100 protein-coding genes and 6 pseudogenes are annotated in these 115,269 nt (G+C 44.3%); 39 read left to right on the top strand and 67 right to left on the bottom strand.

Going from position 1 to position 115,269, the window contains the following annotated elements; all coding sequences use genetic code 11:
• Positions 1-65 precede the first annotated feature (65 nt).
• From ACM0OZ_RS16705 to pgeF, 11 genes and pseudogenes are all read right to left on the bottom strand, one after another.
• The gene (locus ACM0OZ_RS16705; RefSeq protein ID WP_414583932.1) at positions 66-539 is read right to left on the bottom strand and encodes a hypothetical protein; all 474 of its coding nucleotides are present in this window, start codon (positions 537-539) and stop codon (positions 66-68) included.
• Positions 540-838: 299 nt separating this feature from the next.
• Positions 839-1,138: a hypothetical protein gene (locus ACM0OZ_RS16700; protein WP_414583930.1), complete on the bottom strand. Its 300-nt coding sequence runs from the start codon at positions 1,136-1,138 to the stop codon at positions 839-841.
• Between the two features lie 196 nt (positions 1,139-1,334).
• Positions 1,335-1,874, bottom strand: coding sequence for a DUF6022 family protein (locus ACM0OZ_RS16695; protein WP_414583929.1), 540 nt, complete (start codon positions 1,872-1,874; stop codon positions 1,335-1,337).
• A gap of 75 nt (positions 1,875-1,949) precedes the next feature.
• Positions 1,950-2,795, bottom strand: coding sequence for a DUF6597 domain-containing transcriptional factor (locus ACM0OZ_RS16690; RefSeq protein WP_414583928.1), 846 nt, complete (start codon positions 2,793-2,795; stop codon positions 1,950-1,952).
• Complete coding sequence (locus ACM0OZ_RS16685) at positions 2,731-2,898, bottom strand: hypothetical protein (RefSeq protein ID WP_414583941.1); 168 nt, start codon at positions 2,896-2,898, stop codon at positions 2,731-2,733. Before ACM0OZ_RS16685 ends, ACM0OZ_RS16690 begins: the two co-directional genes overlap by 65 nt.
• 60 nt (positions 2,899-2,958) lie before the next feature.
• Positions 2,959-3,180, bottom strand: a complete 222-nt coding sequence (locus ACM0OZ_RS16680) for a BrnA antitoxin family protein (RefSeq protein ID WP_414583927.1) — start codon at positions 3,178-3,180, stop codon at positions 2,959-2,961.
• Between the two features lie 90 nt (positions 3,181-3,270).
• Entirely contained in the window at positions 3,271-4,044 is a 774-nt protein-coding gene (locus ACM0OZ_RS16675) for a DUF1883 domain-containing protein (protein WP_414583926.1), read from the bottom strand.
• A gap of 196 nt (positions 4,045-4,240) precedes the next feature.
• Positions 4,241-4,351: pseudogene (locus ACM0OZ_RS16670) on the bottom strand (laccase); the annotation flags it as partial.
• 48 nt (positions 4,352-4,399) lie between these two features.
• Positions 4,400-4,801 (bottom strand): HNH endonuclease, encoded by a 402-nt coding sequence (locus ACM0OZ_RS16665; RefSeq protein ID WP_414583925.1) that lies wholly within the window; start codon positions 4,799-4,801, stop codon positions 4,400-4,402.
• Entirely contained in the window at positions 4,798-5,160 is a 363-nt protein-coding gene (locus tag ACM0OZ_RS16660) for a hypothetical protein (RefSeq protein ID WP_414583924.1), read from the bottom strand. The genes ACM0OZ_RS16665 and ACM0OZ_RS16660 overlap by 4 nt, the downstream gene beginning before the upstream one ends.
• A 595-nt stretch (positions 5,161-5,755) precedes the next feature.
• On the bottom strand, positions 5,756-6,559 hold the full coding sequence (gene pgeF, locus ACM0OZ_RS16655; protein ID WP_414583923.1) for a peptidoglycan editing factor PgeF: 804 nt from the start codon (positions 6,557-6,559) through the stop codon (positions 5,756-5,758).
• Positions 6,560-6,637: 78 nt separating this feature from the next.
• Here pgeF and ACM0OZ_RS16650 point away from each other — a divergent pair, with 78 nt between their 5' ends.
• Entirely contained in the window at positions 6,638-7,444 is an 807-nt protein-coding gene (locus tag ACM0OZ_RS16650) for a biotin--[acetyl-CoA-carboxylase] ligase (protein WP_414583922.1), read from the top strand.
• A gap of 146 nt (positions 7,445-7,590) precedes the next feature.
• Entirely contained in the window at positions 7,591-9,312 is a 1,722-nt protein-coding gene (locus ACM0OZ_RS16645) for a M23 family metallopeptidase (RefSeq protein WP_414583921.1), read from the top strand.
• Here ACM0OZ_RS16645 and ACM0OZ_RS16640 read toward each other — a convergent pair.
• Positions 9,278-9,505 (bottom strand): hypothetical protein, encoded by a 228-nt coding sequence (locus tag ACM0OZ_RS16640; protein WP_414583920.1) that lies wholly within the window; start codon positions 9,503-9,505, stop codon positions 9,278-9,280. The genes ACM0OZ_RS16645 and ACM0OZ_RS16640 overlap by 35 nt on opposite strands.
• 196 nt (positions 9,506-9,701) lie before the next feature.
• On the opposite strand from ACM0OZ_RS16640, the gene ACM0OZ_RS16635 reads away from it, so the two are divergent.
• Positions 9,702-9,926: a helix-turn-helix domain-containing protein gene (locus tag ACM0OZ_RS16635; RefSeq protein ID WP_414583919.1), complete on the top strand. Its 225-nt coding sequence runs from the start codon at positions 9,702-9,704 to the stop codon at positions 9,924-9,926.
• 89 nt (positions 9,927-10,015) lie between these two features.
• On the opposite strand, the gene ACM0OZ_RS16630 is transcribed toward ACM0OZ_RS16635, so the two are convergent.
• Positions 10,016-10,696, bottom strand: a complete 681-nt coding sequence (locus tag ACM0OZ_RS16630; protein WP_414583918.1) for a riboflavin synthase — start codon at positions 10,694-10,696, stop codon at positions 10,016-10,018.
• A gap of 338 nt (positions 10,697-11,034) precedes the next feature.
• Between ACM0OZ_RS16630 and ACM0OZ_RS16625 the strand changes: the two genes are divergently transcribed.
• Positions 11,035-11,532: a bifunctional nuclease family protein gene (locus ACM0OZ_RS16625; protein WP_041040189.1), complete on the top strand. Its 498-nt coding sequence runs from the start codon at positions 11,035-11,037 to the stop codon at positions 11,530-11,532.
• A gap of 74 nt (positions 11,533-11,606) precedes the next feature.
• Complete coding sequence (locus ACM0OZ_RS16620) at positions 11,607-12,761, top strand: aldo/keto reductase (RefSeq protein WP_414583917.1); 1,155 nt, start codon at positions 11,607-11,609, stop codon at positions 12,759-12,761.
• A 17-nt stretch (positions 12,762-12,778) separates the two neighbouring features.
• Here ACM0OZ_RS16620 and ACM0OZ_RS16615 read toward each other — a convergent pair whose 3' ends face one another.
• From ACM0OZ_RS16615 to ACM0OZ_RS16605, 3 genes are all read right to left on the bottom strand, one after another.
• Complete coding sequence (locus ACM0OZ_RS16615) at positions 12,779-13,225, bottom strand: DUF3574 domain-containing protein (RefSeq protein ID WP_414583916.1); 447 nt, start codon at positions 13,223-13,225, stop codon at positions 12,779-12,781.
• A gap of 475 nt (positions 13,226-13,700) precedes the next feature.
• Positions 13,701-14,303, bottom strand: a complete 603-nt coding sequence (locus tag ACM0OZ_RS16610) for a Uma2 family endonuclease (protein ID WP_414583915.1) — start codon at positions 14,301-14,303, stop codon at positions 13,701-13,703.
• A gap of 86 nt (positions 14,304-14,389) precedes the next feature.
• The gene (locus ACM0OZ_RS16605; protein WP_096567503.1) at positions 14,390-14,740 is read right to left on the bottom strand and encodes a winged helix-turn-helix transcriptional regulator; all 351 of its coding nucleotides are present in this window, start codon (positions 14,738-14,740) and stop codon (positions 14,390-14,392) included.
• Positions 14,741-14,939: 199 nt separating this feature from the next.
• Between ACM0OZ_RS16605 and ACM0OZ_RS16600 the strand changes: the two genes are divergently transcribed.
• The gene (locus ACM0OZ_RS16600; RefSeq protein WP_414583914.1) at positions 14,940-15,656 is read left to right on the top strand and encodes an SDR family oxidoreductase; all 717 of its coding nucleotides are present in this window, start codon (positions 14,940-14,942) and stop codon (positions 15,654-15,656) included.
• Positions 15,657-15,747: 91 nt separating this feature from the next.
• Here the strand turns inward: ACM0OZ_RS16600 and ACM0OZ_RS16595 are convergent, their stop codons facing one another.
• Together ACM0OZ_RS16595 and ACM0OZ_RS16590 are read right to left on the bottom strand one after the other, a co-directional pair.
• Entirely contained in the window at positions 15,748-16,764 is a 1,017-nt protein-coding gene (locus tag ACM0OZ_RS16595) for a ribose-phosphate pyrophosphokinase (protein ID WP_414583913.1), read from the bottom strand.
• A 463-nt stretch (positions 16,765-17,227) separates the two neighbouring features.
• Positions 17,228-17,479: a hypothetical protein gene (locus ACM0OZ_RS16590; RefSeq protein ID WP_414583912.1), complete on the bottom strand. Its 252-nt coding sequence runs from the start codon at positions 17,477-17,479 to the stop codon at positions 17,228-17,230.
• A gap of 176 nt (positions 17,480-17,655) precedes the next feature.
• Here ACM0OZ_RS16590 and ACM0OZ_RS16585 point away from each other — a divergent pair, with 176 nt between their 5' ends.
• Positions 17,656-18,261: a DUF3318 domain-containing protein gene (locus tag ACM0OZ_RS16585; RefSeq protein WP_414583911.1), complete on the top strand. Its 606-nt coding sequence runs from the start codon at positions 17,656-17,658 to the stop codon at positions 18,259-18,261.
• A 59-nt stretch (positions 18,262-18,320) separates the two neighbouring features.
• Here the strand turns inward: ACM0OZ_RS16585 and ACM0OZ_RS16580 are convergent, their stop codons facing one another.
• From ACM0OZ_RS16580 to ACM0OZ_RS16570, 3 genes are all read right to left on the bottom strand, one after another.
• On the bottom strand, positions 18,321-20,186 hold the full coding sequence (locus tag ACM0OZ_RS16580) for a glycosyltransferase (protein ID WP_414583910.1): 1,866 nt from the start codon (positions 20,184-20,186) through the stop codon (positions 18,321-18,323).
• Between the two features lie 61 nt (positions 20,187-20,247).
• Positions 20,248-21,498, bottom strand: a complete 1,251-nt coding sequence (locus tag ACM0OZ_RS16575; RefSeq protein ID WP_414583909.1) for a glycosyltransferase — start codon at positions 21,496-21,498, stop codon at positions 20,248-20,250.
• A gap of 303 nt (positions 21,499-21,801) precedes the next feature.
• Positions 21,802-23,178, bottom strand: coding sequence for a hypothetical protein (locus tag ACM0OZ_RS16570; protein WP_414583908.1), 1,377 nt, complete (start codon positions 23,176-23,178; stop codon positions 21,802-21,804).
• Between the two features lie 1,032 nt (positions 23,179-24,210).
• Between ACM0OZ_RS16570 and ACM0OZ_RS16565 the strand changes: the two genes are divergently transcribed.
• The 5 genes from ACM0OZ_RS16565 to ACM0OZ_RS16545 all read left to right on the top strand — a co-directional run bounded on the left by ACM0OZ_RS16565 (position 24,211) and on the right by ACM0OZ_RS16545 (position 30,819).
• Positions 24,211-25,812 carry a glycosyltransferase family 39 protein gene (locus ACM0OZ_RS16565; protein WP_414583907.1) on the top strand — a complete coding sequence of 534 codons (1,602 nt, stop codon included), beginning with the start codon at positions 24,211-24,213 and terminating at the stop codon, positions 25,810-25,812.
• A 36-nt stretch (positions 25,813-25,848) separates the two neighbouring features.
• Entirely contained in the window at positions 25,849-27,102 is a 1,254-nt protein-coding gene (locus tag ACM0OZ_RS16560) for a glycosyltransferase 87 family protein (protein ID WP_414583906.1), read from the top strand.
• 46 nt (positions 27,103-27,148) lie between these two features.
• On the top strand, positions 27,149-28,288 hold the full coding sequence (cofH, locus tag ACM0OZ_RS16555; RefSeq protein WP_414583905.1) for a 7,8-didemethyl-8-hydroxy-5-deazariboflavin synthase subunit CofH: 1,140 nt from the start codon (positions 27,149-27,151) through the stop codon (positions 28,286-28,288).
• 128 nt (positions 28,289-28,416) lie between these two features.
• Positions 28,417-28,815 (top strand): photosystem II protein Psb27, encoded by a 399-nt coding sequence (psb27, locus tag ACM0OZ_RS16550; RefSeq protein WP_414583903.1) that lies wholly within the window; start codon positions 28,417-28,419, stop codon positions 28,813-28,815.
• Positions 28,816-29,316: 501 nt separating this feature from the next.
• The gene (locus ACM0OZ_RS16545; protein WP_414583902.1) at positions 29,317-30,819 is read left to right on the top strand and encodes a family 10 glycosylhydrolase; all 1,503 of its coding nucleotides are present in this window, start codon (positions 29,317-29,319) and stop codon (positions 30,817-30,819) included.
• 66 nt (positions 30,820-30,885) lie between these two features.
• On the opposite strand, the gene ACM0OZ_RS16540 is transcribed toward ACM0OZ_RS16545, so the two are convergent.
• From ACM0OZ_RS16540 to ACM0OZ_RS16515, 6 genes are all read right to left on the bottom strand, one after another.
• Positions 30,886-31,284, bottom strand: coding sequence for a hypothetical protein (locus ACM0OZ_RS16540; protein ID WP_414583901.1), 399 nt, complete (start codon positions 31,282-31,284; stop codon positions 30,886-30,888).
• Positions 31,285-31,286: 2 nt separating this feature from the next.
• A complete protein-coding gene (locus ACM0OZ_RS16535; protein ID WP_414583900.1) occupies positions 31,287-32,252 on the bottom strand; it encodes a hypothetical protein in 966 nt (321 codons plus the stop codon).
• Positions 32,253-32,615: 363 nt separating this feature from the next.
• Positions 32,616-34,187, bottom strand: a complete 1,572-nt coding sequence (gene ndhD1, locus ACM0OZ_RS16530; RefSeq protein WP_414583899.1) for a photosynthetic/respiratory NAD(P)H-quinone oxidoreductase subunit D1 — start codon at positions 34,185-34,187, stop codon at positions 32,616-32,618.
• A gap of 226 nt (positions 34,188-34,413) precedes the next feature.
• Positions 34,414-36,513: an NAD(P)H-quinone oxidoreductase subunit 5 gene (locus tag ACM0OZ_RS16525; RefSeq protein WP_414583898.1), complete on the bottom strand. Its 2,100-nt coding sequence runs from the start codon at positions 36,511-36,513 to the stop codon at positions 34,414-34,416.
• A gap of 292 nt (positions 36,514-36,805) precedes the next feature.
• Entirely contained in the window at positions 36,806-37,192 is a 387-nt protein-coding gene (locus ACM0OZ_RS16520; RefSeq protein ID WP_414583897.1) for a thioredoxin family protein, read from the bottom strand.
• 671 nt (positions 37,193-37,863) lie between these two features.
• Entirely contained in the window at positions 37,864-38,580 is a 717-nt protein-coding gene (locus ACM0OZ_RS16515) for an NnrU family protein (protein ID WP_414583896.1), read from the bottom strand.
• Between the two features lie 161 nt (positions 38,581-38,741).
• On the opposite strand from ACM0OZ_RS16515, the gene ACM0OZ_RS16510 reads away from it, so the two are divergent.
• From ACM0OZ_RS16510 to ACM0OZ_RS16485, 6 genes and pseudogenes are all read left to right on the top strand, one after another.
• Complete coding sequence (locus tag ACM0OZ_RS16510; RefSeq protein WP_414583895.1) at positions 38,742-38,942, top strand: hypothetical protein; 201 nt, start codon at positions 38,742-38,744, stop codon at positions 38,940-38,942.
• A gap of 170 nt (positions 38,943-39,112) precedes the next feature.
• Positions 39,113-39,838 (top strand): hypothetical protein, encoded by a 726-nt coding sequence (locus ACM0OZ_RS16505; protein ID WP_414583894.1) that lies wholly within the window; start codon positions 39,113-39,115, stop codon positions 39,836-39,838.
• 165 nt (positions 39,839-40,003) lie between these two features.
• On the top strand, positions 40,004-41,014 hold the full coding sequence (locus ACM0OZ_RS16500; RefSeq protein WP_414583893.1) for a LysR family transcriptional regulator: 1,011 nt from the start codon (positions 40,004-40,006) through the stop codon (positions 41,012-41,014).
• A gap of 90 nt (positions 41,015-41,104) precedes the next feature.
• Complete coding sequence (locus ACM0OZ_RS16495; RefSeq protein ID WP_414583892.1) at positions 41,105-42,526, top strand: protein kinase domain-containing protein; 1,422 nt, start codon at positions 41,105-41,107, stop codon at positions 42,524-42,526.
• 673 nt (positions 42,527-43,199) lie between these two features.
• Positions 43,200-44,228 carry a PstS family phosphate ABC transporter substrate-binding protein gene (locus ACM0OZ_RS16490; protein WP_414583938.1) on the top strand — a complete coding sequence of 343 codons (1,029 nt, stop codon included), beginning with the start codon at positions 43,200-43,202 and terminating at the stop codon, positions 44,226-44,228.
• 238 nt (positions 44,229-44,466) lie between these two features.
• Positions 44,467-44,919 (top strand): annotated as a pseudogene (locus ACM0OZ_RS16485) (phosphate ABC transporter substrate-binding protein); the annotation flags it as partial.
• Here ACM0OZ_RS16485 and ACM0OZ_RS16480 read toward each other — a convergent pair.
• Positions 44,916-45,635, bottom strand: a complete 720-nt coding sequence (locus tag ACM0OZ_RS16480; protein WP_073633008.1) for a Crp/Fnr family transcriptional regulator — start codon at positions 45,633-45,635, stop codon at positions 44,916-44,918. The pseudogene ACM0OZ_RS16485 and the gene ACM0OZ_RS16480 overlap by 4 nt on opposite strands.
• A 475-nt stretch (positions 45,636-46,110) precedes the next feature.
• Here ACM0OZ_RS16480 and ACM0OZ_RS16475 point away from each other — a divergent pair, with 475 nt between their 5' ends.
• Positions 46,111-46,974: a DALR anticodon-binding domain-containing protein gene (locus tag ACM0OZ_RS16475; RefSeq protein WP_414583891.1), complete on the top strand. Its 864-nt coding sequence runs from the start codon at positions 46,111-46,113 to the stop codon at positions 46,972-46,974.
• Positions 46,975-47,209: 235 nt separating this feature from the next.
• Here the strand turns inward: ACM0OZ_RS16475 and ACM0OZ_RS16470 are convergent, their stop codons facing one another.
• Positions 47,210-48,085 carry a Cof-type HAD-IIB family hydrolase gene (locus ACM0OZ_RS16470; RefSeq protein WP_414583890.1) on the bottom strand — a complete coding sequence of 292 codons (876 nt, stop codon included), beginning with the start codon at positions 48,083-48,085 and terminating at the stop codon, positions 47,210-47,212.
• A gap of 583 nt (positions 48,086-48,668) precedes the next feature.
• On the opposite strand from ACM0OZ_RS16470, the gene ACM0OZ_RS16465 reads away from it, so the two are divergent.
• Positions 48,669-49,505 carry a DUF4114 domain-containing protein gene (locus ACM0OZ_RS16465; RefSeq protein ID WP_414583889.1) on the top strand — a complete coding sequence of 279 codons (837 nt, stop codon included), beginning with the start codon at positions 48,669-48,671 and terminating at the stop codon, positions 49,503-49,505.
• A gap of 24 nt (positions 49,506-49,529) precedes the next feature.
• On the opposite strand, the gene ACM0OZ_RS16460 is transcribed toward ACM0OZ_RS16465, so the two are convergent.
• Positions 49,530-50,741: an RNA-guided endonuclease InsQ/TnpB family protein gene (locus ACM0OZ_RS16460; RefSeq protein ID WP_414583937.1), complete on the bottom strand. Its 1,212-nt coding sequence runs from the start codon at positions 50,739-50,741 to the stop codon at positions 49,530-49,532.
• 266 nt (positions 50,742-51,007) lie between these two features.
• Between ACM0OZ_RS16460 and polA the strand changes: the two genes are divergently transcribed.
• Positions 51,008-54,034 (top strand): DNA polymerase I, encoded by a 3,027-nt coding sequence (gene polA / locus ACM0OZ_RS16455; RefSeq protein WP_414583888.1) that lies wholly within the window; start codon positions 51,008-51,010, stop codon positions 54,032-54,034.
• Positions 54,035-54,641: 607 nt separating this feature from the next.
• Here polA and ACM0OZ_RS16450 read toward each other — a convergent pair.
• The 3 genes and pseudogenes from ACM0OZ_RS16450 to ACM0OZ_RS16440 form a co-directional block, all read right to left on the bottom strand.
• Entirely contained in the window at positions 54,642-54,881 is a 240-nt protein-coding gene (locus ACM0OZ_RS16450) for a hypothetical protein (RefSeq protein WP_414583887.1), read from the bottom strand.
• Between the two features lie 443 nt (positions 54,882-55,324).
• On the bottom strand, positions 55,325-55,597 hold the full coding sequence (locus tag ACM0OZ_RS16445; RefSeq protein WP_414583886.1) for a lipopolysaccharide assembly protein LapA domain-containing protein: 273 nt from the start codon (positions 55,595-55,597) through the stop codon (positions 55,325-55,327).
• Positions 55,598-55,652: 55 nt separating this feature from the next.
• Positions 55,653-56,267 (bottom strand): annotated as a pseudogene (locus ACM0OZ_RS16440) (phosphoglucomutase/phosphomannomutase family protein); the annotation flags it as partial.
• Positions 56,268-56,377: 110 nt separating this feature from the next.
• Between ACM0OZ_RS16440 and ACM0OZ_RS16435 the strand changes: the two are divergent.
• The gene (locus ACM0OZ_RS16435) at positions 56,378-57,226 is read left to right on the top strand and encodes a PD-(D/E)XK nuclease family protein (RefSeq protein ID WP_414583885.1); all 849 of its coding nucleotides are present in this window, start codon (positions 56,378-56,380) and stop codon (positions 57,224-57,226) included.
• 463 nt (positions 57,227-57,689) lie between these two features.
• Here the strand turns inward: ACM0OZ_RS16435 and ACM0OZ_RS16430 are convergent, their stop codons facing one another.
• The gene (locus ACM0OZ_RS16430; protein ID WP_414583884.1) at positions 57,690-58,889 is read right to left on the bottom strand and encodes an RNA-guided endonuclease InsQ/TnpB family protein; all 1,200 of its coding nucleotides are present in this window, start codon (positions 58,887-58,889) and stop codon (positions 57,690-57,692) included.
• 60 nt (positions 58,890-58,949) lie between these two features.
• Between ACM0OZ_RS16430 and ACM0OZ_RS16425 the strand changes: the two genes are divergently transcribed.
• Positions 58,950-59,087 (top strand): hypothetical protein, encoded by a 138-nt coding sequence (locus tag ACM0OZ_RS16425; protein WP_414583883.1) that lies wholly within the window; start codon positions 58,950-58,952, stop codon positions 59,085-59,087.
• Between the two features lie 210 nt (positions 59,088-59,297).
• Here ACM0OZ_RS16425 and ACM0OZ_RS16420 read toward each other — a convergent pair whose 3' ends face one another.
• Positions 59,298-60,971 (bottom strand): transglutaminase domain-containing protein, encoded by a 1,674-nt coding sequence (locus ACM0OZ_RS16420; protein ID WP_414583882.1) that lies wholly within the window; start codon positions 60,969-60,971, stop codon positions 59,298-59,300.
• A gap of 290 nt (positions 60,972-61,261) precedes the next feature.
• On the opposite strand from ACM0OZ_RS16420, the gene ACM0OZ_RS16415 reads away from it, so the two are divergent.
• Entirely contained in the window at positions 61,262-64,114 is a 2,853-nt protein-coding gene (locus tag ACM0OZ_RS16415; protein WP_414583936.1) for a cation-translocating P-type ATPase, read from the top strand.
• Positions 64,115-64,215: 101 nt separating this feature from the next.
• Positions 64,216-65,343 (top strand): DNA replication/repair protein RecF, encoded by a 1,128-nt coding sequence (recF, locus tag ACM0OZ_RS16410; protein WP_414583881.1) that lies wholly within the window; start codon positions 64,216-64,218, stop codon positions 65,341-65,343.
• Here the strand turns inward: recF and ACM0OZ_RS16405 are convergent.
• Together ACM0OZ_RS16405 and ACM0OZ_RS16400 are read right to left on the bottom strand one after the other, a co-directional pair.
• Positions 65,340-65,792, bottom strand: a complete 453-nt coding sequence (locus tag ACM0OZ_RS16405; protein ID WP_414583934.1) for an MgtC/SapB family protein — start codon at positions 65,790-65,792, stop codon at positions 65,340-65,342. The genes recF and ACM0OZ_RS16405 overlap by 4 nt on opposite strands.
• 159 nt (positions 65,793-65,951) lie before the next feature.
• Positions 65,952-66,089 carry a hypothetical protein gene (locus ACM0OZ_RS16400; protein ID WP_414583880.1) on the bottom strand — a complete coding sequence of 46 codons (138 nt, stop codon included), beginning with the start codon at positions 66,087-66,089 and terminating at the stop codon, positions 65,952-65,954.
• A gap of 178 nt (positions 66,090-66,267) precedes the next feature.
• On the opposite strand from ACM0OZ_RS16400, the gene ACM0OZ_RS16395 reads away from it, so the two are divergent.
• The 5 genes from ACM0OZ_RS16395 to ACM0OZ_RS16375 all read left to right on the top strand — a co-directional run bounded on the left by ACM0OZ_RS16395 (position 66,268) and on the right by ACM0OZ_RS16375 (position 71,641).
• Positions 66,268-68,694: a putative PEP-binding protein gene (locus ACM0OZ_RS16395; protein WP_414583879.1), complete on the top strand. Its 2,427-nt coding sequence runs from the start codon at positions 66,268-66,270 to the stop codon at positions 68,692-68,694.
• 250 nt (positions 68,695-68,944) lie between these two features.
• Positions 68,945-69,457, top strand: a complete 513-nt coding sequence (locus ACM0OZ_RS16390) for a hypothetical protein (RefSeq protein WP_414583878.1) — start codon at positions 68,945-68,947, stop codon at positions 69,455-69,457.
• A gap of 52 nt (positions 69,458-69,509) precedes the next feature.
• Positions 69,510-69,767 carry an alpha/beta fold hydrolase gene (locus ACM0OZ_RS16385; protein WP_414583877.1) on the top strand — a complete coding sequence of 86 codons (258 nt, stop codon included), beginning with the start codon at positions 69,510-69,512 and terminating at the stop codon, positions 69,765-69,767.
• A gap of 91 nt (positions 69,768-69,858) precedes the next feature.
• On the top strand, positions 69,859-71,037 hold the full coding sequence (locus ACM0OZ_RS16380) for an RNA-guided endonuclease TnpB family protein (RefSeq protein WP_414583875.1): 1,179 nt from the start codon (positions 69,859-69,861) through the stop codon (positions 71,035-71,037).
• On the top strand, positions 71,000-71,641 hold the full coding sequence (locus tag ACM0OZ_RS16375) for an alpha/beta fold hydrolase (protein ID WP_414583874.1): 642 nt from the start codon (positions 71,000-71,002) through the stop codon (positions 71,639-71,641). Before ACM0OZ_RS16380 ends, ACM0OZ_RS16375 begins: the two co-directional genes overlap by 38 nt.
• Here ACM0OZ_RS16375 and ACM0OZ_RS16370 read toward each other — a convergent pair.
• Positions 71,621-71,962, bottom strand: a complete 342-nt coding sequence (locus tag ACM0OZ_RS16370) for a hypothetical protein (protein ID WP_414583873.1) — start codon at positions 71,960-71,962, stop codon at positions 71,621-71,623. The two genes, ACM0OZ_RS16375 and ACM0OZ_RS16370, sit on opposite strands and share 21 nt — an antisense overlap.
• A gap of 53 nt (positions 71,963-72,015) precedes the next feature.
• On the opposite strand from ACM0OZ_RS16370, the gene ACM0OZ_RS16365 reads away from it, so the two are divergent.
• Positions 72,016-73,818, top strand: a complete 1,803-nt coding sequence (locus tag ACM0OZ_RS16365; RefSeq protein WP_414583871.1) for a hypothetical protein — start codon at positions 72,016-72,018, stop codon at positions 73,816-73,818.
• A gap of 404 nt (positions 73,819-74,222) precedes the next feature.
• Here ACM0OZ_RS16365 and ACM0OZ_RS16360 read toward each other — a convergent pair whose 3' ends face one another.
• From ACM0OZ_RS16360 to ACM0OZ_RS16340, 5 genes are all read right to left on the bottom strand, one after another.
• Positions 74,223-74,684, bottom strand: coding sequence for an aldo/keto reductase (locus ACM0OZ_RS16360; RefSeq protein WP_414583870.1), 462 nt, complete (start codon positions 74,682-74,684; stop codon positions 74,223-74,225).
• Between the two features lie 79 nt (positions 74,685-74,763).
• Complete coding sequence (locus tag ACM0OZ_RS16355) at positions 74,764-75,558, bottom strand: SDR family oxidoreductase (protein WP_414583869.1); 795 nt, start codon at positions 75,556-75,558, stop codon at positions 74,764-74,766.
• Positions 75,559-75,586: 28 nt separating this feature from the next.
• Positions 75,587-76,228, bottom strand: a complete 642-nt coding sequence (locus tag ACM0OZ_RS16350) for a nitroreductase family protein (protein WP_414583868.1) — start codon at positions 76,226-76,228, stop codon at positions 75,587-75,589.
• Between the two features lie 23 nt (positions 76,229-76,251).
• Complete coding sequence (locus tag ACM0OZ_RS16345; RefSeq protein WP_414583867.1) at positions 76,252-78,315, bottom strand: SDR family NAD(P)-dependent oxidoreductase; 2,064 nt, start codon at positions 78,313-78,315, stop codon at positions 76,252-76,254.
• A 543-nt stretch (positions 78,316-78,858) separates the two neighbouring features.
• The gene (locus ACM0OZ_RS16340; protein WP_414583866.1) at positions 78,859-80,805 is read right to left on the bottom strand and encodes an amino acid transporter; all 1,947 of its coding nucleotides are present in this window, start codon (positions 80,803-80,805) and stop codon (positions 78,859-78,861) included.
• An 843-nt stretch (positions 80,806-81,648) separates the two neighbouring features.
• On the opposite strand from ACM0OZ_RS16340, the gene ACM0OZ_RS16335 reads away from it, so the two are divergent.
• Positions 81,649-82,449 carry an SDR family NAD(P)-dependent oxidoreductase gene (locus tag ACM0OZ_RS16335; protein WP_414583865.1) on the top strand — a complete coding sequence of 267 codons (801 nt, stop codon included), beginning with the start codon at positions 81,649-81,651 and terminating at the stop codon, positions 82,447-82,449.
• A gap of 20 nt (positions 82,450-82,469) precedes the next feature.
• On the opposite strand, the gene ACM0OZ_RS16330 is transcribed toward ACM0OZ_RS16335, so the two are convergent.
• Positions 82,470-83,816, bottom strand: a complete 1,347-nt coding sequence (locus tag ACM0OZ_RS16330; protein ID WP_414583864.1) for an erythromycin esterase family protein — start codon at positions 83,814-83,816, stop codon at positions 82,470-82,472.
• A 741-nt stretch (positions 83,817-84,557) separates the two neighbouring features.
• Positions 84,558-85,193 (bottom strand): hypothetical protein, encoded by a 636-nt coding sequence (locus ACM0OZ_RS16325; protein ID WP_414583863.1) that lies wholly within the window; start codon positions 85,191-85,193, stop codon positions 84,558-84,560.
• A 101-nt stretch (positions 85,194-85,294) separates the two neighbouring features.
• On the opposite strand from ACM0OZ_RS16325, the pseudogene ACM0OZ_RS16320 reads away from it, so the two are divergent.
• Positions 85,295-86,207: pseudogene (locus tag ACM0OZ_RS16320) on the top strand (IS982 family transposase).
• 17 nt (positions 86,208-86,224) lie between these two features.
• On the opposite strand, the gene ACM0OZ_RS16315 reads toward ACM0OZ_RS16320, so the two are convergent.
• The 3 genes from ACM0OZ_RS16315 to ACM0OZ_RS16305 are packed head-to-tail and all read right to left on the bottom strand — an operon-like array spanning position 86,225 to position 89,194.
• Positions 86,225-87,472, bottom strand: a complete 1,248-nt coding sequence (locus ACM0OZ_RS16315; RefSeq protein WP_414583861.1) for a DUF6519 domain-containing protein — start codon at positions 87,470-87,472, stop codon at positions 86,225-86,227.
• Positions 87,473-87,488: 16 nt separating this feature from the next.
• Positions 87,489-88,025, bottom strand: coding sequence for a hypothetical protein (locus ACM0OZ_RS16310; protein ID WP_414583860.1), 537 nt, complete (start codon positions 88,023-88,025; stop codon positions 87,489-87,491).
• Positions 88,026-88,066: 41 nt separating this feature from the next.
• Entirely contained in the window at positions 88,067-89,194 is a 1,128-nt protein-coding gene (locus tag ACM0OZ_RS16305) for a phage tail protein (protein ID WP_414583933.1), read from the bottom strand.
• Between ACM0OZ_RS16305 and ACM0OZ_RS16300 the strand changes: the two genes are divergently transcribed.
• Positions 89,189-89,677 carry a hypothetical protein gene (locus tag ACM0OZ_RS16300; protein WP_414583940.1) on the top strand — a complete coding sequence of 163 codons (489 nt, stop codon included), beginning with the start codon at positions 89,189-89,191 and terminating at the stop codon, positions 89,675-89,677. The two genes, ACM0OZ_RS16305 and ACM0OZ_RS16300, sit on opposite strands and share 6 nt — an antisense overlap.
• A 48-nt stretch (positions 89,678-89,725) precedes the next feature.
• Here ACM0OZ_RS16300 and ACM0OZ_RS16295 read toward each other — a convergent pair.
• Both ACM0OZ_RS16295 and ACM0OZ_RS16290 read right to left on the bottom strand, forming a co-directional pair.
• A pseudogene (locus ACM0OZ_RS16295) lies at positions 89,726-90,061 on the bottom strand (lamin tail domain-containing protein); the annotation flags it as partial.
• A gap of 14 nt (positions 90,062-90,075) precedes the next feature.
• Positions 90,076-91,356 carry a putative baseplate assembly protein gene (locus tag ACM0OZ_RS16290; protein WP_414583859.1) on the bottom strand — a complete coding sequence of 427 codons (1,281 nt, stop codon included), beginning with the start codon at positions 91,354-91,356 and terminating at the stop codon, positions 90,076-90,078.
• Between the two features lie 38 nt (positions 91,357-91,394).
• On the opposite strand from ACM0OZ_RS16290, the gene ACM0OZ_RS16285 reads away from it, so the two are divergent.
• The gene (locus ACM0OZ_RS16285; RefSeq protein WP_414583858.1) at positions 91,395-91,598 is read left to right on the top strand and encodes a hypothetical protein; all 204 of its coding nucleotides are present in this window, start codon (positions 91,395-91,397) and stop codon (positions 91,596-91,598) included.
• 13 nt (positions 91,599-91,611) lie between these two features.
• Here ACM0OZ_RS16285 and ACM0OZ_RS16280 read toward each other — a convergent pair whose 3' ends face one another.
• From ACM0OZ_RS16280 to ACM0OZ_RS16225, 12 genes are all read right to left on the bottom strand, one after another.
• A complete protein-coding gene (locus ACM0OZ_RS16280; RefSeq protein ID WP_414583857.1) occupies positions 91,612-91,977 on the bottom strand; it encodes a GPW/gp25 family protein in 366 nt (121 codons plus the stop codon).
• 22 nt (positions 91,978-91,999) lie between these two features.
• Positions 92,000-92,641 carry a phage baseplate assembly protein V gene (locus ACM0OZ_RS16275; RefSeq protein ID WP_414583856.1) on the bottom strand — a complete coding sequence of 214 codons (642 nt, stop codon included), beginning with the start codon at positions 92,639-92,641 and terminating at the stop codon, positions 92,000-92,002.
• A 3-nt stretch (positions 92,642-92,644) separates the two neighbouring features.
• Complete coding sequence (locus ACM0OZ_RS16270) at positions 92,645-93,700, bottom strand: phage late control D family protein (RefSeq protein ID WP_414583855.1); 1,056 nt, start codon at positions 93,698-93,700, stop codon at positions 92,645-92,647.
• Positions 93,701-94,094: 394 nt separating this feature from the next.
• Positions 94,095-94,853 carry a hypothetical protein gene (locus tag ACM0OZ_RS16265; protein WP_414583854.1) on the bottom strand — a complete coding sequence of 253 codons (759 nt, stop codon included), beginning with the start codon at positions 94,851-94,853 and terminating at the stop codon, positions 94,095-94,097.
• Between the two features lie 57 nt (positions 94,854-94,910).
• Positions 94,911-96,458: a phage tail protein gene (locus ACM0OZ_RS16260; protein WP_414583853.1), complete on the bottom strand. Its 1,548-nt coding sequence runs from the start codon at positions 96,456-96,458 to the stop codon at positions 94,911-94,913.
• A gap of 18 nt (positions 96,459-96,476) precedes the next feature.
• On the bottom strand, positions 96,477-96,704 hold the full coding sequence (locus ACM0OZ_RS16255; protein ID WP_414583852.1) for a DUF6760 family protein: 228 nt from the start codon (positions 96,702-96,704) through the stop codon (positions 96,477-96,479).
• The gene (locus tag ACM0OZ_RS16250; protein WP_414583851.1) at positions 96,647-97,420 is read right to left on the bottom strand and encodes a hypothetical protein; all 774 of its coding nucleotides are present in this window, start codon (positions 97,418-97,420) and stop codon (positions 96,647-96,649) included. Before ACM0OZ_RS16250 ends, ACM0OZ_RS16255 begins: the two co-directional genes overlap by 58 nt.
• Complete coding sequence (locus ACM0OZ_RS16245) at positions 97,417-97,875, bottom strand: phage tail protein (RefSeq protein ID WP_414583850.1); 459 nt, start codon at positions 97,873-97,875, stop codon at positions 97,417-97,419. Before ACM0OZ_RS16245 ends, ACM0OZ_RS16250 begins: the two co-directional genes overlap by 4 nt.
• A 43-nt stretch (positions 97,876-97,918) precedes the next feature.
• Positions 97,919-99,025: a phage tail sheath family protein gene (locus tag ACM0OZ_RS16240; protein ID WP_414583848.1), complete on the bottom strand. Its 1,107-nt coding sequence runs from the start codon at positions 99,023-99,025 to the stop codon at positions 97,919-97,921.
• A gap of 818 nt (positions 99,026-99,843) precedes the next feature.
• Entirely contained in the window at positions 99,844-100,062 is a 219-nt protein-coding gene (locus ACM0OZ_RS16235; RefSeq protein ID WP_414583847.1) for a hypothetical protein, read from the bottom strand.
• 79 nt (positions 100,063-100,141) lie between these two features.
• Entirely contained in the window at positions 100,142-101,200 is a 1,059-nt protein-coding gene (locus ACM0OZ_RS16230) for a hypothetical protein (RefSeq protein WP_414583846.1), read from the bottom strand.
• Between the two features lie 935 nt (positions 101,201-102,135).
• Positions 102,136-103,401, bottom strand: a complete 1,266-nt coding sequence (locus ACM0OZ_RS16225) for an RNA-guided endonuclease InsQ/TnpB family protein (RefSeq protein WP_414583845.1) — start codon at positions 103,399-103,401, stop codon at positions 102,136-102,138.
• Between the two features lie 39 nt (positions 103,402-103,440).
• On the opposite strand from ACM0OZ_RS16225, the gene ACM0OZ_RS16220 reads away from it, so the two are divergent.
• Together ACM0OZ_RS16220 and ACM0OZ_RS16215 are read left to right on the top strand one after the other, a co-directional pair.
• Positions 103,441-103,602 (top strand): hypothetical protein, encoded by a 162-nt coding sequence (locus ACM0OZ_RS16220; protein ID WP_414583844.1) that lies wholly within the window; start codon positions 103,441-103,443, stop codon positions 103,600-103,602.
• A gap of 30 nt (positions 103,603-103,632) precedes the next feature.
• A pseudogene (locus ACM0OZ_RS16215) lies at positions 103,633-104,022 on the top strand (DUF4383 domain-containing protein); the annotation flags it as partial.
• 119 nt (positions 104,023-104,141) lie between these two features.
• On the opposite strand, the gene ACM0OZ_RS16210 reads toward ACM0OZ_RS16215, so the two are convergent.
• Complete coding sequence (locus ACM0OZ_RS16210) at positions 104,142-105,320, bottom strand: hypothetical protein (protein ID WP_414583843.1); 1,179 nt, start codon at positions 105,318-105,320, stop codon at positions 104,142-104,144.
• A 268-nt stretch (positions 105,321-105,588) separates the two neighbouring features.
• Positions 105,589-106,260, bottom strand: a complete 672-nt coding sequence (locus ACM0OZ_RS16205; RefSeq protein ID WP_414583842.1) for a DUF1361 domain-containing protein — start codon at positions 106,258-106,260, stop codon at positions 105,589-105,591.
• 1,498 nt (positions 106,261-107,758) lie between these two features.
• Between ACM0OZ_RS16205 and ACM0OZ_RS16200 the strand changes: the two genes are divergently transcribed.
• Entirely contained in the window at positions 107,759-108,073 is a 315-nt protein-coding gene (locus ACM0OZ_RS16200; RefSeq protein WP_414583841.1) for a helix-turn-helix domain-containing protein, read from the top strand.
• 111 nt (positions 108,074-108,184) lie between these two features.
• On the opposite strand, the gene ACM0OZ_RS16195 is transcribed toward ACM0OZ_RS16200, so the two are convergent.
• On the bottom strand, positions 108,185-108,745 hold the full coding sequence (locus ACM0OZ_RS16195) for a hypothetical protein (RefSeq protein WP_414583840.1): 561 nt from the start codon (positions 108,743-108,745) through the stop codon (positions 108,185-108,187).
• Between the two features lie 365 nt (positions 108,746-109,110).
• On the opposite strand from ACM0OZ_RS16195, the gene ACM0OZ_RS16190 reads away from it, so the two are divergent.
• Complete coding sequence (locus tag ACM0OZ_RS16190) at positions 109,111-109,551, top strand: hypothetical protein (RefSeq protein WP_414583839.1); 441 nt, start codon at positions 109,111-109,113, stop codon at positions 109,549-109,551.
• Positions 109,552-109,788: 237 nt separating this feature from the next.
• Here ACM0OZ_RS16190 and ACM0OZ_RS16185 read toward each other — a convergent pair whose 3' ends face one another.
• Both ACM0OZ_RS16185 and ACM0OZ_RS16180 read right to left on the bottom strand, forming a co-directional pair.
• Positions 109,789-113,688: a hypothetical protein gene (locus ACM0OZ_RS16185; protein ID WP_414583838.1), complete on the bottom strand. Its 3,900-nt coding sequence runs from the start codon at positions 113,686-113,688 to the stop codon at positions 109,789-109,791.
• A 77-nt stretch (positions 113,689-113,765) separates the two neighbouring features.
• On the bottom strand, positions 113,766-115,214 hold the full coding sequence (locus tag ACM0OZ_RS16180; RefSeq protein ID WP_414583836.1) for an AAA-like domain-containing protein: 1,449 nt from the start codon (positions 115,212-115,214) through the stop codon (positions 113,766-113,768).
• Between the last annotated feature and the right edge of the window lie 55 nt (positions 115,215-115,269).

Here is a 115,269-nt window from a genome sequence, read left to right as displayed (position 1 = left end):
CTGGTCAGATTAAGGCTTTTTTCAAGCCCCCGCCTTTAGGCGTGGGGTTTCTGACGACAATGCACTTATATAGATTCAATGACCCTAAGAATCTCTTCATTAGTAGCCGGACCATTATTATCAATAATCGCATCCCATTTGTGGTTAATGCTTGCTGCTATCTTATTGTATTCTTCTATTTTCTCATCTGATACTGGTATGTGATCTGAGTTGTCTCTATTTCTCACTCTTCTCAAACATTCTTTTAAATCAGCAGACACCTTTATCAGTTTTACTTCGTATTTATTTCGTAATGATGAATGCAGCCGATTGAATCCTTCTCCTGCCCCTAAACTTTCAATCATTACCTTACTATGCTGCTGAAACTCCTTCTCAATTTCCTTCTCAACTCTTTCCCAACCATCCTCACCAGGCGCTAATTTCAGCCATATCGGTTCTACTCTTAAAAACTTTATGTTTGTATTTTTATTTACTTGACTTCCAATATATGTTTTTCCTGCTCCTTTTGGACCAATTAATATGTAGAGTATTTTCCTCATCTTCTTATTACCTCTAAAGACTTCTTTCGATCACTCCATTTACAATGCCTCGATCAACTTGTTAGCTTGTTGGTAGGAAACAAAGTTCATAGCGCAAGAATCAAACGAAGGCCATCTTCAACAAGCAAGCCTCAGGTAGCGCCTCAACCTGGAGCCGAAGCCGCCTAACATTCCGAGTCAGCGGCTGCGAGCAACCTTTGCAACTATGCCAGGGACTGAAGGAATTCCCTTAAACTGGGGTTGTTCTACCGCAAAAATACATAGAGTGATGCGTTTTTTTTGTAAAAAATACTTTTTACTTAGAATGCTCCAGTCTCCAACATACCTGTTATTACGTTGAAAAAGCGTTTTCCAAAAATAGCTGACAGGACTCCACAAATCAAGGATACTAATACAAAAAAATTGATAGTTGCATTATTCCACGTCCAATCGTCTAATGCACCGGAAGAGAACAGATGAAGCAAAACTGGAATTAAACCAAGTACAGCCCCAATCACGAAACGACGTATTATGCCAATTAGAACCTGTTTTTGAGAATTCTTATCTTCAGGTGTCATGCTGGAAAATTCTCCTTGATCGACTAGCTCAGATACAACCACTATGTAACACTTTTGTTAGCTCTATCCCCTGAACTACACCACAAAAATAAATTCATTTTAGACGGTGAATCGTTCGGCAAGCATTTCCAAGCATCCCATTAACCCATTAGGACTGACCGCATTTTTTCAACAGGTCTGGTCTTAACCGCCCCACTCACACAAAATTGTCGGTGCCTGCTACTCGTACTGTGCAACTTCAACCTTGGCTCTCTAAGCTTCGCAGGTACTCTTCGTATTCAATCTTGAATTCAAGTGCATTTTTGAAGTCGGCACAACGGTGCGACAGCGCCTCTACAACAGCTTCCTTGCTTGTTTCTGTTAAAGCAATGATCTGGGGCTTTTGGGGAACGCGAAACTGAGTGTGGTCGTGAAACGTAATTGTGACAATGGTTCCGAGTAACTCTCCTTCTGTTGACTCAATGGTGCTCCACATCCAACGCTGTTGATCAGTTTCTTCTTTGGTACCCCATTCTCTTGAGATATTGAAATCGCCAGGGAATCTGGGCTTGGGGCGCAATCCAGCTTCTTTTAGCTGCTTGTGAACAGGTAGAAACAGCCAGCCTAGATACATTCCGTACGCCATATCACCCGCTCTGTTGAATACGTCTACCAACTTATCAATATTCTTCTGAATTAGAGTTTGCCAGTTTGCAGCTATATGAGTGTCAATGTATTGAGCGATCGCAAAAATATCGCTGTTCTTGTTTTCCGAAAGAAATTCCTTTAATAATTCCATCGAAAGCGATTTCCCGATTGTGTCGCCTTGTATTGTGGCGCATAACGGATGCGAGAGGATTGTAAAAAATTGACCTCAATTGGGCAGCACAATATGGCACGGATGCAAGCCCCGTTGTTCAAGATAGGCTGTGGGAGTACAACCAGCAAACGTACGGAAGTCGTGAATGAAGTGCGCTTGGTCGAAGTAGCCGCACGTTAAAGCGACATCCATCCAATCGACGTGTTCTTTTCCAGCCAAGAGGTAAAGCACTTGCCGCAAGCGCTGAACGCGACAAAACAGCTTGGGCGTCAACCCCACTTCATCGCGGAATAGTTGGCTGAAATGGCGCGCGCTGAAACCGATTTGATCCGTCACTGCGCGGACTGTGGGCATGGGTAATCGCTGAAACTGGCGTAACGCGAAATCAACAGCAGGATGTCGTTCGGGCGGCTGCGCCATCAGAGTCAGGAGGAAATGCTCCAAAACGAGGAAGCGAGTTTCTAAGGTTCGAGCTTCGAGTAGGCGATAGCGAAGCGCTGCTGCATCCGGCAGATCGCGGAGTTCTCCGGCGCGACGATTCCACAATTCATCCAGCGATACAATCTGATTATGCAATTCTCCGGCAGCAAGCGCAAAGAACGGGGTAGTGCCGCCCGGCTTGAAATGCATGCCCATGACACAGACTTGGCTATCGTTGTCGATGATGAAGTTTTCAGAATGGACTCCACATATCCTAATGCCGCGTGTGCTGCCACACCGTGCCCGACTGTGCGGATCAAACAGAGGGATCTCGTCCTTGCGTAGGTTGATGACTAACTCCATCGAACCAATCGGCAGCAAGCGTACCTGTGCCTTCGGCAGGTTGTCACCCTCGCTAGACCACAAAAACGCCACGAACTGTGATAGTGGCGAGCGAGGGATATAAGTGTGGTAAATCATAGAGCGATCGCAACAAATACTCAAGTGTAAAATACTCGTTTCCAATATCTGCAAATTCCAGCTTTGCCCCTGTGTTTGCGGATTTGATAGTTACTTTGGACATCGCATTTCATGCATTAAACAAAAACGGCGATCGCTCCTTAAGCTCAACTCCAACGATTTGTTAGCTTGCGCAGCGATCGCCACTGCTCTCTATGTAACGACGCAAAACCAAGTTGATGAGAGTTTTGTACTCTGCACCTTGAGACTGAAACCATGCCATGACATCCAGGTCTAACTGAATTAAGCTTTGCGCCTGCGTAGGCGGGATTCGCAACGTAGCCTTCTCAAAAAACTCCTCGGTCAAAGGCGGAATGTCAGAGTAATTAATCTTTTCATCTGTCATTGCCTCTAGTGCTGCCCAATTAGTACGTGAGGTAATGGAGTTTGCATCTCAATTGATAGTGTAAACTTCCGTTGCGCGCGCAAACGCTTGTTATGCTGCATGGGTACGGATTAACTCGGCAATTTCAGCAGCTATCTCGTTCACTGTATGCGTAGCTGTGCTTCGAGCAACCTTATCCGCTAGCGACGGGCTATAATCTTGAACCTCTTGCTTTGAAATATTATGCCAAATTGGAAGTAGTATCTGCTCTCCACTCACAGTTCGCGTGACAATGCCATCAAGTTCATAATTTGTCCAGCCCTTACTAATGAATGCGTGGGAAAGAACAACCAGCCCAACGCGACTCTTAGCGAGTCCACGGTCAATCTTACGCCGCAAGCTGTCACCGATCCGCAGTTCAAATTCGTCGTACCAAACTCGAAGATTTTCAGAGACTAAAGCAGCAGCGAGAGGTCTCACAACGTAATCCTTATCTTCGGAGGCGTGGGATATAAAAACATCGTACTCCTTCACTCTATCAGGACTATTAGCGGGAGGCTCATCTTGAACCAAGCTAGGTACAGAAGACAGCGGAGCCTCGCGTAGTTCTGCTAGTGGACCTGGCAGAATGCGGGCAGATGCTCGAACCGAGCCTTGCAAACCTTGCATATCCACTGCGATATGCCAGTGACCGGAATGCGGAATTTGCAGTCGAACAGGAGATTGTCTGGCAAGACCACCATAGTACCGATGTTGCCTGCCGTTCTTATAGCTTCCGAAGTTAGAACTATCGAGTAACTGGACATTTGCTGCGCTACCTGAAAGGGTCACCTCAACGATTTCACCGCTCTTCCGATAACCCAAGTTATGATGAACAAATTGCATATTTTCTAGTTAACTTTAATTCGAGCAGTCTAACTAGCTATTAGACAGAAATTTTTTGGATACGCACTTTACTAAGAGAGACTGAATCAGGATTGTAAGCGTTTGCCTTCATGTATAGACAGAATTTTTCTAAAAAATATCCACTTAGATATATTATACAAAATCTTTAAGTATATTTACTTTGATGAGAGTAAATTTATGGATAATTGCTAACAATATCCGACCACTGCACTTTTTTCTGTTTTTCCCGATGGTAAGAAAAGAAGTATTCTGGAGTTTGATAAGTACAATAAGGAGCGATGCCAACGCTTAAACCAGCAGTCTGGTGCAGCGCAGTTTTGGTCTACTGACGCATTTACGGAAACAAACCTAAACGAATCCATAACTGTCGTGCTGCTACTTGAGAAGGGCTGTTTATCTCCAAATACTCTACAGTGACTTTTCCAATTGAAGTGATGCCCGTAACCGTACCAGACTCAACATTGGCTTGGAAATGCTCATCCCATCGGTCTTGTCTTGGATGAAAGAAACGAGCTTCAGTATTTGAATCAGGTTCGATACCACTGATGCGAGTTCCTTTACGGAGATTACATGAGCGACATGCAAGGGCTAAATTGGACTCATCATCTGCACCTTGTTTAGAGAGCGGGATAATGTGTTCGACCTCGAAGGGAAAGTTGAATACCAGTTCAGGTGCATGACAGTACTCACAACGATGATTGGCTCGTTCTGCAACCACAGCGTAATAAGGGTTCATTGACTCAATTGCTGCATCAATGCGGCTGTCCGGGCTGTTGCAGCTCTTAGTTCAGTCTCAACAAGATTATCTAGCTCTGCTTGTTGCTCTGGCGGCAATGCTTGTCCTTGATCTCGTGCTGTCCGCCATAAACTCATCAACTCCGATAACCGTTTTTGTTGATCTTGACTAAAGAACGGATCAGGACGAAAGCTTTGAATAACAAGCAGCGCACTGAACTCAGTTTCACCTAACTGAGCCGTCAACGCATCTAGCGCTTGCCCCGCTGTTTTGCCAACCGATTGCTTGTCACCTGCAATAGCGCGATAAGACTTTTCACCGTTTGGATTAGATATTGGCAAAATAGCTACTGTAGTCATAAAACCTCGTGGGAAGTGTGGGAACTCAGGGTCTTTAGACCTGAGAGGAAACACGACTCAAGCGGCTTTAGTCGCCTTGCTCCATTACCGCCTTGGGGTTACTTGAATCGGTGTACTTTTGTAATGTACTTTCGATGGGACAATTACCATCTCAATTCGTTCACCCTGTACGCATAACGGTTTTGCTCTGTAGAGCCTTCCCAAAAGGGAGTAAAGTTAGCCGAGACTTTGTTATTGGTCGGCACTTATCAAAGACACTGGCTTAACCCAATAAACCTGTTTAATCCTTGATTTCTAGAGCTACAGACTGGCGAAAGCATCCGTAGGTAGGAACTTAAACACTTACCAATAACGTAGTACTCAAAGTACTAAGTCGGGTCAACTGTGGTCGAGTCTTAGGCGCTTAAGCCCAGTGTCTTTAGACCTGGGTCGTTGACTCTTCCAATTGGAATTCGCTTGCCTCAAATTATAGCCCTAAGCAATATCAATCGTGAACTGAGGTGTGTAGCTTTGATTCAAAATTGATCGCCCCACAGATACCCTGTTACATGAAAGATAGGCGTCTCACTGATAACAATTCCTTAGTTCCAGCCAATCAGAGGTCATTGCTGACAATACCCGACCACTGCACTTTTTTCTGCTTTTCCCTACGGTAAGAAAAGAAATACTCTGGGGTTTGATAAGTACAATAAGGAGCGATCGCTATCTGTTCTGGACTAATTCCCATTTGTTCCATCTGTAAAGCATTCACCCGCCGCACATCTAGCCGCACCCGTCCTGGATTTGGATCTGGGAGTAAGGGTGAATTTGGTAGCTCGTACAATGCAGCTACTATTGCTTTTTCATCACTATGTGGTATAATGCTGTTCCCAACTTCTGCAGCGACTTGCTCGGAGACTTGATAAACCTCACCTGCGATCGCTGGTCCCATTGCAATTCGTAAATCTTGAAGTTTGCTACCTTGTGCTTGCATTCGTTTGATGGCTTGCGGTACTATTTTGAGCGCAGTACCACGCCAACCGGCATGAATTGCTGTCACATGTCCGGTTTTGTGATCAGCAATTAGCACGGGTGTGCAATCAGCGGTAGCTACCCATAATGCTTGTAGAGGCTGGTCGGATACTAACCCATCTCCTGATACCAAGGCATAATCACCAACGTCCTCGACCTCGTCTCCACCTTCTGTTAACTTACCTGTAATTTCTGTTGGAGTGAGGACGGTATTGCCATGTACCTGTTTTAAGCGATAAACTGATGCCTCAGGATGCAGCACCTTTGTCAGTTCCAAAGGAGAACTAGGCGAAAACTGCTGAGTAAAAAAGCCGTGGTGCCAGGATTCCAGTAGACTGCAGGTCAGATAGGGTAGTCCTTCCCAAGTGCGCCAGTGCCAAGAGTGCATCTTTAACCAAACCTAAAAACAAAAATAAATAGCAGTCAATTCATCCTAACTTGAACGAGTAAATTTAGGTAAACTGTTGTGGGATTGGATCGGCAAAAGTTGGATTGCGCCCTGCGGCGCAAAAATACTTATATACCATTTTCGCTACATCTTTTTGAAACTGTTTCTTCAACCAACCAAATCCTCTGGGACTTACTGGCTCAAGGCGCTGAAACAGGATGTGTCGTCATTGCTACTGAACAGACCGCCGGACGAGGACAATGGGGTCGTCAGTGGATGTCCCAAAATGGGGGATTATATCTTTCGGTGGCAATAGCTCCCCAGCTAAGCGCAACGAACAGCTACCAACTTACGCTGGCGACGGCTTGGGGAATTGCTAAACAATTGCGAAGCTGCGGCGTTCCTGTTGAAATTAAATGGCCCAATGATTTGGTCTTGCAGAGGCGCAAACTATGCGGTATTTTAACAGAAACCAAAGTGCAGCACTTCCAAATCACCCAAGCAGTGATTGGTGTGGGCATGAATTGGGCAAACCCAGTACCGGAAACTGGAATAAATCTGGCAATGTGGCAAGCAAATCAGCACATTAAATGCATCCCATCTTTAGAAATGCTGATTCTTGAAGTGTTAATTGGAATAGAATCTGGTATACAGTGCCTGTTTGAAGAAGGAGCCAATATATTAATATCCCGCTATCTAGAGTTGCTAACAAACATGGGTGATAGAGTCTACATCAATGAGACTGTAGGCACTGTAGTTGGTGTGACAAATACTGGGGAGCTTCGGGTTTGCATGGAAACAACAGAACTTAAATCAGTAAAAACACCAGAAATTTACCTTCAGCCCGGTACAATCAGTTTGGGTTACTTTCATTCATCTGATTAAGGAAGAACTTTACATTGGATAATGGTTTCGTAGTCAGCGCTTCAGCACTTACTACAAGCAAATCCCCCATCCAAAATCTAAAATTAACTGACAAATTACTGAGTTAATTTCTTTAAGCTAAATCCACACACAACACCAGAGAAACAATGACGCAGCGCAATCACTCGACCGAGAACCGTTTGCATCAATTGTGGCACCGATGCCTATCAACAAGACGCTTTGCGTCTACGCTCCCAGCACAAAGCCTGTCTTGGCTTGGCACTATCAGTATGCTCACAAATGGTGGCTTGGTGTTTGCTCAAACCGAATCAGCAATAGACAACATCGTTCCCACTGCTGAAAGCTCGCAACCAGCCCCATCTGCAAATCCAGTTAAAAAATATTCTGGAGAACAGAACAATAGCACTTCCGGTTCAGAAGCGGTTCGATCACAACCAGAATTTTCTCAACGCCGCGCTAGACTGAGACAGAGACTATCCAAGTCAAAAGCGTCGAGTCCTGCGGTAGTTATCAGAAATTCCAGATACCAGGCAGAAAGTTCCAGCCCTGCGGTAGTGATCAGAAAATCAAAACGTCAAGCAGAAGATTCACAACCAGAGGTAGTGATTAGAAAATCAAAACCTCAGGTAGCAGTTTCTGTGCGTACTGAAAGTGTGAGAAAGTTAAGAGCAAGGTTAGGGAAAAAACCTCAAGTAGAGGATTCGCAGCCAAATGCAACTGTAAGAGAAGAAAAACCTCAACAAGAGGTTTCCCAAAAGAACTACCCCGCTGCTCCTTCTGCTGACTCCACCAGCAAAGATTACAATAATTCCTACATTGACCCCACTGATTATCAAGTAGGCGTGACCAATAAGTATGAACCACCCAATTCTGTGGTGATCACACAACGATCTAGTACTTGTAGAAGATTAGTGGGGCAAAATGTTCCCAACAGCATTTGTGCTAAGCTTCGATATCAAAATCAGCGTGTAGCAGATTCCAATACTGAATCAGCCGAAAAGAAAGCGCCTAGTTGGATTAGAAGAAGCAAACCTACCACATTAGCAACTGTACCGCCAGTTAGACGTGTGAAGAGTGAAAGAAACTCTTTGATGCGTCCCACTCGTGGTATTGGTTCTGGTGTTTTAACAAGTAGTCTCAGGCGTCACACTTCTGAAGAGGCTTCTGGTAGTGTGACTAAAACTACATTCCGCCCGAATCGATTTATCCCCAACTTCAACCAAACCACAACAGTCAGTTCTGTGCCGATTGCACCAGCAGCAGGTGGTTTATCAGCGCCAATGACCGCTGATAATGTTGCTCCTCGTCCCAGTAATCTCACTTACGACATCCCACTGGCAGCAGTATTGCCGCAAATCAACTACAATGGCGTCTACGGTGGTAGACTCGCTTATGGTGGTACTGGATTGATGTATCCCCTTTCTGCCCCCTCTCCAATTACTTCTTTGTTTGGTTGGCGAGCTCATCCGATAACAGGCGATCGCCGTTTCCACTCGGGTACAGATATCGGTGCGGCAATGGGAACCCCTGTTTTAGCTGCCTACTCTGGTAAAGTAGAGAGTGCTGACTGGTTGGGCGGCTATGGTATGACGGTGATACTTAACCACAGCAACGCGCAACAAACTCTTTACGGTCATATGTCAGAAATTTTTGTTCAACCCGGTCAGGTGGTGTCCAAGGGAACCGTTATCGGCCGAGTTGGTAGCACTGGTAACTCCACAGGTCCCCACTTGCACTTTGAGGTGCGCCAACTGACACCAGAAGGGTGGGTTGCTACTGACCCAAGTACTCAATTAGAGTACGCCCTCGGTCAATTAATTCAATCCTTGAATACTACAGCTCAAACTCCTCAGCAATCAGGCAGCTAGAAAAGTCGAGGGAGGGAGTGAGGGAGCGAGAGAGTGAGGGAGATGAGGAGCCAGCGCCCTTCGGGTATGCCTTCGGCACACCTTCGGTGAACGCAGTCGCCTGCGGAGGGAGACCCTCCTGCAGCGCTGGCTCACCGTGCGGGGGTTCCCCCCGTTGAGGCGACTGGCGTGGAGATGAGGGAGATAAGGGCAATAAAGTATTGCCTTACCCTGCTTCCTCTACTCCCCCAACTTCCCGAACTTTTTGAGCGTAGTGAGTTTGTAAAAGCGCCAAACAAAAACCCCTGCTGCGATCGCCACTCCAATCGACTGTCCTATCCACAATCCAACACCCCCAAGACCAAGGTGAAATCCCAAAAAGTAGCCAGTAGTCAACCCAATTGCTGGGAATGAGCCAGTTTCACTTCAGCCGACTCTTTAAGCAATCAATGGGAGTCACCCCTCACGAATATGTACTTCAGCAACGGGTCGAACGAGCGAAGAAGTTACTCAAAGAAACAAAATTATCGGTAATGGAAGTTGCTTTCTTGTGCGGCTTCAGCAGTCATAGCCATCTAGGTAAATGGTTTCGGCAGTATATAGGAATGACTCCTAAAGCTTACCGAGCCAACTAAAACTGACTCATGTAAGTAGTACTAATGTACAAAAAGTGAGAAAATACTAGAAAAGTACAAAAAATCTTGGTAGTGAAAGTGTTGATTGTTTACAAGTAACCATGTTCAACCAAAAACGTAGGTGAAATGTCATTTGGAATTGTGTCTGTGGCTTGTGTAAGTTCTTGATTGCCAGAAACCATGAATTTTTCCACGTATTTGCCGAGAATATCCCCCTCTAAATTCACCCAACCGCCCGGGCTTAAGTACTGGAGATTGGTTTGGGCATAAGTGAGGGGAATCACTGCTACCATAAACTGCGAGAGTTCTGGCTGATAGTCGGCGACTGTGAGGCTGATGCCATTGATGGCAATACTGCCTTTGGGAACAATATAACGGGCGATCGCTTTTGGCGCTGTAAACGTCATTTCCCAAGACGTTGCTGTAGCGTGTGCTGAAACCAGTTCACCTATACCATCCACATGCCCCATGACAAAATGACCGCCTACTTTACCCCCTACCCGCAGCGATGCTTCCAAGTTAACGTACCTTTGTTGTGTTTCCTCTTGTCCTAACGTTGTGCGGCGCAGGGTTTCTGGTGAAGCCGTAGCGATAAATCCATCTTTTAAAATTTTTTCTACCGTTAGGCAGATGCCATCGACTGCTATGCTGTCGCCTGTCGCCAAATCTTGCATAATGACATTAGATGACTCACTCACACAAGTAATTTGCCAAGAATCCCCCCCTAGGGGTCTTACGGTTCCTAATGCTTGGATTATTCCTGTAAACACGGCTTTTTTGCAAAACTAACTCTATTTATTACCTATTTTTGCCTAAAAGCACCTCGTAATTCTCTCAAAATTTTTGCTCAGGCGAGTATAATTTCAAACAAAACATTATGTCAAAATCTCAAAACATTTACATCTGTTACTAAGCTACTTGGGAAAGTAGATTATTGTCGAATTAGACTTGTTTGACTTACTCTGGTGTTCACATCCATTTAGGAGTTTAATAGAAGCAATTATAGAGAATGAAGAGTTATGTTTATTTTTGCCCCAACATGGCTTGTTCAAAAGTACGATTTGTTACATACTACCCTAGCGCTCAAAGGATTTTAGAGGCTTAGCCAATGCTTGAAATGAAAGTCGCTGGCATAGCATTAGATGCCATAACCCGCAGCCCGATTGTCCTCTTAAAGGACGCTTCAGACCGTCGTGCGTTACCAATTTATATCGGTCAGGAGCAAGCGAGGGCAATCATGGGCGCACTGGAGAACCAAAAGCCTCCTAGACCCTTAACCCATGACCTGATTGTGAATATTCTAGAGGCATGGAACATGACTGTAGAACGGATCATCATTCATTCGTTACAAAAAGATACATTTTATGCTGCTTTGATTATTAAGCAAGGCGATGTCAAGAAAGAAATTGACGCGCGTCCTAGCGATGCGATCGCTATTGCCCTCCGTACAAATACTCCAATCTGGGTTATGGAAGAAGTCATTGCCGATGCTTCTATCCCCGTAGATCGGGATGCTGATGAAGCTGAACAGCAAGCCTTCCGAGAATTTATCTCCAATCTCCGACCAGAGGATTTGATTAAGCGCTTTGGCAGTAGCGAAACATAGATGAGATATAAACGATGAGTTATGAGTGACTTGCTGAAAAACTCCTAACTCCTACTCCCAACTCTAAGTTAAAGATGCAATACCGACGCTTTGGGAAAACGAATCTACGCTTGTCTGTGTTTTCCTTAGGGACAATGCGCTACTTAGCTTCACCCGAAAATGCATGGCACACCATCCACAAAGCTATAGTGCTAGGGATTAATCATGTAGAAACTGCCAGAGGATACGGTAAAAGTGAGGAGTATCTTGGTGAGGCGATGTCTAGCGACAAGCAGCCGCGCGTCTACGCCGTTGGGTTACCAGTTAAGCGTTCTCAAGTTCACATCACCACCAAAATTCCACCCACACCAGATGCTGACACGATGCGTCGGTACATCGATGAATCTCTAGAACGACTTAAGTTGGATTATGTAGACTGCTTGGGGATTCACGGCTTAAACACATGGGAACATCTCGAATGGGTAAAAGCCAAGGGTGGCTGTATGCAGGCAGTGCAGGAAGCTGTTGCCGATGGTAGGGTAAGACACGTTGGTTTTTCTACCCACGCACCACTAGAGATCATTTTAGCGGCAATAGATACAGATTTATTTGAATTTGTCAATCTGCATTATTACTATTTCTTCCAACGCAACGCAGAGGCAATTCAGCAAGCTTTTGAAAAAGATATGGGAGTGTTCATTATTTCTCCTGCTGACAAGGGAGGACGCCTGTATACACCACCCCAAACCTTAAAGGATTTATGTCATCCTTTTTCACCCTTAGAGTTAAATTATCGGTTTTTACTAAGTGACCCTCGAATAACTACTCTCAGCACCGGACCAGCACATCCAGATGAATTAACAGAACCTTTGCGAGTTGCAGACTCTAAACCAGAGTTGACCCCAGAGGAAAGAACTGTTTTTCAACGTCTAGAAGATCACCAAAAGGCTGTGGAAACAGATAAATGTAGCCAGTGCTACGCGTGCTTACCTTGCCCAGAAAATATTAATATTCCAGAAGTATTGCGGCTACGCAATCTTGCCGTAGCATATGATATGACCGACTTTGGACAGTATCGCTACAGAATGTTTGAAAATGCCGGTCATTGGTTCCCAGGAATGAAAGCTAACCGTTGTACAGAATGCGGTGAATGTCTTCCCCGGTGTCCAGAAAATTTAGATATTCCCGCTTTGTTACAAGATGCTCATAATAGGCTCAATGGACCATCGGGACGAAGGTTATGGAGTTAAAGCTAAGGAAATCAACTTCAAAAAGATAATTTGACAGTGCTAGTGACACGTAGAACAGATTCCTGTTGAAATCTTTGCTTATAACTTGCAATCACCTGTTCAATCATATGATTTTTACTTAAGTTATTTTCGTAAATTAGAATAACTAACTTAGTCTTTTCCTTTATCAGTTTGCCATCCTGATTGAGGTACTGTCCGTAAGCATCCATGACAGTTAATCCTTGTTGAAAGCGGGGCGTAATCACACTGTTTAAAAAAATCTGCCACTCAGCATCAGATACCCTTAAACCTCCTGGTTTAGATAAGCCAAAGTACAACTCATCTTTAGTAAGAATCCTTTCAGTTGATTTTGAAGCGGATGTTTGAGGTAACTGGGCGCTTGCAAAATTATTTGTATGAGCAGGTTCGATAAAAAGTAAACCTGCCAGAATAACGCTATTTAAACTTTTTTGCAAAATTCTCATCGAAGTCGTATGGTTGATATTGCCAAGTTATGACTTCACCGTTTAGTTTTAGCGTTCCGAAAAACTGAAGCAATGCGATAATTTACAATATTTACCATCAACAGTGCAAAGAGGAGCATCCGAAGGGAAATCACAATTGCATGAATTTTGGCAAGTAGCAACCGATACTATTAACTCATAGATAACATATAATTAATTTAAGAAAGTGAGCGAAGAAAGAACTCCGCAGCTAGGAACTCAGTAGTCAGCTTGAAGAAAAAGGATGCAAGCCCCTCAAACAAGTTAAAAGTTAAAAATTAAAAGTTAAAACAAATATTAAATTTTTCTTTCTTTTTACTTTTGACTTGGTTCTTTTTACTTGTTCTGGCGTCCTTATTTAAATCCCCGCGCATTTATTTATGGGAATGTATTGTGAGTTCTGTGTTCCTACTCTGCGGTCTTCTTAATAAAACTTTTGCTGATTTCATGCTGATTTCTACAATAATCTCGCCAAAGGCAACGTAAATCCTACTACAACATCTTCACCATTTAAAATTGCTGTAGCTGGATACTGTGTGATTGAACCATCCCGACGATAAACTAAAGCTTGCTGATTTTGACGGTCAATTAACCATCCCAACTTGACACCGTTAGCTATATATTCTTCGATTTTTGCCTTGAGTTTTTCCAAGCTATCGTTTTTAGAACGAATTTCAATAACAAAGTCGGGTGCTAAGTTGATAAACTTGTCTTCTTGCTCATCCCAACCTTCAGGTAAACGTCCTTTAGCCACAAAAGCTGCATCAGGCGATTGCGCGGAGCGCAGTGCCTTCGGCAATCGCACAGCAGTATTTGGTAATCTAAAACCCGTGCTTGAACTGAAAACTTCACCTAAATCCTGACTTTCTACCCAAGTCAGGAGATAAGCTGTTGCTTTTGCTTCTCTATTTCCAGAAATTCCCCCTGTTGGTGGCATAGTTTCTAGAGTTCCATCAGCATTGCGTTCAAACCGAAGTTCTGGGTTTTGCGAACTCATAAGCATAAGTTCTTCATCGGTGACAGTATAGAAAAATTGCACCTGAGCTTTTTTGCTGTTCATGACAATGCCATTGAAAGCTTGATAGACAGTTCAATTTTAGGCTGGAATGACATGACCTCTTTGTCCCTGTACACGCCACCCTAAACCTAAAACGTATCAACATTCTTCATATAACCAAATTCATATCCTGGCATACGCTTTTTACCCCATTCACACATCAAATCGGTAATTGGTCGAACTGATTCGCCCAATGGGGTTAGTGAGTATTCAACCCGAGGTGGTTTCTCTTGATAAACTTCGCGGCGTATCAAACCGTGGATTTCTAGTTCACGCAGTTGTTGCGTCAATATCTTCTGTGATATTCCCGGAATCAATTGCTTCAATTCACTAAAACGTTTCGACTCTTGTCTAAGCCACCACAAGATGACACATTTCCACTTACCACTAATAACTTCTAGGGTGACTTCCACTGGACAATGGTATTTCGCTTCACGCATCCTCACTCGTCCTATTAGTATCCATTTGGTAACTATCAACAGCCTGTGATACCAGATATTAAGTGGTCAGATGGTGACACAAGCAGCATTTCAATCTAAATTACCATGTGGCAAATTTCCAACGCATGCAGCAAATCATGAGTATTTCATGACTTACTGGGCGAGTGAAAGTTAATTTTCTTACTGAAGGGACAAATTTATGGAGCTACAGAACAAGGTCGCCATTATTACCGGTGCTAGTGGAGGAATTGGCGAAGCAGTCGCTAGGGATTTGGATGCAGCAGGCATGAAATTAGTACTTACTGCCCGCTCTCAAGATAAGCTAGAACGACTTGTGTCTAGTTTCAAGAATGCCAAAGCTGTACCAGGTGAAATTACAGATCCGGGTTTACCACAAAAATTGGTAGATACAGCTATCCAAGCATTTGGTCAGCTGGATGTGGTTTTTAGTAATGCGGGTGTGATGACTGTCGGTTCCATTGAAGAAGTGGACATTGAAAAAATCTGTGATATGGTACGCATCAACGTTGAGTCCGTTTACCGAATGGCTTACACCGCACTGCGATACTTCAAACAAACTGGTAGTGGTTTTTTAATCCACACTTCCAGTATTTCTGGTTTAAAAACAGTTCCCAACATAGGCGCTTACTGTGGGACAAAGTTTGCAATTGAAGCATTCACAGATTCGCTGCGGATGGAGCTAGCTGGAACTGGCATTGGTGTTGCTTGTATTGAACCAGGAACAGTGGACACGGGACTATACCAGAGCTGGGATGAGAAGAACAAAGATTTTGTCTTCTCTGGAGGAGCATTACAGCCTGAGGATATTGCACGTTGTGTCCGGTTTATCCTGGAACAACCTGCTCATATGCTAATTCCCCGGCTGCTAGCTGTACCCGCGAGTGAACCAGTATAAATAAAAAATGAAGGATGAAGTTTTTCAAACTTCATCCTTCATTTTTTACGTTTGATGCACAACTGTAGTTGGAATGACTGTTTTCTCTTCGCTAGCGGAACATACTACTTACAGAGCTGTCTTCGTGAATCCGCCAGATGGTTTCCCCAAGCAGATTAGCCACTGACAGCACTACTAACTGTGGAAAGCGTTCGCTTTCTGCGACTGGAATCGTATTTGTGACAATGACTTCCTCAAATACGCCACTTGACAAGCGCTCAATCGCTGGTGGCGAGAACACCGCGTGAGTGGCACAGGCATACACCTGACGAGCTCCTTCCTCACGCAGCAGTTTTGCTCCCGCAGCGATGGTACCGCCAGTGTCTATGATGTCATCCACCAGCACTGCCGTTTTGTCCTTGACATCACCGATGACATTTAACACTTCAGCAACGTTGTGAGCCTGACGACGTTTATCGATAATCGCCAGTGGCGCATCGTTGAGCTTTTTCGCAAATGCCCTAGCTCGTGCTACACCACCGACATCTGGGGAAACCACGACAAGGTCAGGCAGTTCTTTGCTTGCTAGATAATCAAGCAACACTGGAGAACCGTAGACGTGATCTAGCGGTATATCGAAATAGCCTTGAATCTGAGCTGAGTGCAAATCCATTGCCAGAATACGGTTGGCACCTGCTTCTGTCATGAGATTTGCCACCAGCTTGGCAGTGATTGACTCTCTTCCTGCGGTTTTGCGGTCAGCGCGGGCATAACCATAATAAGGAAGGACTGCCGTTACCTGCCGTGCGGAAGCACGTCGACAGGCATCAATCATAATTAGCAGTTCCATCAAATGGTCATTCACAGGACGACAACAGGGCTGGATGAGATAAACATCACAGCCCCGTATCGATTCCTGGATTTGAATATATAGTTCTCCATCCGCAAATCGTTTGCGAATCATTGGTCCCAAGTCCATGCCCAGGTAACGAGCGACTTCTTGAGACAGTGGTACATTGGCAGAGCCAGAGAGCAGCCGCAGGCGATTGTTTTCAGCTAGTCCTGTTGCAGTTGGCTGCACTTTTAAAGTTGCAGAACTCAGCACAGCAGATCCTCGATGTGCATTCATGGCAATCTTATCACCAGACATTTGACAGGTTTAACCCAAAATACTAAAAAAAATATCTGTGAGCTTTTTTGAAGCTTTCATAAAATTTTTATACATACCTCTACAAAACTACATTTTGCTAATTCTCCAGCCCTTGCACATACAAACAATTGATAGCTTAACTGACATTAAGTCAGTAAACCATACCCATGATTTAGATTTTTTAGCTTCAATTGAAAAAATCCAACTGAATTTGGATGTATGCTTAGCAGAATGCTCTCCTTTAACCACGTCATTTATTGCTGTGAACAAGCCAGCTTAACTTACCGTTATCTTGAAAGAAGAGTAAGTATAAATACTTCAAAGCTATCCTAGGTAAGGACAGCTGGATATTCAATAATACTCGTTTTGAGTGGAAATGGAGAAACTGTTAAACTAAATTTCCAGTTTTGCATCAAACACGGTGATTAAAGGGTCACGGAAGTTAATATTGATCCTTGAGATTTGTTGGAGGGCGATCGCTACTCCAAGCCCACCATACACAAGCACAATGGCACTGGTAAAATTCTTGCCATTTGCGACGATACTCTTCCGTCATCACAGGCGAACGACGATTTATCCAGACTTGTACAGCTTCCAAACTACTTGAGTGACAGTTAGGACAGCAAAATTCATAAGCATGAATTGCCGTGTTTGTCCATTCAGGTGGCGTTGGAGCAAAAGCATCCATAGTCATGAGTTATGAGCCATATGCCATTACTTGTATCAATTATGCATGACTATACAAAGTCGTTAGACTTGTGGTTGCCATTGAAGCCTATAAACCAGGTATTCTAAGCATAAGCATATATATATTAAAAGGTTTTTGACTCTCCCCGCTATAAACACGCAGGGATTCTAAGCTGATTAAACATGGAACCAAACGCTGAAATTCGCCGTTTGCTAGATTTGATGCCTGCTTCGGGTCGAATGCTGACAAAAATCGTCAGCAAACCTGAACAGGCAAAAGTGATTGACGCAACATTTCCATTGCCTTGGAACAGTGAACGACCAATCTATATTAATTTCGATTTATGGCGTCGCCTGACAAAACCGCAACGCGATTTATTACTATTACGGACTGTGAGCTGGTTGACGGGAGTCAAGTGGTTTAAACCTGACATTTATCAAGGTGTGGCGATCGCCGGTCTTTTGGGCGCATTTGTAGAATCAGCCCAAGCAGATGCAGTGGGTGTAGTTGTCGCTGGTGGATTAACTACGCTGGCTATGCTTCGCATCTGGCGCACTAACCGTTCCCAGCAAACAGAGTTAAACGCCGATGAAGCCGCCATCCGTGTCGCGCAACGACGGGGTTACTCGGAAGCTGAAGCAGCAGAACATCTGTTATCTGCAATTGAAGCGGTGGCAAAGATTGAAAAGCGTTCTGGATTAGACTTTACTGAGTTGATTCGTAGCCAAAACTTACGAGCAATAGCTGGTTTGTCATCAGTACCTGTTCCGGAAGACTTTGATAATTAATCACCAATGACCAATGACTAATGACCAATGACCAATGACCAATGACTAATGACTAATGACTAATGACTACAATGATACAGTTTGTATTCGTAGCCGTTGACTGCTGGTAAGGATTTTGTGTCCACAACACAGTTTTTCACTTCCTCTGGTTCGTTAGCATAAAAGTTTACTAACCATAAGTCAAAAGGACGTGGCAGCGTCTTTAATGTCTTTTGCAGGGCAGAGGTGGAAGTACTAGGATCTTCATGTTGATGTGCTAAAAGAAATAGAGGTGATGTATATTTTGTATTTTGAATTGAATTTTCAGACAAGTCTGATCCAAAGTTTCCTCGGTTCAGAACTTCGGTAATTTTGAATTCCCTGGCGATCCCCATCATTTCCCCAATGTGTACATGAGTTTTTTGGGTTGTGGAAATGAGTACAGGGACATGGGATGTTTGCTCAATGAGTTGTACAAATAAGTCTGGACGGTAATATTTTTGATAGCCTAGATTGCAAACAACGGTGATAGCGCTTACCAATCCCATTAACCAAATGATCACCACAGCTTTTTTGCCATTTATTCCCCATCTGCCTTTCGCCAATGTGGGATGATGCCAACAAACTGCCAAACTTGCCCCAAGTAGAACTATGACAGCGGGAAAGTAGACAAAGTTATAACGAGCGCCCCGTGTGAGGTCAATACCAAAAAAATAGGTAAAAATAAAAAATAAAGCGATCGCCCCGACAACCAAACCAACAAACACTTGAACCATCAAACGGGTTTGTGGTTGTTTAAGTTGAACTTTAATCCCACGCACTAAAATTGGTACTGCCCAGATAAAGAAAATTAGCATTAATATTCCAGAAGCAATCACAACCGCTAAGTGTGGTGCTTCCACTGGTAGCAAGGAAATCATTGTAATCCATGCGGCTATTGCTTGAAAAATTGGGTTGATCCAAGCCATTCCAGTACGTGAACCTTGAATCCATTCAGTCAACTTACCTCCATAACTGTTATGTAAAAACACGGGTAACCAAACTAAAGCCGCTACAAATGTACCCGCAGCAACAGCGTAGATTCGCAACCAAGGGGCTGAGGGGCTGGGGGAATGAGGGGGATGAGGAGGATGAGGGGGATGAGGAGGATGAGGGGGATGAGGAGGATGTTGCGCCTTTATCTCCCCCATTTCCCTTATCTCCCTTATCTCCCCCATCTTCCTTGTCCACTGTCGCCAAGCAAGAAACAGCAAAACCAACGCTTCGCTACAGAGGGTGAGGGTGAAAAAGTAGTGAGTAGCAATGCCTATAGCATTAATGCCCACCCACGAAAGGGCTACCCAGATAGGTATTTGAGTACGGTTTTGGATGTGGCGACTGGCAATGACTAAGCAAGCGAGGGAAGCAATGACCCACAAGATTGCTAAAGTGTAATGACGGGCTTCTTGTGCTAAAAAAATGCCATAGGGTGATGTTGCCATCATCGCAGCCGCGAAATGGCTCACTAGACGGGAACGAAATGCGAGCTTGCTTAAAGCATAAACAGCTGGAATAGATGCAGCACCGAAAACAGCAGCGAGCGATCGCGCTCCCCACAAGGACACCAAACCCTCATGTGTGGGAAACAGGCGCATCCACCAGTGAGTCAGGAAAAAATAAAGCGGCGGATGATTGCTTTCACTCGATAGATGTTTCCAGACATCTTTTATGGTAGCTGTCGGCTGTGGTTGTAGTGGTTGTAATAGGACATCGACAGAGATCGGCTGATCTAACGGTACTGGCAAAAAGCTATTACCGAGGCTAAACACCAGAGTAGAAAACTCGTCAGTCCAAGGGGGTTTAGCACTCAAGTGAGTGAAGCGCAAACCGATGGCGATCAACACCCATACCGTCAGCAGTAATAGAGTTTTGAGTTTTGAGTTTTGAGTTTTAAGGACTAAATTCATAAATTAGGAGTTATCACTTATAACTAATAACTCATAACTCATCACTCTTTGTTCCCTTCTTTTATTTCACCTGTGTGACGCGCCAACTCAGCTTCAAGTTCACCCAAAAGTTCCAAACAGTAGCCACCGCAATGGCAATCAGGTTAGCAATGTAGCGGTTGGGAATGACGAAATTGAACACCAAGTTCAACACCAACACATTTAACACCAATCCGGCAAGACAGATCATATTAAATTTCAAAAACCGCTTCAAGCGCTGACGCCATTGCCGCTGCTGGCTACTGACATCAGCAAAAGTCCACACATCATTCCACAAAAAATTATTGACAATTGCCACTTCACCTGCTATAATTTTGCTACGCGTAAGAGGCAAAGCCAAGGTCGTTGGGTCACTGAGCAAGTAAAGCACTACCATATCTACAAATACCCCTGATAGTCCCACCAAGCCAAAACGGAGGAAGCGATCGATGGGGAAACCGACGCGTTGACTGACTTGACTGAATCGTCTAAGCCGACCTGTAGATACCCGTAAGAGGATAAGGTGGTGGATATAATCAACATATTGCTTCCAAGTTACCTTACTTTCACCCTCTTTGCGCTCACTGAACACATAGCCAACTTCCGCAATTTTGCCGACGTTTCCGCGTCCGATAGTTTCCAGCAGAATTTTGTATCCTACGGGATTGAGCGTTTGACCGACTATACAGTCGCGACGGAGCATAAAATAACCACTCATCGGGTCTGACACTCTTGACAGAACCCCTGGTAAGATGATCAATCCTAATAACTGAGCACCTCGTGACAAGAAACGCCTGGCAAAACTCCAACTGCTGACTCCACCACCTTCTACATGACGGCTAGCGACAGCTAAATCTGCTCCCTGCTCCACCGCTTGCAACAGTTGCAACAGCACATGGGGTGGATGTTGCAAATCAGCATCTATCACTCCTAAAACACGTCCTGTGGCTGCTTGCCATCCACGAATCACTGCACTGGATAGTCCCCTTTCATGCTGTCGTCGCATCACCCGGAGTTGCGGATATTCTTCCATTAAAGACTGTGCTATCTTCCAAGTCCCATCTGGACTATCATCGTCTACGACAATCAGCTCGTAGTTTCCTGGTATAAACTCATCTAACAAGTTGTTCAATATAGAGACGATTTTTTGGATATTTGCAGCCTCTTTGTAAGTCGGAATCACCAGAGACAACAGGGGTTCACTATCTGCGTTTATCGTTGCTCTCGGTAATTCTGGAATTTGTAATGCACCAGTGGGTACTGGCAAAAGGGAATTAGGTTCGATGATACTCATTTAGATAATGATTATTTGAGGAACAAATTTTCACTAATTTTGTAAATAATATCAAGCCCGGTAATACAGCCTTGAATAATTTCGTAGTGAGGACTTTAGTCCTCTTTAGTTGATATCGCAAAGGCTTTTGTCCTTACTACCAAAAAATATATGGAGAATTAACCAAACATAATATAACGACCATGTCAAGTTTCGATACAGGTTATTTTCTCATCCTTAATTTGAGCAATTCTATTTTCAAAAAGCATTTCTCAAATCTTAGTATTTTTGATAGTATTCGCCTTGAAAAAAAGTTATACGTAGTTATGCTACCCTATCTTTAAACAGCACGTTTTGCTGCTTCATGTTTGGTTTCCAAATTAAATAAATCAGGAAACCAGTTGCTACGTATATGAAGAAGGGTGTCATTAAAGAGAGACGAACATTGTAATACTGAGGCAATACTACTTTGTATAAGTAATCTAGCCAGTGCAAAAAAAGCCCTCGATAGAGGAACATCCCTATATTTATAAGTAAATTGCTAGACGGAATCGTAGAGACTCCAGCTAAATTGATAAAAATAGATACTATCCCCAATAACTTAATATATTTCAGTTGACAGTACACAATTGGAAGAATCATAAACGGGGTAGCAACCACTAAATGACGTGGACCAAAGCAAACGTCACCTGACCATGCATAGTAAGAAGCATTGAACACAAATACAAAAGCAAAGAAAATAAAACAAAAGAGTATGGCATTGTTTTTATTAAAAGTCTTTTTAATAAAAGAAGCAAAAAACAAAAATGTCAGGGGAAAATATAGAAAAATTCCTCGGTATGGGCTAAGTGTCAAACCCCATATTCTTTCTAAAGAAGGCAAAGAGAACATACTTTTCTGCATCGATTCTTGTTGATTCAACTGTAGGAGAAACAGCGAGTTAGGAGTTTTAAATACTGACCCTGTAATACTTTGGTTATAAAGCATAATTATTACTATAAAAATTGAGTAACCTAATAACAATAAAGATATGTCTATAAGCAATTTTTTCTTTTGCTTATCTTTAATTTTTAAATATATCCAAAATCCAATAAGCAAAGAAATTGGAATAATAGCAATATAATCAACGAATTGAGCCAAACCTAAGAAAACTCCGATTAAGAAACTATTTGCTTGATTAAGAATCAAATAAAAAGCTATAAAAATAAATGACATTGTGTATACATGAGCCCAAATTCCATTAGTAGAATAGAAAAATACTAAGGAACCGAAAATAAAGATAAAAACGAGCCATAATTTTTTTGTCAAGTCATTTGTGAAATGATTTAAAGTTTTAAACATTATGACTGCCACAATTCCAAGAAGAGGAGCCATGACGCAAACATTCGACAATATATTAAATATTGACCAATAAACCTCTCCTACTGGAATGCCAAGAACCCTCATTAACATTTGGTGAATAAAGTAAATAGGAGCCAGGATAATTGGAATACCAGGCGGAATGACAGAATAAGCATTATTATTAAGTATCAAAATATCTATATGAGAACGGTATCCTTTTTGGAGAGCAAATGTACCGAAATTAACAAATGAGTGAATCGCATCAGTATAGCGATTGGTTTGAGGTCCATCAGGCGTTGCATGAAGACCAATCAAAATAAATACAGTGATGAATATTCTATGAGAAATTTGCTTGATCATCTTTAAATAGTTATTAATACAAAGTTTTTCCTACCTTAGGGTAGGAATTGCCAAAAACTGGCGCTAAATTTCCATAAGGAATTAAGAGTAAAACTTTACTCGAATTAGAGTAATAGCAATTTCTACCCAAAAATTTATTTTTCAGTAGGTTAAGTACCGAGTTGCAAATGAATTCTATACAAGGTAATGCACCAACTGGCAAATGAAAATCTATTGCCTTCCTGCTTTTTGAAGTCTAGCTACTCCAAACAAGTTTCTTGCTGCAACCACCAATATGAGCAAAGTATAGCACTCGTATTTGGAAAAAAATTTACTTAATTTACTCTTTACACAATTTCCAAAATATGAAAAATAGATGAAATATTACTATACTTTCTCCAAATAAAAAAAATAGCTTGTCAAATATCATCATAATTTTGTTGAAAACTGATATGATATTGTGTTGATTAAACAGGTTTTTCATAGAAAACTTATTTATAAAATATATTTTTAAAAATCATTTTACATATCTTTTATGCTTTTTTATTTGCAACAAGTATTTGATTCACGTTTGTCCGGAAAACAGTATTTCAAATAACTACAGCAGTTTGCATCTTTATTGAGCTACACCTTTTCAACTCAAGAGCCAGATAAGCGAGCAAATTTTACTTCTGACTCCTTGACAAAGCGTCTCCGGCTCCGATCCTGACTTTTGACACCAATATTGCTGCTATATGTTTGATACCAGCTTTGTAAAGTTATAACAAAATTTACAAATTATTGTTATGATTCGCCAAACTAAGTCTATAGGATTCCTCCGCAGATTATTGAAATACATGTAGGGTGGGCAATGCCTACCATATCTGGGTTATATCTGGGTTTTGGTAAGCATTGCCCACCCGAAAGATACTTAGATTTTTTTAAAATAAAACCGGATTGCTATATTATGTCTATGTATAGTATAAGTATTTCCTATGTAATACAGTCGTACTTTTGACACACCTGGTATAAACAGCCGAAAATAAACGGAGCTAGATACTTTGTTTTTTACCAATGCGAACAACCAGTAGAGAACGGCTCTTCCCAAGACAGCTAACAACTTGGCTTACGGTTCTCATTCTTGTTTTGCTAGGTTTGGGGATATTTTTTCGCTTTGTTAATCTTGAGCAAAAAGTCTACTGGCACGATGAGGCTTATACTGGACTACGGATGTCTGGTTACACTAAAAACGAGTTTGTCCAGCAAGTGTTTAACGGACAAGTCATTGGTGTTGAATCTGTCAGGAAGTATCAGTACCCTAATCCAGAAAAAGGTGTCATTGACACAATCAACTCTTTGGCAGTGGAAGATGCTCAGCACCCTCCACTTTATTACGTACTTGTAAGATTATGGGTGCAAATTTTTGGAAATTCAATCGCAGTCACCCGAACCCTATCAGCAATCATTAGCTTGCTTGCGTTTCCTTGCATTTATTGGCTGTGTCTAGAATTATTTGAATCACCCATAACAGGATGGATGGGTGTAGCACTTTTAGCAGTCTCTCCCTTTCATGTATTGTATGCCCAAGAAGCACGGCAGTTCAGTTTATGGACGGTGACTATCTTACTTGCAAGTGCTACACTGTTACGAGCAATCCGGTTAGGTAGCAAGCGGCTTTGGGTGATGTATGCCATCACAGTAACACTAGGACTGTACACATTCTTGTTTTCTGCATTGGTGACGGTTGCTCACGGTATCTACGTATTTGTTATTCAAGGCTTTCGATTTACTAAACTCGTTAAAGCGTACTTGGTAGCAGCAAGTGCTGGTTTTCTCGCTTTCGTACCTTGGATTTTAGTTCTTATTAATAACTTGTCGCAAGTCGAACAGACAACAAGCAGCGCTCAAAAAAGACAATCAATATCAGCTTTAGTCACAGGGTGGACGAGTAATAACAGTTATTTCTTTGGTGATTTTTGGCGCTATGAACCATTTTTTCCAGATTTAAATATTCCTGGTTTGCGTTGGGGTCGATATCTAGTTCCCTTACTACTCATATTGGTGGTATTTTCTTTTTATTTTATATATCGCCGAACTGCAAACCAAGTTTGGCTATTTATTTTTACCTTATCTGGAGTGCCTGCTTTAGTTGTCATATTAAATGATGTTCTTCTTGGAGGCAAGTTGAGTCTTCGCTCTCGATACATCATCCCCTGTTATGTAGGTATTCAACTAGCTGTTGCTTACTTATTAGCAAGCCAAATTATCTGTAATAAAGTGCTAAAACGCAGATTTTGGAAATTAGTTTTGGTAGCAGTTCTTTCCATTGGAGCTTTATCGTGTGCAGTCAGTTCCCAAGCAGAGACATGGTGGAATAAAGGAAGTCACGCAAATCCCCAAATAGCTCGAATAATCAACAGTTCCATGAAACCACTTTTTATCAGTAGTAATTATTCCCTTAATATTGGAGATATCATGTCTCTGAGTCATTTGCTAAAACCAAACGTGCAAATGCAGTTAGTCACAGAACCCAATATACCCAAAATTGCTGATGGCTTCAGTGATGTCTTTTTATATAATCCCTCTAAAAAATTTAAATCAGACCTGGAAAAGACATTCATTCTTGATAATGTTTACAAAAACGGGAGACTGTGGCGGCTAAAGAATAAAAATTAACCGACGTAAATATTTAAAGTAATAGAGTCTAAAAATATGCTACTCGAAGAAAGAAAAATTCAGAGACGGATATTCTCGATAGTAGCAATCCAAGTGTTAGGGCTACTTATTGTAGGTCTCTTGACTATTTTTAAGATGGTGGGAACTCATGATTTAAATATTTACTACAGATCTTCGCTTTACTTACTAGAAGGTAAATTACCTTATCGAGATTTTAATTTAGAATATCCGCCATTTGCACTCTTACCTTTTGTTCTACCCAGAATGGTAGCATTAGGGCTTGCAAAGAATTATTATATATATGCCTTTTTATTTTTGTTAGAAAACATATTATTCAGCACAATAAATATGCTGTTCCTAGTACGAGTGGTATCAGTGTATGCTTCTCAACGTCAAACAATAAGAGTCTTAGTTTTCTACACATTATTTGCATTAATCATTTCACCAGTTCTACTCTGGAGATATGATTTATTTCCTACAGTATTAACAGTTGTAGCTTTAGTTGCTGTCTTATCTAATCGTCCTACTTTAGCAGGTATTTCTCTTGGATTGGGTGTAGCTGCGAAACTTTATCCTTTGGTGTTGCTTCCCGTCTTTACAGTTTATTTTTTTACCAATAAATCCTACCGTGCCATTCTAAATATATGGTTGGGAACTCTTGGTACAGTTTTTCTGAGTTTTTTACCATTTCTCATCACTACCAAAGACAAGCTGTTTTCCTTTTTGGATTACCATAAAGAACGGGGTTTACAAATTGAATCATTACCTGCTGGAATAATTAGCTTGGTACACAAGTGGGGGTTGATAGAAGTTAAAACGGTTGCTGGCTACGGTTCACGAAATATAGTTTCTCCTTTAGATGATATAGTGCTGGCTGTATTGCCCCTCTTATTAATTATTGTCTACATTTCCATGTTAGTGAGTTGCTGGTACCGTTTTCGAGAAGAACGCTATAAAAATGAATTGATGAAAGTGGATAGCTTAGTAGCTTACACGCTGCTTGCATTGTTAATATTTATTGTTACAAATAAGGTGTTTTCACCTCAATATATAGTATGGCTCATTCCTTTTGCGGCGCTATTAAAACCACGCCACGCTATTTTGATGCTAGCTATTTGTATCACTACCTATATCATGGCGTCATTTGGTAGTTTTCGCCAGCTTGATTATGTTAAAATTTTATGGTTAAATTTGAGAAATTTTTTAATTTTAGGATTTAGTATCTGGATATTTTTAGATTATCTGCCAAGCTCAACAAATTCTGTGCTAAGGCGAAATAATGCCAATTAGCAAGAAGATTGTCAGAATAAGAAATGTGGTTCGCTTTTGATAAACTGTGTCTACTGTAACTGTTGATGCTATTCTTGACCGTGCCTTGAGTGGGTACGATTTGTCTCCCGAAGAGGGAGTGATATTGTTGAAACAAACTGACCAAAATGCACTCGCCGCCATTCGTGCTACAGCTGACAAACTACGTCAACAGCAAGCGGGTGACACTGTTACTTACATCATTAACCGTAATATCAACTTCAGCAACATCTGTGAACAGCACTGTAGTTTCTGCGCCTTCCGGCGAGATGAAGGGGAGGCGGGTGCTTACTGGTTAGACTGGGCGCAGATTTTGGAAAAGGCGACAGATGGGGTGCAACGGGGTGCGACGGAAATCTGTATGCAAGGAGGATTAAACCCACAAGCGGTCTTGAACGGAAAATCGTTGCCTTATTACCTTAAGCTTGTAGAAACTATTAAGCAGGAATTTCCCCAACTGCATCTACACGCTTTTTCTCCCCAAGAAGTGCAATTCATAGCAAGACAAGATGGACTTGAGTATGCCGATGTCATTATAGCTTTGCGAGATGCTGGTGTTGACTCTATGCCAGGAACAGCAGCTGAAGTGTTAGATGATGAAGTGCGGCGTATTCTTTGTCCAGAAAAAATCGACACAGCAACTTGGCTTTCAATTGTGAGTACAGCTCATAGACTAGGTTTGCACACTACTAGCACAATGCTATCAGGGCATATTGAAACGCCAGAACAACAAATAAAGCATTTGGAAAAATTGCGAAGTCTCCAACAAACTGCCATCCATCGGGAGTATCCTGCCCGTATGACTGAGTTTATTTTATTACCCTTTGTTGGCAAAGAAGCACCCAAACCTTTACGTCGCCGTGTAGGACACGAGCAACCCATTTTGACAGACGCACTGCTACTAACCGCTGTAGCACGGATTTTCTTAGGAAATTGGATTCCTAACCATCAACCGAGTTGGGTAAAACTGGGGCTTTTAGGTGCAACAGAAGCTTTATTGGCGGGTTGTAACGATATCGGTGGCACATTAATGGAAGAACATATCACGACAATGGCAGGCGCTCAAGGTGGTACTAATATGTCAGTCGAAACTTTACAAGCTGCTATCACCGACCTAGGACGTCCCTACCAGCAACGTGATACTTTGTATCGAAAAGTGGAACGTTAGGTTATAGGTTACGGGTTATGGGTTCAATTGTGCTGTATCCTATACCCTGTCCCCCTATGAGATGATCCCCATGATACCAATCCAAGATAGGATGGACGTTGATTTAGGTATTGTTTCACTTGATGCTTATGAAGCGCTATTGGTCACGTCTGCTTCCCCTAGTTTTGGTTGTCGTTATTGGTTTGATGGGCTGTAACAGCAGTCCTGGTGCTTTAACAGGGGATTATCGTCAAGATACCTTAGCTATAGTTACGACTTTGAGGACTGCTTTAGAGTTACCACAAGATTCACCCGATAAAGCAGCAGCTCAAGCAGAAGCGCGTAAGAAAATCAATGACTTTGCAGCTCGCTACCAGCGGGATAGTTCTCTTTTTGGTCTAGCTTCCTTCACAACCATGCGAACTGCTCTTAACTCCCTAGCGGGACATTATAGTTCTTATCCAAATCGTCCTGTGCCAAAAAAACTTAAAGACCGTTTAGAGCAGGAGTTCGCACAGGTAGAAGCAGCGTTAAAGCGTGGTGCTTAAATATAACTGCTACCCACAGTCTAGAGTCAAAGTCTTGAGTCCAAAGTTTTGACTGTTGAGCTTTAACTCTAGACTCAGCAATGTTTTTGTGACATCATCAAATCAAAAAAGTCAGACGCACTCCACCTGCGGGATGCGGTTTTCTTGCCCTATTAAATAAAAGCTAATAAAAGCTTATGGATCCCACAAAAATATTTCTGGCAGTATAGCAAACAATGGGCGCATCCCAACGTTGCATAAGAAATTCCTGTAACTGCTCATTTGCCAGTTAAATATTACCTATAAGTGAACCGCAACAGGACGCTCCAGAAAGCCGAGGAGGTAAGCAGAGGATACCAGTAAGGTGAATAACAAACAAAATTCGGCAACAGAAATAGGGGTTTGGGAGTCGATACAATGTAGGCTTCAAAACCCCTATTTCTAAATCATAGAATTCGATACACTTCATCCTACGTAATTAAACTTAGGGTTGATGGTTGTTTTGTCTTTGTACTTGTACGTATGTCCAACTGTCCTTTGAATGTTGCAAAATCAATGTTCTTTTGGCGACGCCTGCTTGCTGCTGCCATTTTTAGCAGTAGTTTGTTGATTCCCTTTTTGAGGAATCAGCCAGCAGCGGCGCAACTCACAGAGTATTGCCATTTATCACCTCCTCAAGCGCAAGAAAAAGAAAACTTACGTTTGTCAGCACTCAAAGGCAATCAAGAGCAAAAAGTTCGTTACCAGCAACTTTTGCAACAACACGCACAAGCTTTGCAGGAATGCCGCAATCGTAATTGGCCTAAGCTGCAAGCAATCTGGTTACGTTTGTATCCGTGTGATGTTCAGCCAGGACTGGTTGACCAAATCATGGATCGGATTGTCAACCGAGGTTATAACGAAGTTTATTTGGAAGTTTTTTATGATGGGCAAGTTCTACTACCGACAGGGGCTAACCCCACAGTTTGGCCTTCTGTGATTCGCACGCCAGGAACAGAAAAGACTGATTTGCTCGCCACAGCAATTCAAAAAGGGCGGGAACGCGGTCTTAAGGTTTACGCTTGGATGTTCACAACAAATTTTGGCTATACTTACGCCCAGCGTTCAGATCGAGAAGGGGCGATCGCCCGTAATGGTAAGGGTCAAACCAGCCTCTACGTCGTAGATAACGGTTCTCAGGTATTTATCGATCCCTACAACTTGCAAGCCAAACGAGATTACTACCAAATGTTACAGGAAGTGCTGCGTCGTCGCCCAGATGGGGTACTCTTCGACTACGTGCGCTATCCACGACAGGCTGGCAGTGATTCCATTGCCACGAAAATCACAGATTTATGGCTGTACAGTGACGCGACCCAACAGGCTTTATTTCGACGGGCGCTCAATTATAAAGGATTGGAATTCATTAGACGCTTTTTAAGTAAGGGATATATTACAGCAGGAGATGTAGGAGAGGTCGATAAACTCTATCCTCAAGAAGCAGAACCTTTGTGGCAGGGTCGCACTCTACCCGCAGAGCAAAAGTCAATCCTTCCCGCAACCCAAAGGCAACCGAAACTACAATTTGAGTTATGGCAGTTAGCAGTCGCCCACGCAATGCAAGGCATCCTCGATTTTGTTGCCCTAGCTGCTTATCCAGCACAGCAACAAGGCATTCCAGTAGGGGCAGTATTTTTTCCTGATGGCAACCAAATGGTCGGTCAAGGGTATGATTCCCGCTTGCAACCTTGGGATAAGTTCCCCAATACCCTACAGTGGCATCCTATGGCTTATGCGAATTGTGCCGGTGCCGACTGTATTGTGGCGCAGGTACAGCGGGTTGTGAACATGGCAAAACCAGGTACCCAGGTGATTCCAGCTTTAGCTGGTAAATGGGGAGAGTCAATAAGCAATCGTCCTCCGCTAGAAGTGCAAATGCAGGCGCTGCGCCAACTTGCACCCCAACTCACAGGAGTCAGTCATTTTGCTTATTCTTGGCAAGACCCACAGCATGATAACCAGCGTAAATTCTGTCGCGTTCAGTAATTGCAGGAGTTAGGAGTTAAGAATCAAAATTTATAACTCTTAACTCTTTTAAGCAAAGCCATTACATCAAAATGTCCATTCGTAGTCTGGGTTATCTAGTGCGGCGCGGACAGAAGCTAAGTTAGCTAGTTCTTTGAATGGGCTGGCTTTAGCTATTTCTGTAATGGAATTCAAAGTAAGGGCTAGTTGTTGGTTATTATCAGATGCGATCGCACTATCAACTACAGCAAATAAAGCGCGAAAATTTTCTGCACGTTCATCAAACGAGCGATCAAGATACGCCATCAACAGTTCTCGTTGGACGTTTATCTTGGCGATTGTTGCTTTCTCCCAAGCATCAATTTCGCGTCGCTTCGTTTTTTCCTGCTCTGCTATCTTCAGATAGTCGGTATATGCTGAAACCATTTGCTGCAGGCATTCAATAGGATTGATAAATTCGTTGAAAGCAACTTTCTTGAAAGACATCCCTAATTGCCTCCCAAAGTACGGTACTTGGCTTGGATGGACGCAGTAGCTGGGTTTAGCTGCCCTTCACTATCCAAAACAGGAGTTTTCATGATTTCTGCAAGTGCTTTCACTAGAAGTGCTACCTGTTGAAACTTTTTGGCATCACGGTTACGCTCAAATGGTCGAGATTCCAAATCGTTGAGAGCTAAAACTGCACGAGTATTCAAATCTTCCACCAAAGTGCTTAACTCAGTAATTCGCCGTTGAACCTGTCTGAGAAAATCTCTAGCAGCTTCAAGTTTGGCAACTTCGGTGTTGACCTTAGCTTCATATTCTCGTGCTTTTGTCAAAGCTTTTTCACCTTCACCAGCAAGCATAAAGCCACCAACTGCTAAGGCGGGTCCAACCGTAATACCTCCCAGAACAAGAGTACCAAGTGCCATTCCACCCCCACCAGCAGCTAGTGAGCCACCACCAAGCCATGCTAAAGTGGCATTCGTAGCTGCGGCTCCACTAAGTCCTGAGATAGCTGCTCCCGTACTCGCAACTCCCACAGACGTGGCAAGACCTGTTGCAGTCTGACCAGCTGCTGCTCCTGCAAAAACTGCCTTAACACCACCTTTAAAAAATTGCTCAGCTTCTGTAGCCGCAGCTTTATACTCTTGTAGCTTTTGAACTGATATTTCCAATCCTTCTAAAAACTGCATATCACTTTGAGAGGCACGCTGACCAATGCGCTCAATGAACGCTACGAACCGACCAATGGTAAGCATTTTGACGTTCATCTGGAGTTGACCATAATCTTCTGCCAGCTTGTTGCTCGCTTCCCAGTCTGCTTGAAGCTTGCTGATAGCATTCTCGTGACGCTTTTGAGCACGCTTGCCAATCTCATTTGCATCATTCATGTTGTTAACGCCTTCAGCACCTTTTAGCGCTCCATAGGCAGCACTCCCTAAAGCAACAGCACCCAAGATAAGTGGAATCATAAAATACTCCTGATTGTGATTAGCGATGAAAGGTAGGCTTCTAGAGATTTGCTCAGCAACACTTGAGTCGCCTTATACATATCTTTCCCTGATCTACAAAGTCATCACCATTCGTTCAGGAGCGAAATCTTAAAACTTATATGAATTTAGTTACAAAGATTCTTAAGTAGTCGTAATTATAAAAGTGCTAATAATTACAACAAATAATTTATCTGTATTTATCTGGGTTCGTCTGCTACAGCCTGCGCTTCCAAATAGCTCATGACCGGATTTTTGCAAGAAATCTCATCAAGAAACGCTGCTATAAAAAAAGGGCAGGTATAAAACCCACCCTTCAAGCAATATCGATTAGAAATCAACTACCTAATTGCCAATCTCCGGCGCACTCAACGAAACCGCAGGCGCTTTTTGCTGTGCCAAAGCGGGTAAGGAATCTCGTAACCTCTCTGTTAGCTGTACAGTTGTCGCATCGTACACCTGAGTCAGCATTTTGGGATACAATCCAATACCAATGATTGGTATCAGCAAGCAGGCGATGATAAAGATTTCGCGGGGTTCGGCGTCTATCAGTTTCTGGTGAGAAACTAATTCTTTGTTCTCTTCACCGTAGAAAATCTCCCGCAGCATTGACAGCAAATAAATCGGAGTTAGAATTACCCCAATTGCCATCAAGAACACCACAATAATTTTGAAGGTGGGGCTATAGGCATCGCTGCTAGAAAAGCCAACGAACACCATCAACTCGGCAACAAAACCGCTCATTCCTGGCAAGGCTAAAGACGCCAAAGAACAAGTTGTCCACATGGCAAACATCTTACCCATTTTCTTACCAACACCGCCCATTTCATCCAGCATGAGGGTGTGAGTACGGTCATAAGTTGCCCCTACTAGGAAGAACAAACTTGCCCCAATCAAACCGTGGGAAACCATTTGCAGCATTGCCCCATTCAAGCCCAAGTCGGTGAACGAAGCAATACCAATTGCCACAAAGCCCATGTGAGAAATTGAGGAATAGGCAATTTTCCGCTTCAGGTTTCGCTGGGCAAAGGATGTGAGGGCGGCGTAGATGATATTCACGACCCCCAAAATCACCAAAACTGGGGCAAAATAAGCATGAGCATCGGGAAGCATCTGGGCATTCATGCGAATGAGCGCGTAACCGCCCATCTTCAGCAGAACACCTGCCAGCAACATATGTACGGGGGCTGTGGCTTCACCGTGGGCATCTGGTAGCCAAGTATGCAACGGGAAGATGGGAAGTTTGACGGCGTAAGCAATCAAGAAGGCAGCGTACAGCCAAAGTTGGAGATTGAGGCTGAAGCCTTTGGCTGCAAGCGTTTGCATATCAAAAGTGACGGTATCACCATGAAACGCCATCGTTAAGCCAGCTAGCAAAATAAACAGCGAACCGCCTGCTGTGTACAAAATAAACTTGGTTGCTGCGTATTGTCGCTTTTTGCCTCCCCAAATCGAAAGCAGAATGTATATCGGTACCAGTTCCAGTTCCCACACCAGGAAAAACAACAGCATATCCTGGACGGCGAAAACAGCAATCTGACCGCCATACATCGCCAGTAGCAAAAAGTAAAATAGCCTCGGCTTGAGGGTGACGGGCCAAGCTGCTAAACTCGCCAGGGTGGTAATGAATCCAGTCAAAATAATCAGGGGCATCGACAAGCCATCTGCCCCTACCGACCAATTCAAACCGATCTGTGGAAGCCAGCTATAACTCTCAAACAGTTGCAAATCTGGATTGGAGAAATCGTATCCAGTATAAAAAGCAGTCACAATCAGTGCAAAATCTATTAGCCCTATGATTAGGGCATACCAGCGCACTGTTTTGCCTTCTTTATCTGGAATGAAGGGAATCAGCAGTGACGCCGCTATCGGAAACAGAATAATCGTCGTCAGCCACGGGAAATTTGCTGTATTCATCGGGATTCGTTAGTCAGCAATAATAATGTTCGGCTATCAACTACTAGCTATTTACTAGCAGTTTTTGCAGGGCTTGGTCTTCAATCTTAGGTTTATTTAATAAAAGTAAAGAAAGATGAAGGAAGGTAAATGCATCCTTCATCCTTCATCTAGATACCACATATCTAGCGAATCGCTCACTGCCCGTGGGGACAGAAATAGAGACGTAGCATGCTACGTCTCTACATTAGGTCACACCAAAAACAATCACTAAGCCCAACACAGCCCCAAAGATAATCAAGGCATAGAATTGAGCGCGACCGTTTTCCAGGTATTTCAGACCTTCCCCGGTGACAAGAGTGAAAAAGCCTGTGAGGTTTACAGCACCATCGACAACGCGGAAGTCAACTTCCATCACTTGTCTAGCTAGACGACGCAAACCGAGGACAAAAACACGATGGTAAATGTCATCAAAGTACCACTTATTCAGGGATAGCTCATAAAGTGGCTGGATTTTTTGAGCGATCGCCACCGGGTTGATTTTACCCCAGACATACATTAAGGAAGCTATGGTAATCCCAATCAAGGAAATGCCAACTGAAGCGCCCGCCATAATGTAGAATTCTGTCGGGTCGAATTCAACGGCTTTTTCCACAACTTCCGCTAAGGTTTCGTTGGGTGAGAAAATAAACTCCTCAAAGTAGTTGGCAAAAGGTGTCCCTACCAAACCAATCAGCATCGAAGGAATTGCCAAAAGCGCTAACGGTAGGGTCATTGTCCAAGGCGACTCGTGAGGATATTCACTGTGACCGTGACCATGACCGTGGTCATCATGATGGTGTTCCTCGGTTGCCTCCAGTTCTCCTTTGGTCATAGCACCAGGACCAAAAGCAGGGGCAGTATCAAAACCTGCGACAATTGCCATCCCTGCTGGAGACTTGAGTTTTTGCCACAATTGGCTTTGATTGCCCCGGAATTTTCCTTCAAAGGTGACGAAATACATCCGGAACATGTAGAAAGCGGTAATTCCAGCAGTTAACCAGCCGACACCCCAGAGAAATGGGTTCGCATTAAATGCCGCGCCGAGAATTTCATCTTTTGACCAGAAACCAGCAAAGGGCGGGATACCAGAAATTGCCACACAACCAATGAAGAAGGTAATTGCCGTCACTGGCATATACTTCCGCAGTCCACCCATCAACCGCATATCCTGCGCCAAGGCGGCGTCGTGACCGACAACTCCTTCCATGCCGTGAATCACAGAACCAGAACCAAGGAACAGCATCGCCTTAAAGTAGGCGTGGGTCATCAGGTGGAAAAGTCCTGCGCTGTATGCGCCGACTCCCATAGCCATCACCATGTAACCGAGTTGGGAAATGGTGGAGTAAGCTAAGCCCTTTTTGATGTCGTTTTGCGTAATCGCAATTGTCGCACCCAAAAATGCTGTAAATGCCCCAGTAAAGGCAATCGTGTTCATTGCTGCGGGGATGTGTTCAAAAACTGGGTACATCCGGGCAACCAGGAAAACACCCGCTGCCACCATCGTTGCCGCGTGGATTAGGGCAGAGATGGGGGTGGGACCTTCCATTGCATCTGGTAGCCAGACGTGCAGGGGGAATTGGGCGGATTTGGCAACTGGACCGAGGAACACTAGAATTGCAAACAGAACGGCAAGGACATTGCTTATAGAACCTGTTTGCACGAGTTGTGTCAGGCGATCGCCCATGACATCAAAATCAAAGCTTCCCGTTGCCCAGAATAGCCCCAGAATGCCCAAAAGCAATCCAAAGTCGCCCACTCGGTTGGTGACAAATGCCTTTTGACAAGCATCTGCTGCTGCCTTGCGATCGTACCAGAAGCCGACCAGCAAGTACGAACACATCCCGACCAGCTCCCAAAAGATATAAACCTGTACTAAGTTGGGGCTAACCACCAGACCCAACATTGAGGAGCCGAACAAGCTGAGATAGGCGTAAAACCGGACATAGCCTGGATCGTGAGCCATGTAGCCATCCGTATAAACCATGACCAAGAAGGCTACCGTTGTCACAATCACCAGCATCAGGGCTGTCAGGTGGTCAATAGTGTAGCCCATGCTCAGGTGAAAATTCCCTGCCGCTGCCCATTCCAAGGTGCGGGTATAAGTGGCGTGTCCTTGAATTTGACTCCACAGCAGTGCCCCCGACAGCGCCATCGCGGCTCCCATTAAGGAGATAATCAATGCCGCGTTTAGCTGTCGCAGGCGGTTTGTCACCTGATTCAACGAGATTAACCCTAGACCGACCAGCATTGCCCCAAGAAGAGGTAATACCGGAATCAGCCAGGCATACTGATAGATTACTTCCATCACTGACGCCTACTTTTAGAATTATTGACTAATTTGTCGGAACTGTTAATAATTGTGACACACACCCTTTAGGATAAAATACCCCACCCGACGGTAGTTGGGTGGGGTTGTTAAGTTTGGTTTTAGATTTAATCATTCAGTCATGAGTCGTTAGCCATTAGCCAAGATTATAGAGTTAGCTGTTTGCAGCAGAGCCATTCAGACTGAAAATCTTTAGTTTTGGTTAAAAGTCATAGATTTTTAAACGAAAAGATTCTGAGCTAATGACTGATAACTAATGACTAATCAGTCTTCATGCAGAACGGCAGCCTAAATCGGCTGTTTTTGGGCTATGGTAAGTTATGGGGCGATCAGTGTAGCAGACTTTAATTTCTTCCAAAGCTAAGAGTAAATCTTCTCTTCCACGAAAACTTTCCAAACGCACCCGTACTATCCCATTTTCAATCAACAGTAAAGTTGGCAGTGACTTAAGCTTGTATTTTGTCGCTAGTTTAAAATTGTCATCGGCGTTCACTCCCACTAATTTAATTTGGTCGCCGCATTGAGCTTGAAATTGCAACAACAAGGGGTGAATGATTCGACACAACCCACACCAAGGTGCTCCAAAATTTACTAAAACAGGAGTTGGAGATTCTAAAACTTCTTGAGAAAAAGTCCGCTCACTAACCGACAACACCATGACGCCTCTGAAATTATATGCTTTTGATATCAAAACTAACTGTCAGCAGGAGAAAGTGCGTTGTCAGAATGAATGCAAACATTTCAGTATTGGTTGCTACGCTGACAAACAAGCCAGTATGACATTCAAGACGGTAACTCTCTCAAACTTTTAGCTCTTTATAGCCGTTACTAAAGAGATATTTTTCACCAATTTGGTACCGACCTTTGCATAAAGCTTACCCACAGGTGCCCATTAACATTTACAGGTATCCTTCTCCTGCTTCTGTCAAGGAAGAAGGCTGTTTTTTGTGAGGCAGTGCGCCCTTGGAGGTTACTCCGAGTGTGCGCTCCTGCCATCCCACAGGCTAGCTTGTGGGAGCTAGACGCTCTTACACTATTGAGTACTTTCTCAAGTATTGGTCGCAGTTGGTTAGCTTGCTTTTCGCCAATTTTAATCAACCAATTTTAATCAACTACAGTTGATTATAGAAAAGGGAATGGCGAATGATCAAGTCTCTCCCTAGTCTGGCGGTTGACTAGCAACTACCAAATGTCAAATCTCAAAACGACTAAGCGCACCCCCACTGACAGCTACTTCCATTCATCCTACATTGATTTGGTAGCAGTTGATAAGATGAAACCAATATTTCATCCTATCAATTCCTGTTTATTATTGTGATTATGTTAAAATCATGATTTTATCTTACTTGTGAATTCTAGCAATAGGGGGTGTGACCACCAAAGTAGCAGCACAAAAACGGCAACCCCTAAATAAGCAGGACGGAAAAATTCCTGCCATACGATACATTGACGACCGTCAAGAACAGCTGCAAAAGGCATGATAGAGGTGCGCTGTTTGACTTGAACAAATGCTTCCCCATAGCGAGCGCTCAAACGGCGATCGCCATGCCAAACGCCAAATAAATGGTGTAACACTAACCCGATTGAAGTGACAAGGGTAAAACTCGTACCCAGCCAAAGGGTATGAGCAACACACCAAATAATCTGTCCTACCATTTGTGGATGGCGGGTGATGCGAATAATTCCTGTTTCGTAGAGATGGACTTCGGGCTTTTGGATAGCAGCAATTTCTAGTAGATTGAAAGTAGCAGGATACAAAAACAAAAACGAAATAGCCGACAGCACCCAGACTAATTGCTGCACTCCCGGTACATTTTGCACATACCAAAGTTGCAAACCATCGTAGCGGTGGTTAAAAAAGTAAATAATTAAGTAAACAGCCACGGGCAGGCTGGTTAGTGCAAAGAAAATGCGGTAAAGCCTAGCTCCAATATGTTTTTCTGCCCAAGGGCGCAGAAAAGCACCTCCACTATGGACAATTGCAAAACCAAATAGTAGTCCCAGCATGACAAAATGACTAAGGGTTAACCAAGCCGGCTGCATCATATACGCAAATGAAGTAATTTAAAGGAAACTTAATTTAGTACAACGAATACCACAAACTATGTAAAAAAATCTCTGGCAGGATATCCTGTTCCCAAGCACTCTGTGCGTTAGATGAACACCAGTTGTTCATCTTGATCAGCACTATAGGATAATATCACCTGATGAAAAAGCTACCGTCTGATGTGAAGCAAGTTCTCAGTGCTAAAGAGAAGTTGATTGCGACTTCAAAAAAGGAAAATTGGTTAGAGGAAGTCCAGCGTGCTAACCAAATTTGTCTCAATGACACTTCGTGGCTGGCATTTGTGAACAGTAAACTGTCCTGGGATATTAGGTTACAAAAGTCCCTAGAACTTATCAAATAAGAATTGGAGGTAAGTCAGTGGGTGAAATTAAACATAAAATGCGCTCTTGGTTCGTAGTTAGCGCTAAAGGGCTCAAGGCAATGATTTTAAGGGCTAAAGCCCTTACTACAAACTTTCGTTTATTTACACCTACCTACTTATCACACAAAACAAGCCGTGCTGCAAAAAAAATGCCGCAGCAAAAAGAGACTCCCTATGTTCAACTCAGATTAATGGCACTTTCCCCAAGAGGTAAACAATTTACTGCTGATATCAATGACCATATCACGAAACAAATTGTAACTTTCAACAACCTGAACCAACTGGAATTGACTTTATATTTGCGTATTTTCCCTTATTATATCAGTCAAGAAATATATAATAACAGGGTGCAGAGGATAGGGAACAGGGGACAGCGCTGTCATCTGTTCCCTGTTCTCTATCACCTGAAGCGGCGAAAAGCAAATGTCTCTCAGTCCAAATGGTCGTATGCTGAATTAGATGGCTTCATCCACTCTGTTGTCATGAATAATTCTTCAGTCATAAGAGTAGATGCTGACTATTGCAATCAGTTGCATCCGTGTTGGGGACATACAAATAAACACAACTGTCCAAACCAAGGATTGACGATTGGCTGTAGTAGAAGTCGTGGATTTGAGTTATATGCAGATTTGGTTGGAGGGCGAAATGTCGCAATGAGAACGTTGTTACTCCGGCAAGACGGTCGTAATACGGGGCTTCTTGTAACAGCCTACCCCCCTAAATCCCTAATTCATGGGAACAACACCATTGTCTCTCCTTTTAGGGCAGACCTTAGCGGGGTGCGTCGGATGCGTGAAACCAAAACCCAAAAGCTTTCAAGCTTTTTAAAACCAAGGTGGAATTTAAACACAATTCCCCTCAAAATTCACTCATGATGGCTGGAAAGTAGAAAAGAAGACTTTAGTCAAGATGATATGCTACTGTCTTTTTCGAGTAAAGCCTCCAAATTTAACAAGCAATAAATCACGATCTGCCAGAAGGCTCATTACGCTGGTTTGTTGAAGACTGCCGCTCCTCTCAAAGTTTGTGGGTTTAGCCTTATGTCTGACCTTCCTTTCACTTTAGATCAGTTACGTATTCTCAAAGCGATCGCTGCAGAAGGCAGCTTCAAGCGCGCCGCTGATAGCCTGTACGTTTCGCAACCTGCCGTTAGCTTGCAAGTGCAAAACCTAGAACGGCAACTAGATGTCCCGTTATTTGACCGAGGAGGACGTCGCGCCCAATTAACCGAAGCCGGACATCTACTTCTGAGCTACGGTGAAAAAATCCTCAGTCTGTGTCAGGAAACCTGTCGCGCGATTGAGGATTTACAAAATCTCCAAGGCGGGACTTTGATTGTTGGCGCTTCTCAAACCACCGGCACCTATCTTTTACCCCGGATGATTGGGATGTTCCGACAAAAATATCCAGATGTGGCGGTGCAATTGCACGTCCACTCTACCCGCAGAACCGCTTGGAGTGTCGCTAACGGACAGGTGGATTTGGCAATAATTGGCGGCGAAATTCCGGGTGATCTGGTGGAATCTTTGGAAATTGTTCCATACGCCGAGGATGAACTGGCACTGATTGTACCTGTAGCTCATCCCTTTGCCAAACTTGAAACGATTCACAGAGAAGACCTATATAAATTACAATTCATAGCTCTCGATTCTCAATCTACTATCCGCAAGGTCATTGACCAAGTGCTATCACGCTGTGACATTGATACGCGACGTTTTAAAATCGAAATGGAACTAAATTCCATAGAAGCGATTAAAAATGCCGTACAATCCGGTTTGGGGGCAGCCTTTGTCTCGACCTCGGCAATTGCTAAAGAGTTACAAATGGGGGTGCTGCACTGTTCTCCGATTGAAGGTGTCATAGTCAAGCGGATGCTGAGGCTGATTTTTAATCCTAATCGCTACAGATCCAAGGCAGCAGAAGCATTTAGTCGGGAAATTCTACCCCAGTTTGCTACACCTGGATGGAGTATGGAAGTGTTAAAAACGTCACACAAAGCCATAACAGTCAGTGCATTCGATGTAGGAACGCATAATTCTCACGATGATTAAGATGTAGTCATTAGTCATTAGTCATTGGTCATTGGCTCTTGACTATTGACCATTGACTATAGACTATGGACTATGAACTCTTGACGAATCATGGAAGTTTATTGCACTCGTCCACACTGCCCTCGCCCGCAAAACAATTTTCTAGATTTAGATGATCATGCGACCTTGAGAACGGTGCAGCAAAAATACTGCACAACTTGTGGTATGCCGCTGATTTTGGTGGGACGCTATCTACCAACAAGGTTACTGGGACGAGGCGGATTTGGAGCAGCGTTTTTGGCACGCGATCGCTATACCCCAGGAATGCGCCAATGCGTGGTTAAGCAATTTCAACCAGCAGGCAATTTAAGCCCTACTCAACTGCAACTGGCACAAGATTTATTTGAGCGAGAAGCAGTTGTTCTAGAGGACATAGGGCACTTACACGAGCAAATCCCTGACTTGTTTGCTTATTTTCCCGTGATCGTTCCTAGCTTGCAACCCGGACAGCAAGACCAGTTTTTTTATTTAGTACAGGAATATATTGACGGACAAGATCTAGAGCAAGAGTTAGCCCAAAAGGGCAAGTATTCAGAACAAGAAGTTTTGGAAATCTTGCGAGAAATTCTCAAGCTACTCAAGTTTGTTCACGAAAAAGGCATTATCCACAGAGACATCAAACCTTCTAACATCATGCGCCATCGTAACGGCAAACTTTACTTGCTAGATTTCGGCGCAGTCAAACAAGTTACAAACGCTCCCATTGGTGCATCTGGTGCTTCCACTGGTATATATTCTATGGGATTTGCTCCGCCCGAACAAATGTCTGGAGGTCAAGTCTTCCCATCTACAGACTTGTACGCTTTGGCTGTCACAACCCTGATGTTACTAACGGGTGAAACACAGATAACTCAGCTGTTCGATGGCTATAGTAACCAGTGGAAGTGGCAAAGTCATATAACTGTCAGTAGGCACCTTGCTGATATTTTAAACAAAATGCTCCTAAGCGCAGCCAATCAACGTTATCAGTCAGCGCAGGAAGTTTTAGAGGCGATCGACGCACCTCAAAAACCTGTACCTTCTACAAAAATTAATCGTCGTCAACCTGCTGTAACTCCACAGCCACAGTCACAGCAAATACAGGCTCCACCGCAACAAAAGCCGTCTCCTTCTGTTAGTCCGCCTGCACAGCAATTTTCTCTTATAAAAGTATTAGCAAGAGCAGCGTTTAGTGGGTTTGAAGGAGCATTGATTGCGATTGGTCTTTTGAGTTTGCTGAAATCGCCAATCATTACCCTGGCTGCTTCTTCTGTCATTTTATTAGGGTTGATTCTTGCCCAATGGAAGCACTGGATTGGAGGATCTGATTTATTCATTTTTCCTGCAATCACATTGCCGATTGTCCTATTCTTTTTACGTGGCAGTCTTACCATCCAAGAAGTCGTTATTTTGTCTATTGCAGCTGCTTTAGTGGCGATCGCAGTTACAGCACTCTTTCGTCTCATTTACAAATTGTTATCCTTGATACTTTAAACAGAGGAACTCACGGTTACTGAGTGGGAATATTCCAATCTCAAATCCCTAATTGCCAAGCGCTGTGCAACTTGAGATTTATTTTTGCCAACATATTTAAATAATCATCGTAAAAAAAATGCTTCACAGCCTACCAAGCACAGCTTAGATAAATTGCTTGCGACTACTTTAACGCTAGGTTAATAAATTTAACTCAAGGTTAAACGCAGTAATGACACAAGCATCCAGTGGTTTGCAAATATATTTAGTACATAATCCGAAATACTGCGACTTAAGTTTGTAGTTTAAATTTGTTGTATTCCTAGTAAACGCAGATGCCAGAAAAGCTTAAAAGTTGAAGCAAGACTTATGGAAATTTGGTAGTATCTCTAGAAGAGAAAAAGATTTTTCCTCCATAAGCAATGCTGGCATAATTTAATTTCGACCATCGAAAGTAACCTAGCTTATCCAGAAACAACGCTTTTGTATAATCAATAATTCGTAACTAATTACAAATTACTTTGTTCAAGCAAGCAAATATATTTCTGGAATAAAACATGAATAATTATAAATTTGAAATGATTTTTACTTTCTAATAGTATTAATACAAAGAATTAAAAAAAGTAACAAATTATGAAAAACTCAAAAATATAAATAGCCAGAATTAATTTATTTTAATAAAAAAATAGCTATGATGTCACAAAAAAACGAAACTGCGGTTTTGGTTCTAACTCTGGTGATTACACTGGGATTAGTAAGTGCTGTTTATTGGTGGCTGAATCGTTCTGGTATTAACATAAGTTCTTTTAGCAACAATCAATCACAACAAGTTGAATCGAATATTGAAAACTTTGCCCAAGTACCAAATATCCCCTCTGGCTTATTTAGCTATGGTGGTAGTACCACTTGGGCACCAATCCGTAAAGAAGTTGATTCAGCTATTCAAACTGTCTTTCCTCAATTTCAACTACGCTACACCAACCCCACTTCAGGCGCACCTGGTTCAAGTAGTGGCATCAAAATGCTGTTAAATAACCAATTAGCTTTTTCTCAGTCGTCGCGCTCAATTAAAAATGAGGAATACCAACAAGCGCAACAACGGGGCTTTACACTCAAAGAAATACCTGTAGCAATTGATGGTATTGCGATCGCAGTGAACCCCAGTCTCAACATCCCTGGTTTAACAGTTGCCCAAGTCAAAGAAATATACACAGGTAAAATTACTAACTGGCAGCAAGTAGGCGGTCCCAATCTACCGATAATACCTTACTCTCGCCGTATAGAAGAAGGTGGCACCGTCGAATTTTTCGAGGATAACATCTTAGGGAGTGAAAAGTTTGGGGAAAATGTGCAATATATTCCTACGACAACCGAAGCCTTAAGAGAAGTAGCGAAAAATACTGGTGGTATGTACTACGCCTCTGCTCCTGAAGTTGTCGGACAATGTAGTGTTAAATCCCTGCCATTGGGAAAAACAGCCGATAAACTGGTTCCACCCTATCAGGAACCATTCGTTCCTCTTTCTGAGTGTTCGCAAAAGCGTAACCAACTCAATGCAGCTGCTTTCCAAAGTGATCAGTACCCCATCACTCGACGGTTATTTGTGATTGTGAAACAAAATGGTCAAACAGATCAGCAAGCAGGAGAAGCTTACGCTAGGTTACTGCTGACAAATCAAGGTCAGGAATTAATTTCTAAAGCTGGATTTGTTAGAATTCGCTGATTGAGAAGAACTCAGCTTGGGCTAAACGCAAAACACAGCTCAAGACAAGGATCTTCAAAGGGAGATTCCGCATGGTGGAAGAATTCTTTTTTTCTCTCGCCTTTAAATTCAAAGAGCCACTGTAGTGGATCGGTTCTGCGGCATAAAGCAAATGGCGCGGGCTTAGTATTATTCCTCGCCACCCAGTCAGACAGAATTCACCTGGGAATTCTGACGTAGATTGCTGAGTTGTTTCTTGGTCAAACAATTTGTGCAAGACATCTTGGGTGGTCAAGCATTGCTTGCCTAACGTGGAAGCAAGTTCCACTACCACCCAAGCGTCGCAAAAAAGTGGCTGGTCGTTCTAGTAGCATCTACTACAGTTTTGCCCCAGACATTATTCCTCAATGTTCAATCCAGCCCTTGCCGTTGGGGCACAAACAAGGGCAATTTGTTGCTCCCTACCAAGAAGCTCTTGTCCTCCCTTATGAATTTCCTGGTAAACGAAACAAATTGAACATTAAGGCTTTCCAATCCGGAAAGTAGCGAATTATGTGCAATCTGTTTGTGGTGGTCAAACAGATTGGTCAAATCAAGCAGCAAGAAAGTGTCAGTGTCGTTAACTTACTGCTAACTCAGCAGGGATAGTGAACTCAATACCCAAGTAGGGTTTGTCAAAATTCGCTCTCCACTGCATCTGGTCTTGCTTTAGCTGACTCTGTTAATGGACTCTGCTGGCAAGCAAATGAGATTGTCGCCTTGAGTGAGGATTAATCCGCGTTGACGCAGTTTGCCCATCAAGCGGGTGACGGTGACACGGGTCGAACCGATCGCACTGCCAATTTGGGCATGGGTGAGGGGGAACGGCAGGCAATAACCGCGAATCACATCTGGATCGGTATCGCTCATTGCCGGTTCTCCATATTCCTCAATCAACAATGTGAGGAATCCTAAGAGTCGGTCAATTGTGCGCCGTTGTCCTAAGGCACTCAGCCACAGCAGCTTGCGCTGGTGCTGATACCTGAAGGCATCCATAACTTCGCGGCGGAAGTGAGGCCAGTTGTCTAAATCGTGCCAGTACATCCACAGCACCGCAGTTTGATCAACGTGGGCGTAAGCCTGGAGTGTGAACGGTGACTGAGCAACAATTTCAAACGGTTGTCCCGCACCAACAAACCCTAAGAAAGCTTCTTCTGGCGTTCTGTTGATACGTCGAGATGTTAGTTGACTGGCAGTTGCACTAACCTGGGCGGTTCCCACCATGCGGATCGCACCCCTTTGCACCAAATACAGCAATCCAGGTCGGGCTGGAATGCGCTCATCTTTGCTAAAGGTGCGGCAGCGGTAGTGTTCCTGAGCCCAATCAAGAATTCGTTGCCAAGTCAGAAAAGGACGTGATGCCTCAGAAAAGGAGGATGGAGATTGCATAGGTAACTAAGAGCGTTCGGCTGAAGACAAATACGTCATAAAAAGGTGCAAGGAGTGCCTTTTTGTTGGCACTTCAGGCATTAAACCTAGCCGTGCCAGTCATCCAAAAGGTAGAAAGTTATGTTCTACTCTTTTGTTATACTTCTTACTGTACAATGATGGTAGTAAAATTTACCCCTTATTAATTAAATTTTGCACAATTCTAATTTTTCTTTTTGTAAATTAAACTTATATCCTAAGACAGATGACATAAAACCAACACCTTCAGACAACAGTGAGTTTACCTGAAAAGTCTCGGCATCAAAATTTACTGGTTAGTAAATACACAGCTATAAAGCAGTTAATATACAGCATTTTAGATACCAGTTTAAGTAATTATACTAAAAACAGACTTATAATATGTAGAACATATAAAAATATTCCTCTATCTCAGGGTAGAGATGAGAATAAAATTATTTATATTTCAGGCATAGCTTTGCAGCTGTCAAAATCTGAGAAATTTCCCGCGATGGAGATTGCCAATGGCATTGTTTCTCATATTTCAGGAAACCATGACCAAGATTTCAAAATTCAAGTCGTTTCCCCTGGCTGGATTCATTTGGAAGTGACTCACCCGCTGTTGGCTGCTTGGCTGCAAAGCCTCGCCCTTAGCACAGGTGGACAAATCAATTCAAAATTCAAAATATGTCCTGCGGACACGCTACGCCGTACCGTGCAACCTCCGCAGGAGGCACAAAATTCAAAATTAAAGCTCTCTCCCTCATCCCCCTCATCTTCCTCATCTTCCTCATCTTCCTCATCCCCCTCACTCCCTCACTCCCTCACTCCCTCATCTTCCTCATCCCCCTCATCTTCCTCATCCCCCTCATCCTCCTTATTCACTGCTCAATACGCTCATGCACGCTGCTGTTCACTAGTGCGGTTGGCGATTGTTGAGGGATTGATCCAACAGGGGGAACCAAATCAAGACGATAGTGAAAGTTCTAAGCAAAGGCTTTTGTCAAGCATTCTTACCCCTAATCCTATTCCTTGGCTGAACTGTGATGAAAAACTCCGCTTCCATCACCCTGCTTCCTATCGCCTCATTAACGAATTAGTACGAGTGGTAGACTCTTTGGCGTTTCCTAATTTGGGTAGATCACTCAACTGGGAAAAAGCTGCGACCCCTTTAAGTCGAGCTTTTGAAACTTTCTGGTGTAAATGCCAGATTTTTGGCGAGGTGAAAACTGCCTCCCCAGAACTCGCTCAAGCCAGAATCGGATTAGTCTTGGCTACACAGTCAGTCTTAAAATTTCTGCTGGAAGAAAAATTAGGTATTATTGCGCCTTATGAAGTATAAACAATAAAGCCTACAAAAAATAAACTTTTTTTAACAACTATTGACTCGTCTAATCCAGCAATGTATATTATCTGGTGTGTGAGGAGCGAACCAGCAAGAGCACCGAGACGAAACACGGCCAGTCGTCGGTGCTCTTTCTGATTTTGTTAGCGCCATGAGGCGTGTATAGATTTGTTAGAGACGCGGCATGGCGCGTCTGTACATTTGTTCATTGTCAGAAAGAACTACCAACCATTCAGGAGAGCAAGAATTTTTCAATAGCTGCTGCGGCTCCGTCTTGCTCAACGTCAGGAGCCACCCACTGGGCGATCGCTTGCACTGCTTCTGGTGCATTACCCATAGCGACACCAATGCCAGCATACTCTAACATTTCCACATCGTTGAAGTTATCGCCAATAGTCATGACGTTGGCTCTTTGGAGTCCCAGTAATTCTTCAGCTAAGTAACGAACTCCAGCACCTTTGTTGACACTCGGGTTAGTCGCTTCAAAAAATGTGGCAACAGATGTGGTGAGATACAGTTCGGCGGGAGTGTATTGGCGGCGCAAATTTCCCAGCAACTGTTGAATAACATTTGTGTCGTCGCACAAAGCCAAAACTTTTGTGGGTTCATCGCTGGTGACTTGGCGTAAGTCTCCCACAGCAATCGGGGTAATGCCAGTACGTTCTCCGTAAAGTGCAGTTTCCCTGGTTATCTCGCGTACGTAGAGTTGGTCATTAATGTAAAAATGAACAGATAAGAGCGATCGCAGTTCTGGTTGTTCAAAATAGTCTAGAAGCTTGTGTGCTAATTCTCGAGAAACCGGCAAATGGCGATGAATTTTTTGGTTGGCAGGGTCTTGAATCCAAGCTCCCTGGTAAGCTAACAACGGTAGATTAGAGCCAATTTCTTGATGAAAGCGCAAAGCTGAGCGATACATACGACCGGTGGCGATCGCCACCTGAACACCCCGGGAACGCGCCGCAGCAATTGCCTGCTTTACGGCTGTGCTGATACTGTTAGATTTTCCGGCGATCGTCCCATCGATATCTACAACCAGTAGTTGAATATCAAGAGTAGATAAACCCTGAATTTCAGGTGATGCCAATTCAGTGGTAGACACTTTATGCATAATTGATGAGTAAATATTAAAGTCCCAGTAAGAGATTAACAGGCTATTAATCTGTTGAAAGTGGTAAGGGCGAACACGGTTGACGAGTTAATGCTACCAAACGTATGAAACCATAGTTATATAGATATACAGCTTAGAGTAGTGGAACTGTGGGTAGTAGCTCGTAGATCTTAGATAGAAAGAAAAATCTTACCTACGAACTATTACTTAGTATCGACTTACAAATTTTTTAAAACTATAAAATAAATAATTTTTATATTTATATTTTTTATATATAGAAAATCCTGGGTGTGATTTAGATCATTGATGTTGCAAGGATTGCGCAATTAACTTAATAACAATGGAGAAATAGCTTTTTTCGGAAAACAGCATTATAAAAAGCTCAAATTTCATAAATTTGAAATAAAGAATCGGAAAATATAAAAATTCAAAAAATTCTGCTTTTAGATATAGTTACTTAATACAATCCCAGGATATAACTTAGTTAATCAGCAAAATCACGCAATTTCAAACAGGTGATTGAGCTTATGGATCAGAGTATTTTACAATTTAAGACTAAAAAATAAAGGGTTTTAGGGTTTTTATGATCAAGAAAAAATTAACAGGACTCTTCGCTGCTGCGGCAGCTATCACAAGTGTATTTTCCGCTGTTGCTCCTGCAAGCGCCGCTACATTTACCTGGGATAATTTACAAACCTATGATGTCAAAGACAAATCAACTGATGATTCAGGCTTCCAATCCCGGATTCCTCAGTTCCAGCAATATGTACAACAAGAAGGAATTTCAATTCCTGAAGACAAATTAAATAGACTAGATCCCTCGAGGCTGAGCCTGAAAAACGACAATAATATTCGCGTTTGGTTCCTAAATGAGGGCGCAGGCTACAAAGACCAGTTGGCTTTTGAAGCGATCAAAGGCTCTGAATACCAAAAAGGATTGGTTTTTGATAACATTTCCTGTAATACCTCTAATAGCGCCAATTCAGCGTGTCAGCTTGGGGAAAATTCTGGTGCTTTGGATATTGGAGATTACGTTGATTTAGGTACGATATCAGGCGGCTCACAACTCAATTTCTTCCTAAAAGCAGATGGATTTAATAATCCCAATGGAAATGTGTATGGGGCAGATCCAACTCAAAATCCAGACAACTTGGATCACATAGTAGCTTATGAAGTAGATGATTACCTGTTGTTGGGTTTTGAAGATTTATATGGACCACAAGGTTCGACAGCAGACGGAAATGGCAATATAGCAGCTGATCGCGACTTTAACGACGTAGTTTTCCTGATTGATTTTGGTAGGGACAATATCGCTACAGTTCCAGAACCAGCAAGTGCGATCGCTCTATTGGGTGTGGGAGCAGTTGGTATACTGAAACTGCGTCGCCGTCGCCAAAACAAAGGTAAAGAAACAGCGTGAACTACCCCATCAAGCGCAGAGCGCTTAGGGTGGAGCTTCCAACTTCACAGAGGAATGCCGCATCTTAGGCTTACGCCCGCGAATTGGTCTTACTTCCTCTCCATTGGCGTAAGCCTCCCCCGTCCCAGAGGAGGACAGCATTCTGAGACCTTCTGCTCTAATATTCATCGCTGCATTATCATCTCTATCATGATGAGTACCGCAACTTGGACAAGTCCAAGTCCTGACATCTAGCGGTAACTTAGAGATTTGATAATGACAATTAGAGCAAAGTTTGGAACTGGGGAACCATCGGTTTATTTCTACCAACTTGCCACCACTGCGTTCTAATTTGTAGGACAAGAAGTTGACAAAGGTTCCCCATCCTGTATCAGAGATTGCTTTCGCTAGTTTATGGTTACGAACCATGCCCTTGACGTTTAGATTTTCAACCACCACAACTTGATTGTTATCAACTATCTTTCTAGACAGTTTGTGTAAGTAGTCTTGACGGACATTGCTAAGTCGTTCGTATACCCTAGCCACAATTCTTGTAGCCTTGAAACGACGATTGCTGCCTTTTACTTTGCGTGCAGCAATGCGTTGTTTCTTGGCTAGTTTCTTCTCATGTTTGCAAGCGTGTTTTGGGTTTGGATATTTAGAAACTTTTTCGCCATCATAGGTAATTGCAAAATCCTTGATACCCAAATCAATACCAATCACCTGCACCCAAGTATTTGATGCTGAGTAATCACCCTCATATTCCATCAACACAGAAGCATAGTACTTACCTGATGGGCATTTACTAACGGTGACAGTCTTGATAGTTCCATCAAGTGGTCGGTGTATCTTAGCTCTTACTTTCCCGAGGGTTCCTGGGAACTTCAAGCAATCATCGATTTGTTTTACTTTCTGTGGGTATTGGATCGATTGACGGTGATGTTTTGATTTGAACCTAGGATATTTTGCTCTACCTTCAAAAAAGTTTTGATATGCACGACTCAGATTGAGGCTTACAGATTGCAAAACCTGTGAATAGCACTCTCCCAACCATTCAGTTTCTTTATCTTTTTTGAGTGCTGGCAACAAAGAGTTTAGCCCAGACTGAGACAAGCCTTTACCAGTTGCTTTATAGGTTTCAATGCATTTATTCAACCCATAGTTCCACCACCAACGCGCACAACCAAAATGCTGTGCAAGTATCTGAACTTGTTGTTCTGTAGGATACAACCTAACTTTTACGGCTTGCCGTCTCATCTGAACTTTTCCCAAATATCGACCTGTTACTATTATATACATATTGCAATAATATTATTCCGCACAAGTCTGGGCGAAACTAAATGTTCTCTGTCCTCATTCGGCAATACTCATATCAGTTGAGAACGATTTCGGTTTAAAGCGCTGTCCATCCCCACCTTATGGGTACATTGAAGGTGGGGACTTCCGCGATACTGTTAATTTTTTCTACAGGATTCTTTCTACAGGTTAGATTTGTCGTGGAAGTCGCTGGCTAAAATAGGTTTATGTCCCAAACAACACCTACAAATCAGTTGGCTTCCGATTCCTTGACGACAACACGCCCCACATTCATCCTAGTGGATGGTCACTCCCTGGCATTTCGTTCGTACTTCGCTTTTGCAAAAGGAAGAGACGGCGGACTACGAACAAAGACGGGGATTCCTACAAGTGTATGTTTTGGTTTTCTCAAATCCCTATTGGAAGTTATGGGAAGCCAACAGCCACAAGCAATGGCGATCGCCTTTGATTTGGGTTTGCCAACTTTCCGCCACGAAGCAGACGATACATATAAAGCAGATCGTCCAGGGACACCAGAAGACTTTGTTCCAGATTTGAAAAATCTGCAAGAGTTGTTGGATGCTTTGAATCTGAAAATTGTCACTGCTCCTGGTTACGAAGCAGACGATGTGTTGGGAACTTTAGCACAAACTGCGACGGCTGCTGGATATCAAGTCAAAATTGTCACAGGCGATCGCGACTTATTTCAACTTGTTGACCCCGAAAAAGAAATCAGCGTTTTATATTTTAGTCCGGAAGCGCTAAAGGGTTCAAGAGCAAGCATTACGGAATTTGGACCAGAACAAGTTAAAGAAAAGCTTGGTGTTGCACCATCCCAAGTTGTTGATTATAAAGCTCTTTGCGGCGATAAGTCAGATAATATTCCTGGTGTCAAAGGAATTGGCGACAAAACAGCGGTGCAGTTGCTGAACACGTATGGTTCCCTTGACAAAATTTATGCTGCGTTGGGTGAAATTAAAGGCGCAACTCAGAAAAAATTAGAAGCTGGAAAAGAAGATGCTGAAAAATCTCGTTACTTAGCGGCGATCGTCGTTGATGTTCCCCTAGAAGTTGATTTAAAAAATTGCATTCTCCAAGGCTTTGACACAAACAACCTCACACCCATTTTAGAAAAGCTAGAATTTAAGTCTTTTTTGGGCAAAATTAACGAACTTCAGCAACAGTTCGGTGGTACTGAGGAAACACCACAAACTCAAACATCAGAACCACTTCCCACTCCCCACTTCCCACCCCCGAGTAATGAGGATAATGATTTGTGGTTTTTCACTGCTGATGATACAGCAGCTCAACAGCAACCTGCTGCTTCTGCTATTAAACCACGCATCATTAATACCCCAGAGCAACTCAGCGACTTGGTGAACCTGCTGCAAAAATTTACAAACCCACAGACACCCGTTGCTTGGGATACTGAAACCAGCGATTTAGAACCACGGGACGCTTCGTTAGTGGGAATTGGTTGCTGCTGGGGAACAGAACCTGATGAAGTCGCTTACATACCCATTGGTCATAAAGTAGGGGAAAATTTAAACAAAGACCTTGCACTAGAAGCACTACGCCCAATTTTAGAAAGTGCTGATTATCCTAAAGCTTTGCAAAATGCTAAATTTGACCGCTTAGTTCTACGGTGTCAAGGAATCAAGCTAGCGGGAGTCGTGTTTGATCCGATGCTAGCAAGTTATGTCCTCAATCCAGATAGTAACCATAATCTGAGCGACTTGGCTCTGCGTTACCTGGGTTTGACAGCGAAAAGTTATGCCGAATTAGTTCCAAAAGGCAAAACGATTGGCGATTTGGACATTCCCACCGTAGCAGATTACTGCGGCATGGATGCTTATAGCACATTCAAACTGGTGCCAAAATTGCGGGAGGAACTGGAGAAAATTGATGTAGAGACGCGACGCCAGTCGCCTGCGGAGGGAGACCCTCCTGCAGCGCTGGCTCGCCATGGCGCGTCTCTACAAAAACTCCTGCTGGAAGTGGAACAGCCGCTAGAACCAGTTTTAGCTCAAATGGAGTATACAGGCGTCCGCATAAATACAGCTTATCTGCAAGAACTGTCGCAGCAGTTAGAAGTAGATTTAGCCAAGTTTGAACAGCAAGTTTACGGCATTGCTGGGGAGAAATTCAACTTGGGTTCCCCCAAACAATTGAGCCAGATATTGTTTGAAAAATTAAAATTAAGCACTAAGTCTTCCCGCAAAATTCAAACCGGTTATTCTACAGATGCTGCGACATTGGAAAAGCTGCAAGAAGTCGATACAACTGGCATTATTGATGCCATTATCGAGTATCGTACTCTTTCTAAATTGAAGTCCACCTATGTAGATTCTTTACCAAAGTTGGTGCGTCCCGATACTCAAAGAGTGCATACCGATTTTAACCAAACGGCGACGTCTACTGGCAGGTTGTCCTCTTCCAATCCAAATTTACAAAATATCCCGATTCGCACTGCTTTTAGCCGCCAAATTCGTAAAGCATTTGTACCAGAACCAGGTTGGCTGTTAATCGCTGCTGATTATTCACAAGTTGAATTGCGGATTTTGGCTCATTTGAGTCAAGAGCCTGTTTTAGTAGAAGCTTATCAACAAAATGAAGACATTCATACTGTAACGGCGCGGTTAATTTTTGAAAAAGAAAATGTAACATCAGACGAGCGACGGTTAGCAAAAACCATCAACTTTGGTGTAATTTATGGAATGGGTTCCGTTAGGTTTTCACGCTCAACTGGTGTGGATAAAGCGGACGCCAGCGAGTTTATCAAGCGCTTTAACAACCGCTATCCCAAAGTTTTTGAATATTTGGAGAAAGTGAAAAAGCAAGCGATCGCCCAAGGTTATGTAGAAACAATATTAGGGCGTCGTCGTTATTTTGAGTTTACTAGTAACAGCATACGCAAGTACAAAGGCAACAAACCAGAAGATGTTGATCTGAAAAAACTTGGTAATTTAGGTGCTTACGATGCTGGGTTATTGCGTGCTGCTGCCAATGCACCGATTCAAGGCTCCAGCGCTGATATTATCAAAATTGCAATGGTGAGGCTGCATGAAGTTTTGCAAAATTACCAAGCGCGTCTTTTGTTACAAGTACACGACGAATTGGTGTTTGAAGTTCCACCAAAAGAATGGGAAGAATTACAACCGCAAATTAAGTCCCTGATGGAAAGTGCGGTATCGTTGAGTGTACCGTTAGTTGTAGATGTGCGTGCAGGTGACAATTGGATGGAGACGAAGTAGGATGACAGGAAATATTTAACATGAAAGAACTCAGAACTCAGTTGTCAGAATTCAGAATGAAGAAATGAATAGAGTCCGAGTAAGCGAGTGTAATTCTGTACAACGCCCTTGGGGAGTAAAAGGGGGAAACACCACACCAAATTGAAAATTTGGTGGTCTACAATCACCTGTAAGGGTCTTACCGTGAACTGATTGATTCTGAGTTCTGAGTTCTGTACCTATCGTTCTTCTTCAAGATTTCCCCTTTCTACTTCTTCTTACTTGAGATAAAAATTGAATACGTGTTTATCTGATTTATATGTCAAATTTCTGTATTCCGAAGTTGAGAGAGGAGGGAAAAAGTAGGATTGGAACCGACTTAAGCTTTCACAAGTTTCTAAGGGAAAAGGTTTTTTCTCAGGAACATCATCCCACCCTACGACAAGGACACCACCTTCACGTAAAGACTCGTAGCATCCCGAAAATGCTTCTTCTACGTCTTTTCTATCATTCAATCCTCAACCAAAAACTCCATTACAGATAATTAAATCTAAATCGTTATCTTTGAAGTAAAGCTTTAAATCACTCATAGAGCCAGTAATATGCTTTTTGGCTCCATAAATTTTTTTCATTGGGTTAATATCAATCGTCCAGTATTCTTTTTTTCAAACCATTTTTCATAGTGCTTTGTGTAAGAACCACATCCTACAAATAGCACTTTAGTAAATTCTTTTCGCTCAAGAAAATAGGGAATAATTTTTTGTTCCAATATGTAGCGATCGTGATTTATGATCGGCATTTCCCGACCTAAAACTGTGTAGGTAACGACTTTTAAGCCTCGCAAAATCATTTTCGGGTTAGTGAGCATATGTAATTTATAACACGTATAAATTTGCCAACACGTGTATTAAACAGGACAGACTTAAAATTTAAGTTAATAAAAGTTTAAATATGAGTAAAAACATAATTGTGCAACTATGTTTTTAGTAGTGGATGTATGTGCTGGTAAAAATAATTCTTAAACTTCTTATACCAATTCTCTCTAAACTTGCACTTAATAAATATTCCTCTTTTCCTTGGCGTTCTTGGCGTTCTTGGCGGTTCCTTTTTTAATATTAAGTGCATCTTCATGGGGAATTGGTATTACACTTATTCATGAATCAATAGAGAAAAACGTACCAACGCAGTATTTCTCCTGATTTGTGAGTTTTGTGTTCTGTGTTCTCTCCCCTCACAAAAAATCTTTTTTTCAAGAAGCCTATTCATCAAGACCGCACGAATTATTTCAGCGCCTTTGGTGAAACCGTACCCTCAAAACTCTTCATCGACAAAAAATTCGGTGTCGTCTGATTCAGAATTCCTTTCGTTGGAACCAGCAAGACCCCAAAGGGGTTGCAGCAGCGCCACGCCAATTATCCCTACGCCAGCACTGAAAGCTAGCACTAAACCTACTGGGATTTGAATCGACTGGAACGTAAGAAATCTTAAAGATACTGGTTCAGCGTTTTGAACTGCGAGAATGGCTGTTCCCACCACCCATAAAGCCACAACTATCGATATCAGTAAATTAGCAAGAGTTTTCATAAACGAGTTATTCTCCCTTGGGTTCTGGTATTCCTTCAAAAATAACACCACCTTAGGTGTGGAAAGTTTCTAACCTCAAGCCTTCCTGTTGCAAAACTTCATACAAGGAGACACTAGAGGTAGAATATACCTAATCCTTTCTATATGTAGCAAGGTATAGATAAATTCACGTTTTCTGGTTTCGGGTCAAACAAAGGTAGAAATTCAGCAACCAGAACTGCTTAATCAAAAAAGCGCATCTGATGCACCTTCATTAATTTGTCACAATAGTATCAGTCATTTATCGACTGGCTGAACCAGCATAGTCGGGGATATATTTAATCCCACAATATGGTGCTGGATTATGGTTTGGGGTGAACATCAGCGCAGCAGCCTTCTTTAGGTGATGGGCGTTGTCAACAATAACTGGTGTGGGGTATCTCGGTTAGTGATTTTTACCGTCCAACTCAAGTCAGGTAGGACTTGGGCTACTGTGCGGGCAAACTGCAACGAGAAAGCGAGTATCGTAGACAACAAGAACTGCTTGCTGTTTTGTGTAAACTGTTTCAAGGTAATTTACAATCGCTCGTGTCACTTTTCGCTCCTTGGGGAAAGTGAACTCATCAGCAATCATGCCTAGCCATTGATCGGTACTGAATTTCATTTTACCGGAATCGCTACTGACGCCGATTTTTGCCAATTTCTCTGCTCTATCGTGAACACTGCTTTTCAAGTAGCTTTGCGCAAACTGAGTATAGAGATAATTCTCCCCATCGTACTTTTTCTCACCGATTCTGAGCAATGTCAACCCCTCAGCAGCCCTTCGCCAGTTATCACCTTTGGTCTTTAGTTGCCCCAACCGCATGGCAACAACGCTGCCATTGCCAGATGAGAAGAGGTTTCATTAAAGCACGACAACACGAACCACAAGTCAAAGCGCTTTTGGCAAAAGCTACAGCATCACAGCGCATTGGTTTACTCGCACAAAAAGGCGTTTATGAATTTCATCACCACATCCATCTATTGAACCAATCCGATGGTGTAGAAAAAGTTGCACAGCTTTTGAAATTAAGCAACTCAACTGATGAAGTTAAGCAGCGCGTCCTGCAAATTTTGAAAAAATATCACGATGATCCGTTACTTTTAGGCAAACGCATCATCCTGTTAACTCGCGGTGATGAAGGTTTTCCCAAACCGATTTTGATTTCACACCGACATTATTGCTTTCGCTTGTATGCCGTTATGGACTGTGTATTGATTGAGTCCGATAGCACTTTGCATATTATAGATTTTAAAACTGGTAAATCTGATTTTGACCGACGACAGGCATTAGTTTATTTGCTTGCCGCGCGTTATCTTTATCCTACACATCAAGCGATCGCCTCATTTTATAATTTAGAAGTTTGTAAAAAATCCGAGATAATTCGCGTTACTCAGAGTGAATTAGACTCAATAGAATTTGAATTGGCTGAAATTGCCAGAAAGCATCAGGAAGATTTGCACAAATATCAAGAAAATAACAGTAAGTTTAACAAAATCTTTCCCGCAAATCCTGGTTATCACTGCCGCTTTTGCCCATTTAACTCAATCTGTGAATTTTCTACTTTAAAAGCTTTATCACCGCAGCAAAATGAGAAAAAGAAATTATAAGATTATATAAAAAATGTAAACAAAAACAATATTTTTACCAAGAAAGAACTCAGGATTCAGAATCATTCGTCAGAATATTAAACGCGTCAACTTGATCGCGAACTAAGAGTTCTGGTCAGCCGTATTGGTAAGACAGCCCCCGTCAACAACATGCGGAGACCAACTAGTTTTTTTTCGGCACTTATTTCCCCCGGATTCTCCTTGTGGGGATATTCTGATTACTGTGTTCTGCGTTCTGCGTTCTTCTTAAAAAATCTTGACCTTTGTTCGTAAGCAAAAACCAGCGTTCATTAGCAACAACTCAAGCACCTCGCTGGTGTATCGGGATCTCTCCCACAATCCAGCCTTCGACTACGACATCCAAGTCGAGGAGAGCCGCAACGGAGAGACGCGCCGGATATTGAGCAGCCAAATACCGCAGCAGGTGGCACTGTTCACGGGGTGTGAACTACCTACACCGACCTTACGGTACGGTGTAGGCTTCTGACTTCATTGACCGTCGCCCCTTGCCCTTACGGGTAGGTGGTCTTACACAGCCTCCATCAGCAAGAACGGGGTTCCCTCCGCCCATAGATAATATCCGAATACCTTCATTCCTGATGTTCAATGCTGCATTACCATCACGGTCGTGATGAGTATTACACTTGGGACAATCCCATTCACGAATATCGAGCGTTAACTCATCAAGAACGTGACCGCAACATGAACACGTTTTAGAACTGGGAAAGAATCTTCCAATTTCCACAAGTTGTCCTTCTTTACGCTTCAACTTGTAGTCCAGAAAGTTAACAAACATTCCCCAGCCTACATCGGATATCGACTTTGATAGCTTTCGGTTCCGTACCAATCCCTTCACGTTGAGATTTTCTACAATGATGACTTGGCTTTCGTCTACCAGTTTCCTACTTAGTTTGTGTAGAAAGTCCTGGCGGGAATTTTGAACCGTAGCGTGAACCTTGGCTACTAGTTTTCTGTATTTGTTTCTTGAATTACTTCCTTTTACCTTACGGGCAAATTTCTTTTGTTTTCTGGCTAGATTTTTCTCATGACGCTTAAGATGTTTCGGGTTTGAATGTTTGATAATTTGTTCACCATCATGAACAATGGCAAAGTCTTTGATTCCAAGGTCAATACCAAGCGTCTTGTTGCCAGATAGTTCTCCAGCCTCACCGTCAACCTCAAGCAGGATTGAAGCAAAGTATTTGTCTGTAGGAGTTTTACTGATGGTAACAGTCTTAAGTTTTCCTTCAATCGGTCTATGAAAGACTGCTTTAACAACACCAATTTTAGGGATTTCCAAACAGTCTCCCACAACTTTAACGTTTTGAGGATATTGGATTGATTGCTTATGGTGCTTTGACTTGAACCTTGGAAACTTAGCTCTACCCTCAAAAAAGTTTGTGTAAGCCTTGTTCAAATTGATTGCTACACACTGCAAAACAGCAGAATAACAATCCTCTTTCAACCAAGGATGTTGTACTTTTAATTGAGGCAAGTAAGCTTTGTAAACACTTAATTTTAACGACTTCCCTGTTTCTTCATAGTGTTGAATGCATTGATGCAAGGCATAATTCCAATACCATCTAGCACAGCCAAAAGACTTGGCTAGCGCTTCTTGCTGTTCGGTTGTTGGGTATAGCCTGACTTTAACTGCCTTCAACACTTTTAATTACCTCCTCATTATAGCTATGATAGCATAAATGAGGAAATAATGAGGAAACAAATGAAAGATAAATACATTAGAGTTAGAACATCTGAAAGAAGATTAAATAAACTTCGCTTATATGCAGCTTTAACAGAAAAGACAATGACTCAAGTAATTGATGAGATGATTGACTCGTTAAAAATCCCATCTTATTGACAAAAACGAGGGTACCCCACTCCCGCGCTAACTACCAAGTAAGCATAGGTCGGAGGTACGCCTCGTTTTTGTCCGGCTATTCATCCCACACCTCACTTCGTGTAGGATGTGGGATGAATAGCCGTTTAAGCTAAATAATAAAGTAGGGGTGCAAGGCACTGCGCCTGTACAGGTGTAAGGGTGTAGAAAAATGTTTTCTACACCCCGTCTTTACAATGGTGGTAATTCTTCCAGAATCGTAAACCGGATGTGATTAATCGCTAACTCCCCAATTGAGACATCTTCTTTGGTGAGCCGTAAACCCTTACTTGTTAAAGTTTCAAAGGTAATTCCTTTGCCAATTTCAATGTGATACCAGGATAAACCCATAAAAAACCGTGTAGGATAAGGTCCATCGTTGCCTATATCATCAGGATTTGATTCCATAGGCAACCAGCCAAAACCAGGTAGGTAGAACTCCAACCAAACATGATTAAAGTCCGGTTGCAGGGGAACGTGCTGGTATTCGGCATAGGGGGGACATTTGTAGCGACCTACCGTACGACAGGGAATGCCATTTAAACGGCATAAGGCAAGTAAAACGCCTACATACTCGCCACAGGAACCCACACCTCGCTCTAAAACAATATCTGGGGTGTCAATGTGAGGTTTTATGCCATAGGACAACTCGTCGTAGACATAATTACGGATGCTGTACATTTTCCGCAGCAAATTGGTTTCAGTACCAACTGCTTCACGCGCGCCGCGACGGACAATGTTCGTATCCATTGCTAAATCGTCATCATCTACTAAGTAGCGATCTTGAAATTCTGGTAATAGTTCCTCCAGATCTTCCACATCTGCTGGGGTGAGGCGATATTTAATTCCCCGGACTTCCAAAACTGCTTTCCAACCAAAAATATGCCGTTCGCCTGGGGTGAGGGCATCAAATTTAAAGACTGCCACACGTTGCCCTTCTATCACTTCTTCTATGAAAGGTAAACCAATGGGTTCAACGTGTTTCACCTTTTGGCGGTCAGTTTCCGATGGTAGGGCGATACGCCATTCTACCTCTGGTAAATACACCTCTTCTAATGGGGAAATTTCCTCTAAATAGGACATTTCTATCAGATAGCCATTAGAGAGGGCGTAGCGTTTATCTGGGTCGTAATGGTAATGTAACGGATGAATAAAGGTGCGATCGCGGTAAGATAACTGATGACTCGGGTCAGCATTTGGGTTATCCCGGACATACGGCTCTTCAGAAGCGTAGGCGATGTAAAGATTTTTCTCGCCCGTCTGGCTATTTTTATGTATTGCTATCCCCGAGGGAGAATCAAACGGCGTCAACACGCTGAATTGAACTTCCCCAGTTGCCCTGTCAATGCTGTAGACAGTTTGCTCGGTGCGATCGCAAACCCAAAGCGTATCCTCGTCCACTACCAAACTTTCCACCCCGACCCCAGGGGCATAAAATTTAGTAATTTGTTTTCGCGTAGCGCGGTCAAAAATCAGAATGTCCCCCTGCTTTTCGCAACTGACGTAGACAGTTGATTCCCAAACAGCAATCCCATCAGCCGGATAAGGCAAGGTGACAAAATGTTCCAAACCCAACGAACTCAGCTTGGACAAATAAACACTATTACCCCGAGTCACCCAAAGAGTATCCTCCCAAACCGCAAGACCCGTCACATCCATAAATTCTCGGACTTGATGCGGATTGAGAATTTTCGTGTTGTCAGACTCAGGGTCAATTTCCAGCAAATGCCCTTTGGTAGTATCAATAGCAATCAGTGTATCCTTGATGAATGCGATGCCACAGAGGGCGGCAGCACCAAGGGGTCGAATTGTCCTTTTGCCAAACATTTGGCTAGTGGATAGAAAATTGGGGAGTGCAAGATTCATATTAAACTGGTTTTGTCAACGGTATAGCACGCCTAGAATCAATGGTGGAATGTCTTGTGTGACAAAGTTCCCTACTTCTATTACTCATAATTATCAATATTTTCTGTGATGAAATTCCTCTGAAGTCGTAAGGACAGCCATGTTAGCCGAAGGAGAAAATTGGGAACCGTTAAGAATAACACCTGTACTGTACAGCTTAGAACTCAACCTAATGTAACTTTGTATTGATGGTATTCCAACCATTGCTAAATTATGATGGAATTTTGTAACCATTCCCTGTGACTTACACGATGTCTGCTCATTCTCTGCCTGAAAAAGCCGCCGCCGTTTGGCATAGTTTGGAAGTTGATAAATCACTGGAACTGCTCAAGACAAACGCAGAGACTGGCTTAACGCCCCAAGAAGTACAACAGCGGTTGCAAAAATATGGCCCCAACGAACTAGAAGAAACTGCTGGACGCAGCGCTTGGGAAATTTTGGTCGATCAGTTCAAGAACATTATGTTGTTGATGCTGATTGCCGTAGCCATAATTTCTGGGGTTTTAGACCTGTTAGCTTGGCAACAAGGCTCGTTGAAACCTGGTGAGTTGCCATTCAAAGATACAATCGCCATTTTAGCGATTGTTGTCCTCAACGGCATACTCGGTTATGTCCAAGAAAGCCGTGCCGAAAAAGCCTTGGCAGCCCTGAAAAAACTCTCCTCTCCCAACGTGCGACTTATTCGCGACGGCAAACCAGTGGAGGTGGTAGCCAAGGATCTGGTGCCAGGAGATGTGATGCTGGTGGAAGCTGGGGTGCAGTTCGCCGCAGACGGACGCCTAATAGAAGAGTCTAACCTGCAAGTGCGAGAATCAGCACTGACTGGTGAAGCCGAAGCGGTTAACAAACGGGCAAAACTTATCTTGCCTGAAGAAACATCATTAGGCGATCGCATCAATTTGGTATTTCAAGGCACTGAAGTCGTCCAAGGACGAGCCAAGATTCTGGTCACCAACACTGGTATGCAGACAGAACTTGGCAAAATTGCCTCGATGTTGCAAGCAGTAGAAAGTGAACCCACCCCCTTGCAACAACGGATGACCCAACTCGGTAACGTCCTAGTAACGGGTTCTTTGATTCTGGTAGCGATCGTCGTTGTGGGCGGTCTTTTGCGTGGCGGTAACTTACAAGAACTGTTGGAAGTTTCCTTAAGTATGGCGGTTGCTGTCGTGCCAGAAGGCTTGCCCGCAGTTATTACCGTTACCCTGGCATTGGGAACCCAGCGGATGGTGCGTCAGAATGCCTTGATTCGCAAACTGCCAGCTGTGGAAACCCTCGGTTCTGTAACCACCATTTGTTCCGATAAAACCGGCACCTTAACTCAGAACAAGATGGTGGTGCAGTCAGTTTACACGAACAACAGCGCTTTTCGTGTGACTGGAGAAGGTTACGCCCCTAAAGGGGATTTTCAGTTGGATAGTCAAACAATTTCCATAGACCAGTATCCAGAAATCCAAACTTTATTAGTTGCCTGTGCTTTGTGTAATGACTCGTTTTTACAACAGCAACAGGGGCAATGGACGATTTTGGGCGACCCGACAGAAGGCGCACTGGTGACGCTAGCGGCGAAAGGAGGAATAGAAAAAGACCAGTGGGACAGCAAGCTGCCCCGCGTCAGCGAGTTCCCCTTCTCCTCGGAACGCAAGCGGATGAGCGTAATTTGTAAGGTTGAGCAAGTCCAGACAGGTGTATCGCCGTTGACATCGGTAGACCCTGTGATTAGCAACTTACTGCAATCTGAAAGTTACTTAATGTTCACCAAAGGATCGCCAGAGCTAACTTTGGAACGTTGTACTCACAATTACGTAGGCACGAACTCAGTGCCGTTGAAGGATGAGCAACGCCGTCAAATTTTAGCAGAAAATGAAAGAATGGCGAGTAAAGGTTTGCGGGTACTGGGTTTTGCCTACAAACCCCTCAGCGAAATCCCAAGGGAAGGGTCAGATGAGGCATCCGAGCAAGGATTGGTATGGCTGGGATTGGTAGGAATGCTCGATGCACCCCGCCCAGAGGTGAGGGCAGCAGTGCAAGAATGTCGGGACGCGGGAATTCGACCAGTCATGATCACTGGTGACCACCAACTAACAGCACGAGCGATCGCCGCCGATCTAGGTATTGCTAAAGAAGATGACCGTGTTCTTATAGGTCAAGAATTGCAGCGGATGAGCGATCAAGATCTAGAGCAACAAGTTGACTTGGTGAGCATCTACGCTAGGGTTGCCCCGGAACACAAACTGCGAATTGTTCAAGCACTGCAACGCCGAGGCAGATTTGTCGCTATGACAGGTGACGGCGTCAACGATGCCCCCGCCCTCAAACAAGCTGACATCGGCATCGCAATGGGTATCACAGGCACCGATGTGAGCAAGGAAGCCAGTGACATGGTGCTACTTGATGACAACTTTGCTACTATTGTCTCTGCCACCAAGGAAGGTAGAGTTGTTTTCACCAACATCCGCCGCTTTATCAAATACATTCTTGGTAGTAATATTGGCGAAGTTATCACGATTGCCGCTGCACCAATTATCGGGTTGGGAGGCGTTCCCCTTAGCCCGTTGCAAATTCTTTGGATGAACTTGGTGACAGACGGTTTACCAGCGCTGGCATTGGCTGTAGAACCTCCTGAACCCGACGTGATGAAACGTCCGCCCTTTAGTCCCCGCGAAAGTATTTTTGCTAGGGGATTGGGTTCTTATATGATTCGCATTGGCATTGTCTTTGCGATTATCTCAATTGCTTTGATGTGGTGGGCTTATAACTATACCAATGCACCTGGGTATCAGGGCGATCGCGAAGCTTGGAAGACAATGGTATTTACCACCCTATGTCTCGCCCAAATGGGTCATGCTATAGCCATTCGCTCAAATACCCGATTGACCATTGAAATGAATCCCTTCTCAAATCCCTATGTACTGGGAGCTGTTGTTATTACGACAATTTTGCAGCTGATGCTCGTTTACGTGCCACCTTTGCGTGATTTCTTTGGTACTCACTGGCTGAGTCCAACAGAGTTGGGTATTTGCTTTGGCTTTAGTGCTTTGATGTTTGTGTGGATTGAAATGGAGAAGTTATTCTTACGGTTGATGGGTAAAAAACCTGTATAAAGCGGGAATTTTCACTTGTATTAAAGACATTTCTTGTGGAGTGGGCATCTTGCCCGCCCTTATTACAAGAAAATTAAGGGTAGCAGCTTACTCATCCCCTTATGTACCTGAAAACCCTTCACCTCCGACAATTTCGCAACTACAAAGAGCAGCAAGTTGAGTTTACTGCTCCTAAAACAATATTGGTGGGCAATAATGCCCAAGGAAAGTCCAATTTGTTGGAGGCGGTGGAATTGCTAGCGACATTGCGATCGCACAGAATGGCACGCGATCGCGATTTAGTCCGGGAAGGGGAAGCGACATCTCAAATTCATGCCACTCTAGAACGGCAAACTGGCATCAGCGATCTCACTTTAACTCTCCGTCGAAATGGTCGCCGCACCGTTGCTTTAAATAGTGAAACTTTGCGGCGTCAGATGGACTTTCTCGGTGTCCTCAATGCCGTGCAGTTTTCTAGCTTGGATTTGGATTTGGTGCGCGGTGGTCCTGAAGGTCGCCGTAACTGGTTAGATACTCTGTTAATCCAACTCGAACCCGTATATGCTCACATATTACAGCAATATCACCAGGTTTTACGACAGCGCAATGCTTTTTTGAAACACAATGTAGAGACGCGCCACCTCTCGTCTCTACAATCTGAACTGGCTGTGTGGGATGCACAATTGGCTACCACAGGTACACGAGTGATTAGACGACGCGATCGCGCTATACAACGACTAGCCCCTATTGCCAGTGCTTGGCACGCTAGTATCAGTGGCAGTACAGAAATTCTAGAACTCAAGTACTCCCCCAATATCTCTTTAGAGCATTACCATCCAGAACAAGTACAGCAAGCTTTTTTAGACAAAATACAGCTGCGTGCTGTTGCCGAGTTACACCAAGGAACGACGCTTGTCGGTCCCCATCGCGACGAAATAGAATTGACGATTAATCAAACACCTGCTCGTCAATACGGTTCTCAAGGTCAACAGCGAACTTTAGTACTAGCGTTAAAATTAGCAGAATTGCAACTCATAGAAGAAGTTGTTGGAGAACCACCCCTGCTACTGCTTGATGATGTCTTAGCTGAACTAGACCCATCCCGACAAAATCAGTTGCTTGATACGATTCAAGACCGCTTTCAAACCTTAATTACTACCACACATTTGGGTTCTTTTGATTCTCAATGGCTGAATTCCTCTCAAATTCTTTTTGTTAAAGCTGGAGAAATCTCGCTCATGAGTTATTAGCTTTCAAATCTTTTAAAAACATTGAGAACAAAGAAACACAACAACGCACCTATTAATCCTAGCTGCCACCAACCACATCCAGCAGCAATTCCCAAAGCAGCACAAACCCAAATGGCTGCTGCTGAGGTAAGTCCGTGAATTTTAATTCGCGCTGATTCTTGGGAAGATTCACGTAGAATTTCCCCTGCACCAAGAAATCCCACACCAGCTGCAATACCCTGAATCACTCGTGAGAGAGCATCCGCATTCGGTTGATCTGTACCTGTTGCTAGGGATATGAGAGTGAACAAAGCTGCACCAAAACTCACGAGCATATGAGTTCTCAAACCAGCGGGTTTGTGTCTAATTTCGCGTTCTATGCCAATAATTGCGCCAACGAGCAAAGCAAGGCACAATCTAAAAGTAATGTTCAACCAATCATTCGGCGCAATGTAGTAAATGCTAGGCAATGCTTGATCCTTGTCAATTCCTGATGAGATATAATATACAATCACTGGTGTTCCTAATGGTAATATCCTGATAGACATATTTTGCATTGAAGACTCGTTTATTACCATCGTTGTATTTTCTCTGAACTCTAATCCCCATAATCACTTTACTTTTCACTTTTATCTGGAAAATCTCGCTTTCTTTCGTCTCTCCTGCTTTTGAGAGGCTTTTACCTTAGCCCCTTCCCTACTCAGGTTGGGAACTGGGCGGTTAGGTTCCTTTGTTGCTTTTTCCACATCACCTGAAAAGTCAGCCATAACCACAAGTTAAATCAGCATAATTAAACATAAATGGTGGAAAAATGGTGGAAGCTCGTTGTAGTAGTTTTCTAGTAGATGACAACGGACTACCTGCCATTTGTGAAGCCGTAGTTACATTACGGACACAGTCATTCCGTGTTCGTCGCAATTAGACAATAGACAACAAATTAATTGAGTGGACAAACTCTACTGGCTTGATCAAATTAAACTGCAAGACCGCGCCAAAGTTGGTGACAAAGCATATTATTTAAGCAAAATCATGCAGCGTGGTTATCCGGTGGTGCCTGGTTTTGTGGTTTCAGCGGAAGTTTTGCGAGAATTTTTAGAAACTCTCAACAGTTCGGAGGCGTTAGTCGCTGACTTGCCACATTCTTCCTTACACCTAGATGTCAATAATTGGCGTCAACTTCAGCAGGTTGCTGGGCGCTTACGTCAAGAAATTAGTACTGCTGTTTTGCCACCGCACCTGTTAAATACAATCGTGAATGCAGCTAAAGAATTGGAATCTGCATACCTGATTTTTCGACCAAGTATTGTCGTCCCAACTAAAAGACATGGGATAGGGAATACATCTGGATTGCTGGAATCCCAAGTGTGTCGATGTGATGAACAAGCGATCGCCCTAGCATTGAAGCGCACTTGGAGCCAGATGTTTCGTGCCAAGAGTTTATTGTACTGGCAATGGGCAGGCATTAACTTGCAACAAATTCATTTGGGCGTTTTGGTACAACCCTTAAAGAATGCGATCGCCAGTGGCTCACTGTATGCCAACTCTTCTGAATGGGAAATCCTAGCTACATCCGGATTAGGACTAGCAATAAATCAAGGTGATGTCTTACCAGATGTTTACTACATCCATCCGGTAACTGGTGCCGTCAGAGAGCAGCAACTAGGCAATAAAATGCTAGCTTACTTTCTTAATGATACAGCAGCTGTAGCTACTTTACAAACCGTGCCAGCTTCGCCGCTTACCTCAGATGAGTCAAGTCTTGTTACTTACCTATTAGACGAAGACCAGCAAAAACAGTACGCTTTACCAGAAGAATATCTGCAATCACTCATTCAACTGGCAAATCGGCTTGTTAAAGAAATAGGTAGACATTTTACCTTTGAGTGGACTCTCTGTTGTGACCCGACAAAGACGTTATACCTGACCCAAGTTAGCACCCCTCAAGCTACCATTTCTAATTTCCACTTGCTTAAGGGATTGGCAGCAGCACCGGGACGTGTGACGGCAACTGCTCATGTGATTATTAATTCACAGCAAAAACCAGAACAACCACCCAAGCAAGTGATTTTAGTAGCACCGACGATAGCACCTGATTGGTTACCAATACTACAAAATGCATATGGTATTATTACTGAGCAAGGAGGATTAACTAGCCACGGTGCTATTCTTGCTAGAGAATTAGGAATACCAGCAGTTGTACGAGTAGAGCATGCTACAAAAATTATTCAGACTGGCGAAAGATTACTGATTGATGGCGACAAGGGAGAAGTTTATCGTCTCACAAGAGAAGTTGGGGAATCTGGGGAGATAGGAAAAGAGGACAAGGGGACAAATCAATTCAAAATTCAAAATTCAAAATTCAAAATTTGGAATTTCTCCTCATCTCCCTCATCTCCCTCATCTCCCTCATCTCCCTCATCTCCCTCATCTCCCTCATCGCCCTCATCCCCGATAAGGGCGATGATTGGAACTCAGCTGCTAGTTAACTTGAGCCAGCCCAGTTTGATAGAGCAAGTGCAAAGCTTACCTGTAGATGGTGTGGGATTATTACGAAGTGAGCTGATGGCTCTGAATATACTGGAAGGGCAAGACCCTTATACTTGGGTGCGGGAAGGACACCAGACACAATTGCTTGAGCGTTTGCGTGAGCAAATTATGCAGTTTGCTCGCGCCTTTGCACCAAGACCTGTTTTTTATCGGTCTTTGGATTGGCGTTCTCATGAACTGTCATCTTTTAACGATAGTCTACAATCTTCAACTCAGTCTATGCTGGGGGAACGTGGCACCTTCAGCTATTTGCAAAATCCCGCAGTTTTCGAGTTAGAATTGGCTGCTTTGGCGGCTGTACAGAAAGCAGGATACAACAATGTTCACCTGTTGTTACCTTTTGTACGCACAGTGGAAGAGTTTTCCTTTTGCCGTCAAAAAGTTGAGCAAGCAAAGTTAACTCAAGTACCGCAATTTCAATTGTGGATTATGGCAGAAGTGCCAAGCGTGTTATTTTTACTACCAGAATATGTAAAAGCAGGTGTAGCCGGAATTTCAATTGGTACTAATGACCTAACTCAACTCCTGCTAGGAGTGGATAGAGAGCAAGGACAATTGGCAAAAGCGTTTAATGAACGTCATCCGGTCGTGATGGGTGCTGTTGCTCAACTGATTCAAACGGCAAAAAGTGCAGGGATTCCTTGTTCTATTTGCGGTCAAGCACCAGTGCTGTATCCTGAGATTATTGAGCAACTGGTAGAGTGGGGCATCACTTCCATTTCTGTGGAACCAGAAGCTGTTGAGCGGACATATTTGGCGATCGCTCGTGCTGAGCAAAGGATACTTTTAGAAGCAGCACGGCGTCAACTCAATCAATCAAGATAGCCCACAGGCTTCGTAATATGACACCGAACTATTCCTTATTTTGATGAAGCCTTCATTGTATTACTGAATACAGCTTAGCTTTAAATTCGAGACATTCTTTAGATGGAAGTTAAGTGAAGCAGCAAGATTTATGCTTTTCCTATATGGCATTGATTCTAAAGCTCTAACAGTCATGAAATTTGTTAGAAAATTTGTCACGCAATCTTAACTATTGTCTTTCTAAAACATAAATTCACAGAGCTACTCTATTATGCGTACTTCCTTGCTGCTGAGTGTCGCTACACTGTCGATTGTTTTTAGTGGGTTATCAGCTCAAGCTGAAACTGCAAAATCCGCCAATTCTGGGGCGATTGCGCAAAGCGCAGTGCCAGAGGCAATCGCAACTGTTGAAAGTCAAAGGCTGAGTTTTCCAAAAACCGCGCTTCAATCTCATTGGGCTACAACTTTGGCTCACTTAGTCAGTCCAATCGCTGTTAATTCTGCTGCCAAGCCTATCCCAGGAAAAGCTCTGACTTCTGCCTCTGCTCTCTTGGCTCGACCTTCTAAAACTGTAGCTCCTATGGCTCAAGTTGATACGACGACACCAGGCACGACACCAAATCAGACCATACCCGGTACAACTACACCAGACACGACACCAAATCAGACCATACCCGATACAACTACACCAAATCAGATCACACCAGACACGACGACACCAGACACGACGACACCAGGCACAACCACACCAGACACGACCGATTGGAATGCTTATCGACCCTGAAACCAACCTTCGAGAATAGGAACGACCTGCGAAGCAGATTTCCGAATTGCACATGGGCGATCAATTAATTGAAAAGCCGATTGATTTAGCAGAGTACAGGACAATTTATCTAGAGGGAGGAGATGCACCAAACTCAAATCCCATCCTGTTTTTGCATGGCTGGGGGATGACCACAGCACCCTACCGCGATAGCTTAAGTCTTTTATGCCAACGCTATCGAGTGATTGCACCCGATTTACCCGGTTTTGGGAAATCTACTCAGCGCAAGTGCGTTCCCGATCACATGAGCTACGTAAATTACGAGTCGTGATGCGTAAAGCCCCTCGCCTTTAGGCAGGGGATATAAGCGAAGAGGACAAATTTATTTGTCTCTATCTTACAGTATTGTGTAAGATAGAAATATGGCAGAACTATCTTTGACACTAAAGCTTCCTTTTTATCGACTTAACAAAGTAAAGGCGCTTGAGTTTGAGCGACTAACCGCTGTCAATACTCAGGTTGCCAACAATCTACTTTTGGTCGATAAAAAAGAACGTAAAAAGTTAACTAGTTCTGCTTTCCACCATGTAGAAATAGGTTCTGCCTGGATTAATCAAACAATTCGCAATACAAATGCAAGAACAGGAGTAAGGTATTTTAAGCGAATGTGGTTAGAAACCAATAACCAGAATTTTGAGATATCCAAGCAAGGCAATTTCTACACTGTTGCTTTCAATTTATTGAGAGGACGGAAAGGGCGAATACCTCTGGATGTTCATGCATCCTCGCATACCGAAATACTGGAAAAAATAATTGATGGATCTGCTAAGTTAGGTAGCCTAAAACTGTGTAAATCCAAAAAAGGTATTTGGTATGCACTTATATCTGTATCTATGGAAGTTCCAGGTGCAGGTGAAGTTAAAGGATGGATTGGAGTGGATAGAGGTCAAAACAATATTGCTGTCGCTGCACTTCCCAAGGGGTTTGGCAAGTTCTGGAAAGGTGGACTCCTCAAGCAGTTGAGAAGACAATTTCAACGCACTCGTAGAACACTTCAAAAAGCCAAACAACTAAAAGAAGTAAAGCGACTAGAGCAACGTGAAAGACGTATTATGACCCATATTAATCAGGTTATTTCAAAAGAATTAGTACAGTTTGCTAAGGATTTTGGAATGGGATTGCGGTTTGAAGATTTGTCTGGTTGTCGTCAGACGATGAAACAAACCAAGAAAACAAAGTCTGATGCTGCCAACAACCGTGATTCGTGGGCGTTCTATCAACTTGAATTATTTTCCAGATACAAGGCAATCAAAGCAGGTGTACCTGTTGAATCTGTACCAGCACCTTATACAAGCAAATCCGATCACCGCAATGGGGTGTTAGGGGTGCGAAATGGTGATTGGTTCAAAGGATTTGATGGTTATAGATGCAATGCTGATTGGAACGCTAGTCAGAATATAGGTCAGTGGATAGGTTTTTCATGCTCTCTGGATCTTCAGAAGGCTGTATCTGCAATGGATGCAGTTGATGCAGAGGGCGGGGTCAATGACAGTCCCTTAACTAGTGAAGCGTCTAAGCAGGTGGATTTATCCCCTGCTTAGACAACCGCTAGAATCGCCGTCAATTTATTGCGGCGAGTGTCAAATTGTTTCTTTTCTACAGGCACTGAACATTCAAACCGTGCATGTAATTGGTCACTCAGGGGGAGGTGCAGTGGCGATCGCCCTCGCAGCCACAATGCCATCCCTTGTGAGCAGTCTTGTCATCTCAGATAGCACAGGAATTCCGCTCGGTGCGTTACCAAGGGTTGCGCTGCGGAGGTTAATCGAAATGGTGATGGAAACTCCAAAAGTAAAGCCCGTGCCAATGCTGCGATTTTCACAGGCACTTCTCTACAATGGGGTGTTTAGAACTCAAAATGTGATTCAATCGGCACGGCTTGGGCTTAAAAAAGATTTACGACCGCTGCTGCGACAGATTCAATCCCCGACTTTAGTGTTGTGGGGAGGGAACGATCGGTTTATTCCAGTACAACTGGGTTATGAGTTTGCACAATATATTCCTGATGCTCGGATGATCGTTGCTGAAGGGGAATATCATGAATGGGCAATGTTTCGCCCAGAAAAATTTGTGCCAATGATCGTTGATTTTCTGGACGAAGTTGAGAAGTCAGGATCATTTTGCTCAACATACGCGGGTAAGTAGGGTGAAACTCCCGCTTTCAGCTAGAATTCGACGGGTTTCCGGTACACCAATATTCCTGACTTTCCACATTCCGTGGAAAGTCAGGACAGAAGACAGGCGCAGATTCACTAGGTTTGGACAACGGATGTCGCAAGCAACCAGATTGCCACGCCGAGACCAGCTACAGTCATGGTTGTGAGAACTGGATGCTTCGAGGCTTTCACATATATGCTGCCCGAGCGAATCCATCCTTGGTAGGTTCCCCTCTGGTGCATACCATAGCCAGCCCGATAGAGCGCGGGACGTGGGTTTGCTCCCGCCAATACCGCTCGGCTTCTTCAATTAATTGAGATGAATTCTAGACTAAGATGAACATTGGAGGAAATTAGCTAAAATTGAACAAAAATACAGTTCGTTATGCAAAAATGACAGATAAATCTTCAAAGCCTCAAATTAAAGATAAACCCAAAATCTGTGCCATTGATCTAGACAAAGAAATCATTGAAGCGCTACAAGATAGAGGTCTGCAATGTTTTAATGGCAGTTTAGGCTCCCAAGTAAAAGTACCAAATTCAGCCAGATGTGATACCCATCCAGTGTTGCTAAATTTTAATTTTCCACCTAATCTCCATGAATATGATATTGTAATTGTTGATTTGCAAGATCATGAACCAATTGAATATAACGAGATTGAACATACGAGAGCGTCGTTTAAAGGAAGCGAACAATACATTCTACTTAGCAGCTATCCAGAAACAATTTTTGACCCACGACCATTTTCTGCAAGTCTTCTTGGAAAGGAACTGCAAAAAGGTTTTCTTAAAAAAGAAACGTTACTCATCGTATTTTCTGCCCCACAGGAAAGAATCGAATACCACTCGGCAGTGGTAACACATCGCGGCTATCATGAGCAGAATTCTGTGGAGTATGCCCTATATGAGTTTATTCCATGCGTTCACACAGTACGCAATAAGATAGGTCATAATGTAGTTTTATCTGACATCACTGGAGATATAGGAAGTCTCATTCGTAACTACATTAAAAACTTTAGATACTTAGCTGTTTTTGAACATCCAACAATTTGGTTGTCTAATGAAAGAAAAACTGTTGAGAGAAGTAATTTTTTGCCTTTACTGTTTAATTCAGATAATGAAATTGTAGGGTTTGTAGACTTTTTGTTTCAGCCGACAATGATTTTTGTTTTTCCTCAAATAGTCAACAAAAAGAAAGAGTTTTTGCTTGAGTTTATTGATGAAACTCTACCTGGCATATTTCCTAAAATTTTTCCCTATTCTGAGCAATTTTCTTGGCTTAAAGCAGATACATACTTTCTTCCTAATCAAGCAAGTCTCCTCTCAAGAAAAGAATTATTGTATAATGAATATACTAAAACCTTAGCCAAGATAGAAGAAGAAATTAAGGAAAATCAAGCAAAATACAAATTTTTACATGATTTACTAACTGAAACAGATGAGCAACTCGTAAAATCCGTTGAAATATTCTTCAAATGGCTTGGCTTTACAAATGTTATTAATATGGATGAAAGTAATCCAGAAATTAAGGAAGAAGATCTTCAGCTTATTTTAAAGAATGGTTTATTAGTTGTTGAAATCAAAGGCATTGGTGGAACATCTAAAGATAGTGACTGTTCACAAGTAAGTAAAATTAAGTATAGACGCTCAAAAGAGCGAAATAGCTTTGATGTATCTGCCTTATATTTAGTCAACCACCAACGATATTTACCTCCTGATAAAAGAAAGAATCCCCCTTTCACTGAACAACAGATTGCTGATGCTCAATCAGATGAAAGAGGATTGCTAACCACATATGAGCTTTTCAAACTTTACTTTAAAATTGAAGAAGGTTTTGTAACTAAAGAAGATGCTAGAGCTGCTTTGTTAAAATACGGGCTTGTGCAATTCAAACCCTCAAACGCGAGTTTACTTGGATTTCCTCTAGAAGTTCATCACAAAGGAAAAGTCATAATACTTAACATTGATAATCTTCCTCTGCGTGAGGGCGCGACTATCATTATCTGCAACGATGGAACTTGGTTTAAAGCAGAGGTGCTAGAAATTCAAGTGAATGGGAAAAAAGTTGAATCTATTGTTGAGGGTGAAGTAGGTGTTAAACTCAGCCATGGCGTACAAAAAACATCTGAACTATGGTTGCAAGATATAGATACTAGAAACAGTTGAGCAATACTTGACGTAAGCTAACACGGCGATCAAGCCGACGCCCAAGAGAGCTTGAGGGTGATGTAATGCAGAGGTTGCTTGCCGTTACTAAATATTGATCGTTACGCAGCCATATCGCAGTTCTAATACAAATGCAAAATCCTTCTAGTTCTACACAGGGATAGAGGAACAATAAACTTCATCTAATACTGTTTATAATGACGATCACGAAAACAGGCAGTAAAAGCGATAGCAAAGCGAAATGTTTGTGCGTTTGCTTGATTGCTATCGAACCCAGAGAGTCCTTCCGGGAGGCAAATAACAAATAGTCATCAATCACCATCACACGCCGTAGCATAACACCAATCAGGCGATCGCATCCCCAACTTCCCCCACTAGCCGAGTCAGGGAGCGATTTCCTGGCTTCACTGCCTAACTAAATTCATCATCGCTTCTGGATAACGTGCGCCAGCAGCAACGCCTCGGGGCGCTACTTCATCAATTTCCCGGAGGTCTTCCAGCGTTAAAACGATGTCCACTGCTGCGGCATTTTCTAGGAGATATTGCCGTCGCTTCGTACCGGGAATCGGCACAATGTCCTCACCTTGAGCCAGCACCCAAGCTAAAGCAAGTTGTGATGGTTTACACCCCTTTCTTGCAGCAATTTCCTCAATCTTCCGCACAAGTTCCAAATTTTTCTGAAAGTTTTCGCCTTGAAAGCGCGGTGACTGACGGCGATAGTCATCCGGTGGTAAATCCTCAAACTGTTTAATTTGTCCGGTTAAAAACCCGCGACCTAATGGGCTGTAGGCTACAAAGCCAATGCCCAGTTCTCGGCAGGTCGCAACGTCCAAGCGATCGCCGTGAGGCGAGTGCTGATTAACCACAGCTTTGATGGTTTCTCTTTGATCGCGGCAGCAGATGTTAGAGAATTTAACTCTCGGGCAAATCGAGCGATCCAAAGAGTTAGAGCATTTGAATACCACCACTTACAGGTAAATAAGCTCCCGTAATAAATCTTGCTTCTTCTGAAGCTAACAGCAGAATTGCACCTGCAATATCTTCCGGCAGTCCATTTCGTTTCAATGGAACCATTTGAGCAGAAGCGTCTTTATCTTCCTGCGGTACCTGAGCCGTTGCATCAGTCAGTACTAATCCGGGTGCTACAACATTAGCACGAATTCCGTGGGGACCCAGTTCCAATGCGAGGCTATTTATAAAAGCATTCAATCCAGATTTTGCCGTGCTATGGGCAGAGAATCCCTCACTCGGAGAGCGAGACACGCTACTGCTCACTGCAATGATGCAACCCCGCTTCTGTTCAATCATGGATGGAACGACTGCCTTGCAAGGAAAAAAAGCACCTTTGAGTTCTCCAACGAGTTTTGCTTCAAAGTCTTCCCAGCGATAGTCTACAAAGGGAGCGATAGGAAACCCAGCATTGGCATTGATCACCACCGTATCAATTGGACCAAATGCCTCTGCAACCTGTTGCACCATTGCGTCTACTTGCTGAGGATCTCTCACATCTGCTTTGACGGCTAGCGCTTGACCCCCTTCTGATGCAATCGCTTCCACCACCTGCCCAGCAGCTTCCTCACTGCCATAATAGTTAACACCAACGGCTGCACCGTGGCGTGCCAGTAGTTTAGCAGTCGCTGCACCAATACCGCGACTTGCACCTGTAATGAGGACGACGCGATCGCTCATTAACTTGTAATTGTCTAAAATTTGACTATTTTGAGGCTGTGTAGTAACCATAGTCATTTCCTTTCACGCTGTTGAGTATTTAATGGCTCTTGACGAGTGGTGAGGGCTGGTTCCATCTGCCCGAGAAAACAAATTCTTCTAAAGGCTTACGGGTGCGCGGGGCTAACTCTCGTTGCTGCAACCTTTCAGACAGAGTTTGTGGATCTCCTAAATAACCCAGCGCAATTGCGGCGACTGGCTCGTAGCCTTCAGCAATGCTGTAGACCTCTCGCACTTTGGGTACGTCAAACCCTGCCATTTGATGGATAAATAAACCCAATGCAGTTGCTTGGATTGCCAGGTTGTCTGCTGCCGCCCCGACATCGTGAAATGCGTGTCGGTTCTCCACACCATTGCGCTCAAAGTAAAGCTTTGCCACAGAAACCATTAGCACCGGAGCGTTCTTCGCCCACTCTTGATTCCCTTCTGCTAGACAGCTCAATAGACGATCAAACTCAGCTTGGTTGTCTTTAGTGGCAATAATAAAGCTCCATGGCTGCTCATTGTATGAAGAAGCTGCCCATCGTGCTGCTTCTAAGACACTGCATAATTTTTCCGGCTCAACTGGTCGATCGCTGAAAGCCAGAGGACTCCAGCGTTGGCGCAGCAAATCTTCGATTGGATATTGGGCCTGGGATGTTTTGTCTATCGGCGGTTCATTTGTAATAGCATTGGTTGTCATGTGTGTACCTTAATGAATGAAGCTCAAAGTGTAGTGACGGGTTGAAGATTTGCCAGACCCATATGAAATAGAGCATCCTGTACAATTAATTCCGGCAAAACATCCTTGAACATTTGCACCGTCTGCTGAATACGCTCAAAATCTTCGGGATTGTCCAAGCGTTCGCGTAGCGTCTCTGAAAGAGAATCGCGCACTTCCCGCTCACCGATCGCAACAGCAGGACACAGACGACTAGCAGCGTCTTCTGCTTTTTGCATAATATTCTGCTTGAGAAGTTGATATTCCGGTCGCTCCCGCCAAAGCTTGATGTCTTCCCATGCTGGTAGGAAAAATGCAGGCCATCGAGCTAATGCCTGGTAATCAGAGTTGACAATCGGTACACCGAGAGTTTGTTTGATGTCTCGATATACTTGTTGCATTTCTGCCGAGATTTCCCGAACAGACTGCTCGCCAATCAGTTGGATCTCTGTGTGGCTATATGCATTTGGTCCGCGACGAACATCAGCATTGCCCTCCTGACCGACCACTTCGCCTGCCAAAGTTCGGCTCAAGGCAATTTGCTGAATCAGCAATTGGGGATTGCCAAAGGTAAATGCATTCAGTACTCTCTGGATCTGATGCCGCTGTGCTTCGTCCACATCAATTTGATAGCCCGGTTGATACCAGTCGTTAGTATCCCGGTAAACACGTTCGGTAATGGCGATCGCATCTTCCAAAAAAGATTCGGTTTGCATTGCCCCTTTGAGACGTTCCCAAAACAACTGCATCACCGATGGATACATCGCATAAGCTCGCCAGTTTGCAGGTATCCAGGGAATTCCCAACGTGGTTTGAACGTCGTTTAAACAGGCTTGAATTTCAGGTGATGCCTGGGACGGTTCGATCAACGGGAATGCTGATTGCTCGTCTTCTACAATCGCTGGTTCAGGGGATGGCGTTTGTACAGCAACTTCAAAGGACTCAGCCTCTGTTGCGGAGAATTGTTGGGGTTGTACCTGTCCATTTGATCGCTCAGTTTCAACCGACTGATTTGCTCCAGAACCATCTGTGTCTAGAGCTGCGATCTCGTTGTTCCGCCGTGCAGCTCTGTTGCTCAAGTAAGTTAACCAAGAGGGCGACAAAAACGAGTGGCTGTCTTTTCCAAAAGCGCGCTCCTTGCCAGCGCCGTCTGCGCCGGGTAACAACCGATTCATCAAACTGAGCAAATTGGAAAATAGCCCCGGAAACAGAGCATAGAACTTGGCAGAGATCCAAAAAGGAAGCGGCACAATCAATTCTGCATCACCCCGTCGAGCCGCCGCTATGGTTTGGCGAGCAACATTTTCAGCGCTGGTGGAGATCAAAGGCAACGAATCGCTAATGCTGAACCAGGCAAACTCCTTACGGTGCTGACCTTTGACAATGACATGATCCACAACGCCCGTACGGATGAAACCGGGACATACAGTTGTGACAGCAATCCCGTCTTTTGCCAGTTCTGTCCGCATCGCTTCAGACAGCCCGGTTAAGGCAAACTTACTGGCGCAATACGCCACCATGTGCGGGGAAACTACCTTACCACCAATCGAAGAAATATTAACAATCCGTCCAGCCTGCCGTTGCCGCATTTCGGGGAGAACGGCATAGGTGGTGTACAATGGTGCCCAGAAATGCAGCTTCATTGTATCGTCATAGTCCTCCATTGTCATGGTTTCCATTGGACCAACAATGTCAGTACCCGCGTTGTTGATCAGGATGTCGATCGCTCCAAAGCCATCACGCACCTGCTGCACCATCTGCTCAACTTGAGTTTGATCCGTCACATCACAAGGAAGTGCTAGAACCTCTCCACCTCGTTGCTCTAACTCGATCCGCGCTTCTTCCAGTTCTGTTGTGTCACGCGCACAGATTGCCAAACGTGCGCCTGCCTCAATCAACTGGCGCGCCATGACTAGACCTAACCCCCGTGAACCTCCTGTCATCAGTACGGTCTTGCCGTTCAGGTCGTATGTACGTTCCCGCCACCAGCGATCCAACAAAAGTGAACTCAGCAATGTACCGATGATGCCTACTGTAAGAATAAGTAAATTCTGATAGTTTACATTCATAAATAGCCAGATCCTGATGACAATGCTTGCGGTTAATGTTTAAATGAGCGCGAATGTCTTGAAGACCTTAAATTGAAAAGTGCTATGGCTGATCCTAAATCCGCTCTTAAGGAGCTTCCCTCCTGCTAAAGTTGTGCTACCTAAGTGATCGAGCTACCGAAAGGGATAAACCAGTTTTAAGTTTGGATGTATCAGCCCAAACACCATAGCCTTGATCTCCTTGACGCGGCTCCTTTGGAGCATTGCCGACTAATCACACCTGGTTCAATTGCCACTTGGGTCAAAACGTGCTATAATCAGCAATTGCATGAATGCCTATACGCACTCATGCCACAACTGACACACTGCTTTACATTTATTTACCGAAGAAGAATTCAGGAGCCAGAATCCAGCTTGGGGATTGTTTAGACTGGATGTCCAAGGGAAGTTTAGAGCAAGTGATTTTACAGTTTTGTGAATAAAGAAAAATATCCACGCTTGAAACCCCTGACTTGATTGCTGGGGTATTCTGACTCTTGACTCCTTTTCATGCCTAGCAGTCGTTCATCCTCCGACATGGATGGCAGGACGCCGCTCAGGATCTTTCTCAGCCTTACGAAGGACTTCACGCGTAACCACAGCAATATCCCCCTCACCAAACAAGATAAAGCGGAGCAAGTATTGTATCGGGTTTCCCTCAACCCAACCAAAATAACCATGCGGAATCTTACCCGTTTGGTCGCGGATGTAGAGAAGTAAAGCGGCGATCGCGTTAGGGACGGCTGCACTCTCAGCACGCAGGATGCGGTACTGACCGACCTCCACCCCTTTAACTCTGATGATGTTTGCAAATTCTGAAGCATCGGATACCCGAATCTCTAGAAACAGGATCGGATCGGTGGGCGGAATATGGTTGTCCTCGCGCACCTCTTGCTCCTTTAAAGCATACTCTCGCACATCACCCTCAGTCAATCGGTTAGCAATCAGTCGTATCGCACCTCGGCTCTGTTGATCAATGAAGCGACGGGCATTTTCGTCAATTTCAATCCGTTCCACTCGTAGTTCGAGCGATCGCCACACGCGGGAAACCAGCGAACTGAGGATGATAGCACCGATGAAGAACCCAGCAATCCTAATCCCCTCGGGTCTCTCGATGATATTGACAATAGTGGTATAGACAAACAGCAGGGTGATGGTTCCAAAAGCGAGCCTTCCTCGCTTGAGTCTGTGGCGATGGGCTGATAAGGTCACAGCAAAAGCAGCCGAGGTGATCAACACAAGCACGCCAGTTGCGTAAGCCCCACCTTGAGCTTCCACATTAGCTTTGAAGAGAATTGTGACAACAAAAGCAATAACTGTATAGACTAACACCAGAGGACGCGCTGTCCGTGCCCAATTCGGTGCCATGCCATAGCGCGGTAGGTAGCGGGGTACGATATTGAGAAGCCCTGCCATTGCGGATGCACCTGCAAACCAGAGAATGGTGATGGTACTTATATCGTAAATTGTGCCAAAGCCATTGCCTAGATACTGATGTGCTAAATAGGCGAGGGCGCGCCCACTTGCCTTGCCCCCGGTTTTAAATTCTGCTGCTGGAATCAGTAGAGTCGTTACAAAGCTGCTGGTGATCAAAAAGAAGCTCATGATCCCAGCAGCAACAGTGAGCAGCTTGTGTGTATTGCGAATGCGCCCTTTGGGCTGTTCCGGCAAATCACTCCTGCTGCCCTGCACCAGAGGCATAACCGTCACCCCAGTCTCAAAGCCTGACAATCCCAAAGCAAGCTTTGGGAATACCAGGACGGCTACGCCGATCATGACCAAAGGGTTCTGATGAGTAGCAAAAAGACTACTCTGCCAATCAGCGATCGCAGATGGTTGATTCAGAACCTGATACAAACCGACGCTCACGACAACGAAATTCAACAGTAGATAAACTCCAACCAAAAAGACTGCAATACTGATTGCTTCTCGGAAACCTCTAAGAAAAACTGCGGCTAGCAATGCCACGAGTACCAGCGTAATACCGACCGGCTGATGGTGAAGCCAATTTGGCACGAGCGGGTTTTCGATGATATGGGCAGTAGCATCAGCAGCCGAAAGGGTAATGGTAATGATGAAGTCGGTTGCTACAAAGCCGAGTAGGCAGAGTACGAATAGCTTGCCTTGCCACCAGGGGAGCAAGTGTTCGAGCATAGCAATTGACCCTTCGCCATGAGGACTTTTGGCAGCAACGCGACGATAAATCGGCAATGCCCCAAACAGCGTCAGCAAAACCAGAATCAGGGTTGCCACAGGAGAGAGAGAGCCAGCTGCCAATGCTGCAATACCAGGTTGATAGCCAAGCGTCGAGAAATAATCTACACCTGTCAAGCACATAACCTGCCACCAAGGATGGCAGCGGTGTCGTTCTTCTTTGCGGTAGGGTCCTTCCTTCTCTTTTCGGTCTTCTTCGAGCAACCAGTTGATGAACTTTGTGCCGATCCTTTTTGATGGAACGATTGATTTAGCCATCAAACGCTACTCCTGCTGTACAGCTACATTTATATAATTTGGCGCTACGATACATAGCTCTCATAATTATCCCTTCCTAAGAACTAAACTCTTCGAGTAGAGATAACGCACCCGCTTTGAGAAGGATTTTGGTCGTGTTCCAATTTTAAAAGCCCAAATGATCAGTCCACAATGTTGATTTTCCCGAGGACTTTCTCTCTTGAGCTATAACAAGCAATGCAGAGGCGTATTTATTTTTGGAAATAGGAGTATGTGAAGTACCTACACTAACTGCAAGCAGTGAGCGTGTAGGCTTCCGGTATCACTTGCCCTTCGGGTTCAGCAGTCGCCTGCGACGGGAAACCCGTCTTCAGCGCTGCTTCACCGTTGCCTCTTCATGCAAGCACGATTTGGTCTTATACAGCATCTCTCGCCGATAGGCGTTTACGCATGTCTTGCCTAGCTCCCGGCAGTCGCCCAGCCAACCGAGCGGCGAATATCTTTTGATTTAGGGATTTCTTTATCGGGAAACTACGGTATTCGCTTCCAATCCCAATGTGGTGTCTAGCCTTTTTATTTCCCCTGCGAGCGGTTCGCCCACCACGGCTACTCCTCTCTCCCAACTAGGGGTTTGGGATAGGTTGATAATACCAAAAAATTGTCAAAAACTCAACTACCCCCTCCCTCGCTTAAGAGCGGTAAGCATTGGTCAAGCAGTGTTTCGCTTTTGGCTGGATATTCATCCCACGCTGCACTTTGTGTCAGGCCTGGGGCTTCTACCGGGTTAAGCTAAAGTCAACACCCCCGGTTTACAACCGGGGGCTTCAGGCGAGAGAGTCCTAGATTACTACCAGAGGGTTTTAGATGATTAACAAAAAGGTCGCGCTGGTCACAGGAGCATCATCCGGGTTTGGACAGTTAACCGCTCATCTACTTGCTCAAGAGGGTTACTGTGTCTTCGGCACCAGTCGCAAGCAACATTCCGCGTCCCAGGGTGTAGAAATGTTGACGCTGGATGTGAAATCTGACGAGTCAGTACAATCGTGTATAAAACAGTTGATCGCACAAACTAACCGCATTGATTTGCTGATCAATAATGCCGGACAAATACACGCTAGCGTGATTGAGGAAACAAGCTTAGAACAAGCCAAGGATATTTTTGAAACAAACTTCTGGGGTGTTGTCCGCCTCACCAATGCCGTTTTGCCAACGATGAGACAGCAGCGTAGCGGGCATATTATCAATATGAGCTCGCTGGCGGGATTGGTAGGGGCAGTCGGTCAAGGTTTTTATTCAGCAAGTAAGTTTGCACTAGAGGGTTATAGTGAAGCACTCAGTGTGGAATTAGACCCTTTCAATATCAAAGTGTCTTTAATTGAACCTGGTTATTTCAAGACCAACTTTAATCACGACATGTCGCAAGGGACTTCCACTTATGCCGATTACGACAGTGTACGTGAGGCGCTGCCCTCATCAATCAGTCAGGCAATTGCACGGGGTGATAATCCCGAAAAAGTTGCACGGATGATTCTTAGGGTGGTACAAAGCCAGTCGCCGCGATTGCGGTATCGTGTTGGCAATCAGGCATGGGTGCCAGCCTTGAGAGCTATTCTACCAGATAGGCTGTTCCGACTGAGTGCGCGCAAGTTCTTGAACTTGCCATAAGTAATTAAGCGGATTTGATATTAGACACCAGAGGGAAATGTCTCCGGCGGTTCTGTCATTTGGGAATGGGGGCTGCGATCTAGAGGTTCTACGCCTGTTGTGTCATCAATATGAATCACTGCATCAAATTGTTCGGGGAGTCGTGCATAGAAGTAGTGGCTAATACGTTCGGATTTGGGCAGGTAAATCACACCAATTGCCCGCTCTAATCGAGGTTCTTGCAGTCCTGTGACTGCTTGATTGTCTTGTCGTAAATTCAGTAAAAACCGAGGCAAACCTGTGTCGTGAAACAAAGCTTCATAACTACCTGACAATGCCGGACGAACTTGTTTGAGTTCTGTTACACCACCCCAACGAGAAGCAGCCGTGACCGTACCCGTGTAAGTGCTAAAGCCTACAAGTACAGTATCATGACCATATTTTTCGCGCACAAGTTGCCCCACATTGAGTTCACCTGCATCTGCCATGTCGGTTGCTCGCGCATCGCCCAAGTGGGAGTTATGCTCCCAAACCACAACCTTTGTCCGGTTTCCTTGTGTATCTAAATGAGCAACGAGATGATCTAAGGTTTCTGCCATGTGGCGATCGCGCACATTCCATGAGGATACCCGCCCCTGAAACATCGAGCGGTAGTATTCCTCGGCATTCTTCACCAGTCGGGCGTTCTGTTCTGCGTAGAAAAACTCGTCTTCTGCAACCCGACCATCGCGCCCTGCATACTCCGCAGTCTTACGTTGCAACTCCATCAATTGATTGACAGCTTCTTTCTCGCAAGACTCGCTCAGACCAAAACTGGCAGCATACCCATAAGCCTGGGAGTCCTCGCCAAAGTGTCCTAAGCACGAATAGCGGTAGCGTGCGCATTGTGCGGCTTCTGGATCAACCTTGTCCAGATAACCAATAACCTCTTCTATTGAGGCATGCATACTGTAAAGGTCAAGCCCATAAAAGCCAACCTTCCTTGCATTCTGCCTTAAGCCATCATTATATTGGCGTAGCCAGCCGAGGAAGTTTACTACATCCGTGTTACGCCACATCCAAGTGGGAAAGCGTTGGAAGCCACCCAATGCTTCAGCAGGCGTAGGATCGTCATTCACTCCCCGTACATAGCGATTGATACGGTAGGCATCGGGCCAATCTGCCTCCACTGCTACAGCCGTGAAGCCTTTCTCTTGAATCAGGCGTTTGGTAATTTCCGCCCGTTGTTCGTAAAACTCATGGGTGCCGTGAGAAGCTTCACCTATAAGCACAAAGCGAGCATCACCAATGAGTTCCATCAGTGGGTGATAATCTTCCGCTGCACCCGTCAGTGGATGCGCTACTTGACGCACTGCATCAGTTAGTTTATTTGTAGTTGCATTTGACATGATTCTAAACCTAATGACTAGTGACCAAGCCCCTTCAAAGCGGGTGTAGGGGTGTAAGGGTGTAAGGGTGTAGGGGTAATAAGCCTCGAAGAAAAAAGATGCAAGCCCCTTTTTCAACAATGGAAAAAACAAAGAAGATGTGTTTTGAGCGGAAAGTGCACTCGTAAACACGGCGTCCTGGTATCAAGCCCCCAACGCGCGGTTATGGGGATCTTTACACCCTCACACCCCTATTCCCTTACACCCCTAATTCTTGTGTGACTTAAAGGAAAAGATTGCCGAAAATTAAAGGATAAGCTTGCCGCAGTAGAGGCTGAAAGTCCTATTGTTTCAATTGGTGATGAACTGCTTGCCGAGTTAGATTAAATAATAAATTTGCCGTGAGTTCAGAAATTTAAGTTAAAGCTTGCCGTGAGTCCAAACAATAGATAGAGAAAAATGCCCTCTGTACAAGAGTTTGATGACTAGCATCAGAGCGATCGCCATTTTTGGTTCGTGATCAAATCGACGTTCATCCTATACTGCGTAAGGCTTTGGTGCATTTTTCACGTTTTTGGAGAGTGTAGATTTACCGTAAAGCTAGTCAGGCTCTCAATTCGGCAAGCTTTTACTTTAAAAAACGGCAATCTTTTCCTTTAAGTCACACTACTTTTGAAGTATTTCCTGACCGTTTGGCTAAATTATCGTTCAAATCACATTGATCTACATGCTGAATTGTTTCAGCCATTTGCCAAGGATGATTTAGACGAACTCAATTTGAATTTCAGCCTTAGATAATAACGGCTCACGTCCGAAGACAGAAACTGTTACCACTTTAGGGGTTGGTTCTGAGATCAAGCGGAAAGCTGCTTTACCTTCCTGTAACTGGATCGATCGAATTCTTTCCGCTCCTGTTGTATCCATCAATGTGCCGCCCGTTGTACGTAAAAACAGTTCATCTTGCAAATCTTGATTGGCGAGAGGAGTGCCACTGAGGGAACTTTTTTCAATCGTAATGGTACAAAAAGAAGTTCCATCCGCCGGAACCTCACCGATTCCATCCACGATATGACGATCGGGTGCGTCAGAGGTTAGTTGCAAGAGGAATGCGGAGGTTTGTTGCAGCCGCTCCATCAATGATGAAATTGGAGGGCGACTTTTGGAAACAGCGTTCTCTATTACGCCATCTGTGCGAAGACTATAGCTTCCTGGAGGCACTGTGAATTCAATTACTGGATTAGGACTGTGTTCACTAACAGTTTCCTGATCTCCTACACAGACTGAAACCCAGCTATGATCGCGCAGGGTGATAGACAACAGGTTATGCCCCTGTGGCACAGTAACCGTCTTATCTGCTTCGACAACAGATTGGGGAAAGGGGAATTTTATCGTTTCCATGCGATTTATCTCCTTAATATACGTGAGTTCGACGGGTTGATTTAGATGCAAAAAAAAGTTGAGACTGGAATTAAGAAGAAAAAATAAAGGGTGTCTCAGCCATGTCCACAATTGTATCTCGCCTAGATGTAACCGAGATATTCTGCGATGTAGACGATTTCTGCTCACAGTGGGAGAAGATGTGGCAACAAGTGCCGCAACTACCATCAATACCACGAGAGCGACGCAGTAAATCTAGAATGTGCCTCAGTGAAGTGATGACAATTGTCATAGCGTTTCATGGCAGTGGTTATAGGACATTTAAGGAATTCTATACACTACAGGTACTACCAGGTTGGAAAAAGGCATTTCCGAACTTAGTCAGCTATACAAGATTTGTGGAATTAATGCGGTGGTGTTTAATGATGTTATGTTGTTTTTTACATACTCGCACGGGAGAAATTACAGGGATTAGCTTCATCGATTCCACAGCCATAGAGGTTTGTCACAGATGTCGCGCCCATGCACATAAGGTATTTCAAGGGTTAGTGGAATGGGGAAAAAATTCTGTGGGATGGTACTTTGGATTTAAACTGCATTTGATGATCAACGACAAAGGAGAATTGCTAGCATTCAAACTCACTGGTGCCAATGTTGATGACCGAAAATCAGTCCCAGATATGACCTCTGACTTGGTTGGTAAACTGTTTGGTGACAAAGGACATATCTCCCAAAAACTATTTGAGGAGTTATATCAACGGGGATTAGAGTTAGTTACCAAATCTAAAAAGAACATGAAAAACAGCTTGGTCAAACTCATTGATAAAATTCTTTTACACAAGCGTGCGGTCATTGAGTCAGTTAATGACCACCTGAAAAATCTGTGTCAACTTGAACATTCTCCTCATCGCAGTGTGTTCAATTTTTTTTGTCAATCTGATGGCTGGTTTGGCTGCTTACACTTATCTATCCAAAAAACCTTCCCTCGACATCTACTCCAAAAACTTACCTGCCCTACCTCCTGCTGTTTTTTAACTTTGTCGAATTCACGTTTAATATTCGTAGCGTATGGAAATGCCCTGAATACTAGCTTCAAAGTCGCTATTACTAGAGAAGGCTAGGAGGCTATAGTAATGTTCGCTATCGGCAATATTCTGCCGCCTATCACTCGGAATCGTGAAGGAACGATTAAACCTTGAGTTCTCGGTATCAGTCCTGGTGTGCGTGATTGCTTCTTGCAATAGCGTTTCCATATTCGGTATGCTTGTGCCATCAGTTGCAAATAAAGATTGACTGGAATTGGATCGAAGAAGCCAAATAGAGACACCCGGACTCCCAGCACTGCTCGCGACGGAGCGCCTGGTATACCCTCGGAAATTTAGGGTGAGCAGGCGTGCCCCCTGGGGGAGCATTAGGGGCACAACGCCACCGGCAGTTTCGCTGGCTGACTTAAACGCATAACTAAAGCCACTCGGATCGCCAGTAGCCCCAGGAAAGACGAAAAATAACCAGTTCGGAGATGTCCCAAAAAAGGTGAACGGGAAAAATGCAGGTGTGAAGGAAATCTCGCGCGTCCCTCGCAACCCGTTTGAAACGGGTCGAATATCTTGAATGACTGCTGGCCCAGTTAGAGCTGCCTGTCCGGCTGGGCGGTTGAGGAGGGCGACCGCCATAAAAACATGTCCACTGGGTGCAGCGGGGAGCGTTGTGGTTCCTTCTGCCACGCGAATTGTCACTTGTCGTTTCAAGCGCACGCAGGTTTCAACCCCAATCACAGTATTGACGAGGTTAGGGTCTTCTGTACTGTCCACTTCCCGATCCCAAAGATCGACATAAACCAAATCGGTTCGATTAGCGACCGGGGTAGTCAAGGGAGGAATGACATCAACCCCATCTTCAGCCGCACGGGTGGGATCTGTCCAGGGCTGTGCAGAGTAGCGAATCGAATTTTGGATAATATACAAAAAAATTGCCTCTAATCCGCCTCCCCCTGTCAGGGGTGGAAAATAGAACGGGCGACCTCCCACAATTGCTCGACCAGGCAACACATAAAAGTCATTATCAGCAGTAGGTTGCTCAGGTATCCCCTGCCCTGGGAAGACGAAAAAAGACAATCCCTCTAAACCCTCGCGACCTGCAACACCATCGGGGAATAGTTGGCTCAAGGCAGTATACAGTTCATGGCGGGTGACATCGTTGAGTTCGTTCCAGTCAGCATCGACCAAGGGAACGCCTTGTTGCAGGCGAACGCCGACGTAGCCTTTGGCGGGATCGAAGGTATTGCGAGAAAAGTTGCCCATGTCTGTTCTTCCTAAACTAGAAGGTGAGGCGCAGGGTGCGCTGTAAGGTAAATCCATCCTGCATATCAATCCGGGGGTGAATGCGATGGTTGATGAGAATGCCAGAGTTTAAAGCAGCGCTGCCGCCAGCAAACAGCCCAAATTCCCTCAGTTGCCAGTTTTGGTTACCAGGGCCAGGGGGAATATCGCTCGTTGTGAAATCCAGTCGAATCTCTAGCTGATTGGTAAACGATCCACCTAAAAACGTAATTTGATTCGGTGGAATCGCTTTACGAGCAGTTTCGTTGTAAATCTGCTCCAGGCTGCGGCGAGCGGTCTCTGGAGGTAAGGTGCCGCCATCCCAGGCAGCCTCGCCCGTACCCACTGCCCAATACATTACTTGCTGCCCCTGAGGATCACCTTTGATCAGCGCAGCCAGGAGGCGACGTAGACTATTGACAATCAAGTTGGGTTGCCAAGGGCGTTCCCAGATCAGATCTCCGTTTAGATTGATAAGGCGATCACAAAATTCACCTTCGGGATAGTGCTCTTTGAAAATGATTTCTTCTGTCATTAACGTCCTCCAAATAATATGTAGCAGATTTGTTAAATGCCTTAGGTTAGCCCCGTGTGCCAGGTGCGAGAGTGGGTGCCAACAGGTAGGGTGCCAGTATCAACCGTACGATGGGTCAAGTCATTGCTGATAAACCAGCGCCATTCAGGAATGCGATCGCTGACACTATCCGATCCCTCCCCATAGAGTTCGGTTTGCAGCAAAACTCCGATGTCTATAAAGGCTTCTTGCACCTCTGCCGTGGCATCATACCCTTCCTCTACATTGATCGGTTGCAGGAAGAACACTGCCCGTACCTGAATCGGCAAAAACTCTTGCAGAATTTGCCGAATTCGCTCTCCTTCCTCCTGAAGGGAAAAGAACTCACTGTCGATGTCGGGAGTAATGTAGATCCCGATGGTTTCACGGTTATAGAGATCGTTGTCATTCCGGTCATAGCCTCCCCGTCCATCCGGTTGACCGCAGTCATAGCTGTAAGCGGTCTGGTCATCAAAGGCTCTGGTGCGCAGGTTAAATAGAGCTATAGGATCAGTGGATACCACTGATCCGGGGGGTAGACGGCGTCCCTGGAGAGTCGGTGGCGGGGTAGCACTAGGCTGAAGGCTACCATCCAAATAAACTACAGCACCGGAATCTAGCCGCTCTAACCGTGAAGCATCGAAACTGATCAGTACATTGCGGACAAATTCCCGCACTCGGGTGTCCCAACCAGTAACGCGATTGATAATAGCGGCAATGTTTGGGAGGGTTCCCACCGTGCGATAGATTTCTGGGGCAAAGCGGACTTCGGTACGCTGTTCATCTTCATTCAGGTAATCCTTCAACCGCCAGCCAATTTGGTGAGCCAGGGGCGGCAGCAGGCGACTATCCAGCCGCCGTGGATTGTGTAAATCCCGCAGCCCCTCGACAAATCCATGCAGCATATCGGCATGGGCATCGAACACCTCCAGCAACCGTTGCAGTTGACCTTTGGGTTGATCCAGTCGGGCAACGGTGAAGGGCGAGGGAGTTACGGTGTCAAGGCGTTGATGGATTTGGGGCAGCTCGGTGAACAGGGTATGGGTATAGAACCCTGTGGCGAGTGCGGAGGTTTGAGTGCGACGGCTGAAGATCCGGTACGCTTCGGGACCCACGAAGGCGGTGTAGTAATAGATTGTTCCGGGATGCAAATTGTCTCGATCAAAGAAACGCACGACTTGGGAAATGGGCAGGGGCGCACCGCCGGTCGCCGAGAGTTGCGACTCCTGGCGGATGCTGCGCATGAGAATGCGATCGCGCGGTTCAGGTTGGTACCGATACTGGTAAATCATCCGAATCAGGCGATCGCCCTCCAGATCCTCCCGAATTTCTTCAAAGTCGTAGCGAAAGGTCATGCTGTCATAGACGAGCAATCCATCGGTGAGGGAGTCATCCCCCAGTTCCACAACCACGGGCACCACCCCCCGACGATTCAACCCTGGAAATCGCCGCTCGCGCCGCAGAATATACAGGGAAATGGAATCCGGATGAGGAAATTGGGGCAGGATCTCGCCCAGATCGTGTATGCCCAGATCCCAGGTCAACTCAATTGCGGGTTCAAAGGTGACCGCACCGCTAGCATCATGGCTCAGCAGTCGTCCCTGTGGGCTACTTGCCGCTTGAAACAAGGGTAAATCAGTACCCTCCAACGGTCGGAATGGAAGGACTTGCTGAGCCATCAGCGTCGCATTTGGGTCATACAGAAAAACCGTGTCGCCTGCGTTATTCCAGACCGGAGCACTCCGGTTCCAGTACAAATCGGTGGCGGTATTGGTGCCCTCCCCAGAATGCACTCGCAGCCGTGCGCCCGGTGCCACGATCGTGCCTGGTGGAAAGGTATAGTGATGCCGACTTCGATCTTGTAACCGCCAGTTGCTTAAGTCTTGGGGCTGAGCCGTTTCATTCCTCAGTTCCACATACTCTTCATTTAGATTGATAAACGGACCCCAGCGTCGCCCCTGGGAATCAGGAGCGCTGTCAAACCCGACTGGATTGATAATGACCTTCGTAATCAGCATAGGCGCTTCCAGGCTTAGCCTAGTCCTCCAGTAACGCTCAACAGATTTAAGCTGCCCTGACGGGGAAACTCCTGGGAGCGCAGTTGAATCAATCCTGTGGCAGCGATCGCGGGATCGACGAGTTCTCCTGGTGGGTCGGAGCGCCGTCCCTGAAAGGTGACCCCCCGGACAAAAGCCACCCCAGGGACTGCTTCGATCACTTCGTAAACCTTACTCAAGTAAAATGGCTGACCAAAGTCGAGGCGATTGATCTCGAACAGGGCAGTCAAGGATTCCTCCACCCGTTGTTGCACATCCTCCCGATAGAAAGTGGGTTCCACGCCCAGTTCCACAATGGTGATGGTGATAGTGACGAAGATGGGCGATCGCACACTCAACAGGGTAGTGACTATGCGACGCTCGTCAAAATAACGCAGTAACCTTGCCCGCAGATCGTCATTTAGGTCCAGGTTGCCTGCTGCCACAATATACAGATCAACATAGTTCCAGGAGCGAGCGACGGCGGTCGCCCGGGCAACGCCGGGGACGTTTTCTGCCAAGGCAATGTAGTCTTCCGCCGTAACCGCTCGTTGCATACTGCGAAACACCTGCGGAGCTTGCCGTCGAGCACTTTCAATCGACTCGCGATCGGCTCCCCCCGAGGCAGCTTGGGGATTGGTCACTTTGGCAGAAACATTGACACCACCTTTGACAACGGTAATGGTGTTGGCTCCTACATTGCCTGCTGCGCCTCCACCGATTAAATAGGTGGAGCGGATCGTACTGGCAAGCGGTGGAATTTGTCCATAGCGCCCATCTCCAAACAATAGTTCGGCTTCATTTACATCGTTGATTTGTACGGTGAAATGGGAATCACGGGACAGGCTGTACAGCAAAGTCCCCCGCCGTTGCCAGACCTCAAACCCACTTCCCCGATCCACCTCCACCTGCAGATAGTCTTGGGAATCTGGATCGCGAGGCAACAACACTGGGGATTGGGTTAAGCGAAAACTCTGGTTGGCTTGTCCTGTTGAGACTCCCAAGACTTCATTCACGATGCGCGTTGCATTGATCACTGAGATCGTCGTGCTGATGGTCTTTGGAGAACCAGTGCCACTCCGAGGCACTTCTAGCGCGGAGCCAGTTACGGGCAGGTAGATAAACTCGATCGCGGGTTTTCCGGGGGTCGCTTGGGTGGCAAAGCGCGCTCCCACCTCAATTCGCAAGGGCGTGGGGGCATCATTCGGGACGGTGAGCGTTAATTCAGCGGCAGCCGGAGCCGGAGTTGCCAAGTTATACCCGATCAATGCCAGCAAATCGATCACACTGCGCCGTTCGATCGCGGTTGCTAAAAATGACTCATTGGCAATCCGATCTTGATAGTAGAGTAGAACATCGCCGGTATAAGCAAATAGCTCAATTAACAATCGACCGAGATCATTCTCAGAGCGATCAGTCCATTCCGGCAGTTTCAACGCTGCTAGATCCAGCATGGATGCAACCAGAGAAGCATAATCTCGGTTGGTGTAGTCTGTCATTGTGCGATCACCCGACATAGGGATAGAACCTCGCTATTGAATAGGAATCACAGTGGTTTGTATTCCGGGTGTATCTGCTTGGATATAACGCACTCGCAAATACAATTCGCCCTCCTTGGGAATAATGGAGATTTCCTGGGGTAACACCCGTGGCTCAAACTGCAACATGGTTTTGGTAATCTGATGGCGAGCCACTTCGATCAGTCCATCGTTGATGTTTTCGTGCAGTAGTTGGGTGACGCCGCCGCCGTATTGCCGCACCATAACCCGTTCCCCAATGCGGCTGAGAAACAGGTGTTTCAAGTTTTCTTTAAATTTTTCCGATCCCTCGGTCACCGCTACCCCGCCACTGCGAGAGTCAATCCGAAAGGGAAAGGCAAATCCACGTAATTCGTTCATCGTGTCTACTTCCTGTGTTGATCTACATTGGTAAGGGATTGCTGCTGAGATACGTACTCATCGCGGTGTTCAAGGCAGCCCCTCCATCTTGAGGAACAGGAGTCCAGGCGGTTGTAAATACATTGGTAAAGCCCTGGAGCCAGGTCTTCAGGCTGGTGATTTCTAGTTGGGAACCCGTTGCATCTGTTAAGGTAATTCCCTGACTATTAAGGGTTACGGTATTGTTTTGAGCTTCAATCGTGATGCCCTGATCGTTCAGGGTTATGGTGTTACCATTTGCATCTTGAATTGTGATCTGACCATTTTCGTCGTCAAAGTGCATCAAGTGCCCCGTGGAAGAACGAATTAACCGTTGTTTAGGATTGGCATCTTGGGTGTCATCAGGGACTGTGTCTTCGGGATACCAGATACCTAGCCAGACTGGGTTACTGGGGTTGCCATTTTCAAATGCCAGCCATACCTTATCGCCGACTTCGGGGACAAAAAAGTGACCGTAGGGAAAGCAGGGGCGCGCCTGCACGAAGAAGTCGGGGTCGGTCTCGTCAAACACAGAGGGAATGCTGACTTGAATCCGCCCTAAATCCAGATCATTGCCTTCGACCTGACCCACATACAATCCAGGGTAGCGTTCTCGGGTTTCTCGATGCGGGGGAGTAAAAACCATAGCTCACCTCGTACAGACAAAAGAACTGATGTAACTGTTCTGGCTGAAATTCATCTCATGGCGAACTCGTGCCAGGTACCAGTCGCCCGACCACCGCCCGCCATAGCCCTGAATCACAACCCGTCGTCGGGGGCGCAACCAGATGCTGCCGCTGGCTCGCCCGCGTGCAGATTGTCCCAGTCGGCGAGAGGTATCACCCAAGGTTCCAGAGAGGTCATCTTCCGGGCGTGCAGGTGCGCCTACAATACGGGGCGGGACGCGCCAAAAGTCTTGCAAGCGCGATCGCTTACTGGCAGACAGGGTCAGCAAGCGAGTCAATCGAGCCGCTCCGGCTCCGGTCTGGGCAATCCGTTCTGGATCGGGAGTCCATTGCGCATCACGGCCACTGGCGAGTGGCTGACTAATTTCGATGCGATCTCCCGTTTCCGGATCGGTGGCGACGAGGCGCATTTCTGGGGCAGTAGCAAAGGTGTCATAGGTGGCGATAAACTCCACCAAATTCTCATTGGCAGCGAGGGTATGTTCAATCGGTTCCGCCGCAATCAAGCTCTGGGTCGAGACGAAATTGAGCGTGTCAGCTCCTGGTCCGCGATCAACATACAGCTTGCAGTCATAATCTTGAGCCAGTTGATGCAAGAACGCCAGGTCGGTTTCTGCCACCTGCTGCCGGGGGCGACTTTCTTCAATTAAGGCATCTTCTGTGGGGTCAATATCGCCTGGTAGAAGATTATTGGCGAGCGCGATATCCCGCACAACTTGGCTGATTGTGGTGTTCCACCACCGCTTTGTCCGGGGTTGATAATTCAGTTGCACTAAAGTGTCGATCGCCTGGATCTCAACGCTTGCCTGACCCCGATTCGGAAATATTGACTGAATTCCAGTAACCGCTCCCCGGAACAGGAGTGCATGAATATCCTCCCATCCCAAATCAATTTCGACCGTCAGTCCTTCGTGCAGGATGTCGGATAGCACTTGATAGTGATCACCAAAGGTCATGGTTGCGAGATCGGCTTGGGAATCACTTTCTTCAACCACTAGTGATTCGAGGAGATCGCCCATCTCCTCCCCTTCAATTTTGACGCTGGCAAACAATCCATCCATAACCTTACCGTTGAGGGCGTTTTACGCGAGTCGCATTGTTCAGAGCCGGAATCACGATAATTTCACCAGGCTCAAACTGGTCCGGCAATCGGCCTCCATTCGCATCCATCACATGCCAATACAGTTCTTCCCGACCCAAGTACTTCAATGCCAGAAGATCCAATGTGTCGTAGCCCGCCAAGCGATGTCTTTGGCTGCCCAACGCGGGGGGCGATAGGGGAGGACGACGGATCGGTAAGGAGCGCGTGACCCCGCGAGTGGGATGGGAGACCACCAGGAGGGGCAGATTGCGATAGCGGGAAAAGGGGCTGACAGGCATGATAGGAACCGTGAGAGGAAATCGTGGGAAACGTTAGAACAGCACATTGCCAATGTCTTCGTAGGCAGTATGGTAGAAGGTACGTCCCATGCGTTTGACAGAATCGATCACAAAAGTGAGGGAGTCGATCTTTTCAATCATGGTGATCTCAACTTCTGCCCGGACAGGATCGAGCGCTGAATTAAACAGCGTCTCCGTAATTTTTAGACTGGTGATAAATCCTTCCATACTGCTACTGCCTAAAATCAGCAAGGCAGTCGGGGGTTCTTTAAACAGCGGTTTGTTGCCGCCAACTAAACTAAACACATCCAGCAGATCCCCAATAGCGGGATACACAAAGGAACGGAGAATAGATAGGTCAGCGAGGATATCGCCTTCTTCGTTCCGCCGTCGCTCTGGTTCTCCGGGACGCTGTTCTCGACCATCAATCATGAACTTGAAAGTGAGGGTGCGATCGCCCTCTTCCTCAAACCGATGCATATCCGCCGCCGAAAAATTGCGCCCAAGGACTTCTACTTGATTTTTATATGCCTCACCGACTGCCCCAAACGAGCCACTGAAGCCTGCACTCAATGCCCCCCCTGCTGCTGAGAGTGTCCCGCCCACCAAGCCACCCACCCCGCGCGCCTGGACATCTGCTCTCGCTTGAGCGGGGATCCGTTTGCCCCACTTGAGTTGCTTGGTATCGGTCAACTGTGTGGGGTTGTATTGGAAGGGATAAATTAGCGGTGGGAGCGTTAGAATATTGGCAAGATAGCCTCGTTTGGCAGGTTGGATTTGGCTATAAGTCATGATGTTGTCCGATGAAAAGAGGGCTGATAGGAAAAGAACGGAGCCAGACGATCACGGTTATTGAATTGAACTCGTCGATAATCCGCGTCGGAATCGCCCTAGCTCAAGCTGACGTTGAATTTCTGCCAAAACGCGATCGGCAATCAAGCGAGCCGTTTCGTCGGCAGTGTCCCGGTCCACTCGGTCAGTCGTAATTTGGACATGGATGCCATCGTTCACGATAATGCCTGCTGCTGCCCCTGCCGCCGCGCCTGCTGCTGCCCCTGCTGTCGTTGCTGCTGCTGTGGTTTCTGCCATTGAGCGGGGACGCAGCAGATCCTCCAGCGCGGATTCAGACGGGGCACGAAATTCGGGAATCGTCAGTGTTGGCGCTCGGAACCCCGGTAAGGTTAGGGTGGGTGCTGTGGTCGGTCCAACTGGACCCCCGCTACCTGGAGGCGCGGCGGGAGCCGAGGGGAAACGAGATTCGATAATACTGGATAGCCGAGGACCTAAAGGTCCAGGAGTTGCGGGAACCGGCAGCGAGGGAATGGCAGGAATGCTGGGGAGACTCGATCCCACGCCGGGAATTGCTCGAATCAGCGAATTGAGACCACTGATCATCCCGTTGATGGCTGAAATCAAGCCATTCACCAGATTGGCGATCCCAATTTCCAATAAGGTAATCCCGTGGGTGATCACTTCTCGCAGGATATCTGCGATCGTCAGAAATACATCTCTAAAAAAACGAGCAGCGCTGGTCAATGCCGTTCGCACTGCCTCATCTACAAAGACCCGCAAAGCTGGACGCACAAGCGTTTCCAGAATAAAACCGAGCAAAGCAGCCAGAAAATTGGGTAAGGTATTGACCACCCCTTGAAGCCACTGACTGAGACGATTAATCAACTGCCCTAGCCAGTCTGCTAATGCCGTCAGCAGTTGTCCCACCCAATTGAGCAGGGGTTGAACATAGGTGAGGATGAGCCGAATCCCTGCATCAATAAATATCAACAGGCTGGCTAATAGTCTGGAGACAGGCAGAATTCCGGCAGTCGTGAGGTTGTCAAATAATCCCTGAATTAGCCCTCGGATGCCTGCAATCAGTTGATTCGCAAACGTCCGGAGATCGCCCACGAGCAACCGAAAATCGGCGACGATATCAGCAGCACGGTACACGACAGGAATCAGTAGACCAATGGCTGCTACCAGTTCCGCACCAAAAGCAACGGTCGCAAATGGAGCAGCAAACCCAGACGCGATTCCACCAATTAGATTGCCAGCCAACGAACCAAGACCTCCCAAGATGGTGCTGAAGAGACCGCCACCCTGGCTTTCTTCCCGGCGAGCGACCGTCTCCACGACCCGCACGGGGATGGGTTGATCCGTCTGGTTCACCACCCGTACCAATTGTATCCCTCCCGTGGAGGTTGCCCCCGCCGTCCCAGGGGTGGGGGTGGAGGAGGAACCTGGCAGAGCCGCGACAATGGTGTTGATGGTGTTGCTGATGCGATCGGAGAAGCGCTCTAGCGCACCTGAAAAGGCTTCCACTCGTTGCTGTAGCTGGCGGGTTCGCTGCTCCAACATACTTGCAAAGCTGGTGCTGAGGCGGTCTAATTCTTCATCCATACATGACCTTCCTTCCGTTTACGATGAACTGCCTCGGTTGACAGCTTCTTCCTCTCGCCGAAGTTGCTCTTGCAGCAACTCCAGATAGCGCTGACGTTCGGGAATGGGAAGCCCGAGAATCTCTGTCTGCGACCAATGTAAGTGGTAAGCGAGTAAGAAAACCTCCCGGTGTAAGGTATCCTCCCCGCTTACTCCAAAGGGAAAAAATGGCTCATGTCCAGCGTGGTGCGATATGCTTTGCCACACTGCTCACACACAATTTGACGGGTGAGATCAGGACCCGGGGCAGCTTCATCCATCGCCCGTTGAATTAAGCGGCGATCGCCCATCGACAGGTCGGATAGGATCTTGGTCCCCATGGCTCGAATGCGTTTTGGTTCTAGATTGCCAACTTGTTTTAAGCAGCATGCCAGCAGGGCGTCCCGTTGGCGCGCCGCATTGTTGTCCCGACGGTTCCCTGAGGTTTCTTCATCCTCACCTGTCGGCAATTGGAAAACAAACTCATACTCCCAATTGCCATTGGGAGCTTGATAGCCGTCTTTAATTGCAACTTTGATCTCTGGGACTGAACCGTTCTCCACACGACGGACCTCTAGTGCTGATAGATCTTCCCAGAGGGTCGTCGTCGCCGAACAAGAGCAGCGATAGTTTGCTTCCATCTCATCCCCAAAGGTCAAGCGCCTCAATTCCAGGAGAAGATAGTTGCGATCCGCTGAAAAGAGATGACGAATCACCGTGCTATCTACCTTGTCCACACCTTCTAAGGAAGTGACACAGTTCTCTAATAAAGCCGTGATCAGCTTACCCCCATTACTGCGGATTTTGGGATCGGCGAGTAACGCTTCTTCCTTGCCGGTCATTTTGCGTAAGGTCGCCTGCTTGTGGAGAATGCCAGTCTCCGGGTCAAGGTAGCCAACAGGGAGGGTGACTTCGTGCTGCCAGGTTGTGGATGTGTTTGTCATGAAACAATCAACTCTAGACCATCATGCTCTAAAACAATGGTTTGTTTGAGTAGGTTCGTTGATCCAGCTTCTAGATCCGAAAAGGAGGCGGATTTGACCCAGGCTCCATAAAAAGCAAACCGGAAGACTTCCTGACCAAAGTGTTTTTTGACAACCGATCCATCCCGACGACCATTAGAACCTTGTCCCCCCTGCCCTAGTTTAAACATGGTCTCAAAGAAGCTCTTAAAGAGGGCATCGTCAGGACTGCCATCGACATAGCGTTCGATCGTCAAGGGTTGAAATTTGACGACACCACTAGAAACTTTGTGAATCACGTTGGTGCCTCCTTCAGGAACTTCAATGGTGTCGGTTTCTCCCATACTGAGACCGGAGACTTTACTCACCGTTGGACTTTCAACCGTGCCAATTTCGACGACAAATTCATTACTACGATAGGGATCGTTTAGTGCCATAACCATCTCCTTTACAGGGAAAACTCTTATGCTCACTCAAAATTTATTGCTCACTAGCGGATGCTCCGCTCTCTTGTTGCCCAACAATGATCAAAATTGTTTCTGCCGGTCGAGCTGGATAAAAATAGACTTCGATCCGGAGATTGCCCAGCGCGATTTCATCCGGAGGGTTATTTTCAGGACCACAGATGACGGTGAATACTTCACTCGGAGTTCCTGTGCCAAAAGCTCCCGCTTGATAGAGGCGCAATAGGAAGGGAGTTACAGTATTAAACTTAATCTTGTTCCAGAGCGTGTCCCGATTGGGTTCTTGTTTCACCCAGCGCAACCCCTCCCGCAGGGAGGCTTTGACATAGTTAAACAGCAGGCGAATGTTGACGTACAACCAACGGGTATCGGTTGACAGCGTACGCGAGGCATCGATCACAATGCCTGCCCCTCGAATTAACCGAATGCCGTTGATGGAACTATTCTTGACCAGATCCGTATGGTCTGTATCAGTAATGTTGCGCTCTACGCTCAAGGCACCCCGCACTACAGCTTCATTGCCAGCAGGAGCTTTCCAGACACCCCGGGTTTGGTCGATGCGGGCGTAGACACCCATAACATGCCCGGTGGGGGGCACATCTCGGGTAGGGTTAGAGCCTGTCCCGATAGGGTCGGTGATAGTAATCCAGGGCCAGTACAGCGCTCCATAGACTTTCGCCGCTCGAAAATCCTGCCCAAAGGCTTTGGCTCCATCGACATCACGACTGGCAGGGGTATGCCCCACAAACATGCAATCACCCTTCTCGGCACAGTAGTCGATCGCCGCGCGAGTAACTGCCCTGAGAACTCCATCAGGCATCAGCTCAGGGGTGGCTAGCAGTTGGATCGCAGCCGTATCAAATCGGGAGAGGGCGTTGCGGTAGTCGCCTGTTGCAGGTTGATTGCCATCGCTTCCGGCAGTCCGAGTCAGGGTACTCGTGCTGGGCGTCGCCAGTCCCAGGCGAATCCCCGTTCTAGGAGGTGGCACATCCCGACCATCAAAAGCTGTGGGGTTCAGATCAGTCAGAACAATGTAGGCTGAACCAGAAAAGGGATCATTGAGGCGGAGCGGTGCATAGTTGGCTTGGCTGGCATCCAGCGTTAGCTTTTCCCAGGTTTCCACGGTTTGCGGATTAGAATCCGCGGGTGTCAGTTGCTGGACCACCAGGTTGAACTCACAGGTCGAGAGGGTGGCATTGTCAGCGATACGGTATTCATTGCGCTCCGCTTCGGGCGGCTCAGCCCACTGGACAAAAAATTGGGAGTTCCCCGCAGCATCCTCCTGTTGAACCAGATTCGTAATGCGATGCCAATTTTGGCTGATACCGTCATCTAGCCGTACCCAGTTGCCGATCGCAAAGCCTGCAATGCTATCGACCTGAACTTGAGTATAGGAGGGGTTGGTGCTGGCAGCCCCCGCGTCGGTCGCTGAAGCGGCTGTAAACCCAAGTAGGGTTAGGGTAGTAGTGGCTGTAGTGGTCAGGCTCAGGTTAGAGGCAGATCCTTTGCGGCGGGAAACCAACAAGATCCCGTTCGCTTCGACTAAAGCAATAACCCGTTGCCCCGCCTGGGCATTGATGGCATCAACCACATCTTGAGCCGTTGCCTGGGATGGAACCGGCAGCGTCGTGTCATCTAAAGTAACCGTGATTGAGGTCGCGGGGTTATCGACCTGAATCACCAGGGTACGAGCGGGATCGGTGCTAGGCACGCTGAGATTGATGAGACCAGAGATCGCAGCTCCCTGAAGGCGAGCCGGTTGATTCCCTGCAAGGTTTGCGGCTAAGCGACTAGAAAAGGTCGGATTATCTTGCACACCAATGTAGAGGTCATTGCCCCAACTGCCATGCTCTGGAGTGTTTCGATACCCTGCCGTGACCTCTAGGGTGTTACTGCCATTTCGCCCCTGTAGCGTGACACTGGCGGCAGCGCTCTCACTTCCTAACACCCTGGCAATGTAGGCTTCTTGTCCGCCATTGAGGAAGAAGCCATCCACGCAGTAGGCTCCGACAAAGTTGCGATCGTAGCTGCCAAACCGAGCAGTAAATTGTCGGAAGTTGGAGACTCGCACTGCTTGATCCGTCGGTCCTCGGCGACTCCGGAGGAGAAATCCAGCGACAGAGGTAGGTGCCCCCGCGATCGCGGGGGCGGCACTGCCATCCGTTTCTATCACGTTGATGCCAATATTAAAAGCCATACTGTTGCCTCATACAAACGTATATTAAGGAGGGGGTAAGCGCTACACTGGAACTGCCTCTGGAGTAGTTCCCTTGTCTGGACTTGCGAGGATAAATGGAACGGCTTGAGGACGAAACTGGCGCTCTCCAGTTTTCATTCGGATCAGAACTTGATAGAACAGTGGGGTTCGACCTGGGGGGACATAAGCCGCGATCTCTCGATCAGAAGGAGTAAATTTGGTGATAGTGATCGGTTCACCATTGATCACGAGCAATGGCTGTTGATAAAAACTAAATAGAATTTGTTCTAGTAGATAGGCTTTTTGCGATCGCTCTTCCGCAAAGACATCAATAGAAAAATCGAGCCTTAGGGACTGCTGTGCAGGCTGGATAAACGCTCCTGCTGAACTACCATTTGTAGCTAGTGTATAGTTATCAATCAGCTCACCACTGCCAGTGGTGTTATCTTGCAGTTGAATTGACCAGGGTGTAATCAAAATGTATGGCAATGTGCGGGTTCCTGGATTCTCTGGAAGGTCTATGATCGCGGGAACATCTGTTGAGGTTCCATCCACCACCACTTGAAAGCGTTTGTTGAGACGGTTCAGAAATACTGCGTCTACATCTTGTATTGGGGTTGGTGTTGTCGCAATCAAATCTCCGATCACAGCTGTGAAACCAATACCAGCATCCAAACTATGCAGCCGAAGGATTGATATAGCTTGACGTAAGCTACTAGGCATATCTCCGAGCCACATCTGATGCAATTGCCAAACATCTGCCTGCTTGACAGGAATAAGGCGTTTCCAGGAAAGGCTAGAGCTGCTATTCGTAATCTCAAAAACCAGATAAAAGGGTCTTGTTGAGCTTCCATCCCCTGGTCGGCTACTACGAAACCAGAACCGTAATTCGTCTATTTGCCGCAAATCTAACGGATTTGAAAGTTGGCGTTGAATAAAAGGCGGCGGATCAGCGACACCACCCCTTGCCAGGATCACAGTCGCGACACCATTTTCGCTGACATAACTAGGAGCAGGAGTAGTGCTTAAAGACCATAAAAATGTATGAGCATCTAGAATCCAAGGACTAGGGAAAAGATCTTGTAAGGAGATAAAACTCATAAGTTAAGGTCTCTCAGAGATTCTTAAAAGATGTTAGTTATATTACGATCATGTGGATGATTTTTATTTATCTTATGATCAGAGTAAAACTTACCCTACAGATGGCAGGAGTACTTAAGTCGCAGATAATTAGACTTAAGTGTCCTAATTCACACACCTAGAACGCTACCGAAAATTGGTATAACCGACATTCTGCACTTCCAACTGGCACATTGAGAATTAACAACGAAGCAATCGAACTTGCAGAAAATCCGACTAGAGAATTATCTCAATAGGCAGCAGTTATTCTCAATTGCGATTTGGTAGTTCGTTTGAACTGAAAACCCTACACCTCCTATTTCAAGAAGCTTTCAGCATTAAATATCTGAGTGTGACACTTAAAGGGCGGAATGTGGGTATAAAATTCTTCGCTCACGATAAGTGTATATTATCCGCTTGGAATGCTTGAATAAAGAAAACAATTGTCAAAAAGCTTAAAAAAACTTTGTCTTGGGGTTCGACAATGGTAGAACTTACGCATTGACATGTAGAACAAAAAGTGCATAAAGCAATAATGTAGAACAATAACTAGCGATCGCTAGTTATGTTCGGTTTTTTAAAAGTTCAAGACAACAGTATAGGGCAACACACTGTTTTGCAAAATTTAATCCTTTCTTTTGATAGATTTTACCAGATGAAATCTGAGTTGAATTGAAAGTGTTACGTCTCGCAATCAGTCTGCTGAATAAGATTTATTTCTGTTTTGCTAATTGGTAGAAAGTATATTCCAACGAGCAACTTGCATTAAGTGAAGATTTGCATCAAACTTGGAGTCACAATATGGAAAACATAAACACGGGGAACATGACAGAGCGTTACTGCGCCTTGATTGTGGGAATTCTCTTTTTAATTTTAGGTTTGGCTGGATTTATAGTTAGTGAAAGTATAGGCAAATATTACATAGCCTTGGGAACCATTTCAGATTCCCCCTTCGCCTTCACTTTGAGCGGTGAGATCCGCCTTGGCTGAACTACGCAGCTCCCTATCCCATCTGCAAATGCGTTTGGGATTGCTTTTCTTAAAATGTTGTACGACCCGTTGACATCACTGTTTATTAACCGATTTCCAGAAGTCCTGTACAGTCCTCTGCTGATTCTTTGACCACTAAAAGTGGGTGAATCAGTTTCTTGACCATAAGTAGGAATTGGATCTAAAGAAAGAAAGCTGCTTTTGGAAGTGTAAGATTCCTCAGTCACAACTACCATTATTCCTACTAACTGACACTTATATGTCAGCATTTGTATAAAACGAGAGTATGGCACTGTAACAAAGTTTTGATTATTTCGCTTTCCTAGATTAATCTGGTGTTTCCACAGGTTGTTTTTACCGATTACCAATGTTCCAATTTGTTTCTTGGTAAGTATTGCAACTATCAAACGTGAGGTATGATGCAGGTAATTATCAATTTTTTGGTTTCTTTTTCTGGTGAGCCTCGCAATTCGGTCAGATGTTTTCCGGTTTGTATTTAACATAGATTGCAGTGCTGCTTTGCGCTTATTGAAAAATTGGTTGATGCTTTTTAGCGGTCGTCCGTTAATCAGGAGAGGGGTAAATTCCTTCTGATTTGAAGTTAACGTTGCTAAGTTGTTTAACCCTAAATCAATAGCTGCCACTGAATCTGATGGAATAGGGGTGGTGGACTCCGATTCATTGTAAATCACTTCAATTACATAGCAATCACACTTGGGAACAATTCTTACCTGACAGACTCTATCACTCACCTGCGTAGTCAAATTGATGTTTGTGCCAGAAAGCTTTACCCTTCCATCTTTTAGACCAGGTTTACTGATTGCCTGAATTGTATACACTAAAAGATTGCGCCCTTTAGTCTTGTCCTTATACAAGGGCATTTGCGGTGGCGCTTTGAACGCAGAAGAAGAGACTTTATATTCCTGAAGTGCCTTAAAGAACGACTTCCAATTTCGGTCTAACACTATGAGAATCTGTTGGCTTACCTTCCTAGGAAGTGCTTTATAAGTTGAATGAGTTTTTAATAACTCATGCATTTTGTTGTAGTTTAAGTATCCCCAACCAAAAATGTAGTTTTGTCTAATGATATAATTAGCCGCATTGTAAAGATTCTTAGAAGCAAAAGATAGCGCGTCTATCTCCTCAAAAAATTTTTGTCCTTTTTTGATGACGTGTTTTTCCACTAGTTGCATTGCGCTATCATCTCTTTGTACACCCATATGGTAGCAGAAATGGCACGAGAAAGACGACTGAATATCAGAGTGAGTGATTACGAATTATTACAACTAGAACAAGAAGCTAAAAGAAGAGGACTAGCGGTTTCAGATGTCGTCAGGGCATGGATAGCTAAATTACCTGCACCAAAATTGCTACAATTGACTATAGATGATTAGATTTGCCTATAAGTTGAAGGAAGTTTTGCTATACCAGCTTTGGTTACATTGCCTGGAACAGATGCGTCTTACGTACCGTTTGGTGCATCTCCTAGCGCCTATGCTAAGGGATTTGGCTATGTATTTGGGTTGTTTCCCATCAATTTCTTGCATAACCTTGTACATTGTGCTGTTGGGGTGTTCGGAATTGCCTCTTATACGGATTTGAACAGTGCCCGCGTATTCAATCGTTTTTTTGTAGTTGCCTATATTGCGATCGCCATCCTGGGAGTGGTGCCCGTAGCTAACACGATGTTCAATTTAATGCCAATATTTGGTAACAATGTTTGGTTCAACGCCCTAACAGCAATAGCTGTTGCTTATTATGGCATTATTATACCTGCCAAGATCAAGGGCGCTAGTGTATCGCAAAGTTCTTAGTATCCTCCCCATCCTTAACTTCTAGACAGCCCGGAAACTGATTTCCGGGCTTACATCTTAAGTGTTGGGCATAAACTGAATTCAGAGTATACCTTGTTGAAGTTTATACAAAACCAACATTAATATCGGAAAATTGCTGCAACAGGTGTGCTGTATGGCACTTGTTCTGGGGGAACGGCGTAGACCGTACCACCGTTTAACAAGGTATGAGCAGCAACAAGATCCAACAAATCTTCATCGCCAGCTTCTTCTTCTTGGTGCAAATAAACAGTTTCTGAGGTTGGGTCAAACAATCCCCATTGCTGCTGACCAACTGCAACCAACAAGGAATCAATTCTTTGGTAATAAGCTGCCGGCACAATTTCCTTGAGTTCGTTGGATGCTTTGCCAGTATTACCGCCAAACAATTCGTTAAATCGCTCCACAACGTCTTGTTGCGATTTATGGTAGTACGGCTCAACAATCGGCCAAGCTCGTTCGTGTAGTTCTTGTGCCTTGAGAATCTCTTGATTCCCACTGATACCTTCTTCAATTAAATGCTGGTAAGTATTTGCATCTCTGTAAAGAGGCAACAAGTACTCTACCCCAGCCAGCATCAAAGGCGCTGTTTGGTTTCGCAATTTCTCTTCTAATGCGCCATTAACAGCGTGAAAGAATTGCAGGATGGCTTCCTGATGCTTATCCCTGTCGGGACTACCCTGACCGTGAAACGCACCCGGCTGTGCCCCTGAGAAAGAATTGGCGGTTCCGCCTTTGGATGTAGCAATGCGGAACTGACCGTCTTGAGCAGTCTCATCATAGTTGAGAGCTTCATCCAGACTTTTAGGCATATTTTCCACCTCTACCTCTTGGATGCTGTAGCGTGTTCCCTCAAAAAACCGCACATCCTTTTGGCTGAGAACCAGTAAGTAGAAACGCCCATCGCCATTTAAAATCGGCAGTAGTGGCTTAATGTGAAATCGGTCTGTTACCACAACCAACTCGTCAAATTCGTGAGGCAGGGTATAGTAGCGAAAAATATCTTTAGAAATAAAGACTGCCAGTCCTTGCTCTCCGACTTGTTCCCAGAAATCTGAACGATCCAGTCCATGAGCTTTTGCTAGCAATGCAACCGCATCGTTATGCTCAACACCTGCATCCATTAAGCGAGCTTCAGCGTCTTTAATCAAATTCTTAAACCGAACAGGGTCTTGTCGAACTTCTGGTCCGGCTGGGTGCATTGGCATATAAATTGAAACAGAATTTTGTCTTGGCTGTTCTAGTAGTGTTTTTATTTCCTCTCTAGAAATTAATGTCATGCGAATCCCTCGTATTAACGTGAGTAGAAATTCCAAACAAAACCGCTGATATATTCAACAGTTCTATGGGGAATTTCTCATTTGACTATTTGATCTGGATTTATTTCACGTTAACCAAGATTAAGTTTCATCTTTCTTATGGCAGGAAATCTGGGCATGATTTTTGTTCATGTGGAGTGTAGGGCTGAAAAAATTCAAAATTAGGAGTTTGAATTCACTATTCGTTAACAACCTTACACCCTTGTAGCTTATTTCCACCGAAGACTGGTCATTCAACATTAGGCGTGTTTGGGTTAATACGTTTTGAGTTCCTGGTTATGTTGTTTTCTCCTTGGTTAACAAAACCCAAAGTGACTCGTTTCATAATCCAATGCAGAGCGACAAGTATGCCAAAGGTAATAGCAATAATCACCAGAGGCTGTTTGCCAAGAATGTCTTCTATACCTCTAGTCAGAACAGCATCTGGTTGAGTCACAAAATCCCAACTGTTAAAACGTAAGAAACGTCCCCAATAAACACCAACAGCGCACAGAGCATGGGTAATTAACTCAACCCACAAAATCCATTGGCTCTTACCAATACGATGTAAGTAATAACCTAAATTAATTAAAGATATAACGTAAGCTTCAAATCCCGCTAGAATAACTAGCACATACAACGGGATGAGTAGAAGGGTTATTATCCAGACAGACTGAATTGTACGAATATCATCTATCAGGTGAATGATATCAGTCAGCAGGTAAGGCGCATTCGGTAAAAAAGCGTAGAAAACTATAAATCCCAACCACCAAACCCAAGATCGCCCGCGCCTATTCCGAAACAACCAAACGCTCAAAACCAAAGGTATAAAAGCTAGAAATAAGTTCCAAGTCATCCAACGCATATTGATTTGCAAGACTTGGACGACTCTAGCTATCAATTCAATGAGTTCTGCTTTCATAGCTGCTTCCTTGACAATGTGTAAATGATTATGGTTCCCTGTATAGTTATAAGCTAGCTGATTGACAGTCAAAACTCCATTGAGTGGTAAAAATGGCTACTAGCCAAATGGTCAATCAAACACGCTAACTCACTAGTATAGCCAATGTGTCAATCAGAGCAGGTTTACCATAGAGACGTTTCTCACTTGGAATGGTGCTCTTGTGCTGGCTGTAATTATAGATTTCATCTTGCCCTGCTTCAGTTCCAGAAATAGACTTTTTGCAATCCACGATCGAGTGGATATGAAACCGCAGATAAACGAGCCAGCGCCTTGCGGTGAATCCAGCGCTGCAGGAGGGTTAGCCCGAACTCACAGCGACTGGTGAACCCGAAGGGGGGTTCCCGAGGCACTGCGTTCGGTCGCCAGACTTGAAGCAAGTGCCGTCCCGTTGTGGCGACTGGCGTCCAGATGAACGCTCATACATCTTTTTAAAGATTGTCAACTGCCTAAAGAAGTAACTGTGTTTATTAGGGAGTTTTGTAGATTTTTGAAATCAAACAACAGCTTGAATCTCCGGGCTTTTAAGCCCTAGAGAGGTCAATACCAATACACCAGCTTTATGGTGCGACTAGCTTTCATCCTGTACATTAACTAATTATTTGTCAATTTAACTGACGGGGAGTTTGAGGGGCTATAAGTCCCGCACCATAGCCTCCGGCTTGGTGCCGGGATACATGGACGAGGGCAGTCGCGTGGGCGGGTCTCCCGACTTGAGCGAACTGCCCGTCCCCTCATGGAAAAAAGAAGTATTCGATGTACTTCTTTTTTCCTCTCTCCAGGAACACTCAACCAATCAACAAAGTCTATAATTCTAACAATAGAGCTATACGCTCCTCCGCTCAAACATTGGTGACGACCAACCAGATGACACAAACGGACTGGTAAAACAGGTGAACAGTGCATACCTTGGGAAACGTAAACAGACATAGAATTCGTTTGAATTCGCTACATATCTAGACTCCGTGGGGCGTCAGGAGTCTCGCTCACTGCCTGTGGAGGTATCGTTCCCGGGGATAACAGGATGCAAATCTAATTATCTAGGTGCGACCAATGAAGCAGGAAATTTCTATGAGGCGACTTGTAGAAGCCCCCACCATAACGGTACACCGGAAAGGTGGTGGGAGAACGTCACCAAAATATTGTCACCATACGTGTAAATGACTGAAACCCTGCTGTAACAAAGGTTATGGCAGGTTTTTAATTATTAAACTTCTCACAACCACCGTTAAACGTGATTAACAAATTAGATGTCTAATCCCTGTAATTTAACAATTTAAGTGTCACTTCGCAGAAACAAGGAAAATTACTGAGTTTTAAAAAAATTAACAAATTAAATGCCACTCTATAGATGAATAAACATAAATCTTTTAATAAAACAAACGTGTTTATTTAGGACGCTCATTCTTTTAAAACACCTGCAAACTCAAATAGCACTCTCACCGAAGCAAATGTCATTGTGTCGGAACTTTCGGATGAGGCGAAGTTGAAGATGGAGGTGATTCAGAGTCTGCTTGAGGCAGGCGATTGCCCAAGGGGCAGTGCCGAAGGCAATCGCACAACATACGCTCAACGGCTCAAGGAAGCAGCAGAAAAACTTGGCAAATCAGTGCGAACAGTGCGGCGACTGATTGATAAATGGGAAAAGGAGGGACTAATTGGGCTAACGCAAACTGAACGAAATGACAAAGGAAAGCATCGAGTGGATGAAAACTGGCAGGAGTTCATTTTAAAGACTTACAAAGAAGGCAATAAGCATACTGGGGAAGCGTGAGAAATATTACGATAATCTCAAGGGCTGTTTTGATTGCTTCTAAGGTTTCCATGAGTAACTTCCTTGTGAATTCGACACTTTCATCCTCCAGTAGCGCTGTCAGAGTGGGTGTCAGAACGATGCTTGATATTTTTTCCGACAAAAGTCCGACAAAAAACCGACACAAGGAAAGCCACTGTCAAAAGTAGCTATGGCGCGATCGCTTAGAGTTGCCTTCAAATCAACATCTAGTTCGGACGTTACCGAAGCTTCTGGGGCATTAGCTAGAGTCAATCCTACAGCCCGCACCACGCCAATATCTAAATCTCTTAAAACATGGCGTTTATAACCATCAAAGCGTTGGGAGCGACTTTTACGACCGTGACGCATATCTGCATCTTCAATGGAAATACGACGGTCTTTGGCCACTCCTGTCTTAAGTATGGGTTGTCCTTGAGAATTAATTGTCACATCTTGGGTTTGAATTTTTCTTGCTACTTCAACAGTCTTTTTAACTGGCTGGAATTGCTGCTCATCAGTTTTTTTTTCTACCGATGATTCGATTTTATCCAAGGCATTGAGAATCACGTCTAATGCATATGAGCGCTCAGTTGGGTCATCCCAGTTCAAGTCTAGAACTGCTTTGAGTGAATCTCCTGTGACGACATTGGATATCTGGGTTTCTTCGGCCACATCTGTTATTGATTGATTTATTTTTGACAGAAAACCCGACTTTTTCCTATTTGAATTTTTTCTGTTATCAATTGGCCTGATTTTTTCCTATAAACTTTAATTTTAATCAAAATATTTAACGCTATAAATACCTGATTTTATCCCCTGGTAGCTATTAAGAATTGAGTAGAAAATATTAAACATAAAGCTAGTTTTACCAATTCTAAATCAAGAATTGTCCTGAAATTAGAACTTACTATAGGAATCCTGTCTGATTTCTGAACAGGATTTCAGATAAAGCGTTGTTAAAACGGGCTTTTCAGTCTCAGTATCTTTTCAAAAATCAAATCGGAGTCCTATATTTACGAACATAAAAGGAGAGACTCATGGCTAATCTAACTTTTCGCAGTATTCTCAGCACCGGCTCCAGAGCTTTGGGAGAAGGAGCGGTCGATGGAGCAGACAGATTTGACTTGTTCTTCGACAACATCGATTTGTCTGGATTTGCGGATATCCCGGCTTTGCTGCTCTTGGCGACGAGAAACGTTGACGAAGAGAACAACTTTATCACAATTAACGCGCCCGGTGATGTCACAAATCAGAGCCTGGAAGCTGCTCAGGATGAGGATTATTTCGTATCGCGAATCCTTGCTAACCCCAGCGATACCTGGATACTTCAGATTCATCGCATACCTAGTGGAATACTCAATGCAGCGAATAATATCTTAGGCATACACTGTAGGAATGCAAATGGTGAGACTAGTGAAAATCGTGATAACTTTTCCGTTGCCCGGATTTTCCTTGTATATTTTGGGGCGGAGAATTGATTGTTGGCAAATCTAACGTATCAAAAGCCACATAAGTTTTGATGGTTAGTTCGTAGTTCGCGCCTACGCGAACTACGAACTATATAGATTCACCTATCAAATTTATGTATTGAAACCTAGCTAATTAATTACATTCTTGTATTTAAAATATGTTAACAATGAAACACTCAATTAAAATCACCTCGCTTGTAACCTTGCTCACTGTATCAGGTCGCGCTTTTTACACAATCTTAAATGTTAGGTTTCTTTGTTATTACTTGGATGACACACCTTGAATTTTTTCCTTTGCTCTACATGAGTAACAAAGTAATCTTCTAACCACAGACAACTACTCTTGAGCAAATGATCCAAACCAATATCCAAATTCCAAACTTTCACGGTATTGTCATAACTACCGGAAATCAGACTTTTACCATCTGGGGTGAAACTCAGGGCATTAATTGGACTGTGATGTCCTATAAGAGTTACAATTGGAGTTATATTATCTGCAACATTTGTTGAAGTTATATCTGCAACATTCCATAATTTGATTGTGCGGTCGTCACCCGCTGAAGCTAATATCTTGCCATCTGGACTAAATGTTACCTTTCTGACATAGTCTAAGTGAGCGATGATGGTATTAATTAGTTTGCCATCAGCGATATTCCAGAATTTTACTGTACTGTCTGTACCTGCCGAAGCAAAGATTTTCCTATCTGGACTAAAGCTAATGGAAGAAACACGACTGCTGTGACTTTTATAGCTGTCACCTTTGCGGTGTAAGAGAATATTTTCTGTTTTGATATCCCATAGTTGTAAATTGCCGAAAGAACAAGCAACAGCGATAATTTCACCATCGGCACTGAAACTCATGCTCATAATACCGCAGCGATCACCTGATTTTTCTTGTAGAGTTTTTATCAGTGTCCCATCTTTGATATTCCATAGTCGAATAGTTTTACCACGTTTAGTTGCTAAGATTTGTCCGTCGGGACTAAATGCTAAACTTTTATATTCAAGATTGTTAGTAAGAGTTTTAAACAGACTCCCATCGGCAACATTCCACAAGTATATTTTTTTATCGTTGCCAATAGCAGCTAAGTGTTTACCATTAGGGCTAAATCTAATGTTGCTACCGGGAAAAAATTTAGTAGGCCCCTTTAGGGTTTGCAGTAGGGTATCCTTGTGAATATCCCACAGTTTCACTGTACCTGCTTTACCTACAGAGGCAAAAATCTTACCATCTGGACTGATATCAGTATCGATGGAATGATCGCCAGAGATATAATAAGTTTGTAGTTCGCTAGCATCTAAATTCCACAACTTTACTGTTTGATCAATACTACCAGATGCTAATGTTTTGCTGTCTGGACTAAACACCACACTCCACACCAAACCTTGATGTCCTTTTAACGTTTGTGGTTGCGTTGAAATATTGTTAATATCTTCTACATTCCATAATTTCACGGTACTATCAGAACTAGCAGAAGCGAGAGTTTGACCATCCGGACTGAAAGCAACATTCCAAACACGACTACGATGCTCTTCCAGAGTTTTCGGTTCATGATTATTCTCTAAATCCCACAGTTTAACGGTTCTATCTTCACTACCAGAAGCTAACATCTTGCCATTAGGATGAAAACTGACACTTCTCACGCTTGATCTATGACCTTTAAGAGTGTCTAATAAAATGCCATTTTTGAGATTCCACAGTTTAATTGTCCTATCAGCACTAGCAGAAGCAATGGTCTCACCATCAGGACTCAAACTAATATTCATCACCCCAGCACGATGGCCTGTAAGAGTGTTTAATAAAGTGCCATTTTCCACATTCCACAGCTTGATTGTCTTATCAGAACTGCTAGAAATTAAGATTTTATCATCCCGACTAAAAATCGCACTTCTCACCCATTCCTTATGAGCAGTGATCGTTCTAATTAAAATCCCATTTTTGACATTCCATAATTTTATCGTACCATCATCACTAGCAGAAGCTAAAATATTTCCATCATGACTAAAGCTAACACTCCAGATATTGTTATGATGACCTTTAAAAGTAAATAGTAGAGTCCGATTTTTCTTCCACAACTTGACTGTATCATCTTCACTTCCAGAAGCCAAAAGTTCACCATCAGGACTATAGCTAACACCTCTGACTGCTCCCTGATGACCTTGCAGGCGATTACGTTCTCTGATACTAAACATTACTTGTTGGAGCGCAGTTATCACCTCTGTCTTTGTCTCAGCTTTTACAAGTTGTATTTTTTCTAAGTTCTTAAGTTTTTGCACTGCTTTCAAAGCTTTTAGCATTGCCTCAAAAGGATTATCAACTAAGATTGTTCGTGCAGATGAACTCAGAAGCATCACGTTACTTTGTGCTAATTCTTGCTCTTTTTCTTTTTGGCGTTTTTCGGCTAAATCTGCTTTTTTTCTAGCAATTTCCTCTTGTTGTTCTACTACTTTTAAGTCTTGTTTTGCCTGTTGAGTCTCTGTTAAAGCTTTTTGTTTTTCTAATTGAGCTTTTTGTGTTGCGACTTGGGCATAATTTTTTTCAGATAATGCTTTATCTTTCGCTAGTAGTGCTTGTTGTTTTTCTGTTAAGGCATAATTTTTTTCAGTCAATGCTTGTTTGGCATTGTTTTGTGCTTCGTTTGTTTTTCGAGCATAAAAATTAGTTTCTTGTGCCAATCCGGTGGCAATTAATATCATTCCAACTATTAAAATAGAGCCAATACCAATTGTTCTACTTAATTGCCATTTAGCCCACTTCATTTGCTGTAAGGCACTGCTAACTTGCTTTTGTGCCTGTTGTTTGTGTTTATTAGCTAAATTCAGTTCTAATTCTGCATCCTGTAAAGCAATTTCAAAATTTTGAATCGCTAACTTTTGACTATGAGAAATAAATTGATAATCTAAATCGCTTAAACTTTTACCTGTCGCCCATGCCAAAGCTTTTTGTAAAGCTTCATCTTGTAACAAATATGCAGTATCTATACAGCCAGAAGCTTCCCATTTTGTAAATGCTTGTGTATAAAAATCAGGACGTAAATTGATTAGTTCTTTCTCCACCAATTCGTGATTAAAAACTGACTCATAAATACGATTATAAACTCTTAATTTTCCCTGCTGCTTCACCACCAACCCAGATAATCGTAACTCCATTTGTTCCCGACTATCATCAGCAGCAATTTCCCCTTGTTGCAAAATCTGCTGATACAACCCCAATAATCGACAACTACGAGATTCATTACTCACAAGGCGTTCTCTAATTGTCTGCAAATGCTGTTGTTTATCCTGCGTCCACCAATTATTAATTATTCTCTCCTTAACAATTTCTGCTACCCACTCTGCTTCATAATTAGGATGCACAAGTATGGAAGGATATGTACAAACTAATTGACACAACCATTGAGTAAGAAATGGTTGTCCACCCGTCCAATTTAACACCTCTTGCAACACAGCTTTAGCATTTCTAACTATCCCCACAAATCCTTGTTCCAGGGGAGTTGCTTGCGAAAATTCCAAGCCAGCTAATTCCACAGCTTGACTATCAATATTAAATGGTGTGAGATTGGTATCTGCTATCAAATCTGCGGGAGTTGCAACTCCTAATAATGCAAAAGTAAGCAGATTATATTTATAATTATCAGCCCGTTTGTTATAACAACCACGAATAAGAGCAAAAAAATCGTCTTTAAAATCTAAATTTAAAACATTATCAATTTCATCAACAAAAATAACTATATTTTTAACAGCCTTCTCTAACAGTTCTTCTTCGATAAACTTACCCAACCGCAGCAAAGGAGAAATATATTCATGCTTATACCACCATTCTCCCACATCAATTGATAAATCAAAACCACTGACGATTAAACTCAAAAAACCACCAAAAAATTCATCTGGTGTCACCCCATAACCACAAATATCCCTCATTTCAATCGCACAACAGACAAATCCTTCTTGTTCTAACCTCCTCATAGTTCTTACCCGCAAACTAGATTTACCCATTTGCCGAGAATTTAACAAATAACAAAAAGAACCAGCCTTTAATCCTGCATACAGTTCCTCATCAGCTTGTCGTAACACATAAGTAGTCGCAGTAAAAGGTAAACTTCCACCAACTTGATAACAACTGCTGAATTTGGGTTCTGTACTCATATAGCACTCCTATTTTATTTATGAAAATATTAAAGTTCATATCACCGACTTCTCCAATAAATCGGGATATTGGATTGCTATAAGTCATATTCTTGGCAGCGTTGGCGAAAATAAAGGCGATATAATTCGTAACGCGATTTGGCACTTTTATGAGAAAGCTTGACTAATCCTAAATCATTTAATTTAACCGCCGTATCTTGATTTAACAGCGAGTCAAATTCTATAGGAGTGTCTGCTAAAACAACCTTGTTAAAAGCCGCAGCTAACTGAGAATTAGCTGATAAATTCTGGCAATGTTTCTGTAAATGATAGCGATACATTCCCCATGCTGTAGGAGCAGTTTGCAAAACTTCTTCTAAAGACTTACTTTCTTGTGTTAACTGTTTTAATGCCTCTCCTACCAAATAAGGATGTCCTCCCACCATTTCCATTAACTGCGTGACTTGGGTTGCATCCCAATCCAGTTCATATTTTTTTGCCAACAACAGCACTTGTTCGGCAGTAAAATCTGGTAAAGTCATCTCAGTTCCAGCATTAAATGGAGACTGATTAATATCGAGTTGAGTATATGCTTGAGTATGCAATACCACTAACCGTAATTGTCGCCACAAAGGACGAGTTTTTGCATCCTCATGCCAAGTTCGTAGCATCCCTAAAAACTCACCCGCAATTTCTGGATAGGGAAACATTTTATCGACTTCATCTAAAGCCAAGACTAAAGGTTTTTCTGCCGCTAATAAATATTTCTCAAAATAGGTTCTGCACTTAATCTTGCTATTTCCCAGACTTTTACGCCAATGTTCTGCAACGGGATAACTCAACTGCAAAATTTCCGTGATGCTGGTGCATAACCACTGCAAAAATATATCCAGATTACTGAAATCTTCTGCCGTTGCATACCGCAGATTTAATTCCACTGTGCGGTATTCTTGATTACCTGCATAATGCAAAATCCTTGACATAAGTTCAGTTTTTCCTGTCTGCAAAGGTGCTTTGATTCTCAGCAGACATCCAGGTTGCATGATTTCTGCAAAACAGCGTTCTTCTATCGGAGGACGTTCTATATAAATAGAAGCAGTGTCATTAATTACACATTTGTGTTGCTTCCATGCTCGCCTTAGTGCTTCTTTAAAATTATGCTTGCTAACCCTTTCTCTTTTTCCTAATGCTTCTGTAAGCTTATTCCACAACTTATTACCAACATCTTTATTGAGATAAGCATCACTGTATCCATGATTTTCTGCCATTTGCGTATAGGTGACACCTTCCCAGGAAGCTTGAAGAACAGTAATTTCAACATCCTTCAGGTGAATACCTGTATTTTCAAATACAAGCTTATCAGCAAATTCTATCGCTATTTCCCAATTAAACTCTGATTCTGTCATACAAGTGCGAAATTGGATGGCTTGGTTGTTAGCTTTCTTGTATAGATTCAGAGTTTGATGAAGTTTTTCCGCAGCTAGTGCATGGATTTTACATTTATTTATATGACTTCCTGATTCAGCAACACCTAGTTCTGAGTTCATAACTGGAGTTTAGACTAGTTCGCGGTGCGAAACGGTAGAAGAAATGAACTAAAAA

This window comes from Scytonema sp. PCC 10023, assembly GCF_963920835.1.
GTDB lineage: Bacteria > Cyanobacteriota > Cyanobacteriia > Cyanobacteriales > Nostocaceae > Kalymmatonema.
Note: the sequence above shows the minus strand (reverse complement) of the source record. Positions and strands in the feature narration are given on the sequence as shown.

What these genes read in the sequence shown, in the direction of transcription:
- ACM0OZ_RS16705 (WP_414583932.1), bottom strand. Translation starts at nt 539, where the DNA reads ATGAGGAAAATACTCTACATATTAATTGGTCCAAAAGGAGCAGGAAAA.
- ACM0OZ_RS16695 (WP_414583929.1), bottom strand. Translation starts at nt 1,874, where the DNA reads ATGGAATTATTAAAGGAATTTCTTTCGGAAAACAAGAACAGCGATATT.
- ACM0OZ_RS16690 (WP_414583928.1), bottom strand. Translation starts at nt 2,795, where the DNA reads ATGATTTACCACACTTATATCCCTCGCTCGCCACTATCACAGTTCGTG.
- ACM0OZ_RS16685 (WP_414583941.1), bottom strand. Translation starts at nt 2,898, where the DNA reads ATGTCCAAAGTAACTATCAAATCCGCAAACACAGGGGCAAAGCTGGAA.
- ACM0OZ_RS16680 (WP_414583927.1), bottom strand. Translation starts at nt 3,180, where the DNA reads ATGACAGATGAAAAGATTAATTACTCTGACATTCCGCCTTTGACCGAG.
- ACM0OZ_RS16675 (WP_414583926.1), bottom strand. Translation starts at nt 4,044, where the DNA reads ATGCAATTTGTTCATCATAACTTGGGTTATCGGAAGAGCGGTGAAATC.
- ACM0OZ_RS16665 (WP_414583925.1), bottom strand. Translation starts at nt 4,801, where the DNA reads ATGAACCCTTATTACGCTGTGGTTGCAGAACGAGCCAATCATCGTTGT.
- ACM0OZ_RS16660 (WP_414583924.1), bottom strand. Translation starts at nt 5,160, where the DNA reads ATGACTACAGTAGCTATTTTGCCAATATCTAATCCAAACGGTGAAAAG.
- pgeF (WP_414583923.1), bottom strand. Translation starts at nt 6,559, where the DNA reads ATGCACTCTTGGCACTGGCGCACTTGGGAAGGACTACCCTATCTGACC.
- ACM0OZ_RS16645 (WP_414583921.1), top strand. Translation starts at nt 7,591, where the DNA reads ATGACGCAGCGCAATCACTCGACCGAGAACCGTTTGCATCAATTGTGG.
- ACM0OZ_RS16635 (WP_414583919.1), top strand. Translation starts at nt 9,702, where the DNA reads ATGAGCCAGTTTCACTTCAGCCGACTCTTTAAGCAATCAATGGGAGTC.
- ACM0OZ_RS16625 (WP_041040189.1), top strand. Translation starts at nt 11,035, where the DNA reads ATGCTTGAAATGAAAGTCGCTGGCATAGCATTAGATGCCATAACCCGC.
- ACM0OZ_RS16620 (WP_414583917.1), top strand. Translation starts at nt 11,607, where the DNA reads ATGCAATACCGACGCTTTGGGAAAACGAATCTACGCTTGTCTGTGTTT.
- ACM0OZ_RS16615 (WP_414583916.1), bottom strand. Translation starts at nt 13,225, where the DNA reads ATGAGAATTTTGCAAAAAAGTTTAAATAGCGTTATTCTGGCAGGTTTA.
- ACM0OZ_RS16610 (WP_414583915.1), bottom strand. Translation starts at nt 14,303, where the DNA reads ATGAACAGCAAAAAAGCTCAGGTGCAATTTTTCTATACTGTCACCGAT.
- ACM0OZ_RS16605 (WP_096567503.1), bottom strand. Translation starts at nt 14,740, where the DNA reads ATGCGTGAAGCGAAATACCATTGTCCAGTGGAAGTCACCCTAGAAGTT.
- ACM0OZ_RS16600 (WP_414583914.1), top strand. Translation starts at nt 14,940, where the DNA reads ATGGAGCTACAGAACAAGGTCGCCATTATTACCGGTGCTAGTGGAGGA.
- ACM0OZ_RS16595 (WP_414583913.1), bottom strand. Translation starts at nt 16,764, where the DNA reads ATGAATGCACATCGAGGATCTGCTGTGCTGAGTTCTGCAACTTTAAAA.
- ACM0OZ_RS16590 (WP_414583912.1), bottom strand. Translation starts at nt 17,479, where the DNA reads ATGACTATGGATGCTTTTGCTCCAACGCCACCTGAATGGACAAACACG.
- ACM0OZ_RS16585 (WP_414583911.1), top strand. Translation starts at nt 17,656, where the DNA reads ATGGAACCAAACGCTGAAATTCGCCGTTTGCTAGATTTGATGCCTGCT.
- ACM0OZ_RS16580 (WP_414583910.1), bottom strand. Translation starts at nt 20,186, where the DNA reads ATGAATTTAGTCCTTAAAACTCAAAACTCAAAACTCAAAACTCTATTA.
- ACM0OZ_RS16575 (WP_414583909.1), bottom strand. Translation starts at nt 21,498, where the DNA reads ATGAGTATCATCGAACCTAATTCCCTTTTGCCAGTACCCACTGGTGCA.
- ACM0OZ_RS16570 (WP_414583908.1), bottom strand. Translation starts at nt 23,178, where the DNA reads ATGATCAAGCAAATTTCTCATAGAATATTCATCACTGTATTTATTTTG.
- ACM0OZ_RS16565 (WP_414583907.1), top strand. Translation starts at nt 24,211, where the DNA reads ATGCGAACAACCAGTAGAGAACGGCTCTTCCCAAGACAGCTAACAACT.
- ACM0OZ_RS16560 (WP_414583906.1), top strand. Translation starts at nt 25,849, where the DNA reads ATGCTACTCGAAGAAAGAAAAATTCAGAGACGGATATTCTCGATAGTA.
- psb27 (WP_414583903.1), top strand. Translation starts at nt 28,417, where the DNA reads ATGAAGCGCTATTGGTCACGTCTGCTTCCCCTAGTTTTGGTTGTCGTT.
- ACM0OZ_RS16545 (WP_414583902.1), top strand. Translation starts at nt 29,317, where the DNA reads ATGTCCAACTGTCCTTTGAATGTTGCAAAATCAATGTTCTTTTGGCGA.
- ACM0OZ_RS16540 (WP_414583901.1), bottom strand. Translation starts at nt 31,284, where the DNA reads ATGTCTTTCAAGAAAGTTGCTTTCAACGAATTTATCAATCCTATTGAA.
- ACM0OZ_RS16535 (WP_414583900.1), bottom strand. Translation starts at nt 32,252, where the DNA reads ATGATTCCACTTATCTTGGGTGCTGTTGCTTTAGGGAGTGCTGCCTAT.
- ndhD1 (WP_414583899.1), bottom strand. Translation starts at nt 34,187, where the DNA reads ATGAATACAGCAAATTTCCCGTGGCTGACGACGATTATTCTGTTTCCG.
- ACM0OZ_RS16525 (WP_414583898.1), bottom strand. Translation starts at nt 36,513, where the DNA reads ATGGAAGTAATCTATCAGTATGCCTGGCTGATTCCGGTATTACCTCTT.
- ACM0OZ_RS16520 (WP_414583897.1), bottom strand. Translation starts at nt 37,192, where the DNA reads ATGGTGTTGTCGGTTAGTGAGCGGACTTTTTCTCAAGAAGTTTTAGAA.
- ACM0OZ_RS16515 (WP_414583896.1), bottom strand. Translation starts at nt 38,580, where the DNA reads ATGATGCAGCCGGCTTGGTTAACCCTTAGTCATTTTGTCATGCTGGGA.
- ACM0OZ_RS16510 (WP_414583895.1), top strand. Translation starts at nt 38,742, where the DNA reads ATGAAAAAGCTACCGTCTGATGTGAAGCAAGTTCTCAGTGCTAAAGAG.
- ACM0OZ_RS16505 (WP_414583894.1), top strand. Translation starts at nt 39,113, where the DNA reads ATGCCGCAGCAAAAAGAGACTCCCTATGTTCAACTCAGATTAATGGCA.
- ACM0OZ_RS16500 (WP_414583893.1), top strand. Translation starts at nt 40,004, where the DNA reads ATGTCTGACCTTCCTTTCACTTTAGATCAGTTACGTATTCTCAAAGCG.
- ACM0OZ_RS16495 (WP_414583892.1), top strand. Translation starts at nt 41,105, where the DNA reads ATGGAAGTTTATTGCACTCGTCCACACTGCCCTCGCCCGCAAAACAAT.
- ACM0OZ_RS16490 (WP_414583938.1), top strand. Translation starts at nt 43,200, where the DNA reads ATGTCACAAAAAAACGAAACTGCGGTTTTGGTTCTAACTCTGGTGATT.
- ACM0OZ_RS16480 (WP_073633008.1), bottom strand. Translation starts at nt 45,635, where the DNA reads ATGCAATCTCCATCCTCCTTTTCTGAGGCATCACGTCCTTTTCTGACT.
- ACM0OZ_RS16470 (WP_414583890.1), bottom strand. Translation starts at nt 48,085, where the DNA reads ATGCATAAAGTGTCTACCACTGAATTGGCATCACCTGAAATTCAGGGT.
- ACM0OZ_RS16465 (WP_414583889.1), top strand. Translation starts at nt 48,669, where the DNA reads ATGATCAAGAAAAAATTAACAGGACTCTTCGCTGCTGCGGCAGCTATC.
- ACM0OZ_RS16460 (WP_414583937.1), bottom strand. Translation starts at nt 50,741, where the DNA reads ATGAGACGGCAAGCCGTAAAAGTTAGGTTGTATCCTACAGAACAACAA.
- polA (WP_414583888.1), top strand. Translation starts at nt 51,008, where the DNA reads ATGTCCCAAACAACACCTACAAATCAGTTGGCTTCCGATTCCTTGACG.
- ACM0OZ_RS16450 (WP_414583887.1), bottom strand. Translation starts at nt 54,881, where the DNA reads ATGCTCACTAACCCGAAAATGATTTTGCGAGGCTTAAAAGTCGTTACC.
- ACM0OZ_RS16445 (WP_414583886.1), bottom strand. Translation starts at nt 55,597, where the DNA reads ATGAAAACTCTTGCTAATTTACTGATATCGATAGTTGTGGCTTTATGG.
- ACM0OZ_RS16435 (WP_414583885.1), top strand. Translation starts at nt 56,378, where the DNA reads ATGTCAACCCCTCAGCAGCCCTTCGCCAGTTATCACCTTTGGTCTTTA.
- ACM0OZ_RS16425 (WP_414583883.1), top strand. Translation starts at nt 58,950, where the DNA reads ATGAAAGATAAATACATTAGAGTTAGAACATCTGAAAGAAGATTAAAT.
- ACM0OZ_RS16420 (WP_414583882.1), bottom strand. Translation starts at nt 60,971, where the DNA reads ATGAATCTTGCACTCCCCAATTTTCTATCCACTAGCCAAATGTTTGGC.
- ACM0OZ_RS16415 (WP_414583936.1), top strand. Translation starts at nt 61,262, where the DNA reads ATGTCTGCTCATTCTCTGCCTGAAAAAGCCGCCGCCGTTTGGCATAGT.
- recF (WP_414583881.1), top strand. Translation starts at nt 64,216, where the DNA reads ATGTACCTGAAAACCCTTCACCTCCGACAATTTCGCAACTACAAAGAG.
- ACM0OZ_RS16400 (WP_414583880.1), bottom strand. Translation starts at nt 66,089, where the DNA reads ATGGCTGACTTTTCAGGTGATGTGGAAAAAGCAACAAAGGAACCTAAC.
- ACM0OZ_RS16390 (WP_414583878.1), top strand. Translation starts at nt 68,945, where the DNA reads ATGCGTACTTCCTTGCTGCTGAGTGTCGCTACACTGTCGATTGTTTTT.
- ACM0OZ_RS16385 (WP_414583877.1), top strand. Translation starts at nt 69,510, where the DNA reads ATGGGCGATCAATTAATTGAAAAGCCGATTGATTTAGCAGAGTACAGG.
- ACM0OZ_RS16380 (WP_414583875.1), top strand. Translation starts at nt 69,859, where the DNA reads ATGGCAGAACTATCTTTGACACTAAAGCTTCCTTTTTATCGACTTAAC.
- ACM0OZ_RS16355 (WP_414583869.1), bottom strand. Translation starts at nt 75,558, where the DNA reads ATGGTTACTACACAGCCTCAAAATAGTCAAATTTTAGACAATTACAAG.
- ACM0OZ_RS16350 (WP_414583868.1), bottom strand. Translation starts at nt 76,228, where the DNA reads ATGACAACCAATGCTATTACAAATGAACCGCCGATAGACAAAACATCC.
- ACM0OZ_RS16345 (WP_414583867.1), bottom strand. Translation starts at nt 78,315, where the DNA reads ATGAATGTAAACTATCAGAATTTACTTATTCTTACAGTAGGCATCATC.
- ACM0OZ_RS16340 (WP_414583866.1), bottom strand. Translation starts at nt 80,805, where the DNA reads ATGGCTAAATCAATCGTTCCATCAAAAAGGATCGGCACAAAGTTCATC.
- ACM0OZ_RS16335 (WP_414583865.1), top strand. Translation starts at nt 81,649, where the DNA reads ATGATTAACAAAAAGGTCGCGCTGGTCACAGGAGCATCATCCGGGTTT.
- ACM0OZ_RS16330 (WP_414583864.1), bottom strand. Translation starts at nt 83,816, where the DNA reads ATGTCAAATGCAACTACAAATAAACTAACTGATGCAGTGCGTCAAGTA.
- ACM0OZ_RS16325 (WP_414583863.1), bottom strand. Translation starts at nt 85,193, where the DNA reads ATGGAAACGATAAAATTCCCCTTTCCCCAATCTGTTGTCGAAGCAGAT.
- ACM0OZ_RS16315 (WP_414583861.1), bottom strand. Translation starts at nt 87,472, where the DNA reads ATGGGCAACTTTTCTCGCAATACCTTCGATCCCGCCAAAGGCTACGTC.
- ACM0OZ_RS16310 (WP_414583860.1), bottom strand. Translation starts at nt 88,025, where the DNA reads ATGACAGAAGAAATCATTTTCAAAGAGCACTATCCCGAAGGTGAATTT.
- ACM0OZ_RS16300 (WP_414583940.1), top strand. Translation starts at nt 89,189, where the DNA reads ATGCAAATTGTCTCGATCAAAGAAACGCACGACTTGGGAAATGGGCAG.
- ACM0OZ_RS16285 (WP_414583858.1), top strand. Translation starts at nt 91,395, where the DNA reads ATGACTCATTGGCAATCCGATCTTGATAGTAGAGTAGAACATCGCCGG.
- ACM0OZ_RS16280 (WP_414583857.1), bottom strand. Translation starts at nt 91,977, where the DNA reads ATGAACGAATTACGTGGATTTGCCTTTCCCTTTCGGATTGACTCTCGC.
- ACM0OZ_RS16275 (WP_414583856.1), bottom strand. Translation starts at nt 92,641, where the DNA reads ATGGTTTTTACTCCCCCGCATCGAGAAACCCGAGAACGCTACCCTGGA.
- ACM0OZ_RS16270 (WP_414583855.1), bottom strand. Translation starts at nt 93,700, where the DNA reads ATGGGCGATCTCCTCGAATCACTAGTGGTTGAAGAAAGTGATTCCCAA.
- ACM0OZ_RS16265 (WP_414583854.1), bottom strand. Translation starts at nt 94,853, where the DNA reads ATGACTTATAGCCAAATCCAACCTGCCAAACGAGGCTATCTTGCCAAT.
- ACM0OZ_RS16260 (WP_414583853.1), bottom strand. Translation starts at nt 96,458, where the DNA reads ATGGATGAAGAATTAGACCGCCTCAGCACCAGCTTTGCAAGTATGTTG.
- ACM0OZ_RS16250 (WP_414583851.1), bottom strand. Translation starts at nt 97,420, where the DNA reads ATGACAAACACATCCACAACCTGGCAGCACGAAGTCACCCTCCCTGTT.
- ACM0OZ_RS16245 (WP_414583850.1), bottom strand. Translation starts at nt 97,875, where the DNA reads ATGGCACTAAACGATCCCTATCGTAGTAATGAATTTGTCGTCGAAATT.
- ACM0OZ_RS16235 (WP_414583847.1), bottom strand. Translation starts at nt 100,062, where the DNA reads ATGGCAGTGCCGCCCCCGCGATCGCGGGGGCACCTACCTCTGTCGCTG.
- ACM0OZ_RS16230 (WP_414583846.1), bottom strand. Translation starts at nt 101,200, where the DNA reads ATGAGTTTTATCTCCTTACAAGATCTTTTCCCTAGTCCTTGGATTCTA.
- ACM0OZ_RS16225 (WP_414583845.1), bottom strand. Translation starts at nt 103,401, where the DNA reads ATGCAACTAGTGGAAAAACACGTCATCAAAAAAGGACAAAAATTTTTT.
- ACM0OZ_RS16220 (WP_414583844.1), top strand. Translation starts at nt 103,441, where the DNA reads ATGGCACGAGAAAGACGACTGAATATCAGAGTGAGTGATTACGAATTA.
- ACM0OZ_RS16210 (WP_414583843.1), bottom strand. Translation starts at nt 105,320, where the DNA reads ATGACATTAATTTCTAGAGAGGAAATAAAAACACTACTAGAACAGCCA.
- ACM0OZ_RS16205 (WP_414583842.1), bottom strand. Translation starts at nt 106,260, where the DNA reads ATGAAAGCAGAACTCATTGAATTGATAGCTAGAGTCGTCCAAGTCTTG.
- ACM0OZ_RS16190 (WP_414583839.1), top strand. Translation starts at nt 109,111, where the DNA reads ATGGCTAATCTAACTTTTCGCAGTATTCTCAGCACCGGCTCCAGAGCT.
- ACM0OZ_RS16185 (WP_414583838.1), bottom strand. Translation starts at nt 113,688, where the DNA reads ATGAGTACAGAACCCAAATTCAGCAGTTGTTATCAAGTTGGTGGAAGT.
- ACM0OZ_RS16180 (WP_414583836.1), bottom strand. Translation starts at nt 115,214, where the DNA reads ATGAACTCAGAACTAGGTGTTGCTGAATCAGGAAGTCATATAAATAAA.